Origin of the sequence: Pseudomonas sp. SJZ080, from assembly GCF_007828295.1 — a bacterium.
Classification (GTDB): Bacteria; Pseudomonadota; Gammaproteobacteria; order Pseudomonadales; family Pseudomonadaceae; genus Aquipseudomonas; species Aquipseudomonas migulae_A.
This window is the reverse complement of sequence record NZ_VIUK01000008.1, coordinates 57,672-173,014: the sequence shown is the minus strand read 5'-3', so window position 1 is coordinate 173,014 and position 115,343 is coordinate 57,672. Positions and strand designations below refer to the sequence as shown.

General features: G+C 59.9%; 103 protein-coding genes and 2 pseudogenes (2 of these 105 cut by a window edge). 58 read left to right on the top strand and 47 right to left on the bottom strand.

Annotated elements, in window-relative coordinates; translation table 11 throughout:
* The 3 genes from FBY04_RS13720 to FBY04_RS13710 all read left to right on the top strand — a co-directional run.
* Window positions 1–932: the 3' portion of a lactate dehydrogenase gene (locus tag FBY04_RS13720; protein ID WP_145315533.1), read on the top strand. 658 nt of this gene lie to the left of the window's left edge; the window shows 932 of its 1,590 coding nt (coding positions 659–1,590); its start codon lies off the left edge, out of view; the stop codon is at window positions 930–932.
* A 165-nt stretch (window positions 933–1,097) separates the two neighbouring features.
* Window positions 1,098–1,703: an SCO family protein gene (locus tag FBY04_RS13715; RefSeq protein ID WP_084320854.1), complete on the top strand. Its 606-nt coding sequence runs from the start codon at window positions 1,098–1,100 to the stop codon at window positions 1,701–1,703.
* Window positions 1,703–2,191 carry a copper chaperone PCu(A)C gene (locus FBY04_RS13710; protein ID WP_145315532.1) on the top strand — a complete coding sequence of 163 codons (489 nt, stop codon included), beginning with the start codon at window positions 1,703–1,705 and terminating at the stop codon, window positions 2,189–2,191. Before FBY04_RS13715 ends, FBY04_RS13710 begins: the two co-directional genes overlap by 1 nt.
* Window positions 2,192–2,362: 171 nt before the next feature.
* On the opposite strand, the gene FBY04_RS13705 is transcribed toward FBY04_RS13710, so the two are convergent.
* The 3 genes from FBY04_RS13705 to FBY04_RS13695 form a co-directional block, all read right to left on the bottom strand.
* Window positions 2,363–3,460 carry an extracellular solute-binding protein gene (locus FBY04_RS13705; RefSeq protein WP_145315531.1) on the bottom strand — a complete coding sequence of 366 codons (1,098 nt, stop codon included), beginning with the start codon at window positions 3,458–3,460 and terminating at the stop codon, window positions 2,363–2,365.
* Between the two features lie 2 nt (window positions 3,461–3,462).
* Window positions 3,463–4,572 (bottom strand): agmatine deiminase, encoded by a 1,110-nt coding sequence (aguA, locus tag FBY04_RS13700; RefSeq protein WP_145315530.1) that lies wholly within the window; start codon window positions 4,570–4,572, stop codon window positions 3,463–3,465.
* 100 nt (window positions 4,573–4,672) lie between these two features.
* The gene (locus FBY04_RS13695; RefSeq protein WP_084320858.1) at window positions 4,673–5,557 is read right to left on the bottom strand and encodes a LysR substrate-binding domain-containing protein; all 885 of its coding nucleotides are present in this window, start codon (window positions 5,555–5,557) and stop codon (window positions 4,673–4,675) included.
* A gap of 217 nt (window positions 5,558–5,774) precedes the next feature.
* Between FBY04_RS13695 and FBY04_RS13690 the strand changes: the two genes are divergently transcribed.
* From FBY04_RS13690 to FBY04_RS13680, 3 genes are all read left to right on the top strand, one after another.
* Entirely contained in the window at window positions 5,775–6,263 is a 489-nt protein-coding gene (locus FBY04_RS13690) for a GFA family protein (RefSeq protein WP_084320859.1), read from the top strand.
* A 119-nt stretch (window positions 6,264–6,382) separates the two neighbouring features.
* A complete protein-coding gene (locus tag FBY04_RS13685; protein ID WP_145315529.1) occupies window positions 6,383–8,632 on the top strand; it encodes a TonB-dependent siderophore receptor in 2,250 nt (749 codons plus the stop codon).
* Window positions 8,633–8,889: 257 nt separating this feature from the next.
* Complete coding sequence (locus FBY04_RS13680) at window positions 8,890–9,678, top strand: MipA/OmpV family protein (RefSeq protein WP_145315528.1); 789 nt, start codon at window positions 8,890–8,892, stop codon at window positions 9,676–9,678.
* A gap of 120 nt (window positions 9,679–9,798) precedes the next feature.
* Here the strand turns inward: FBY04_RS13680 and FBY04_RS13675 are convergent, their stop codons facing one another.
* The 3 genes from FBY04_RS13675 to FBY04_RS13665 all read right to left on the bottom strand — a co-directional run bounded on the left by FBY04_RS13675 (window position 9,799) and on the right by FBY04_RS13665 (window position 12,633).
* A complete protein-coding gene (locus tag FBY04_RS13675) occupies window positions 9,799–11,085 on the bottom strand; it encodes an ATP-binding protein (RefSeq protein WP_084320862.1) in 1,287 nt (428 codons plus the stop codon).
* Entirely contained in the window at window positions 11,086–11,793 is a 708-nt protein-coding gene (locus FBY04_RS13670) for a winged helix-turn-helix domain-containing protein (RefSeq protein ID WP_084320863.1), read from the bottom strand.
* 231 nt (window positions 11,794–12,024) lie between these two features.
* Entirely contained in the window at window positions 12,025–12,633 is a 609-nt protein-coding gene (locus tag FBY04_RS13665; RefSeq protein ID WP_145315527.1) for a tRNA-(ms[2]io[6]A)-hydroxylase, read from the bottom strand.
* Between the two features lie 160 nt (window positions 12,634–12,793).
* Between FBY04_RS13665 and FBY04_RS13660 the strand changes: the two genes are divergently transcribed.
* Window positions 12,794–13,657, top strand: a complete 864-nt coding sequence (locus FBY04_RS13660; RefSeq protein ID WP_084320864.1) for a universal stress protein — start codon at window positions 12,794–12,796, stop codon at window positions 13,655–13,657.
* A 99-nt stretch (window positions 13,658–13,756) separates the two neighbouring features.
* Here the strand turns inward: FBY04_RS13660 and FBY04_RS13655 are convergent, their stop codons facing one another.
* Window positions 13,757–14,227 (bottom strand): DUF1289 domain-containing protein, encoded by a 471-nt coding sequence (locus tag FBY04_RS13655; RefSeq protein WP_084320865.1) that lies wholly within the window; start codon window positions 14,225–14,227, stop codon window positions 13,757–13,759.
* A 408-nt stretch (window positions 14,228–14,635) separates the two neighbouring features.
* On the opposite strand from FBY04_RS13655, the gene acnB reads away from it, so the two are divergent.
* Window positions 14,636–17,245, top strand: coding sequence for a bifunctional aconitate hydratase 2/2-methylisocitrate dehydratase (gene acnB, locus FBY04_RS13650; RefSeq protein WP_084320866.1), 2,610 nt, complete (start codon window positions 14,636–14,638; stop codon window positions 17,243–17,245).
* 448 nt (window positions 17,246–17,693) lie between these two features.
* Here acnB and FBY04_RS13640 read toward each other — a convergent pair whose 3' ends face one another.
* Window positions 17,694–18,974 (bottom strand): HAAAP family serine/threonine permease, encoded by a 1,281-nt coding sequence (locus FBY04_RS13640; RefSeq protein ID WP_145315525.1) that lies wholly within the window; start codon window positions 18,972–18,974, stop codon window positions 17,694–17,696.
* A 374-nt stretch (window positions 18,975–19,348) separates the two neighbouring features.
* Between FBY04_RS13640 and FBY04_RS13635 the strand changes: the two genes are divergently transcribed.
* The 5 genes from FBY04_RS13635 (at window position 19,349) to FBY04_RS13615 (ending at window position 23,544) form a co-directional block, all read left to right on the top strand.
* Entirely contained in the window at window positions 19,349–19,732 is a 384-nt protein-coding gene (locus tag FBY04_RS13635; protein WP_145315565.1) for a tautomerase family protein, read from the top strand.
* Between the two features lie 29 nt (window positions 19,733–19,761).
* A complete protein-coding gene (locus tag FBY04_RS13630; protein WP_145315524.1) occupies window positions 19,762–20,346 on the top strand; it encodes a TetR/AcrR family transcriptional regulator in 585 nt (194 codons plus the stop codon).
* Window positions 20,347–20,458: 112 nt separating this feature from the next.
* Window positions 20,459–21,442, top strand: a complete 984-nt coding sequence (locus FBY04_RS13625; RefSeq protein WP_145315523.1) for a 2-hydroxyacid dehydrogenase — start codon at window positions 20,459–20,461, stop codon at window positions 21,440–21,442.
* A gap of 143 nt (window positions 21,443–21,585) precedes the next feature.
* Window positions 21,586–22,653 (top strand): phosphotransferase family protein, encoded by a 1,068-nt coding sequence (locus FBY04_RS13620; protein ID WP_084320871.1) that lies wholly within the window; start codon window positions 21,586–21,588, stop codon window positions 22,651–22,653.
* Between the two features lie 123 nt (window positions 22,654–22,776).
* On the top strand, window positions 22,777–23,544 hold the full coding sequence (locus tag FBY04_RS13615) for an SDR family oxidoreductase (RefSeq protein ID WP_145315522.1): 768 nt from the start codon (window positions 22,777–22,779) through the stop codon (window positions 23,542–23,544).
* A gap of 140 nt (window positions 23,545–23,684) precedes the next feature.
* Here FBY04_RS13615 and FBY04_RS13610 read toward each other — a convergent pair whose 3' ends face one another.
* A complete protein-coding gene (locus FBY04_RS13610) occupies window positions 23,685–24,359 on the bottom strand; it encodes a hypothetical protein (RefSeq protein ID WP_145315521.1) in 675 nt (224 codons plus the stop codon).
* A gap of 287 nt (window positions 24,360–24,646) precedes the next feature.
* Between FBY04_RS13610 and FBY04_RS13605 the strand changes: the two are divergent.
* Window positions 24,647–24,920: pseudogene (locus FBY04_RS13605) on the top strand (SDR family oxidoreductase); the annotation flags it as partial.
* Window positions 24,921–25,063: 143 nt separating this feature from the next.
* On the opposite strand, the gene FBY04_RS13600 reads toward FBY04_RS13605, so the two are convergent.
* The 6 genes and pseudogenes from FBY04_RS13600 to FBY04_RS13575 all read right to left on the bottom strand — a co-directional run bounded on the left by FBY04_RS13600 (window position 25,064) and on the right by FBY04_RS13575 (window position 32,845).
* Window positions 25,064–26,071: a hypothetical protein gene (locus tag FBY04_RS13600; RefSeq protein ID WP_145315520.1), complete on the bottom strand. Its 1,008-nt coding sequence runs from the start codon at window positions 26,069–26,071 to the stop codon at window positions 25,064–25,066.
* A gap of 262 nt (window positions 26,072–26,333) precedes the next feature.
* On the bottom strand, window positions 26,334–27,356 hold the full coding sequence (locus FBY04_RS13595) for a hypothetical protein (protein WP_145315519.1): 1,023 nt from the start codon (window positions 27,354–27,356) through the stop codon (window positions 26,334–26,336).
* 503 nt (window positions 27,357–27,859) lie between these two features.
* Window positions 27,860–28,096: a DUF1652 domain-containing protein gene (locus tag FBY04_RS13590; RefSeq protein ID WP_084320876.1), complete on the bottom strand. Its 237-nt coding sequence runs from the start codon at window positions 28,094–28,096 to the stop codon at window positions 27,860–27,862.
* Between the two features lie 176 nt (window positions 28,097–28,272).
* The gene (locus FBY04_RS13585) at window positions 28,273–29,769 is read right to left on the bottom strand and encodes a helix-turn-helix transcriptional regulator (RefSeq protein ID WP_145315518.1); all 1,497 of its coding nucleotides are present in this window, start codon (window positions 29,767–29,769) and stop codon (window positions 28,273–28,275) included.
* A gap of 184 nt (window positions 29,770–29,953) precedes the next feature.
* Window positions 29,954–31,237 (bottom strand): Zn-dependent hydrolase, encoded by a 1,284-nt coding sequence (locus tag FBY04_RS13580; RefSeq protein ID WP_145315517.1) that lies wholly within the window; start codon window positions 31,235–31,237, stop codon window positions 29,954–29,956.
* Between the two features lie 140 nt (window positions 31,238–31,377).
* Window positions 31,378–32,845: pseudogene (locus FBY04_RS13575) on the bottom strand (NCS1 family nucleobase:cation symporter-1).
* Between the two features lie 552 nt (window positions 32,846–33,397).
* Here FBY04_RS13575 and hydA point away from each other — a divergent pair.
* The 3 genes from hydA to preA all read left to right on the top strand — a co-directional run bounded on the left by hydA (window position 33,398) and on the right by preA (window position 37,635).
* Window positions 33,398–34,837: a dihydropyrimidinase gene (gene hydA / locus FBY04_RS13570; protein WP_145315516.1), complete on the top strand. Its 1,440-nt coding sequence runs from the start codon at window positions 33,398–33,400 to the stop codon at window positions 34,835–34,837.
* Between the two features lie 155 nt (window positions 34,838–34,992).
* Window positions 34,993–36,360 (top strand): NAD(P)-dependent oxidoreductase, encoded by a 1,368-nt coding sequence (locus FBY04_RS13565; RefSeq protein ID WP_145315564.1) that lies wholly within the window; start codon window positions 34,993–34,995, stop codon window positions 36,358–36,360.
* On the top strand, window positions 36,361–37,635 hold the full coding sequence (gene preA, locus FBY04_RS13560) for an NAD-dependent dihydropyrimidine dehydrogenase subunit PreA (protein ID WP_145315515.1): 1,275 nt from the start codon (window positions 36,361–36,363) through the stop codon (window positions 37,633–37,635).
* 142 nt (window positions 37,636–37,777) lie between these two features.
* On the opposite strand, the gene FBY04_RS13555 is transcribed toward preA, so the two are convergent.
* Window positions 37,778–38,398, bottom strand: a complete 621-nt coding sequence (locus FBY04_RS13555) for a TetR/AcrR family transcriptional regulator (RefSeq protein WP_084320882.1) — start codon at window positions 38,396–38,398, stop codon at window positions 37,778–37,780.
* A 311-nt stretch (window positions 38,399–38,709) separates the two neighbouring features.
* Between FBY04_RS13555 and FBY04_RS13545 the strand changes: the two genes are divergently transcribed.
* The 7 genes from FBY04_RS13545 (at window position 38,710) to FBY04_RS13515 (ending at window position 45,911) form a co-directional block, all read left to right on the top strand.
* Entirely contained in the window at window positions 38,710–40,011 is a 1,302-nt protein-coding gene (locus FBY04_RS13545) for an OprD family porin (protein WP_145315514.1), read from the top strand.
* A 258-nt stretch (window positions 40,012–40,269) separates the two neighbouring features.
* Window positions 40,270–41,088: an NAD(P)-dependent oxidoreductase gene (locus FBY04_RS13540; protein WP_145315513.1), complete on the top strand. Its 819-nt coding sequence runs from the start codon at window positions 40,270–40,272 to the stop codon at window positions 41,086–41,088.
* A gap of 51 nt (window positions 41,089–41,139) precedes the next feature.
* Window positions 41,140–42,027 carry an SMP-30/gluconolactonase/LRE family protein gene (locus tag FBY04_RS13535; protein WP_145315512.1) on the top strand — a complete coding sequence of 296 codons (888 nt, stop codon included), beginning with the start codon at window positions 41,140–41,142 and terminating at the stop codon, window positions 42,025–42,027.
* 68 nt (window positions 42,028–42,095) lie between these two features.
* The gene (locus FBY04_RS13530; protein WP_084320886.1) at window positions 42,096–43,067 is read left to right on the top strand and encodes a TRAP transporter substrate-binding protein; all 972 of its coding nucleotides are present in this window, start codon (window positions 42,096–42,098) and stop codon (window positions 43,065–43,067) included.
* 78 nt (window positions 43,068–43,145) lie between these two features.
* Window positions 43,146–43,673 carry a TRAP transporter small permease gene (locus FBY04_RS13525; protein WP_084320887.1) on the top strand — a complete coding sequence of 176 codons (528 nt, stop codon included), beginning with the start codon at window positions 43,146–43,148 and terminating at the stop codon, window positions 43,671–43,673.
* Window positions 43,674–44,954, top strand: a complete 1,281-nt coding sequence (locus tag FBY04_RS13520; protein WP_084320888.1) for a TRAP transporter large permease — start codon at window positions 43,674–43,676, stop codon at window positions 44,952–44,954.
* 78 nt (window positions 44,955–45,032) lie between these two features.
* Window positions 45,033–45,911, top strand: coding sequence for an aldose 1-epimerase (locus FBY04_RS13515; protein ID WP_145315511.1), 879 nt, complete (start codon window positions 45,033–45,035; stop codon window positions 45,909–45,911).
* Here FBY04_RS13515 and FBY04_RS13510 read toward each other — a convergent pair.
* The 13 genes from FBY04_RS13510 to pedF form a co-directional block, all read right to left on the bottom strand.
* Window positions 45,896–47,623: a NahK/ErcS family hybrid sensor histidine kinase/response regulator gene (locus FBY04_RS13510; protein ID WP_084320890.1), complete on the bottom strand. Its 1,728-nt coding sequence runs from the start codon at window positions 47,621–47,623 to the stop codon at window positions 45,896–45,898. The genes FBY04_RS13515 and FBY04_RS13510 overlap by 16 nt on opposite strands.
* Window positions 47,607–48,770 carry an alcohol dehydrogenase-like regulatory protein ErcA gene (gene ercA / locus FBY04_RS13505; RefSeq protein ID WP_145315510.1) on the bottom strand — a complete coding sequence of 388 codons (1,164 nt, stop codon included), beginning with the start codon at window positions 48,768–48,770 and terminating at the stop codon, window positions 47,607–47,609. Before ercA ends, FBY04_RS13510 begins: the two co-directional genes overlap by 17 nt.
* 214 nt (window positions 48,771–48,984) lie before the next feature.
* The gene (gene pqqE, locus FBY04_RS13500) at window positions 48,985–50,127 is read right to left on the bottom strand and encodes a pyrroloquinoline quinone biosynthesis protein PqqE (RefSeq protein ID WP_145315509.1); all 1,143 of its coding nucleotides are present in this window, start codon (window positions 50,125–50,127) and stop codon (window positions 48,985–48,987) included.
* Entirely contained in the window at window positions 50,105–50,377 is a 273-nt protein-coding gene (pqqD, locus tag FBY04_RS13495) for a pyrroloquinoline quinone biosynthesis peptide chaperone PqqD (protein WP_084320893.1), read from the bottom strand. The genes pqqE and pqqD overlap by 23 nt, the downstream gene beginning before the upstream one ends.
* A complete protein-coding gene (gene pqqC / locus FBY04_RS13490; protein ID WP_084320894.1) occupies window positions 50,374–51,126 on the bottom strand; it encodes a pyrroloquinoline-quinone synthase PqqC in 753 nt (250 codons plus the stop codon). The genes pqqD and pqqC overlap by 4 nt, the downstream gene beginning before the upstream one ends.
* 123 nt (window positions 51,127–51,249) lie before the next feature.
* Window positions 51,250–52,164 carry a pyrroloquinoline quinone biosynthesis protein PqqB gene (pqqB, locus tag FBY04_RS13485; protein ID WP_084320895.1) on the bottom strand — a complete coding sequence of 305 codons (915 nt, stop codon included), beginning with the start codon at window positions 52,162–52,164 and terminating at the stop codon, window positions 51,250–51,252.
* Window positions 52,165–52,219: 55 nt separating this feature from the next.
* Window positions 52,220–52,291 (bottom strand): pyrroloquinoline quinone precursor peptide PqqA, encoded by a 72-nt coding sequence (gene pqqA / locus FBY04_RS13480; RefSeq protein WP_003253598.1) that lies wholly within the window; start codon window positions 52,289–52,291, stop codon window positions 52,220–52,222.
* Window positions 52,292–52,538: 247 nt separating this feature from the next.
* The gene (locus tag FBY04_RS13475) at window positions 52,539–54,059 is read right to left on the bottom strand and encodes an aldehyde dehydrogenase family protein (RefSeq protein WP_084320896.1); all 1,521 of its coding nucleotides are present in this window, start codon (window positions 54,057–54,059) and stop codon (window positions 52,539–52,541) included.
* Window positions 54,060–54,307: 248 nt separating this feature from the next.
* The gene (locus FBY04_RS13470) at window positions 54,308–56,083 is read right to left on the bottom strand and encodes a PQQ-dependent methanol/ethanol family dehydrogenase (RefSeq protein ID WP_084320897.1); all 1,776 of its coding nucleotides are present in this window, start codon (window positions 56,081–56,083) and stop codon (window positions 54,308–54,310) included.
* Between the two features lie 362 nt (window positions 56,084–56,445).
* The gene (locus tag FBY04_RS13465) at window positions 56,446–57,378 is read right to left on the bottom strand and encodes a quinoprotein relay system zinc metallohydrolase 1 (RefSeq protein ID WP_145315508.1); all 933 of its coding nucleotides are present in this window, start codon (window positions 57,376–57,378) and stop codon (window positions 56,446–56,448) included.
* 16 nt (window positions 57,379–57,394) lie between these two features.
* Window positions 57,395–58,156 carry a quinoprotein dehydrogenase-associated SoxYZ-like carrier gene (locus FBY04_RS13460; protein WP_145315507.1) on the bottom strand — a complete coding sequence of 254 codons (762 nt, stop codon included), beginning with the start codon at window positions 58,154–58,156 and terminating at the stop codon, window positions 57,395–57,397.
* On the bottom strand, window positions 58,153–59,031 hold the full coding sequence (locus tag FBY04_RS13455; protein ID WP_145315506.1) for an ABC transporter substrate-binding protein: 879 nt from the start codon (window positions 59,029–59,031) through the stop codon (window positions 58,153–58,155). Before FBY04_RS13455 ends, FBY04_RS13460 begins: the two co-directional genes overlap by 4 nt.
* Window positions 59,032–59,034: 3 nt before the next feature.
* The gene (pedF, locus tag FBY04_RS13450) at window positions 59,035–59,496 is read right to left on the bottom strand and encodes a cytochrome c-550 PedF (protein WP_084320901.1); all 462 of its coding nucleotides are present in this window, start codon (window positions 59,494–59,496) and stop codon (window positions 59,035–59,037) included.
* 254 nt (window positions 59,497–59,750) lie between these two features.
* Here pedF and exaA point away from each other — a divergent pair, with 254 nt between their 5' ends.
* Together exaA and FBY04_RS13440 are read left to right on the top strand one after the other, a co-directional pair.
* On the top strand, window positions 59,751–61,643 hold the full coding sequence (gene exaA, locus FBY04_RS13445) for a quinoprotein ethanol dehydrogenase (RefSeq protein ID WP_145315505.1): 1,893 nt from the start codon (window positions 59,751–59,753) through the stop codon (window positions 61,641–61,643).
* A 98-nt stretch (window positions 61,644–61,741) separates the two neighbouring features.
* Window positions 61,742–62,389 (top strand): pentapeptide repeat-containing protein, encoded by a 648-nt coding sequence (locus tag FBY04_RS13440; protein WP_145315504.1) that lies wholly within the window; start codon window positions 61,742–61,744, stop codon window positions 62,387–62,389.
* 123 nt (window positions 62,390–62,512) lie between these two features.
* Here FBY04_RS13440 and FBY04_RS13435 read toward each other — a convergent pair whose 3' ends face one another.
* From FBY04_RS13435 to FBY04_RS32730, 3 genes are read right to left on the bottom strand one after another with little or no spacing between them, the layout of a single operon-like run.
* Window positions 62,513–63,151, bottom strand: coding sequence for a response regulator transcription factor (locus FBY04_RS13435; RefSeq protein WP_084320904.1), 639 nt, complete (start codon window positions 63,149–63,151; stop codon window positions 62,513–62,515).
* Complete coding sequence (locus FBY04_RS13430) at window positions 63,148–64,410, bottom strand: histidine kinase (protein WP_145315503.1); 1,263 nt, start codon at window positions 64,408–64,410, stop codon at window positions 63,148–63,150. Before FBY04_RS13430 ends, FBY04_RS13435 begins: the two co-directional genes overlap by 4 nt.
* A gap of 2 nt (window positions 64,411–64,412) precedes the next feature.
* Window positions 64,413–64,535 carry a hypothetical protein gene (locus FBY04_RS32730; RefSeq protein WP_255326110.1) on the bottom strand — a complete coding sequence of 41 codons (123 nt, stop codon included), beginning with the start codon at window positions 64,533–64,535 and terminating at the stop codon, window positions 64,413–64,415.
* A gap of 158 nt (window positions 64,536–64,693) precedes the next feature.
* On the opposite strand from FBY04_RS32730, the gene FBY04_RS13425 reads away from it, so the two are divergent.
* From FBY04_RS13425 to FBY04_RS13400, 6 genes are all read left to right on the top strand, one after another.
* A complete protein-coding gene (locus FBY04_RS13425; protein ID WP_145315502.1) occupies window positions 64,694–65,878 on the top strand; it encodes an ABC transporter substrate-binding protein in 1,185 nt (394 codons plus the stop codon).
* A 30-nt stretch (window positions 65,879–65,908) separates the two neighbouring features.
* The gene (locus FBY04_RS13420) at window positions 65,909–66,868 is read left to right on the top strand and encodes a YVTN family beta-propeller repeat protein (RefSeq protein ID WP_084320907.1); all 960 of its coding nucleotides are present in this window, start codon (window positions 65,909–65,911) and stop codon (window positions 66,866–66,868) included.
* Window positions 66,865–67,596, top strand: a complete 732-nt coding sequence (locus tag FBY04_RS13415) for an ABC transporter ATP-binding protein (RefSeq protein ID WP_145315501.1) — start codon at window positions 66,865–66,867, stop codon at window positions 67,594–67,596. The genes FBY04_RS13420 and FBY04_RS13415 overlap by 4 nt, the downstream gene beginning before the upstream one ends.
* Window positions 67,593–68,384, top strand: a complete 792-nt coding sequence (locus tag FBY04_RS13410; RefSeq protein ID WP_084320909.1) for an ABC transporter permease — start codon at window positions 67,593–67,595, stop codon at window positions 68,382–68,384. The genes FBY04_RS13415 and FBY04_RS13410 overlap by 4 nt, the downstream gene beginning before the upstream one ends.
* A gap of 214 nt (window positions 68,385–68,598) precedes the next feature.
* Window positions 68,599–69,156 carry a PQQ-dependent catabolism-associated CXXCW motif protein gene (locus tag FBY04_RS13405; protein WP_084320910.1) on the top strand — a complete coding sequence of 186 codons (558 nt, stop codon included), beginning with the start codon at window positions 68,599–68,601 and terminating at the stop codon, window positions 69,154–69,156.
* Between the two features lie 56 nt (window positions 69,157–69,212).
* On the top strand, window positions 69,213–69,878 hold the full coding sequence (locus FBY04_RS13400) for a response regulator transcription factor (protein WP_084320911.1): 666 nt from the start codon (window positions 69,213–69,215) through the stop codon (window positions 69,876–69,878).
* A 151-nt stretch (window positions 69,879–70,029) separates the two neighbouring features.
* Here the strand turns inward: FBY04_RS13400 and nahK are convergent, their stop codons facing one another.
* The 4 genes from nahK to FBY04_RS13380 all read right to left on the bottom strand — a co-directional run bounded on the left by nahK (window position 70,030) and on the right by FBY04_RS13380 (window position 76,414).
* Complete coding sequence (gene nahK, locus FBY04_RS13395; protein WP_084320912.1) at window positions 70,030–72,624, bottom strand: hybrid sensor histidine kinase/response regulator NahK/ErcS'; 2,595 nt, start codon at window positions 72,622–72,624, stop codon at window positions 70,030–70,032.
* Complete coding sequence (gene nosP, locus FBY04_RS13390; protein WP_084320913.1) at window positions 72,593–73,756, bottom strand: nitric oxide-sensing protein NosP; 1,164 nt, start codon at window positions 73,754–73,756, stop codon at window positions 72,593–72,595. Before nosP ends, nahK begins: the two co-directional genes overlap by 32 nt.
* Window positions 73,757–74,247: 491 nt before the next feature.
* On the bottom strand, window positions 74,248–75,432 hold the full coding sequence (locus FBY04_RS13385; RefSeq protein WP_145315500.1) for a porin: 1,185 nt from the start codon (window positions 75,430–75,432) through the stop codon (window positions 74,248–74,250).
* Window positions 75,433–75,607: 175 nt separating this feature from the next.
* Entirely contained in the window at window positions 75,608–76,414 is an 807-nt protein-coding gene (locus tag FBY04_RS13380; RefSeq protein ID WP_084321719.1) for a sulfite exporter TauE/SafE family protein, read from the bottom strand.
* Between the two features lie 160 nt (window positions 76,415–76,574).
* Between FBY04_RS13380 and FBY04_RS13375 the strand changes: the two genes are divergently transcribed.
* Window positions 76,575–77,438, top strand: coding sequence for an MBL fold metallo-hydrolase (locus tag FBY04_RS13375; RefSeq protein WP_084321718.1), 864 nt, complete (start codon window positions 76,575–76,577; stop codon window positions 77,436–77,438).
* 99 nt (window positions 77,439–77,537) lie between these two features.
* Here FBY04_RS13375 and bkdR read toward each other — a convergent pair whose 3' ends face one another.
* Window positions 77,538–78,026: a Bkd operon transcriptional regulator BkdR gene (gene bkdR, locus FBY04_RS13370; RefSeq protein ID WP_084321717.1), complete on the bottom strand. Its 489-nt coding sequence runs from the start codon at window positions 78,024–78,026 to the stop codon at window positions 77,538–77,540.
* A 185-nt stretch (window positions 78,027–78,211) separates the two neighbouring features.
* Between bkdR and FBY04_RS13365 the strand changes: the two genes are divergently transcribed.
* From FBY04_RS13365 to FBY04_RS13345, 5 genes are all read left to right on the top strand, one after another.
* A complete protein-coding gene (locus FBY04_RS13365) occupies window positions 78,212–79,447 on the top strand; it encodes a 3-methyl-2-oxobutanoate dehydrogenase (2-methylpropanoyl-transferring) subunit alpha (protein ID WP_084321716.1) in 1,236 nt (411 codons plus the stop codon).
* 1 nt (window position 79,448) lies between these two features.
* Window positions 79,449–80,507 carry an alpha-ketoacid dehydrogenase subunit beta gene (locus FBY04_RS13360; protein WP_084321715.1) on the top strand — a complete coding sequence of 353 codons (1,059 nt, stop codon included), beginning with the start codon at window positions 79,449–79,451 and terminating at the stop codon, window positions 80,505–80,507.
* Entirely contained in the window at window positions 80,508–81,779 is a 1,272-nt protein-coding gene (locus tag FBY04_RS13355) for a dihydrolipoamide acetyltransferase family protein (protein WP_145315499.1), read from the top strand.
* A 3-nt stretch (window positions 81,780–81,782) separates the two neighbouring features.
* A complete protein-coding gene (lpdA, locus tag FBY04_RS13350; RefSeq protein ID WP_145315498.1) occupies window positions 81,783–83,165 on the top strand; it encodes a dihydrolipoyl dehydrogenase in 1,383 nt (460 codons plus the stop codon).
* 271 nt (window positions 83,166–83,436) lie between these two features.
* Window positions 83,437–84,456 (top strand): branched-chain amino acid aminotransferase, encoded by a 1,020-nt coding sequence (locus tag FBY04_RS13345; RefSeq protein ID WP_017339477.1) that lies wholly within the window; start codon window positions 83,437–83,439, stop codon window positions 84,454–84,456.
* Window positions 84,457–84,530: 74 nt separating this feature from the next.
* On the opposite strand, the gene FBY04_RS13340 is transcribed toward FBY04_RS13345, so the two are convergent.
* Window positions 84,531–85,469, bottom strand: coding sequence for a LysR substrate-binding domain-containing protein (locus tag FBY04_RS13340; RefSeq protein WP_145315497.1), 939 nt, complete (start codon window positions 85,467–85,469; stop codon window positions 84,531–84,533).
* 94 nt (window positions 85,470–85,563) lie between these two features.
* Here FBY04_RS13340 and FBY04_RS13335 point away from each other — a divergent pair, with 94 nt between their 5' ends.
* Window positions 85,564–86,172: a LysE family translocator gene (locus tag FBY04_RS13335; protein WP_145315496.1), complete on the top strand. Its 609-nt coding sequence runs from the start codon at window positions 85,564–85,566 to the stop codon at window positions 86,170–86,172.
* Here the strand turns inward: FBY04_RS13335 and FBY04_RS13330 are convergent.
* A complete protein-coding gene (locus tag FBY04_RS13330) occupies window positions 86,169–86,933 on the bottom strand; it encodes a helix-turn-helix transcriptional regulator (RefSeq protein WP_145315495.1) in 765 nt (254 codons plus the stop codon). The two genes, FBY04_RS13335 and FBY04_RS13330, sit on opposite strands and share 4 nt — an antisense overlap.
* 82 nt (window positions 86,934–87,015) lie before the next feature.
* Between FBY04_RS13330 and FBY04_RS13325 the strand changes: the two genes are divergently transcribed.
* Complete coding sequence (locus FBY04_RS13325) at window positions 87,016–88,128, top strand: cytochrome P450 (RefSeq protein WP_145315494.1); 1,113 nt, start codon at window positions 87,016–87,018, stop codon at window positions 88,126–88,128.
* Window positions 88,129–88,239: 111 nt separating this feature from the next.
* Window positions 88,240–89,271 (top strand): D-cysteine desulfhydrase family protein, encoded by a 1,032-nt coding sequence (locus FBY04_RS13320; protein ID WP_145315493.1) that lies wholly within the window; start codon window positions 88,240–88,242, stop codon window positions 89,269–89,271.
* A 129-nt stretch (window positions 89,272–89,400) separates the two neighbouring features.
* On the opposite strand, the gene FBY04_RS13315 is transcribed toward FBY04_RS13320, so the two are convergent.
* The gene (locus tag FBY04_RS13315) at window positions 89,401–89,739 is read right to left on the bottom strand and encodes an FKBP-type peptidyl-prolyl cis-trans isomerase (protein WP_084321708.1); all 339 of its coding nucleotides are present in this window, start codon (window positions 89,737–89,739) and stop codon (window positions 89,401–89,403) included.
* 144 nt (window positions 89,740–89,883) lie between these two features.
* Between FBY04_RS13315 and FBY04_RS13310 the strand changes: the two genes are divergently transcribed.
* The 3 genes from FBY04_RS13310 to FBY04_RS13300 all read left to right on the top strand — a co-directional run bounded on the left by FBY04_RS13310 (window position 89,884) and on the right by FBY04_RS13300 (window position 92,426).
* Complete coding sequence (locus FBY04_RS13310; protein ID WP_145315492.1) at window positions 89,884–90,948, top strand: M4 family metallopeptidase; 1,065 nt, start codon at window positions 89,884–89,886, stop codon at window positions 90,946–90,948.
* Entirely contained in the window at window positions 90,945–91,268 is a 324-nt protein-coding gene (locus FBY04_RS13305) for a protealysin inhibitor emfourin (RefSeq protein ID WP_145315491.1), read from the top strand. Before FBY04_RS13310 ends, FBY04_RS13305 begins: the two co-directional genes overlap by 4 nt.
* Before the next feature lie 84 nt (window positions 91,269–91,352).
* Window positions 91,353–92,426 (top strand): diguanylate cyclase domain-containing protein, encoded by a 1,074-nt coding sequence (locus tag FBY04_RS13300; RefSeq protein ID WP_084321705.1) that lies wholly within the window; start codon window positions 91,353–91,355, stop codon window positions 92,424–92,426.
* A gap of 24 nt (window positions 92,427–92,450) precedes the next feature.
* Here the strand turns inward: FBY04_RS13300 and FBY04_RS13295 are convergent, their stop codons facing one another.
* On the bottom strand, window positions 92,451–92,756 hold the full coding sequence (locus tag FBY04_RS13295; protein WP_084321704.1) for an RcnB family protein: 306 nt from the start codon (window positions 92,754–92,756) through the stop codon (window positions 92,451–92,453).
* Between the two features lie 187 nt (window positions 92,757–92,943).
* Between FBY04_RS13295 and FBY04_RS13290 the strand changes: the two genes are divergently transcribed.
* Window positions 92,944–94,752 carry a monovalent cation:proton antiporter-2 (CPA2) family protein gene (locus tag FBY04_RS13290; protein ID WP_084321703.1) on the top strand — a complete coding sequence of 603 codons (1,809 nt, stop codon included), beginning with the start codon at window positions 92,944–92,946 and terminating at the stop codon, window positions 94,750–94,752.
* A gap of 149 nt (window positions 94,753–94,901) precedes the next feature.
* On the top strand, window positions 94,902–96,002 hold the full coding sequence (locus FBY04_RS13285; protein WP_084321702.1) for a DNA alkylation repair protein: 1,101 nt from the start codon (window positions 94,902–94,904) through the stop codon (window positions 96,000–96,002).
* A gap of 90 nt (window positions 96,003–96,092) precedes the next feature.
* Here the strand turns inward: FBY04_RS13285 and FBY04_RS13280 are convergent, their stop codons facing one another.
* The gene (locus FBY04_RS13280) at window positions 96,093–96,989 is read right to left on the bottom strand and encodes a LysR family transcriptional regulator (protein ID WP_145315490.1); all 897 of its coding nucleotides are present in this window, start codon (window positions 96,987–96,989) and stop codon (window positions 96,093–96,095) included.
* Window positions 96,990–97,110: 121 nt separating this feature from the next.
* Between FBY04_RS13280 and FBY04_RS13275 the strand changes: the two genes are divergently transcribed.
* The 3 genes from FBY04_RS13275 (at window position 97,111) to lldD (ending at window position 102,207) form a co-directional block, all read left to right on the top strand.
* A complete protein-coding gene (locus FBY04_RS13275) occupies window positions 97,111–98,757 on the top strand; it encodes a GMC family oxidoreductase (RefSeq protein WP_145315489.1) in 1,647 nt (548 codons plus the stop codon).
* Window positions 98,758–98,963: 206 nt separating this feature from the next.
* Window positions 98,964–100,586: an MFS transporter gene (locus tag FBY04_RS13270; protein WP_145315488.1), complete on the top strand. Its 1,623-nt coding sequence runs from the start codon at window positions 98,964–98,966 to the stop codon at window positions 100,584–100,586.
* 466 nt (window positions 100,587–101,052) lie between these two features.
* Window positions 101,053–102,207: an FMN-dependent L-lactate dehydrogenase LldD gene (gene lldD / locus FBY04_RS13260; protein ID WP_084321698.1), complete on the top strand. Its 1,155-nt coding sequence runs from the start codon at window positions 101,053–101,055 to the stop codon at window positions 102,205–102,207.
* A gap of 36 nt (window positions 102,208–102,243) precedes the next feature.
* On the opposite strand, the gene FBY04_RS13255 is transcribed toward lldD, so the two are convergent.
* The gene (locus tag FBY04_RS13255; RefSeq protein ID WP_084321697.1) at window positions 102,244–102,612 is read right to left on the bottom strand and encodes a DUF427 domain-containing protein; all 369 of its coding nucleotides are present in this window, start codon (window positions 102,610–102,612) and stop codon (window positions 102,244–102,246) included.
* Window positions 102,613–102,929: 317 nt separating this feature from the next.
* Between FBY04_RS13255 and FBY04_RS13250 the strand changes: the two genes are divergently transcribed.
* The 5 genes from FBY04_RS13250 (at window position 102,930) to FBY04_RS13230 (ending at window position 109,163) form a co-directional block, all read left to right on the top strand.
* Entirely contained in the window at window positions 102,930–105,158 is a 2,229-nt protein-coding gene (locus FBY04_RS13250; protein WP_145315486.1) for a C1 family peptidase, read from the top strand.
* A 227-nt stretch (window positions 105,159–105,385) separates the two neighbouring features.
* Window positions 105,386–107,335 (top strand): DNA topoisomerase III, encoded by a 1,950-nt coding sequence (locus FBY04_RS13245; RefSeq protein ID WP_084321695.1) that lies wholly within the window; start codon window positions 105,386–105,388, stop codon window positions 107,333–107,335.
* A gap of 52 nt (window positions 107,336–107,387) precedes the next feature.
* The gene (locus tag FBY04_RS13240; RefSeq protein WP_145315485.1) at window positions 107,388–107,891 is read left to right on the top strand and encodes a GNAT family N-acetyltransferase; all 504 of its coding nucleotides are present in this window, start codon (window positions 107,388–107,390) and stop codon (window positions 107,889–107,891) included.
* A 519-nt stretch (window positions 107,892–108,410) separates the two neighbouring features.
* Window positions 108,411–108,740, top strand: a complete 330-nt coding sequence (locus FBY04_RS13235) for a hypothetical protein (RefSeq protein ID WP_031319009.1) — start codon at window positions 108,411–108,413, stop codon at window positions 108,738–108,740.
* A 120-nt stretch (window positions 108,741–108,860) separates the two neighbouring features.
* A complete protein-coding gene (locus tag FBY04_RS13230) occupies window positions 108,861–109,163 on the top strand; it encodes a hypothetical protein (RefSeq protein WP_145315484.1) in 303 nt (100 codons plus the stop codon).
* On the opposite strand, the gene cynR is transcribed toward FBY04_RS13230, so the two are convergent.
* On the bottom strand, window positions 109,149–110,048 hold the full coding sequence (gene cynR / locus FBY04_RS13225) for a transcriptional regulator CynR (RefSeq protein WP_145315483.1): 900 nt from the start codon (window positions 110,046–110,048) through the stop codon (window positions 109,149–109,151). The two genes, FBY04_RS13230 and cynR, sit on opposite strands and share 15 nt — an antisense overlap.
* A gap of 121 nt (window positions 110,049–110,169) precedes the next feature.
* Between cynR and cynS the strand changes: the two genes are divergently transcribed.
* Together cynS and FBY04_RS13215 are read left to right on the top strand one after the other, a co-directional pair.
* Window positions 110,170–110,637: a cyanase gene (cynS, locus tag FBY04_RS13220; RefSeq protein ID WP_084321690.1), complete on the top strand. Its 468-nt coding sequence runs from the start codon at window positions 110,170–110,172 to the stop codon at window positions 110,635–110,637.
* A gap of 60 nt (window positions 110,638–110,697) precedes the next feature.
* Window positions 110,698–111,357: a carbonic anhydrase gene (locus tag FBY04_RS13215; RefSeq protein WP_145315482.1), complete on the top strand. Its 660-nt coding sequence runs from the start codon at window positions 110,698–110,700 to the stop codon at window positions 111,355–111,357.
* Between the two features lie 55 nt (window positions 111,358–111,412).
* Here the strand turns inward: FBY04_RS13215 and FBY04_RS13210 are convergent, their stop codons facing one another.
* The 3 genes from FBY04_RS13210 to glsB all read right to left on the bottom strand — a co-directional run bounded on the left by FBY04_RS13210 (window position 111,413) and on the right by glsB (window position 114,333).
* Window positions 111,413–111,763 (bottom strand): BON domain-containing protein, encoded by a 351-nt coding sequence (locus FBY04_RS13210; RefSeq protein WP_084321688.1) that lies wholly within the window; start codon window positions 111,761–111,763, stop codon window positions 111,413–111,415.
* 74 nt (window positions 111,764–111,837) lie between these two features.
* Window positions 111,838–113,340, bottom strand: coding sequence for an aldehyde dehydrogenase family protein (locus FBY04_RS13205; RefSeq protein ID WP_145315481.1), 1,503 nt, complete (start codon window positions 113,338–113,340; stop codon window positions 111,838–111,840).
* 84 nt (window positions 113,341–113,424) lie between these two features.
* Window positions 113,425–114,333 carry a glutaminase B gene (gene glsB / locus FBY04_RS13200; RefSeq protein WP_084321686.1) on the bottom strand — a complete coding sequence of 303 codons (909 nt, stop codon included), beginning with the start codon at window positions 114,331–114,333 and terminating at the stop codon, window positions 113,425–113,427.
* Window positions 114,334–114,709: 376 nt separating this feature from the next.
* Here glsB and FBY04_RS13190 point away from each other — a divergent pair, with 376 nt between their 5' ends.
* Complete coding sequence (locus tag FBY04_RS13190) at window positions 114,710–114,913, top strand: hypothetical protein (protein ID WP_084321685.1); 204 nt, start codon at window positions 114,710–114,712, stop codon at window positions 114,911–114,913.
* Window positions 114,914–114,966: 53 nt separating this feature from the next.
* A protein-coding gene (locus FBY04_RS13185; RefSeq protein ID WP_084321684.1) for a DoxX family protein crosses the window boundary here: on the top strand, window positions 114,967–115,343 show its 5' portion. Its footprint extends 139 nt past the window's final position; only the first 377 of its 516 coding nucleotides appear in the window; its start codon is at window positions 114,967–114,969; its stop codon lies off the right edge, out of view.

Below are 115,343 nucleotides of genomic sequence, written 5' to 3'. Positions count from 1 at the left end.
ACACTGACGTGTTTTCCTCGGTCGACCTGATCACACGGTTCAAGCTCGACGATGACAGTACGCAGCGCCTTGAGCTGCATGCCGACGCAAGCCAGCGCCAGGTGCGCATGAGCGGTGCGGCAGGCGATTTCGACCTGTCCGTGGACCTGAAAAACGCCGCCATCCTCGGCGACAGCAATCAGAAAGCCAAGGCGCTCGCCAGCTACCTGCGTCAAATAGAAGCGGCGCGCGATCGAGGCGACGGCGACCGGAATCTGCTGTCGATGTTCGAGAGTGCATTCAAGACCGTGCACAGCAGCTACCCGCAAAGCCGCGCGACAAGCGGGCTGCAGGCCTCCACCGCCATCAAGCTGACAGACACCGACCGCAGCGTTCTCAGCGGCCTCGCCGATTTCAGCGCGACGGTCACCGAGAAGACCGTAAACGGCAATCCGGCGCGGCCTGGCGAACTCGACTCGTTCAACTATCGCTTATCGCAGGCCACGCAATCCAAAGGTCAGGATCAGCTCAATCGCAAGATCGTCCAGAATCAGCAATCGCATCTGACCGCCCACTACCATAAGCCACTGTATGCCGGACAAAAGCTGGAACTGACGACTGACCCACAATCCCAGAACTATCAGTACTACCAGATCGACGATCAGGCCAGCAGCACAAGCAGCATCGGCTATGTCAAAGGTAAGTTGGTCGAAGCGTCCGTCAGCCATTCGGCTAGCCAGTCCACGCGCATATCCAAGTATGTGATGGGGCATCTGGAGGAAGATAACGTGACACCGGTCTCGTCCTCGAAGACGCAAAATCTCCTCGGTCTTCTGCAACAGGCCCTGCAAGAAGACAGACTGGCGAAACAGGGGCTGGGTACGTCAAACGCCTTTGCCGCTATCCAGGACACGGTGATGTTGGTTGGCAGCCCGATGGAGATTAAAGGCTGACCCGAAAACCGATACCGGCCCGGAAAGTCGTTGCGTCAGTTTGTCGCAAGTTATGAGTAATCCTTTGACGCGTATAATCGCTCCCCTTCGCTAAACCGGCATGCATCAAAGACGCCCTGTTCGAGGTTGATTATCCGTTCGGGCTCATCAAAAGGTCTGTAGAACATGAGTGTTTCGTTGACCCGCCGCCAGGTGGTTACAGGTATCGGCTTGTTCAGCCTTGGCCTCCTCGCCGGCTGTGACAATAGCGTCAGCCTGTCGTACAAATACGGCAAGGACCTGAGCGACAAGATCCTCGGACGGACATTCAAGCTGAAGGACTCTGAAGGCAACCTCACGACGCTCTCGAGCTTTCGTGGTTTGATGCCGATGATTTTCTTCGGCTTCACCCAGTGCCCGGCGGTATGTCCCACCGCCCTGGCTCGCGCAGTACAAATCAAGAAGCTGATGGGAAAAGACGGGGATACTCTCCAGGTCGTCTTCATCACGCTGGACCCGGAACGGGATACGCCCGCGGTGCTGGATGCCTACGTCAAAACGTTTGATCCCTCATTTGTCGCGCTCCACGGGACACTCGAGGAAACGGCGGAAACGGCCAAGGAGTTCGGGGTGTTCTATGAGAAAATCCCGAGCGGCTCCACCTACACACTCTCCCATACAGCGACCAGCTTTGTGTATGACACAAGGGGCAGGTTGCGCGTCGGACTTTCCCCCTCCCTTTCTGCACAAGAGTGTACGGAAGACTTGAAAACCGTTATGGAAGTCTGCTGATGAATTCGAATGCCATTAAAACCGCCATCAATGTGCGCGTCCAAACAGCTGTCCTGGGCCTTTTTCTGCTGGGAACGGCGCTTCAGGTTTCAGCCCAGACTCAAGTGGATGACGCCTGGGTACGCGCCACCGTTGCCGGGCAACAAGCAACCGGAGCGTTCATGACGGTCACCGCGAGCAGCGACAGCAAACTGCTAAGCGTGCAAACACCGATCGCTAAAATTGTGCAGATTCACGAGTCGACGATGAAAAACGACGTGATGAGCATGCACCCCGTGGAGTTCGTTGCCTTGCCCGCAGGGACAGCGGTCACTCTGGATCCTCATAGCTATCACGTGATGCTGATCGACCTGGCCGGTCAGGTCAAAGAAGGCGACAAAGTGCCGCTGACCTTGAACGTCGAAAACGCCAATGGTGAAAAAGAGTCCATCACGGTTGAGGCTCAAGCGCGCGCACTGAATATGCCGGATCACAGCAAAATGCATTGATGGCTGGGAGTCATCCGGACATCGGTGGCAGTCAGTGGGACCGCGTTATCGTTCTTCGCGAGCAAGCCCGCTCCCACATTTAACCGAGCGCTCCCATGAGAATACGGTCGAATGTGGGAGCAGGCTGGCTCGCGAAGACGGTGTCACATTCAACACATCACCCAGAGCCTGTCACAACCCCGACTTCAACCGACTGAACGCCCGAATCAACGCCCGGTTGAATGCCTTGCCATTGTCATTCTTGCTATACAACGAAGCCCGAACGGCCGCCGACGGATACGTCCCCGGATCATTACGAATCGCCGGGTCGATCAAATCATCCGCCGCCGTGATCGCGTTGGCGTAATGGATCGTGTCGGTAATCGGCGCAATCACTTCCGGCGTCATCAGGTAATCCATCAATGCCAGCCCGGCTTCGGGATGCGGCGCATCCTTGGGAATGACCATGGCATCGAACCAGATCAACGTGCCTTCCTTCGGTATCCGGTAAGTCAACGTGAACGGTTTTTTCGCGGCCTCTGCCTGGCCCGCCGCGATGGCCACGTTGCCGTTCCAGGACATCGCCACACAGGTATTGCCGTTCGCCAGGTCGCTGATGTTCAGGTCATTGTCGAAGTAACGGATGTAAGGCCGGATCTTCGCCAATTGCTGCTCGGCCAGCTTCAGGTCATCGAGGTTCTGCCGGTTGATGTCCAGCCCCATGTACTTCATCACCGCAGCGAACACCTCGTTAGGGTCGTTGAGCAAACTCACCCCACAATCGGCGAATTCAGAGACCACTGCCGGATCGAACAGCATCGCCCAGCTGTCGGTTGGCGCCTCTGGCAGGCGCTTTTTGACGGCCTCTTGCTGATAGCCCACACCGGTTGTACCCCAGGCGTAGATCCCGGCGTAACGATTGCCCGGATCGAACACCGCCATGTGCTGGCGGAATTCATCACCGACGCCGGCGAAGTGCGGCAACTGTTGCGGGTTCAACGCTTGAATGGCCCCGCTCTGGATCGCCCGGGACAAATGCTGCCCCGCCGTCAGCACCAGATCGTAGCCACTGCGGCCGGTGAGCAGTTTGGTCTCGACGGTTTCCAGAGAGTCGAAGTGGTCGGCGACCACGTGAATGCCGGTTTTCTTCTCGAAATTGGTCAGGGTATCCGGGGCCAGGTACTCGCCCCAGATGTACAGGTTCACCACCGGTCTGGCGCTGTCGGCGGCCTGCACACACAAGGGTGCAAGCACCAGCAATAACGCTTGAGTCAGTTTGTGCAGGCCCATGATCACACTCCTTTGCCTGCGTATTGCGGCATGGTGATGCACGCGACGTTACCGCCGCCGAGCAGGATTTCCCGGGAATTTTCGATGCCGACGATCTTGTGCTGCGGGAACAGTTCGGCCAGCGTCGCCAGCGCCACCTGATCATTGCGATCGCCAAACAGCGGCACCACGATCGAGGTGTTGCCGGCGTAGTAGTTGATGTACGACGCGCAGATTCTGGTCCCGGCCTGCCGAGAGTGGGTGCTGTCCTGCTGATCCAGGCCTTCGGCTTCTTCCGCGGTCCATTCCAGCACGTCCGGTTGCGGCAGTTTGTGCACGATCAACTCGCGGCCGCGGCTGTCGCGGGTGCTGCGCAGAACGTCGTAGGCTTCCTGATAGATTTCCCATTGCGGGTCATCGCGATTGTCGGTCCATTGCAGCACCACTTCACCGGGACGCACGAAGCACGCGAGGTCGTCGACATGGCCGTCGGTTTCGTCGAACTTGCAACCTCGCGGCAGCCAGATGACTTGCTCGGCGCCGAGGTAGTCCGTCAGCCGACGGGTGACTTCTTCCTTGCCCAGGTGCTGGTTGCGATTGCGGTTGAGCAGGCATTGTTCGGTGGTGAGAATGCTGCCCTGGCCATCGCTCTGGATGCCACCGAGTTCGGCAATCAGCGGTGCGCGGTAGCGGTCGAAGCGTTCGATTTCGAGGATTTTGCCGGCGATCTGGTCGTCCTTGTCCCACGGGTAGTACAAGCCACCGTCAAGGCCGCCGTAGGCGTTGAATTCGAAGTCGACGCCCCGCACTTCGCCGCTGGCATCATTCACCACAAAGCACGGGCCGCTGTCGCGGAACCAGGTGTCGTTGCAGGTCATTTCCACCACGCGCACTTGCGGCGGAAGCTGACGGCGTGCCGTGGCGAATTGGGCGGCGGAGGCACACACGGTGACCGGTTCGCTGTGGGAAATAGCCGTGACGATCTGCACCCAGACTTTCTGCGCAGGCTTGGCGCCGTTACGCCAGACATCGGTGCGCTCCGGCCAGCCGAGCCAGCAACCGGCCTTGGTTTCGAATTCGCCGGGCAAGCGGAAGCCGTCTTGTTTTGGGGTGGAGTCGAGCAAACGTGCCATGGTCAAACCTCATCAGCGGGGATAGGAATGACCACAGGCTAAGGTCGCCGACGCCCTCCTCGCCAACGATGATTATTTCGGAACACTTGAATTCAACTCATCAATCGATCAGCTGATCGTTGAACCATTCGAGCATCTGCGCCACGGCCGGACGCTCCAGGCGTACCCGTTCGCACACGAGCGCGTATTGGCCCAATGCGGTCATGCTTGAGGTAAACGGGCGGACCAGGCGACCGCTGAGCAGATCTTCCTGCGCCGTCAGGTTATCGCCCATCGCTACGCCCTGCCCCTGGGCCGCAGCCTCCAGCGCCAGCCCGGCATGGGCGAAATACAACTGTCGCTCGGGACGTTGATCGCCGGCATGGCTGGTGAGCCACGCCGTCCAGGTCTTGCCGTCCTGATCGTCGTGCAGCAGGCAGTGGCGCGCCAGGTCCTTCGGGGTTTTCAAAGTGCCCTGGTTGAACAGGCCGGGGCTGCACACCGGGAAGAATTGCAGCGCCGGCAACGGCTTGACGAAGTACGCGCTACTGTCCACCGGGCCGGTGCCGTAAGTGATCGCCAGGTCGATGTCTTCGCCCGGCGCGGTGGCGTCGATCGGCTGTTCGTAGAGGTGCAAGGTGATGTGCGGGTAGCGCGCATAGAAATCCGTGAGGCGACGCATCAACCACTTTTGCGCCAGCTCGGCCGTCACCGCCAGGCGCAACACCGCCAGCGACGACGGATCGCGCAGTTCATCGCAGGCCTCGCCGATCAGTTCGAAGGCTTGCTGCAGGCTTTGCATCAGGCGCCCGGCGGCCATGGTCGGACGAATTTGCCGGCCTTCGCGGATGAACAGCGACACGCCCAGTTGCTCTTCGAGTTGACGGATCTGATGACTGACGGCGCTGTCGGTGACGCACAACTCGGCGGCGGCCCGGCCGAAGTGGGCATGGCGGGCGGCGCATTCGAAGGTCTTGAGGGCGGCCAGTGATGGTAATCGGCGCATGAGTCGGTTCCCGGTTTGAGGTGCTAATGCTGACTGGATGGACGGTGGGCGTCCAGTCAGACCGCGTTATCGTTCATCGCGAGCAAGCCCGCTCCCACATTGGATCTGTGTCGTTCACAAATCCAATGTGGGAGCGGGCTTGCTCGCGATGGCGTCGGCACTTACATCGCAAATCTTCTAGGCTGAAACCAACCACTTGACCCCACCGGAGGCCCCCATGCAACTCGAAGGCTCCTGCCATTGCGGCGCCGTGTCGTTCAGCCTGACCAGCGCCCACCCCTATCCTTATCAACGTTGCTACTGCTCGATCTGCCGCAAGACCCAGGGCGGTGGCGGTTACTCGGTCAACATCGCCGGCGATGCCGCCAGCCTCAAGGTACGCGGTCGCAAATCCATCGCGATCTACCACGCGCGGCTCAAGGATGACGGCGACAAACGCGCCCACCGCAGCACGGCAGAGCGGCATTTCTGCTCGGTGTGTGGCTCGGGGTTGTGGCTGTTCAGCCCGGAATGGCCGGAGCTTGTTCACCCGTTCGCCTCAGCCATCGACACGGCGCTACCCGTGCCGCCCGAGTACACGCACGTGATGCTCGGATCGAAAGCGCCGTGGGTGGAGGTTCCCGCGCATCACGGTGATCGGCATTGCGAGATCTGGCCCGAAGAATCCATCGCGCAGTGGCATGAGCGTCTGCGTCTGGTGCGCTGAATCAAGAAAAAACACGGACCTCGAATTTTTTACACACGGCAGTTCCCTTTTGCGTTTTTCGTTCGGTTAACCCTCAGAAGCCTTTCACTTACCGAACGATTCGATACAAAGGGATCTCCATGTCGCACCCACTTGCCGCACGTTTTCGTTTCGCCCTGTGCCCCTTGGCACTGGCCCTGCCAGCCGCGCTGCTGAGCCTTTCCTACACGGCCCACGCCGCCGAAACGGTTGAAAGCAAACCGGCTTCCAAAGACGACGGCGCGCTGCAACTGGGTACGACGAGTATTTCTGCCGTAGGCTTGGGCGAGACCACCGAGGACACTCATTCCTACACCACGGGCTCGACGTCCTCGGCCACCGGCCTGGCGTTGTCGCCACGTGAAACGCCGCAATCGGTCACCGTGGTCACCCGTCAGCAAATGGACGATCGCGGTGTGCAGAGCGTCAGCGACGCGTTGCGCAATGCCCCCGGCGTCTCGACGCAAAAGTACGACAGTGACCGTACCGAGTTTTCCGCCCGTGGTTTTGCCATCACCAACTTCCAGTACGACGGGGTCAACCAGCCGTATGACGGCGTCTACGGTGAGAACCCGAACAACAGCGATGACGCGGCGAGCCTCGACCGCATCGAAATCGTCAAGGGTTCGACCGGCCTGATGACGGGTTCGGGTGACCCGTCCGCCACCGTCAACCTGATTCGCAAGAAGCCGACCAAGGAATTCAAGGCCTCGCTCAGCGGCACGGTCGGTTCGTGGGACAGCTACCGCACCACCGGCGATATTTCCGGGCCGTTGAACGATACCGGCAGCGTACGCGGCCGCTTCGTCGGTTCGTACCAGGACAAGAATTCCTACATCGATCACTACAGCCAGAAGAAAGACCTGTTTTACGGCATCCTCGAAGCCGACCTGACGGACGACACCTTACTGACCTTCGGCATCGACAAATCCAGCGCCACCCCGCGCGGCACCTCCTGGACCGGCAACACGGTGTACTTCGCCGACGGCGGCCGCACCGATTTCTCGCGCAGTTTCAACCCGGGCGCCGACTGGAGCCGTCGCGATTTCGACACGGTCACCTACTTCACGTCGCTGGAACAGACGCTGGCCAATGACTGGAAACTCAAGGTCAATCTCAACCAGAAAACCACCGATCACGATACGCGCCTGGCCTCGGCCAGCGGCGGCGCACCGGACCGCGCCACCGGTGAAGGCATGTTCCTTTACTGGGGTCGCTGGGAAGGTCATCGCGTGCAGAACACGGCGGACGTGAACGTCTCCGGGCCGTTCACCCTGGGTGGTCGCGAGCACGAACTGGTGGCCGGCTTCATGACCTCCCATGCCCGCCAGACCGGCGCGACGTTCGACAGCGTTATCCCCGGCGCCGGAGGTGTGCCGGGCAGCATCTATGACTGGAAAGGCGATCTGCCGGAGCAGGATTTCCCGAAAAACGGCAAGTACGAGCGCACCACCAGCCAGAACGGCGCTTACCTGGCCACGCGCCTGCGCCCGACCGATGACCTGTCGATCATCCTCGGCAGCCGCGTGAGCACCTTCAAGTACAACGAGGATTACAGCTACTACCCGGGCGCCGGCCAGACCGACACCCAAACCAGCTACAAGGAACACGGCGTCGTCACCCCTTACGCCGGTGTGATCTATGACCTGGATGACACGTATTCGGTCTACGCCAGCTACACCAACATTTACCAGCCGCAGACCTACAAGGACGCCGCCGGTTCGACCCTGAAGCCGGTTGAAGGCAACAGCTACGAGACCGGGCTGAAAGCGGCGTACCTCGAAGGCAAACTGAACGCCAGCCTGGCCTTCTTCCGTATCGAGCAGGAAAACATCGCCCAATACGTCACCACCGACAGCACTGGGCAGGACGTGTACGAAGCCATCCCCGGGGCCACCACCAAAGGCGTAGAGCTGGAATTGGCGGGCGAACTGTCCGATGGCTGGAACCTGTCGGCCGGCTACACCTATGCCCGTACCCGCGACAAGGATGAGCAACGGATCTACGGCTTCCCGCTGGCCACCACCAAACCTGAACACGTCGTGCGCACGTTCACCACCTACCGTTTGCCTGGCGCACTGGACAAGGTCACCGTCGGTGGCGGCGTGAGCTGGCAGAGCGCTTTCTACGGTCAGAGCTTCAGCCCTACCGAGGGCAGCACTTCGCTCAAACAGGGCGGCTACACCCTCGTGGACCTGATGACCCGTTATCAGTACAACGAGCACCTGAGCTTCACCGCCAACGCCAACAACGTTTTCGACAAGAAGTACCTGACGGGCCTGGGCAACTTCGGTACCACGTTCTACGGCGAGCCACGCAACCTGATGCTGACCACCCGTTGGGATTTCTAAGCTGAACAGCATCGGCTGAATCAGCTGGCGAAACTTGACCCTGTAGGAGCCGAGCTTGCTCGCGATAGCGGTCTGTCAGCTACATGCATGTCGAACGTAGCGCCGTCATCGCGAACAAGCTCGACTCCTGCAGGGCACTGGGGATCAGGGGGCTCAGCTCTATTCACAGTCTTTGACAGTTTCCCGACAAAGCTGTCAAAGATTGCCGGCCGGCACCCGCCTAGCATGGGCGCATCCAATCTCCCTCGGGTGCTTCCATGTATCGTTCGCTGTGTCTGTCGCTGACTTCATTCTGCCTGTTCCTCCCCTCCACCTCCTTGCATGCCGAAGACTGGCGTTACAGCCTGCGGGCCGGCACCGCCAGTGCGCCGCGTTACAGCGGCAGCGATGAACGCGTGGTGGCGCCGCTGCTGGGCGGGGAAATCGTCAGCCCTTATGGTTTCTTTCTGGACACTGGAAAGGGTCTGGGCTGGGCGTTTGACGAGGATGACTTCGGCCTCAGCGTGTACGTCGGCGCCAGTGATGTGCGCAAGGATCGCAAGACCGGATTCAAAGGTTCCGATGAGCTGGACGGCATGGGTTCGATCAAGTCACGCCCGGTACTGGGGCTCGACGGCACGTATCGCATGGGCCCGATCATTTTCGGCGCGAGTTTTGAACATGCGCTGGAAAAAGACGATGACGACCACGACACGGGTTCCGCCTGGAATCGCTTGAAACTGAGCATCAGCGCACCGTTTTACGAGGGTGACCATGGCAAGGTCGTGGGCAGCCTCAACAGTCAGTTTGGCGACGGCGATTACATGCGCACCTGGTATGGCGTCAGCACGGCTCAGGCGTCGCGCAGTCAGTTCCGGGCGTATGACGCTCATGGCGGGCTGGTGAGTCGTGGAGCGGATCTGACCTGGTCGTTGCCGATCAATGATCAATGGAGCGTGTCGACGGTGTTGGCCGTGCAGTATCTGGCCAAGGAGGCGGCGGACAGCCCGATTGTCGAGCGGCGGATGCAGAGTTCGTTGGCAGGGCAGGTGGTTTACAGCTTTTGAGTTGAGGTGATGCGGACGGCCTCTTCGCGGGCAAGCCCGCTCCCACATTGGATCTATGCCGTTCACCAATCCAATGTGGGAGCGGGCTTGCTCGCGATGGGGCCCGCAAGAGCAACACCATTAATCCAGATGCGCCCAGGTCATACGAAACGACGCCCCACCCCACGGCGAATCCGCCACTTCCACTTGCCCGCCATGGGACTGCGACACCCGCCTGACCAGCGCCAACCCCAAACCAAACCCACCCGTGCGGCGATCACGGCTGGCGTCCAGACGCGAAAACGGCTCAAAAATCATCTCCCGACCGGCCACCGGCACACCCGGCCCATCATCATTGACCTGCACTTCGTAATGATCGCCGGTGCGCACCAGCGACACTTCCACCCGCGCCTCGGCATAGCGAATAGCATTGCGCAGCAGGTTGATCACCGCCCGCGCCATGAAGCGCGGTTCGATACGCACCTCATCCACCCGGCATTCGACAATCAGCAGCTGGACCCCGGCCGCCTCGGCCTCCAGCGCGACACTGCCGACCACGCTGTCGAGCCAGCTGTTGGCCTGGATATTCTCCCGGGTGATCACCGTCGCACCGCGCTCGAGACTGGCGTAGGTCAGCAGCTCCGACACCATCTCTTCCAGCTCGCCGAGGTCGGCGTACATGTCGGCAATCAGCTCGCGGTTCTGGGTCGGATCAGGCTGCTGCTTGAGCTGGTCGAGCTCGAACGACAACCGCGCAATGGGCGTACGCAATTCATGGGACACCGCGTTGGTCAGCTCACGCTGATTGGCGATCAGGCCTTCGATACGCGCAGCCATCAGGTTGAAGTGTTCAGACAGGTCGCGGATGTTCGAGCGTTTCGACAACCGGATGCGTGACGACAAATCGTTATCGCCAAAACGCTCGGCCGCCAGGCGCAGTTTTTCCAGATCGCGCCAGTGTGGACGTACCCAGAAAATCAACACCAGCCCGATCATCACCGCAATCATCAGATAGGCCGCGGCAATGTAGAACGGCATCAGACTCGGCTCGGCCGGCAACTTGATGCTGAGCAGCTGCGAACCGTCGTCAATGCGCGAGATGAACTGCGTGTACTTGTCGCGCAGCACCAGCTGGCCTTGGGCCAACTCGGCTTTTTCCTGATCGGTCAGGGCCAGTTGATCGGTCTCGACCAGGCTCAGGCCCAGGCCGTAATGGGGGCGCACGGCTTCCAGTTGGCGTTCACGGGCCGCACTGTCCAGGCCGCGCAATTGCTCCACCAGCGACCAGGCCTGGCCACGTACCGCCTCGCGGTTGTAGCTCTGCATCTGACCGTCGAGCAGCGCATCGAACGTGCGCTCGACGGTTTGCAGCCCCAGGATCAGGCCAACCGTCATCACCAGAAACAGCCCGAGAAATAACCGCAGCATCTACAGCTCCCACGCAAACGGATTGAACAGGTAACCCTTGCCCCAGATGGTCTTGATGCACACCGGTTCGCGCGGGTTGTCCTTGAGCTTGCCGCGCAACTTGCTGATGTAGACGTCGACGCTGCGGTTGAGCCCATCGAAAGCGATGCCGCGCATGCGGTTGAGAATGTCATCGCGGGACAGGATCTTGCCCGCGGCGCTGGCCAGCAACCACAGCAGCTCGAACTCCATGGTGGTCAACTCGATGCCCTCGCCCGCCAACCGCACTTCACGGCAACTGCGGTCGATACTCAGATGGCCGAACTCCAGCGCGCTGCACACGCTGCTGTCCGGCGTTTGCCGACGTTGCAACGCACGCAGGCGGGCCAGCAACACCGGTGGCTTGATCGGCTTGATCACGTAGTCGTCGGCGCCGGATTCCAGGCCGAGGATGTGATCGAGGTCATCTTCCTTGGCGGTGAGGATGACGATCGGCGTGTCGGACACGCTGCGAATTTCGCGGCACACGTGCAGGCCGCTCTGGCCCGGCAGCATCAGGTCGAGAACAACGATTTTCGGTTTGAAGTCGAGAAAAGCTGCCAACGCGAGGTCGCCGCGGTGCACCTGCAAAACCTCAAAGCCATGTTGAGACAGGAAATGCGCGATCAGCCCGGAGAGCCGCTCGTCGTCTTCCACCAGCAATACTTTGCCAAAACCCAGGTTATCCATAACGAACGCTTGCCAACCCTTGAGTGAAGTGGGCGGCATTATGGCGCCAATCAGTGACGGGGCGGAGATGACGGGCAGCAAAAACCGGCCTCTTGGGCCGGTTTTCAGTGATGTTTCATACTCTTAAGAGTTTTTAACAATATTGAATCAAGACGCGACATTTGTAGGGAGCCGGCTTGCTGGCGATGGCGTCTCTGAGATCGCTATCGCCAGCAAGCCGGCTCCTACAGGTTATGCGGCAACTGGGACGCCGCTGTGGAAGCGAAACTCCACGTCTGGCGACTCGATCAGTTCCTGCTCGGCGGCCCGGACCTTGTCGATCACCTGGGCAATATCCTTGGCATCACCATACTGGTAAGCCAGTTTCAGATAACCCTGAAAATGCCGGGCCTCGCTTTTCAGCAAGCCAAAGTAGAACTTGCCCAGCTCTTCGTCCAGGTGCGGCACCAGCGCCTCGAAACGCTCGCAGCTGCGGGCTTCGATGAACGCACCGACCACCAGGGTATCCACCAGTTTCACCGGCTCGTGGCTGCGCACCACTTTGCGCAGGCCCGAGGCGTAACGCCCGGCAGACAGCTGACGCAACTCGATCTTGCGCTTTTTCATCAGGCGCATGACCTGTTCGTGGTGCACCAGCTCTTCCCGGGCCAGACGCGACATCAGGTTGATCAGGTCGACGTGAGAGTAGTATTTGGCGATCAGGCTCAATGCCGTGCTGGCCGCCTTGAATTCGCAGTTCTTGTGGTCGATCAGCAAGGTTTCCTGATCGGCCAGCGCGGCCTGGACCCAGCCGTCCGGGGTACGGCAACCGAGGAACTCGTGAATTTCGGGAAGGATCATGGGGCTCACGGACAAAAGGTTCAAAACGAAGGGCGCCGATTATACCGGCCCGCCGCCAGACCACCAGCCACGACCGTTGATATGCATCAAGTCCCGAATGCGCAACCAGCAACTATAGTTGTGCAACGCCATGCTTTTTTACCCTATGGAGGTCCCGATCATGCAAGCCATTCGCAGCATTCTGGTGGTCATCGAACCCGAACACTCGGAAAGCCTGGCGCTCAAACGGGCCAAATTGATTGCCGGCGTGACCCAGGCGCATCTGCATCTGCTGGTCTGTGACCGCAAGCATGACCACAGCGGCATGCTGGGCGTGCTCAAGGCGGCGCTGATTGAGGACGGCTACAGCGTCACGACCGAGCAGGCGTGGAACGAAAGCCTGCACGAAACCATCGTCGATGTGCAGCAGGCCGAAGGTTGCGGGCTGGTGATCAAGCAGCATTACCCCGACAGTTCATTGAAAAAAGCCCTGCTGACCCCGGCGGACTGGAAACTGCTGCGCTTATGCCCGACGCCGGTACTGCTGGTCAAAACGTCGAAGCCCTGGACGGGCGGCGTGATTCTGGCGGCGATCGACGTGGGTAATACCGACGACGAACACCGCCACCTGCACAACACCATCATCGATCACGGCTATGACATCTCCAGTCTGGCCAAGGCGCATCTGCATGTCGTCAGCGCCCATCCGTCACCGATGCTGTCGGCGGCCGACCCGACGTTGCAGCTCAGTGAAACGATCGAGGCGCGCTATCGCGAACAGTGCAAAGCCTTTCAGGCCGAGTTCGACATTGATGACGAGCACCTGCATATCGCGGAAGGTCCGGCGGATGTGTTGATTCCGTACATGGTGCACAAGCTGGGTGCAGCAGTGACGGTGATTGGCACGGTGGCGCGGTCCGGGTTGTCCGGGGCGTTGATCGGCAATACGGCGGAAGTAGTGCTGGATGCGGTGGAGAGTGATGTGCTGGTGTTGAAGCCGCAGGAGATTGAGGATCACCTGGAAGAGATGGTGTCTCATCATTGAGAATTGCGGTGAGGGGTAGATCCCATCGCCAGCAAGCCGGCTCCTGCAGGGGGACGCGGTTACCTGTAGGAGCCGGCTTGCTGGCGATGCTTTTCAGTTTCAACCGCCAAAGGCATCCTTGAGGAATCCCGGCGCAATGTAGCGCTGGTAATGCGCCTCCGAGAGCAAAAAGAACTCCCGATCAATCGCATCCCGCAGCTCCGGCAGGTTCCAGTCGCGAAACTCCGGCAGCAGGACCATCCCGTAGGCGTCCAGATTATTGATCACCCGCGCGCCCCGGGCGATCAGCTGATAAGCCCAGCAATATTCCGACTGATGCGGCACGAAGCGGATCTTTCGCTGTTCCAGCTGCATTCTCAGCAGCGCCGGATCAAAAATTTCCACCTTGCCGGCCATCACCTGGGACAACAGCTGCTCGAGACGCAGCCACACCGCGCGCTTTTCTTCCTCGTTGTAACCGTTCCAATGGATCACTTCATGGTGGAAACGCTTGCAGCCACGGCAGACCAAGTCACCGTAAACAGTGGAGCAAAGGCCGACGCAGGGGGTCTTGATGGTCTGATTGGGCATAGGTCAGGAAAACACGGGAAAGCAGAACAGGCCGGCATGTTAGCCCTTTGTCTAACATTCATCACCCCTCAAAATTGAGAGCCCAACTTACCTTTAAATTTTTTTTGCCGTAGAATCAGCCAGCCTTTTAAGGCGCCAATGTCCGTTAGAAGCTGTTTTCAAAGCGTCACGAGCACAGTCGTTCCTTCAGAGCGGTGTTGGCGAAGGGTTTTTCCAGCGGGGAAAAGCTCTACGCCAACCCTCATCAGCTCCCCGTTCTGCAGGCGTAAAACTTTGAAAGCAGCTTCTGTAAGGAATTGTCGGTAATTCTGGCTAAGTGGCGCACAACGCCACGCAGCGCATGAGTACGGCAATTTCGGGATGAGCGTCCCGGACACCCATTTGGGACCACTGATGAGGGTAATAACTGTGCTTGAAGCCTACCGCAAACATATCGAAGAGCGTGCAGCACTGGGTATCGTTCCCCAGCCGCTTAACGCCGAACAAACTGCAGGCCTGGTCGAGCTGCTGAAGAATCCCCCGGCTGGCGAAGAAGCTTTCCTCGTTGACCTGATCACCAATCGCATTCCGCCTGGCGTGGACGAAGCAGCCTATGTAAAGGCCGGCTTCCTGTCTGCCTTGGCCAAAGGCGAAGCCACCTCCCCTCTGATCGACAAGAAACGCGCTGTTGAACTGCTCGGCACCATGCAGGGCGGCTACAACATCGTGACCCTGGTTGACCTGCTCGACAACGCCGAACTGGCTCCTGTCGCCGCGGCTCAACTCAAGCACACCCTGCTGATGTTCGATGCGTTCCACGACGTCGCGGAAAAAGCCCGCAACGGCAACGTACACGCCAAAGGCGTGATCCAGTCCTGGGCTGACGGCGAGTGGTTCCGCAACCGCCCTGTCCTGGCCGACAAGATCAGCCTGCGCGTGTTCAAGGTCACCGGCGAAACCAACACCGACGACCTGTCCCCTGCCCCGGACGCCTGGTCCCGCCCGGACATCCCGCTGCACGCCCTCGCCATGCTGAAAATGGCCCGTGACGGCATCGTGCCTGACGTCCAGGGCGTTACCGGCCCGATGAAGCAGATCGAAGAAATGCGCGGTCAAGGCTTCCCGATCGCCTACGTCGGTGACGTGGTCGGTACCGGTTCTTCGCGCAAGTCCGCCACCAACTCGGTGCTGTGGTTCTTCGGCGACGACGTTCCTTACGTGCCGAACAAGCGTGCTGGCGGCTTCTGCTTCGGCAGCAAGATCGCTCCGATCTTCTACAACACCATGGAAGATGCCGGCGCACTGCCGATCGAATTCGACGTCACCAACATGAACATGGGCGACGTGATCGACCTGTACCCGCATGCTGGCAAAGTCTGCAAACACGGCACTGACGAAGTCCTGACCACCTTCGAAATGAAGACTCCGGTGCTGTTGGACGAAGTTCGTGCCGGCGGCCGTATTCCGCTGATCATCGGCCGTGGCCTGACCGACAAGGCTCGCGCCGAATTGGGCCTGGGCCCTACCGATCTGTTCAAACTGCCTGAAGCACCTGTCGATACCGGCAAGGGCTACACCCTGGCACAGAAAATGGTCGGCAAGGCGTGCGGTCTGCCAGAAGGCAAAGGCGTTCGTCCTGGCACCTACTGCGAACCGAAAATGACCACCGTCGGCTCTCAGGACACCACCGGTCCGATGACCCGTGACGAACTGAAAGACCTGGCGTGCCTGGGCTTCTCGACCGATCTGGTAATGCAGTCCTTCTGCCACACCGCGGCCTATCCAAAGCCGATCGATGTGACCACCCACCACACCCTGCCAGACTTCATCATGACCCGCGGCGGCGTTTCCCTGCGTCCGGGCGACGGCATCATCCACTCGTGGCTGAACCGTATGTTGCTGCCGGACACCGTCGGTACCGGTGGTGACTCGCACACCCGTTTCCCGATGGGCATTTCGTTCCCGGCCGGTTCCGGTCTGGTTGCGTTTGCTGCAGCCACCGGCGTTATGCCGCTGGACATGCCGGAATCGATCCTGGTGCGCTTCAAAGGCAAGATGCAACCGGGCGTCACCCTGCGTGACCTGGTTCATGCCATTCCTTACTTCGCGATTCAGGCTGGCCTGTTGACCGTTGAGAAGAAAGGCAAGAAGAACGCTTTCTCCGGCCGCATCCTGGAAATCGAAGGCCTGGACGACCTGAGCATCGAGCAGGCTTTCGAGCTGTCCGACGCCTCGGCTGAACGTTCGGCTGCCGGTTGCACCATCAAGCTGTCGAAAGAGTCGATCACCGAGTACCTGAACTCCAACATCACCCTGCTGCGCTGGATGATCGGCGAAGGCTACGGCGATGCGCGTACCCTGGAACGTCGTGCTCAAGCGATGGAAGCCTGGGTTGCCAACCCTGAGCTGATGGTTGCCGATGCTGACGCCGAATACGCTGAAGTCATCGAAATCGACCTGGCCGACATCAAAGAGCCTGTGCTCTGCGCGCCGAACGACCCGGACGACGCCCGTCTGCTGTCCAGCGTTGCTGGCGAGAAGATCGACGAAGTGTTCATCGGTTCGTGCATGACCAACATCGGTCACTTCCGCGCTGCCGGCAAGTTGCTGGATCAGGTCAAAGGTCAGCTTCCAACCCGTCTGTGGCTGTCGCCGCCGACCAAGATGGACGCTCACCAGTTGACCGAAGAAGGCTACTACGGCATCTACGGCAAGGCCGGCGCACGCATGGAAATGCCAGGCTGCTCGCTGTGCATGGGTAACCAGGCACGTGTAGAGCCGAACTCCACTGTGGTGTCGACGTCGACCCGTAACTTCCCGAACCGTCTGGGTGATGGCGCGAACGTTTACCTGGCTTCGGCTGAGTTGGCGTCTGTTGCTTCCATCCTGGGTCGCCTGCCGACCGTCGAGGAGTACATGGAATACGCTGGCAAGATCGACAGCATGGCGGCTGATGTTTACCGCTACCTGTCCTTCGACCAGATTGCCGAGTTCCGTGAGGCTGCTGCGAACGCCAATATCCCGGTTGTTCAAGCCTAAGGCTTTCTCGTTGTAGAAGACGCCGCGTGTCGTGAGATGCGCGGCGTTTTTTTATGTTTGGTTTTTTGTGTAAGCGTACGCATCCCCTGTGGCGGCGACGGAAGCAGGTCGGTTTTCAGGCCGCCTCGCTTTGGCTTTTGATCTTGATCTTGATCTTGATCTCCCGTTGGAAGGCCGTACGTCAGGGGCGCAGGCGCTTGGTTACTTGGCGCTTTTCCAAGTAACCCGCCGTCAGGGCGGAACCCATAGCGGCCGTTACCGCAGGAATGGATATGTACACCCTCAAAAAACAAGTCGCCTGACGCTCAGCCATCGCTAGCAAGCCAGCTCCTACAAGGGTCCGGGTACATCTGCAATAACCGACACTCGCCCCAAAAAAAACGGCCAACCCGCAGCGCGGATCAGCCGTCATTCATTCCAGCAAATCAAATCAAACGAGCGGCACCGATCAGGCACTCAGCGAATAAATCAACGCCGAAATAGCCACCAAACCCACCGCCGTCACAAACACATTCGACGCCTGACCACGAAAGCGCGCCATCGCTGGCACCTTACGAATCGCATACATCGGCATCAGGAACAGAATCGCCGCGATGATCGGCCCACCCAAGGTTTCAATCATCCCCAGAATGCTCGGATTCAACGTCGCCACGATCCAGCACACCACCAGCATAAACGCCGCGGTCATGCGATCCAGAGTCTTGGGCGCCGGACGCTTGCCACTCTTCACGATCAGGCCTTTAAGCCCCTCACTGGCACCGATGTAATGCCCGAGGAACGACTTGGAAATCGCCACAAACGCAATCAACGGCGCCGCAAACGCAATGGTCGGATTGCTGAAGTGGTTAGCCAGGTACGACAGGATCGACAGGTTCTGCGCCTTCGCTTCCGCCAGTTGCGCCGGTGACAGGGTCAGCACGCAGCTGAACACGAAGAACAGCACCATCACCACCATCAACACATGCGCGCGGGACAGGATCTGCGAACTGCGCTCCTCGGCATGGTCACCGTAGCGACGCTTCTGGTCCACCGCGAACGCCGAGATGATCGGTGAATGGTTGAATGAGAACACCATCACCGGAATCGCCAGCCACAAAGTGTGCAACAGCGCCGACGGCTCAGGCACCGTCGATGCCGTGGTCAGGATGCCGCCATTCCAGTGCGGAACCAGGAACACCGCCAGGAACAGCAACGCCACGATAAACGGATACACCATCAGGCTCATGGCCTTGACGATCACCTGCTCACCGCAACGCACCACGGCCAGCAAACCGAGGATCAGCACAAACGACAACACCGCGCGCGGTGGCGGCATGATGTGCAGTTGATGCTCAAGGAAACTGCCGACGGTGTTGGTCAGCGCCACGCTGTAGATCAGCAGGATCGGAAAGATCGCAAAGAAGTACAGCAAGGTGATCAGCGCACCGGCCTTGATGCCGAAGTGCTCTTCCACCACTTCGGTGATGTCCGCGCCTTCGCGCCCGGACAATACGAAACGGGTCAGGCCACGGTGTGCGTAAAACGTCATGGGGAACGCCAGCACCGCCAGGATCAGCAACGGCCAGAAGCCGCCCAGACCCGCGTTGATCGGCAAAAACAACGTACCGGCCCCGATGGCCGTGCCAAACAGGCCGAGCATCCAGGTGGTGTCATGGCGGTTCCAGCCTTCAAGGCTGACAGGTTTCGCCGCTACATAGCGTTCGTTGACGCTATTGGCCTGATCATTCATCCGGTGGGATCTCCGCATTCCGGTCAGTTGCTACCCGGTCAGGACGAGTCGGAAAAATCCGACAGGCAGCGCCCTGGCCGAAACAGGGGCGCGATTGTCCGGGATTAATGAGCAGAAGCAAAGACTTAGGTGAGGAATGGTTGTGCGGATCAGTCAATCTGGAGCGAACACAACCTTGTAGGAGCTGGCTTGCTAGCGATGGGGTCGGAAGGACACCGCAGTATCCAAAATCTTTCGCCAGCAAGCCGGCTCCTACAATTTCGAGTGAGCCTCAATCCCGCACAAGCTTTTCATCGCCAAATGCAGACTCGACTTGATAAAGGTTTCCCGTCATGTATTTTGAAGCAATCTTCATTCTGCATGAGGGAAATGCCATGCCACTGGTTCGCATCGATATCAAAAAGCATCAGGACCCCACTCACGCCAAACGCATCGGTCAGCTGGTTTACGCCGCCATGCACAGCGCCATCGGCGTTCCGGAAAACGATAATTTCCAGATCCTCGCCGAACACGACGAGCAGCACTTTATCTTTGATCCGCAATATTTGGGGATCCCTCGCACCGATCAACTGGTGGTGATCCAGATCACCCTGAGCGAAGGCCGAACCGTCGAGCAGAAGAAGCTGCTCTACAAATCCATCGCCGAGAGCCTGAACGCTGAACTGGCGGTGCGACTGGAGGATGTATTCATTAATCTGGTCGAAGTGAAAAAAGAAAACTGGTCGTTCGGCAACGGAATTGCTCAGTACGCCCTCTGATCGCCATCCTCTATCTTTGTGAGCCGCCAATGCCCCGTGTTTCCCGCAAGCAAGCCGAACTCAACCGCGAGATCATCGTCGAGGCGGCCACGCGGCTGTTTCGCGAACGGGGTCTGCACGGCATTAGTGTGATTGATGTCATGCGCGCGGCGGGCCTGACCCATGGCGGCTTCTATGGGCATTTCGAGTCCAGGGAAGCCCTGGCTCAGGAGGCCAGCGGCCGCGCATTCCAGCAATCGGCAGACCGCTGGAAAGACTGGATTGCCGCCAACGAAGACAAGAACGCCGCCCGTCGGGCCTTGATCGGCCCCTACCTGTCGGCCACCAGCCGCGACAATCCGGGCGATAGCTGCCCGGTGGTGGCGTTTGCCGGTGACATTTGCCACGAAGCCGCCGACAGCGGCCTGCGCCAAACCTTCATGGAAGGCCTCGGGTCATTGCTCGACACGTTCACGCCCCTGATGGATACCGGCGACGACGCCCGCGATCGTCAACAGGCGCTGGTGCAATATTCCCTCATGGTCGGCGCACTGACGCTTGCCCGGGCCACCCGGGGCGATGCCTTGTCCGATGAAATTCTGGAGGCCGCGCGCACCTTTCTGACAGCGCGCTAACCTGGCGCTCCTGTTCCGCTATGATCATCTGGCAGTGCTGCGATCTTTAATCGTTGCCCATGCGTTTTGAAGCCAGCAATCTCTAGGGATATTCAAGCCACAGGAGCCCAGCATGCCCGCCACTGTCCTGGTACTGGTCGAAACGATCAATGATTACCTGCCGATTCTCGAACATCAGGGTTTTCACCTGATATTGGCGCCAACCCCCGCCGAACGGGCCGAAGCCATTTCGACCCAAGGTGCGCGTATCGATGCGGTACTGACCCGCGGCCCGCTGGGCCTGTATGCCGATGAAATCGCTGCACTGCCGGCACTGAAGATCATTTGTGTGATTGGTGCCGGTTACGAACAAGTCGACCTGCAGGCCGCTGCCGACCGGGGCATCACGGTCACCAACGGCGCCGGGGTCAACGCCTCTTCTGTCGCCGACCATGCAATGGCGATGCTGCTTTCGATGGTGCGTGACATCCCCCGTTGCGATGCTGCCGTGCGCCGGGGCGAGTGGCCGAAAATCATGCGCCCTTCCCTGGCCGGCAAACGCATGGGCATTCTCGGCCTCGGAGCTGTCGGCATGGCCATCGCCAAACGCGCCGCCAACGGTTTTGACATGACCGTCAGCTACCACAACCGCCAACACCGCAGCGACGTGCCGTACAGCTTCTGCTCGACACCGACCGAACTGGCCCGCGCCTCGGATTTCCTGGTGGTGGCCACGCCCGGCGGGCTCGGCACCCGCAGCTTGATCAATCGATCGGTGCTGGATGCGTTGGGGCCCAACGGATTTCTCGTCAACATCGCCCGGGCCAGCGTGGTGGTGACTGCCGACCTGATCAGCGCTCTGGAGCAACGACGCATTGGTGGCGCGGCGCTGGATGTCTTCGATCATGAACCACAAGTGCCGGATTCCCTGAAATCGCTGAGCAATGTGATTCTCACGCCACACGTCGCAGGCATGTCGCCCGAAGCGACCCAGAGCACCGTCGAACTGGTCGGGCGCAACCTGATGGCGTTTTTTTCCGGTCAGCCGGTGCTCACCCCCGTCAGCCTGCCGACATCGGCATCGGCGACGCCGCCCGAAAATAACGCCGCGCTGTAAGACAATTCAAACAGGTGTATCAAAAGCAATGATTGCCCGGCAACACCCTCACCTATAAGGGCCGTTCGTGGTTGTGGCTGCGGGGTGTGCGCATTAGATTAGCCAATAGTTTCAGGCCTCCAGAATAAGCAGAAGGGATAAGCATGGCGCTTACTGACCAGTCCACCCGTATCCGCACCGGCGAAGAACTCGATGCCAGCCTGATCGATCCGTACCTCAAGGCCCACATTCCGGGCCTCAGCGGTTTGCCGCAGATCAGCCAGTTCCCCGGCGGTGCGTCGAACCTCACTTACTTGCTGGAATACCCCGAACAGGAATTCGTCCTGCGCCGGCCGCCGTTCGGCCACAAGGCGAAATCCGCCCACGACATGGGCCGCGAATTTCGTATCCTCAATCAACTGCGCGATGGTTTTCCGTACTGCCCGAAAGCCTATGTGCACTGCACCGACGAATCGGTGATCGGCGCCGAGTTCTATGTGATGGAACGGGTAAAGGGGATCATCCTGCGCGCCGAACTGCCGCCGGAACTGGGCCTGGATTCGGCGAAAACCGAAGCCTTGTGCAAAAGCTTCATCGACAAGTTCGTCGAGCTGCATCAGGTTGACTACAAGGCTTATGGCCTGGGCGACCTCGGCAAGCCCGAAGGCTATGTGGCACGGCAGATCAAAGGCTGGAGCGACCGCTACGAAAAAGCCCTGACACCGGACGCGCCGCAGTGGGAAACGGTCAAGGCCTGGCTCAACGACAAGATGCCCGCCGATCACCCGACGTCGAGCATCGTCCATAACGACTACCGTTTCGACAACGTGATCCTTGACCCGAACAACCCGATGCAGATCATCGGTGTGCTCGACTGGGAACTCACCACCCTCGGCGACCCGCTGATGGACCTGGGCAACACCCTCGCCTACTGGATCGAAGCCGACGACCCGGCACCGGTGCAACTGATGCGCCGCCAGCCGAGCCACGCACCGGGCATGCTGACCCGCCGCGAATTCGTCGATTACTACGCCCAGCGTTCGGGCATCCAGATCGACAACTTCGACTTCTACTACACCTACGGCCTGTTCCGTCTTGCCGGCATCGTGCAGCAGATCTACTACCGCTTCTTCCATGGTCAGACTCAGGACAAACGCTTTGCGCAGTTCATTCACATGAACAAACTGCTGGAGCAGATGAGCTTGCAGGTCATCCAGAAATCCAGCCTCTGATCCTGATGCGGCTCACTGAAGGAAACTGCAGGAGCGAGCCTGCTCGATCCTGCAAGGGCCCCTATTCGCTTGAGTGAACAGCATCAGCCTCTGATCCAGACCTCCAAAAACAAGGGAAAACCCATGTCCAAGACTCAGTTGTTCGACCTCGACGGCAAGATCGCTTTCGTCTCCGGCGCCAGCCGTGGCATCGGTGAAGCCATCGCCAAACTCCTGGCCCAACAAGGCGCCCATGTGATCGTTTCGAGTCGCAAACTCGAGGGCTGCCAGCACGTCGCCGACGCGATCATCGCCGCCGGCGGCAAAGCCACTGCCGTCGCCTGCCACATCGGTGAAATGGAACAGATCAGCCAGGTCTTCGCCGGCATCCGCGAACAGTTCGGCCGCCTGGACATCCTGGTCAACAACGCCGCGACCAACCCGCAGTTCTGCAACGTGCTCGACACCGACCTCAGCGCCTTCCAGAAAACCGTCGACGTGAACATTCGCGGTTACTTCTTCATGTCGGTCGAAGCCGGCAAGCTGATGCGTGAAAACGGTGGCGGCAGCATCATCAACGTGGCGTCGATCAACGGCATCTCGCCGGGGATCTTCCAGGGCATCTACTCGGTGACCAAGGCTGCCGTGATCAACATGACCAAGGTGTTCGCCAAGGAATGTGCGCAGTTCGGGATTCGTTGTAACGCGTTGCTGCCGGGGCTGACCGACACCAAGTTTGCTTCTGCGCTGGTGAAGAATGAGGCGATCTTGAACACCGCGCTGGCGCAGATCCCGCTCAAGCGTGTGGCGGATCCGAGTGAGATGGCGGGGGCGGTGTTGTATCTGGCCAGTGACGCTTCCAGCTACACCACCGGTGTTTCGCTGAATGTGGATGGCGGGTTCTTGTCCTGAGTCGCTTTATCGGATGAACAAGAAAGGCAGCCTCGGCTGCCTTTTGTCTGAGTAATCGGTGTATTTGTCCCGAATTCGCCTATCGCACTGGCGGAACCCAAAAACGCCTGTGCCAGTCCCGAACGCGAACCCTTGCCCCTCTAAGGCCAGGGCCACTCTCTTACATTTATCAGCAACTTCACCGATAAATCTCCATCAGGAAGCTCTGCTACCGCCTCGAATGTGCGCGGACCGGTTGTGGTGTACAGGAAGACATCTCCCTGAACAATCCCTTGCCCACTGGTTATTCTTTTGAAGGGTTCTTTTTCAGGCCTGTAAAGAGTCACGCGAACATTGTTGAGAGGAGTGCCATCTGAACGCTTTAGCCTTAAATTAACGCCCGACCAACCGTTAACACGAATATTGACGACTTCAGGAGGAAGAGGTGCGTCCTGGCCTGTTGATTCATACCAGAACCTGAAAGAAGGCTCGTTTTTTTTCACTTCACAGGGAACCTCCAAAACAGTAACCACGTCCCGGCTATAAACAAGAAGTGTGATAGCGCCAGGTGAACCTCCAGGAAAAGTCACCCGTGAAGTAAATTTGCCAGCGTCCCTTTCAATATCTACCCCCCACGCCGGATCTGCGTATGGTTTCAGGTCACCATGATTGACCACCTCGAAGCGCAGCGTCTGCAAACTCTCCTCTGGGATCTCTACTTCTATCTTGTTTGTCTGATCGGGATACATCACACCGCTTGAACCCGGAACCCATTCGACTCCATTGATCAGTACATTTGCTTTTTCCCAAGAGGGGCTCGAATTAACCATGGCCAAATATTTCTCCGCTTCAGTTCGTCGATACATTGCTTGCTTTACATTGATATGAAAAAGCTGAAAACTTAATTATCGAGACAAAAACAAAGCTTGTAACTGTCACAAGTGACAGCTGGACTAGAACATATTGCGATAACCAGGCTAACAACCAGATGCACTCCACCGAAGCAAGCTGAACATTCTTTTGTATCGACTTGCTTTCAGTTCTGGAACTATTGCTTGTCATCAAGGATCGTCATAACCCGATAACACTCGCCATATTTTCCGGAACATCAACTTGGCGACAAAAGGTCGCAACAATCAATATGACCAAAGTGACTGCCGAAATATGCGCAGTTCGGGATTCGTTGTAACGCATTGCTGCCGGGGCTGACCGACACCAAGTTTGCTTCGGCGCTGGTGAAGAATGAGGCGATCTTGAACACCGCGCTGGCGCAGATCCCGCTCAAGCGTGTGGCGGATCCGAGTGAGATGGCGGGGGCAGTTTTGTATCTGGCGAGTGATGCATCCAGCTACACCACCGGTGTTTCGCTGAATGTGGATGGCGGGTTCTTGTCCTGATTCAGCTACGCAATATGTAAGCGTCGCCCGCGGCAGTTTCACCACGGGCAAGCTCTTAACGCTTTAACACTTACGCACAGCCTCATAGGCAATTAATCCAATTTTACAGACTTGTATTGCTAGACAACTATCTATTTGCACAATCAAAAGTCCAGATTGAAGCTCAGTGTAATAGTGGAGAATTTTTCAAACGTTGCAGTCATTGTAAAAGCCCCCCTCTGATTGGCAGCATTATCATTGACGAATACCTTCCAAACAGTACCTAAATCCTGAGTACCGGCCGGCGTAAATCGCATGCCTCCGGGGGCATCCCTTAAAATACTCAGCGTATGTTTCGTAACGGGCGTTCCTTGCGGCCGACGAAATTCGAGATCCAGCCATTGACCCAGTGGGGGATACAACGTTGCGCCTGGCTGCCGCTCTCGCCCCATGAACCAAACAGTGACTGTAGCTGGAGCGCCAATCTTTAACTGGTTCTTCGCAGTTATCAGTTCAGACTCGTTGCTTTCTGTCGAAGCCTTCAAATTGAACGTACCCTGCTTCCCGGAAGCAGCGGTAAACCGCCATTCATTGGTGGTTGGCTGACCCAGAGGGGGCACACTATTAAAATCACTTGGAGCAAGGCCTGCATCAGGCACAACGTTAAGCTTCAGCGGAGTCCCCGCCATTGCAGAGTCGTTCCAGGATACGGTGATTGGGTACGTTTCACCTGCGTTGAACGTTGCTCCGCCAGGTGGCAGTGCAACGCCGCGCACCAACATCTTCAACTCATTTCCCAGATTGCTTGAGATCACCACGCTGTCAATCACCGCCGGTAATGCCACATCCGTGGTATATACAACTAATTGCACTGCGCCACTTCGGTTGTTCTCTGTCTTGATGATCCAGTTGAAACTGCCATCATCGTCAGGATAAACAGGGTGGCCAAGAGACGGATCCGACTCGACGTTTAAATTCTCGTTATTGTCCCCCACACCAAGGCGCAGCGTTTTCACGCCCCCCGACTCAAACTTGATGCTCAGTTTGTTCTCCTGCTCTCGGAGCAAAATGTTCCTCTTGTCTGTTTTGATCTCCAGACCGTTCAGGAAGAACTTTGCCTGGCTCCAGTCGGGTAGTGTCGTGGCCACTGCGGATTTGTTTGGGTGGGTCATTGCTTCATCTCGATTATCGGTGGTGGCAATGGAGAAAACTGATCACTTGACTATCGAGAAAAAAAACACTTGCGGTAACTGTCAATAGTGACAGTTTAACTAGATCAAATCGCGATAAATAATTACTAAAAGGAATAACGTTTACCCATGGGACGCATCGCCGGCAAGCCAGGTTCCCGCTATTCACACTACTGAACAGGTATCAGCCAGAAGCCGCCTACTTTGGTCAACTGGCATATCAGGCTGATCTGTAACTGCAGCATCATGTAGCGTCCGTCTCCTGCTCCTTGACAACAACATCAACCCACACCTCCGTTTCACTCGTTGTGTGGTCCGGTAAAGTTGCAATTGCAGAGTACTTTAACAATTTGGGTTGAGGGTGTATGAACAACCCGATTTGCAGGTATCCACTGGAGTTGGTATGACCGGTGATGAGAGGAGTTCCATCTTGGGAACACGCTACAGGAATTTCAGCCAAAGGAGTGCCTACTGAGTTTCTGAGCCTTACAGCCACTGTAAACGGATAACCGACCAACACCTTGACCTTCTCGGGAGGCAAAGGTGCAGGCAGGCCAAAAGCATCGAATTTTAAAGTGAAGTCTGCATACGGCAGCAATCGGTTAATCGGCGATTCCATTTTAGCCATGCCATTTTCCGTGGATAGGCGCAATTTGAACGCACCCATCTTCATACCCCCCTTGAAGCCCCACGCACGCGTTGGTGTTGGCTGGCCCAAGGGCGGCATGCTGGTAAAGTCATCTGCCCCCACACCCGATACGGGCACTACCTCCAGTTTCAGGCTTGCGTGGGCCATTTCTGGATCCGTCCAACTCGCGGTGATGCGGTACTCTCGGTTCCCGTTGAAATTCCTCCCACCTGGTGGAATCTCATCGCCATTCACCAAAACCTTAAGCTCGTTGGCGAGATCGTCTGACATCACCAAACATTCAACCGGCCGAGGCGCTACCTGATCGGCACTATAAAGAACCAGTTCGACAAGACCACTTTTGCTGCTGTCGTCCGGGGTAAGCTTCCATTTGAATGGTTCCCGGACTGGGGTCTCGAAGTCCGGAGATGCCTTGAAGGTCAGGTTTCCACTACCCGAACCGAGTCGTAACTCCTTCGCAAATCCCGGCAGAGCCTCCAGTTCCAGTACGTTTTCACGCCCTCGATCAATAAAGACGGGATCGCCCCACTTCACCACCACGCCATTTATCCGCAACGTGGTTTCATCCCAAGAAGAGCTCTTGTAAATGGCTTTGTCGGCGTTAACTTTAATGGTCATGGCATCCTCTCGATAATCACGGTGGCAACAAGAAAACTGACCACTCGACTATGAAGAAAATGCTCGCACGAAGGAACTGTCATAAATGACAGCTCCTCTAGATCAAATCGCGATAAAAATCCGAACTACCGTGACAGCACGAGACTACTGAGTGACGCAACGAGTCGCAGTAGTCTCCCGCGTCACCTGCCCCTCCTCCGCCCGCACATCACCCAGCACGTCGGTTTTTTCAGACGTTTCACAGGTGCGCTGAGGAATCGGAGGCGGTGCGGCGGGCGGTGGAGGTGGCGGGCTTGCGCAACCGCCAATCAGGGCTGCGCAGAAGGCGAGCGATAACGGTGTAGAAACGCGTTTCCCAAGACTGTTCATTAGGCTGACCTGCAAAAAATGATGTGCTCATTTTTTGTGACAACAAAACTACGCTGGAAAGTCCACGATCCGGCCACAGAAAAAACAATGTGTTCTTCCCGCTGATCTGTCAGTCATTTCCTGAGTATGGGAGCTCATTGATGCAGGGTGTTGCATTCGAGTTCGTAGCGCAGCTCTTCAACCAGTGCCTGCACGGCATCCGGGGTGCGGAGCGCGGTTACGCTCAACCCGCTGACCACCAGATCCACCTGCCCCGACACCGGGTGATAGAGCTTTACCGTCAACGAATGGTCCCCCGTGAGTGTGCACTCACAGGCCAGCGGCGAAAAACTGCGTTCCAGTTGCAGGCGTAATTGCGCCAGAGAAATCATTGCAATTCACCTTGGCGGCGGCGCATCAAGCAGTGCGCTTTGAACGTAACCATGTGACGGTTCCTTTTCATGTATCGAAGGGTTCGCGAAGACTCGTATCGCACCCTTGCAGCCTAAGAACCGCCGTGCCCGATCAGAACATCCATTTGCACTGCCTCAACTAGTGCATTTGCACCTTAACGCTGCCCCTTGGGTCGTCTCTCGCCGGAGAACAATCCGCGCTCGCGCGCCCAGACGATGGCCTCGCTGCGACTGTGAACATCGAGCTTGGAATAAACCGTCGACACGTGATTACGGACGGTGTTGGGGGCCAGTTTCAGGCGCGCGGCGATTTCCTTGTCGGCGAGGCCTTCGCAGATCAGGCCAAGCACATCGCGCTCCCGGGCCGTCAGATCAGTGAAGGACACACTGGGCAATTTTGGCGAGTTGACCCTTTTCACATTGGCGAGTTTTTCGATCAGCGTACGGCTGAACCAGGACGCGTCTTTCATTACCTCTTCAATCGCCGCCACCAATTCCAGCTCGGTGCGTTTGCGCTCGGTGATGTTCATCAGCACCAGCAGGTAGCAGGGGTTGTCCTGAATGTTCACGGTGTCAGCGGAAATCGCGCACTCGATCAGGTCACTGTCTTTCTTGCGTACGCTGACATCGATGCGATCCAGCGTTCCGGTTTTCTCCAGCGTCGCGAACAACCGTACGCGGGCGCTCTTGTCGTGGATGAAATCGATTTCGGCGATGGTCTTGCCGAGCACTTCTTCACTGGGATAGCTGAGCGTTTCGAGAAACGCCTCATTGACGTCCAGCACCACCTGATCACTGGCGTTGCACACCAGGATCGGCACGGGCGTCAGGCGAAACGCTTTGGCGAACCGTTCTTCACTCTGACGCAGCGCCACTTCGGCCTTGTGCCGGGGATCCATATCGACGAAGGAAAACAACATGCAGTCTTCATCGTGAAGCTCAAGGGGTTGCCCGGCGACGATCACTTGCTTGCTACCGCCCTCGGCCACTTTCAGCTCGGCCTGCATCTGGGGAATGGTGGCGTGCTCGCGCAAGCGCTCGATCGCCAGGTCTTTCTTTTCCGCGCCCTCGAGGATGTCCAGCTCATAGGTCGAAACGCCGATGACCTGATCGCGGGTGTAGCCGGTCATTTCCAGAAAACCTGCATTGACCTTGATATAGCGCAGATCGCTTAGGCGACAGATCACCGCCGGGGCCGGGTTGGCGTTGAAGGTCTTTTCGAAGCGCTGCTCGGCGCTGGCCCACTCGGTGACGTCATCCATGATCAGCACCAGCGACTCCGGTTTACCGCCGCTGTCGGCCAGGACCATGCTGCGCACGTTGTGGACCCAGGTACGCTCTTCATCGTCGAGCTGAGTCACTTCCACCAGCACATCACTGAATGTTTCACCACGCGCCACGCGGTTGATCGGGTAGTTGTCGGCGGCGACCGGATGGTGATTGCGGTAGCGCAAGGCGAAGCGCTTGGCGTACTCCCGGGCATTGGCGCCCAGGTCGCTGATCCGGCTGACACCGTGCATGGTGAGCGCGGCTTCGTTGGCCCAGAGGAGGGTCTGATCGAGCTCCAGCAGGATCACGCCGTCAGACAGGCCGGCGATGATCTGCTGCAACTGACGGCGATTGGTTTCGGTGGTCAGGACGTCCTGGCTCATTGGATCTCCACAATTCTGATCGCGCCAACCTGTGGCGCTCTGTGAAGATTACGACCGCGAGGGATTATGATCGTGCAGAAGGAGCTCAAAAGATCGCAGGCCCCTACGAGGTGCGTACACCCTTAAATTCCGTGGTTGTACGCGATCAATGCAGGAGCTGCCGAAGTCTGCGATCTTTTGATTTTCATGCTGCCAGTTGCCCTCCCGCAATCGCCGCCGACGCCGCCAGCATAGCCCGCAACAACACCGCACACCCTGCCGCCAGATCATCCGGCGCGGCGTTTTCGATTTCGTTGTGGCTGATACCGCCTTCGCACGGTACGAAGATCATTCCGGCCGGGCCGAGTTCGGCGAGGAAGATTGCGTCGTGCCCTGCTCCGCTGACGATGTCCATGTGCGCCAAGCCCAGCCCTTGGGCCGCGCCGCGGACGGCTTCGACGCAGCCTTTGTCGAAATACAGCGGCGGGAAGTCGGCAGTGGGCGTCAATTCGAAGGTCAGGCCGTGTTCTTCGCAGGTGGTTTCGATCACTTCTCGGACTTCGGCGATCATCGAATCCAGGCGTGCCGGTTCCAGATGACGGAAGTCCAGGGTCATGCGCACTTCGCCGGGGATGACGTTGCGCGAGCCGGGATAGGCTTGCAGGCAACCGACGGTGCCGCAGGCGTGAGGTTGATGGCCGAGGGCGGCGCGGTTGACGGCCCCGACGATCACGGCGGCGCCGACCAGTGCGTCCTTGCGCAGGTGCATCGGGGTCGGGCCGGCGTGGGCTTCGACACCGCGCAGTTTCAGGTCGAACCATTTCTGGCCGAGAGCCCCCATCACCACGCCGATGGTTTTGCGTTCGTCCTCAAGGATCGGGCCTTGTTCGATGTGGGCTTCAAAATAGGCGCCGACCGCATGGCCGCTGACCTGACGCGGACCGGCATAGCCAATCGCGTTCAGTGCCTCGCCTACGGTGATGCCTTCGGCGTCGACCTTGGCCAGGGTTTCCTCAAGGGTGAATTTTTCCGCGAACACGCCGGAGCCCATCATGCAGGGGGCGAAACGCGAGCCTTCTTCGTTGGTCCAGACCACCACTTCCAGCGGCGCTTCGGTTTCCACGCCGAGGTCGTTGAGGGTGCGCAGTACCTCGACGCCGGCGAGCACGCCGAAGCAGCCGTCGAACTTGCCGCCGGTGGGTTGGGTGTCAATGTGGCTGCCGGTCATTACCGGTGGCAGGTTCGGGTTGCGGCCGGGGCGGCGGGCGAAGATGTTGCCGACGGCGTCGATGCTGACGGTGCAGCCGGCCTCCTCGCACCACTTGACGAAGATATCGCGGGCCTGACGATCGAGGTCGGTCAGGGCCAGGCGACAGACACCGCCCTTGACGGTGGCGCCGAGCCTGGCCAGGTCCATGAGCGACTGCCACAGGCGGTCGCGGTTGATGTGCTGATGGGTGGATTGCAGAACGTCTGTGGCAGCGTTCATGGTGATCTCCTCAGGCAGTCGTTATAGGTTTTTCAGGCAATGTTTTGGTGTCTTCGAGGCCGCCTTCGCGAGCAAGCCCGCTCCCACAGGGGAACGCATTCCAAATGTGGGAGCGGGCTTGCTCGCGAAGGGGCCATCCGTCACACCGGAGATTTCGCGACTGATGGATTAGGTCGCACCGAGCACAACCCGTAATAAATCACCCCGCCCAGCGCCGAACCAGTGAACCACCCATAGCTGTAAAACCAGCTGAACGCATCGCTGCCCAGCGACAGCAGCGTCAACACCACCGGCACGCCGAATGCGATAAACCCGAACCAGTTCCATGCCGGATACACGTCATCGCGATAAAGCCCGGCCAGGTCCAGTTGCTGTTTCTTGATCAGGAAATAATCCACCACCATGATCCCGGCAATCGGGCCGAGCAGGCTGGAATAACCCAGCAGCCAGTTCGAATAGACCGTTTCCAGGCTCACGTCCGAGACAATCAACCCAAGCTTTTTCAGCAGCTCATGGGCCATCAGCACCAGTCCCACCAGCCCCGTCAGCAACACCGCTTTGGTGCGGTTGATCACCTTCGGCGCGATGTTCTGGAAATCGTTGGTCGGCGAAACAATGTTGGCGGCGGTGTTGGTGGAGAGCGTGGCGATGATGATCAGCGCCATGGCCAGCGCGACCCAGACCGGGCTCTGGATATGGCCGATCAGCGTGACCGGGTCAGACACGGTCACGCCCACCAGTTTCACCGACGCGGCGGTCATCACCACGCCCAGCGAGGCGAACAGGAACATGGTCAGCGGCAGGCCGATGATCTGCCCGACAATCTGGTCCTTCTGGCTTTTGGCGTAGCGGCTGAAGTCCGGGATGTTCAGCGACAACGTGGCCCAGAACCCGACCATCGCGGTCAACCCGGCGGCGAAGTAACTGACCACGCTGGCGCCTTCCGGGCGTTTGGCCGGGATCGCCAGCAGCTCGGTCATCGACACGTTCGGCATGGCCCAGACCAGCAATCCGACACCCACCAGCACCAACAGCGGCGCGGAAAGCGTTTCCAGCCATTTGATCGACTCGGCGCCGCGAATCACCACCCACAGGTTCAGGGCCCAGAACACCATGAAACCGATCACTTCGCCGGTGCCGCCGAGGGATTTCCAGCCCTCGAAGACCGAGCCCAGAAACAGGTGAATCGCCAGCCCGCCAAACATCGTCTGGATGCCAAACCAGCCACACGCCACCAAGGCACGAATCAGGCAGGGAATGTTGGAGCCCAGGATGCCGAATGACGATCGAAGCAATACAGGAAACGGGATGCCGTATTTGGTGCCGGGGAAAGCGTTCAATGTCAGCGGGATCAACACAATGATGTTGGCGAACAGAATCGCTACCAGCGCTTCACCGACCGTCAGGCCGAAATAGGCGGTCAGCACCCCGCCGACAGATCGCCATCCCGACCCACAGCGCGGTGATGTGCCATTTGTTCCAGGTTCGTTCGCGCACCTTGGTCGGTGCCATGTCGTGGTTATAACGGGGACTGTCGAGGACGTCGCTGCCGGCTTCGAGCTCGAACAAGCCGTCGCGCTCGGTCACTTGCGATCTGATCTGTTGCATGGCCGCTCCACTGTTCTTTGAATTATTTTTTGCTCATCGCGGGCTGGCGGCATCAATTAACGTGCCGGGCACCTCGATTGCGCATCGGGCAGTTCCATAAAAACTTTGTAAAGCACTGATGTTTATCAATTTTATTTATATAACTGGTGAGCCCTCGGTGACTTGCCCGTTCCCTCAGGCCAAAGGACTGGCAAGTTGTCCGAAATATCAGGGCTCAATCTGGTGCGTCGATCTTTTTTTCAAAGTTGCGCATCAACCATAGACCATCCTCAAGCGGCTGATTTCACATAAGAAATCTTGACCATTTTTGGAACCTGTCAAGTGCGTCAAAATGGTGAGAGGCCTCACCATTTTGGTGATTAATCGCTTTAGTATTTATATTTCAATGACTTAAATCGGTTATATGCTTATAAAAAATATTCTTGCTGATTCCCTGATCTCATACTAGCTTCTATTCCTGACAGTGCTGACAGGAATGCTCCTGTTGACGCTTGCTTCATATAAAACATTTAGAACCGGCACCAGTCGGTCATTGCCTGCGAGGAACTCGGAATGTCTCTGTTGATCCGTGGCGCCACCGTTATTACCCATGATGAAAGTTATCGCGCCGACGTCTATTGCGCCGACGGCGTGATCAAAGCCATCGGCGACAATCTTGATGTTCCGGCGGGCGTCGAAGTGCTCGACGGCAGCGGCCAATACCTGATGCCCGGCGGCATCGACCCGCACACGCACATGCAACTGCCCTTCATGGGCACCGTGGCCAGTGAAGACTTTTTCAGCGGCACGGCGGCGGGACTTGCCGGGGGCACCACGTCGATCATCGACTTCGTGATTCCCAACCCGCAGCAGTCGCTGATGGAGGCGTTTCATCAGTGGCGCGGCTGGGCAGAGAAGTCGGCCTCGGACTATGGCTTCCACGTCGCGATCACCTGGTGGAGCGAGCAGGTGCGCGAGGAAATGGCCGAGCTGGTCAGCCAGCACGGCGTCAACAGCTTCAAGCACTTCATGGCTTACAAGAACGCGATCATGGCCGCCGACGACACGCTGGTGGCGAGTTTCGAGCGCTGCCTGGAGCTGGGCGCGGTGCCGACAGTGCATGCGGAAAACGGCGAGCTGGTTTATCACCTGCAACGCAAGCTGATGGCGCAGGGCATCACCGGCCCTGAAGCGCATCCATTGTCGCGCCCTTCTCAGGTTGAGGGCGAAGCAGCGAGCCGGGCCATTCGCATCGCTGAAACCCTGGGCACGCCGCTGTACCTGGTTCACGTGTCGACCAAGGAAGCGCTCGACGAAATCACCTACGCCCGCAGCAAGGGCCAGCAAGTCTACGGCGAAGTGTTGGCGGGTCATTTGCTACTGGACGACAGCGTCTATCAACACCCGGACTGGCAGACCGCTGCCGGTTACGTGATGAGCCCGCCGTTCCGTCCTCGCGGCCATCAGGAAGCACTTTGGCACGGGCTGCAATCCGGCAACCTGCACACCACCGCCACCGACCACTGCTGCTTCTGCGCCGAGCAAAAAGCCGCGGGGCGTGACGACTTCAGCAAGATCCCGAACGGCACCGCCGGTATCGAAGACCGCATGGCGGTGTTGTGGGATGAAGGGGTCAACACCGGACGTTTCTCGATGCAGCAATTTGTCGCGCTGACCTCCACTAACACTGCAAAGATTTTCAACCTCTATCCACGTAAAGGAGCGATTCGCGTCGGTGCCGATGCGGATCTGGTGCTGTGGGATCCCGAAGGTTCGCGGACGATTTCGGCGAAGACCCATCACCAGCAAGTCGACTTCAACATCTTCGAAGGCAAGACCGTACGCGGGGTGCCGAGCCATACGATCAGCCAGGGCCGTGTGGTCTGGGCCGATGGGGATTTGCGCGCCGAGCGTGGGGCTGGGCGGTATGTCGAACGGCCGGCGTATCCGGCGGTGTTTGATTTGCTGAGCAAGCGGGCGGAGTTGAATCAGCCCGTTGCCGTGAAACGCTGAGATCGAGGCCTTCGGCCCATCGCCAGCAAGCCGGCTCCCACAGTTGAAATGCATTCCCCTGTAGGAGCCGGCTTGCTGCGATCGCGTAGACACAGACGACACAAAAACCAATGCCCACCAGAAGCAGTTACCTCAATAACCGTGAGGCCAACACCGTGATCAAGACCCTGAAGCACCTCCCGCATCCCTACGAGAATGCGGCCGCCCTCGCCGGCCATTTCACCGATCTGGCGCCACCGCTCAACGACCGCCAGGCGCACCTGGAAGCCTCGCGCTGCCTGTACTGCTACGACGCGCCGTGCGTGAATGCCTGTCCGAGCGACATCGACATTCCCTCGTTCATCCGCAATATCCATCAGGACAACGTGCAAGGCGCGGCGCAGAAAATCCTCTCGGCGAACATTCTCGGCGGCAGTTGCGCCCGGGTCTGCCCGACGGAAATCCTTTGCCAGCAAGCCTGCGTGCGCAACAACGCCCATGAATGCGCACCGGTGTTGATCGGCCTGTTGCAGCGCTACGCCGTGGACAACGCGCACTTCAGCGAACACCCCTTCCCTCGCTCCGCCGCCACTGGCAAACGCATCGCCGTGGTCGGTGCCGGGCCGGCCGGTTTGTCCTGCGCTCATCGCAGCGCCATGCACGGGCATGACGTGGTGATTTTCGAAGCACGGGAAAAGGCTGGCGGCCTCAACGAATACGGGATCGCCAAGTACAAACTGGTGGACGATTACGCGCAGAAGGAGCTGGAATTCCTGCTGCAGATCGGCGGCATCGAAATCCGTCACGGGCAGAAACTCGGTGAAAACCTGACCCTCAGCGAGCTGCATCAACAATTCGACGCGGTGTTTCTCGGACTTGGCCTCACCGCCAGCAAACAGCTTGGGCTGGCCCACGAAGATGCGCCGGGCTTGCTCGCCGCCACCGAGTACATCCGCGAATTGCGCCAGGCCGATGATCTGACACAACTGCCTTTGGCCGATCATTGCATCGTCCTCGGTGCCGGTAACACCGCCATCGACATGGCCGTGCAAATGGCCCGCCTCGGCGCGCATGACGTGAATCTGGTGTATCGCCGCGGTGCCGAGGACATGGGCGCCACCCACCACGAACAAGACATCGCCAAAGCCAATCAGGTGCGCTTGCTGACGTGGGCGCAACCCGAAGAAGTGCTGCTCGACGATCAAGGCAACGTGCGTGGCATGCGCTTCGCTCGCACACACCTGGTGGAAGGTCGACTGCAAACCACTGGCGAAACCTTCGAACTGGCCGCCGATGCAATCTTCAAAGCCATCGGCCAGGCGTTCGATTCAAGCGCCCTTGTCGATCCGCTGGCGCGCGAACTCAAGCGTCAGGGCGATCGGATTCAGGTCGATGAACAGCTGCGCACAAGCATTGCAGGCGTGTATGCCGGCGGTGACTGCACCAACCTCGATCAGGACCTCACCGTGCAGGCGGTGCAGCACGGCAAGCTGGCGGCCGAGGCCATCAACGCTCAACTGATGCTCAACGTGGAGGCTGCGTAAATGGCCGATCTTTCGATTGTCTTCGCCGGCATCAAATCCCCCAACCCGTTCTGGCTCGCTTCCGCGCCACCGACCGACAAAGCCTACAACGTGGTCCGCGCTTTCGAAGCCGGTTGGGGTGGCGTGGTCTGGAAAACCCTGGGTGAAGACCCGGCAGCGGTCAACGTGTCGTCGCGCTACTCGGCGCACTTCGGGGCCAACCGTGAAGTGTTGGGTTTCAACAACATCGAGCTGATCACCGACCGCTCGCTGGAGATCAACCTGCGGGAAATCACCCAGGTCAAAAAGGACTGGCCGGACCGGGCGCTGATCGTGTCGTTGATGGTGCCCTGCGTCGAAGAGTCGTGGAAACACATCCTGCCACTGGTGGAAGCCACCGGTGCCGATGGCATCGAACTGAATTTCGGCTGCCCCCACGGCATGCCTGAACGAGGCATGGGCGCGGCAGTCGGTCAGGTGCCGGAGTATGTCGAACAGGTCACGCGCTGGTGCAAGAGGTATTGCTCGCTGCCGGTGATCGTCAAGCTCACGCCGAACATCACCGACATCCGCGTCGCCGCCCGTGCGGCCCATCGCGGTGGTGCCGATGCGGTGTCGCTAATCAACACGATCAACTCGATCACCAGCGTCAACCTCGAGCGCATGGTCGCCAACCCCACTGTCGGCAGTCAAAGCACCCACGGCGGTTATTGCGGTTCGGCGGTGAAGCCGATTGCGCTGAACATGGTCGCCGAGATCGCCCGCGATCCCCAGACGCAAGGCCTGCCGATCTCCGGCATCGGCGGCATCGGCAACTGGCGCGACGCAGCGGAATTCATCGCGTTGGGCAGCGGCTCGGTGCAGGTGTGCACGGCGGCGATGTTGCATGGTTTCCGCATTGTCGAAGAGATGAAGGACGGTTTGTCACGCTGGATGGACAGTCAGGGTTACGCCAGCGTGTCGGAATTTTCCGGGCGCGCGGTGGCCAATACCACCGACTGGAAGTACCTGGACATCAACTATCAGGTGATTGCGAAGATTGACCAGGAGGCGTGTATCGGGTGCGGGCGTTGCCATATCGCCTGCGAAGACACTTCCCATCAGGCGGTGTCCAGCGTCAGGCAGGCGGACGGCACGCATAAATATGAAGTGATCGATGAAGAGTGTGTGGGCTGCAATTTGTGCCAGATCACTTGCCCGGTACAGGACTGCATCGAGATGGTGCCGATGGAGAACGGGAAGCCGTTTCTGGATTGGAATCATGATCCGCGCAATCCCTACCATGTAGCTGTTTGAGTCCGGCGGTGCCTGAGCTGGCGCCTTCGCGAGCAAGCCCGCTCCCACATTTGATCTCCAGCGAACACAGCATTTGTGTACGACAGCAATCAAATGTGGGAGCGGGCTTGCTCGCGAGGGGCCTGCAGCACCACTGAAATCCTCAAGGTTCTAGACCGATCCCCCGCAAAATTACACTCGTCACCGTCTGCACCGCCCGCTCAAACTGCATGTCCGACAGCGGCTGGTGATCGTTCAGGATGTTCACCTGATGATCAAAGTCAGCGTAATGCTGGGTCGAGGCCCAGATCATGTACAGCAGGCTTGAAGGCTCCACCGGCAGGATGCGTTTGTCGTCCACCCACTGACGAATTTTCGCCTCTTTCATCTTGGCCCAGTCGTACAGGCTGGCGTCCAGCGCGACACCCAACGTCGGCGCGCCATGGATGATTTCGTTGGCCCAGACTTTCGAGCCGTAAGGCCGGCTGCGGGAGTGGTTCATCTTGGCGCGGATGTAGCTGCTGAGCACGACGCGCGGGTCATCGAACATCTCGAAACACAAGGCGTCCTGCTTCCACACCTCCAGCAAATCGAACAGCACGGCGCTGTACAACTCGGTCTTGGTGCTGAAGTAGTAATGCAGGTTGGAACGCGGCAGTTGCACTTCGGCGGCGATGTCGGCCATGGCGGTACCGCCGAAACCTTTTTCGGCAAAGACCTTTTCGGCCCCGAGCAGGATTTTCTCGACGTTACTGCGGCGAATCTCGATCTTGTGATTGCCCATGAGGGCTCCCTGACAACAGCGTTGCTCAAGACTAACATCCGCTCTACATCGCGGCGACAGAGGAAAACGAAACTTCGTACGCCCCCCGGTGGGAGCGGGCTTGCTCGCGAAGAGGTCATCACATTCAACATCTTTGCTGCCTGGCCCACCGCTTTCGCGAGCAAGCCCGCTCTCACGGGGTTATACGTGCGCTCAAGTCATCGTATAACTTCTAATTGACAATTCGTGAAACCCTCGCAAATAATCGCCACACTGTTGTACGACGACGTATGACGACAATAAAAACAACAAGAAACATCGGGAGCGTCACAGTGAGCAAGCACGTCCGTAATTCCTTCGCCTGCACCCCTCGCCCATCCTTCGCACGCCGCCATACCCTGAGCCTGATCGGTTGCAGCAGCCTGGCCGTACTCGCCATGCCCATGACCAGTAACGCCGAAGGATTCGTCGATGACGCCAAGGCCACGCTGAACCTGCGCAACGCCTACTTCAATCGCAACTACACCAACCCGGCCTACCCTCAGGGCAAGGCCGAAGAGTGGACGCAAAGCTTCATCCTCGACGCCAAGTCCGGCTTCACTCCGGGCCCGGTCGGCTTCGGCGTCGATGTGCTCGGGTTGTACTCGCAGAAACTCGACGGAGGCAAAGGCACGGGCGGCACCCAGTTACTGCCGATCCACGACGATGGCCGCCCGGCAGACAATTTCGGCCGGATGGGCGTGGCGCTCAAAGGCAAAATCTCCAAGACTGAATTGAAGGTCGGGGAATGGATGCCGGTGCTGCCGATCCTGCGCTCCGATGACGGTCGCTCGCTGCCGCAAACCTTTCGCGGCGGCCAGGTGACGTCCACCGAGATCAGCGGCCTGACGCTCTACGGCGGCCAGTTCCGGCAGAACAGCCCGCGTAACGATGCGAGCATGGAAGACATGTTCATGAACGGAAAATCGGCAGCCTTTACCTCGGACCGTTTCAACTTCGGCGGCGGTGAATATGCGTTCAACGAGAAGCGCACCCAGGTTGGCGTCTGGTACGCAGAACTCAGCGACATCTACCAACAGCAATATTTCAACCTGAGCCACAGCCAGCCTATCGGCGACTGGACCCTGGGCGCCAACCTCGGCTACTTCATCGGCAAGGAAGACGGCAGCGCCCTGGCCGGCGACCTCGACAACAAAACCGCGTTCGCCATGCTCTCGGCCAAGTACGGTGGCAGTACGTTCTATGTCGGCTTGCAGAAACTCAGCGGCGACGACGCCTGGATGCGCGTCAACGGTACCAGCGGCGGCACCCTGGCCAACGACAGCTACAACTCCAGCTACGACAACGCCAGGGAGAAATCCTGGCAGCTGCGTCATGACTACAACTTCGTGGCACTCGGCATTCCCGGCCTGACGATGATGAACCGCTACATCAGCGGCGATAACGTGCACACGGGCGTGATTACCGACGGCAAGGAATGGGGTCGCGAATCGGAACTGGCCTACACCGTACAGAGCGGACCGCTGAAGAACCTTAACGTCAAATGGCGCAACGCAAGCATCCGCAAAGACTTCAGCACCAATGAATTCGATGAGAATCGCATTTTCGTCAGCTATCCGATTTCGTTGTTGTAAGCCCACAGACAATCCCCCCCTGTAGGAGCCGGCTTGCTGGCGATGGGCGCACAAGCAACGCGTTTATCCAATGGGTACGCGCAATCGTTAACGCCCATCGCCAGCAAGCCGGCTCCTACAAGGGGTGGCGTTCAACCCTCTGTCAATTTCCGCCAAAGTCGCGTTGACAAGACCCGGAAACCCTAACGATACTTCGGCGAAGTCATACGACAACCTACAACAAATTCTGACAACAATAATTAGCGTCCAGGAACTGCCATGACCACTACGCCCAACGCCCCTTTCAATCGCCTGCTGCTGACCGGCGCCGCCGGTGGCCTCGGTAAAGTGCTGCGCGAAAGCCTGCGCCCTTACGCCAATGTGATTCGCCTGTCGGACATCGCCGATATCGCGCCAGCCATCGATGACCGCGAAGAAGTCGTACCCTGCGACCTCGCAGACAAGCATGCCGTGCATCAATTGGTCGAAGACGTGGATGCGATCCTGCACTTCGGTGGCGTCTCGGTTGAACGCCCGTTCGAAGAGATCCTCGGCGCCAACATCTGTGGCGTGTTCCACATCTACGAAGCGGCGCGTCGCCATGGCGTCAAGCGAGTGATTTTCGCCAGTTCCAACCACGTCATCGGCTTCTACAAACAGGACGAAGTGATTGACGCCCACTCCCCTCGCCGCCCGGACAGCTACTACGGCTTGTCCAAGTCCTACGGCGAAGACATGGCCAGTTTCTACTTCGACCGCTACGGCATCGAAACCGTCAGCATCCGCATCGGCTCCTCGTTCCCGGAGCCGCAGAACCGCCGGATGATGAGCACCTGGCTGAGTTTCGGTGACTTGACCCACTTGATCGAGCGCGCCTTATACGCGCCGAACGTCGGTCACACCGTGGTGTATGGCGCCTCCGACAACAAGAACGTCTGGTGGGACAACCGTTTCGCCACCGCGCTGGGGTTTGCGCCTAAGGACACGTCTGAAGTGTTTCGCGAAAAAGTCGAAGCCCAACCGATGCCGGCCGCTGATGACCCGGCCATGGTCTATCAGGGTGGCGCTTTTGTCGCGGCGGGCCCGTTCGGTGACTGAATCACGCGTCTCGCTTGATCCCCATAACAAAAGCCAAGGGAATGAGTTGCCATGCAAGCCGAATTGATTGTCGATGCCCGCAACGCGGTCGGTGAAAGCCCGGTGTGGGTATGCGAGGAAAACGCCCTGTATTGGGTCGATATCCCCACTGGGGGCCTGCAACGCTGGAATGCCGGAAACGGTCACGTCGACGCCTGGACTGCACCGCAAATGCTCGCCTGCATCGCGCGTCACAGCGACGGCAGCTGGGTCGCTGGGATGGAGAGCGGATTCTTCAGCCTGCGCCCGCACAACGATGGCAGTCTCGACAGCGAACTGCTGGCCCACGTCGAGCACTCACGTAAAGACATGCGCCTGAACGATGGTCGTTGTGATCGCCAGGGCCGTTTCTGGGCCGGCAGCATGGTGCTGAACATGGGCGCCAACGCAGCCGAGGGAGCGCTGTATCGCTACGCCGATGGCCAGCGTGGCCCACTTGCAGCGCAACTCGGCGGATTCATCGTTCCCAACGGCCTGGGCTTCAGCCCGGACGGCCGGACGATGTACCTCTCGGACTCCCATCCCCAGGTCCAGCAAATCTGGGCGTTCGATTACGACCTCGACAGTGGCGAACCGTCCAACCGTCGACTGTTTGTCGACATGAATCAGTACCAGGGTCGCCCCGATGGCGCGGCGGTAGACGCCGAAGGCTGCTACTGGATCTGCGCCAACGACGCCGGGCTGATTCACCGTTTCACCCCGGATGGCCGGCTGGACCGTTCCCTCAGCGTGCCCGTTAAAAAACCAACCATGTGCGCCTTCGGTGGCAGTCGACTGGACACCCTGTTTGTGACCTCGATCCGCCCCGGTGACGACCATGACGAGCAATCACTGGCCGGTGGGGTGTTCGCCCTCAATCCCGGCGTGAAAGGCTTGCCCGAACCTCAGTTCAACCTCTAGCGACACCTGCTTGTGCTGCACCGCTGCGCCTTTGAATACAAAAAAAATAACAATACGGAGACACACCCATGGACTTCAAACGCACCTTGCTCGCCGCTGCACTCCCCTTGGCTTTTACCCTCAGCAGCGCTGCGAACGCGCTGGAAATAAAATTCGCCGATATCCACCCCGCCGGTTACCCGACGGTCGTCGCGGAAGAACAGCTGGGCAAGACGCTGGTAGCCGACAGCAACGGCGCACTGACCTTCAAGATGTTTGCGGGCGGCGTGCTCGGCTCGGAAAAGGAAGTGGTAGAACAGGCCCAGGTCGGCGCCATCCAGATGGCGCGTGTCAGCCTCGGGATCGTCGGGCCGGTGGTGCCCGACGTCAACGTGTTCAACATGCCCTTCGTGTTCCGCGACCAGGCGCACATGCGCAAAGTCATCGACGGTGAAGTGGGTGACGAAATCCTCGACAAGATCACCAACTCCGAATTCAACCTGGTCGCCCTGGCCTGGATGGACGGTGGCACACGCAACCTCTACACCAAAAAACCGGTACGCAGCATTGCAGACCTCAAGGGCATGAAAATCCGCGTGCAGGGCAACCCGATGTTCATCGAAACCATCAACGCCATGGGCGGTAACGGCATTGCGATGGACACCGGCGAAATCTTCAGTGCCTTGCAGACCGGGGTGATCGACGGCGCGGAAAACAACCCGCCGACCCTGCTTGAACACAACCACTACCAGAATGCCAAGTTCTACAGCCTGACCGGCCACCTGATCCTGCCTGAACCCATCGTGATGTCGAAAATCACCTGGAACAAACTCACCCCCGAGCAACAAGTCCTGGTGAAGAAAACCGCCAAGGCCGCACAGGCGCAGGAACGCACCCTGTGGGACGCCAAATCCGCCAGCAGCGAAGAGAAACTCAAGGCAGCAGGCGTCGAGTTCATTACCGTCGACAAAAAACCTTTCTATGAAGCCACAGCCTCGATTCGCGAAAAATACGGCGCGCCTTACGTCGACCTGATCAAGCGCATCGAAGCCGTTCAGTAACCCTCCCTGCATTCATGAAAGGCCCTGCGCCGCTGACGTTGGTGTACGTCTGCGCGCGCCCGGTTACGGTGGAACCCGATGAAGAATCTACTGCTGCGTATCAACGACAGGATTTACATGACCTGCATCTGGGTCGCGGGCCTGTCAGTCCTGGCCATTTCCCTGATCATTCCGTGGGGCGTCTTTGCCCGGTACGTCCTTGGCACCGGCTCCAGCTGGCCTGAGCCCAGCGCAATTTTGCTGATGATGGTGTTTACCTTCATTGGCGCGGCGGCCAGCTACCGCGCTGGCGCGCACATGGCGGTGGCCATGCTCACCGACCGCATGGCGCCGAAACTGCGCAAAGCCATGAGTATTTTTTCCCAGTTGTTGATGGCGACCATTTGCCTGTTCATGGCGATCTGGGGCACCAGGCTGTGCCTGTCCACCTGGAACCAGTTCATGAGCGCCCTGCCCACCTTGCGTGTCGGTATCACCTACATGCCGATCCCGATTGGCGGGGTGCTGACGCTGATTTTCGTGCTGGAAAAACTCTTGCTCGGTGACCAGAGCAACCGTCGGGTCGTGCGTTTCGACCTGGTTGAAGAAAGCGAAGGTGCCGCATAAATGGACGCTCTGATTCTGCTGGGCAGCTTTATCGCGTTGATCCTGATCGGCATGCCGGTCGCCTATGCCCTGGGACTGTCCGCCCTGATCGGGGCGTGGTGGATCGATATTCCGTTCCAGGCGCTGATGATTCAGGTCGCGGGTGGAGTGAACAAATTCTCCTTGTTGGCGATTCCGTTTTTCGTGTTGGCGGGCGCGATCATGGCCGAAGGCGGCATGTCGCGACGGCTGGTAGCGTTTGCAGGGGTGCTGGTGGGGTTTGTGCGCGGAGGTCTGTCACTGGTCAACATCATGGCCTCGACCTTCTTCGGCGCAATTTCCGGTTCTTCAGTGGCAGACACCGCATCGGTCGGTTCGGTACTGATTCCGGAAATGGAACGCCGTGGCTATCCGCGCGAGTTCGCCACCGCCGTGACCGTCAGCGGTTCAGTGCAAGCCTTGCTGACACCGCCGAGCCACAACTCGGTGCTCTATTCGCTGGCCGCTGGCGGCACGGTCTCGATCGCCTCGCTGTTCATGGCCGGCGTCGTGCCGGGTTTGTTGATGAGCGCGTGCCTGATGGTGCTGTGCCTGATCTTCGCGAAGAAACGCAACTACCCCAAGGGCGAAGTCATTCCCCTGCGCCAGGCCCTGAAAATCTGCGGTGAAGCCCTGTGGGGGCTGATGGCGATGGTGATCATCCTCGGCGGGATTCTCTCGGGTATTTTCACCGCCACTGAATCGGCGGCGATTGCGGTGCTCTGGTCGTTCTTCGTGACCATGTTCATCTACCGCGACTACAAGTGGAGCGAGCTGCCGAAACTGATGCACCGCACGGTGCGCACGATCTCGATCGTGATGATCCTGATCGGCTTCGCTGCCAGCTTCGGCTACATCATGACGCTGATGCAGATCCCGGCGAAGATCACTACGATGTTCCTGACCCTGTCGGACAACCGTTACGTGATCCTGATGTGCATCAACGTGATGCTGCTGTTGCTCGGCACGGTGATGGACATGGCGCCGCTGATCCTGATTCTGACGCCGATTCTGATGCCGGTGATTCTGGGCATTGGTGTGGACCCGGTGCAGTTCGGCATGATCATGCTGGTGAACCTGGGCATCGGATTGATAACACCGCCAGTAGGTGCGGTACTGTTTGTGGGGTCGGCCGTGGGTAAAGTCAGTATCGAGAAGACCGTGAAGGCGTTGCTGCCATTTTATGGCGTGCTGTTCCTGGTGCTGATAGCCGTGACCTATATTCCGGCACTGTCGCTGTGGTTGCCGCATCTGGTGTTGTAACGACCGCGACGGTTGACCTGCAGGAGCCGGCTCCTGCAGGTACGCCGTTTCACCCCTCACTATTTATCGCTGGTGAACATGACGCCCCTACTCCTCGAGCTCGAAGACGAGTTCACCCACCTCACCCTCGCCCCGGAAATCGGCGCAGCCCTCGTCAACTGGACCGTGCGCAGCAGCGGTCAGCCGTTGTTGCGCCACGGCGATGCTCACGCACTGCGCACCGGCCTGCCCGGCAAACTCGGTTGTTTTCCCTTGGTGCCATGGTCCAACCGCATTTCCGATGGCGGTTTCGATCGCCCGGACGGCTGGCTCGCGCTTGAGCCCAACAGCCTTACCGATCCCCTGCCGACTCACGGCAGCGCCTGGCAGCAGCCATGGCAAGTGGTCTCGCAGGCCCGCGATGAAGTCGTCTTGCAACTCGACAGCAACACACCCTTTGCCTATCGCGCCAGGCAGCGTATCCAGCTCAGCAAGGGCAAGCTGAGCATCGAGCTGCACGTTACGCACCTGGCCGAGCGTGCCGCGTGGCATGGCCTGGGGTTGCACCCGTATCTGCCGCGCACCGCCGGCACACGGTTGCAGGCCAAGGCCGAACAGGTCTGGTTGTGCGACACCTCGAAGCTGCCGACCCGACTCGCCCCGTTGCCTGCCGAATGGGATTTCCGTCAGCTCAAGCCCCTGCCCGACACACTGGTCGACAACGGTTTCTGCCAATGGGATGGCCATTGCCTGATCCAGCAACCGGACCTCGGTTATGAACTGGAATGCCAGGCCCGCGGCAGTGATTACTACCTGCTCTACTGCCCGGTGGACCTGGCGTTTTTCTGCATCGAACCGGTGAGCCATCCGGTCAATGCGCACCACTTGCCCGGTCGGCCCGGATTAGTGTTGCTGGAGCAAGGTCAATCCGCCGAACTGGGTTTCAGCCTGCAATACCGCGTTTACCCCAGTAACTGACTCAGCACTGCGCGCAACTTGCCGGGTTTCACCGGTTTGTTCAGCAACGGCGCATCCAGCCGCTGCAAGGAGCGCCGGCACTGATCGGTGCGGTCCGCGGTGATAATCACTGCGGGAATGGTCTGGCTGAAATGTTCGCGCAAGTGCCGCACCACCTCACAGCCCACCACCCCGTGATCGAGGTGATAGTCCGCCAGAATCAGTTCCGGCGCCTGGCCCTGCAACGCGGCCAGTGCCGAGGTTTCGTCGGTGGCGACGACCACTTCGCAACCCCATTGCCCGAGCAATGCGCTCATGCTTTCCAGAATGCTCACTTCATTGTCCAGCACCAGTAACCGCCGGCCCGGCAACGGATTACCGGTACCCGGCTGAGGCGCCGCGAGGCTGATGGGTAACGGAACCTCATGGGAAATCGGCACCTCAATGCTGAACATCGAACCGCGTCCCGGCAGCGAATGCACCTGGATCCGGTAGTCGAGGATCTTGGCGATGCGTTCGACGATTGCCAGCCCCAGCCCCACGCCTTTGCGGTCGGCAGCACGGCCAACGTCCAGTTGATTGAATTCGAGGAAGATCGAGTCGAGGCGATCCGCCGGGATCCCGCGCCCGGTGTCCCAGACTTCCAGACGCAGTCGGTCGCCGCGACGCCGGGCCCCGAGCAGGATGCTGCCTTGATCGGTATAGCGGCAGGCGTTACTGAGGAAGTTGCGCAGGATGCGGGTCATCAGGCGCAGGTCGGTGCGAATGGCGAAATCGCCCCTGTGCACGCGCAAACGCAACCCGGCCGCATCGGCCACTGACCGGAACTCGGACACCAGCGGCCCAAACAATTCATCGAGGCGGTACAACGCGACATCCGGTTTGACCGCGGCCTGATCGAGCCGGGAAATGTCCAGCAAATCGGTGAGCAAATCCTCCGCCCCTTCCAGGGCCTGATGGGTGCGTTCGACCAGCACCTGTTCGACGTCCGGCAGTTTGCGCTCACGCAGGGTCGAGATCAGCAAACGCGCGGCGTTGAGGGGTTGCAGCAGGTCATGACTGGCGGCGGCGAGGTATTTGTCCTTGCTGCGATTGGCGGCCTCGGCGGCGTCACGGGCATCGCGCAAGGCCTCGGCGATCTGTTTACGCTGGGTGATCTGTTGCTGCAGGTTGCGGTTGGCTTCGAGTAATTCGTCGGTGCGCGCGGTGACACGCTGTTCCAGTTCGTCATTGAGCTGTTGCAGCCGCTGCTGGGCCTGTTTGCGTTCGGTGATGTCGGCGACAAAACCCTCCACCAACCCTTCCTGATCGGGCTTGAGCAGCAGGTTCATCAGTACGTCGAGGCTGCTGCCGTCCTTGCGCCGCAACTGGGTTTCATAGCCATGCAGGCTGCCCTGATGCCGGAGGATTTCACCGATGTTTTCCAGTTCCCGGGCGCCGCCGACAAACAGGTTGCTCGCCAGATCCGCCAGGGAAAACAACACATCCTGAGGGTTTTCATAACCCAGCATCCGCGCCAGTGCCGGGTTCGCGGCGCGCATGCCTTCGAGCAGGCTGGCCTGGAAGATCCCGTGCACCGCATTTTCGAACAGCCACTTGTAGCGATTACGCTCCGCTTCGAGCTCGTCGAGGCGCGCGGCGAGTTCCGGGTAATGGCTCTTGCGCGCCGAGTGGCTGCCTAATCCGAGTAACCCCGCCAGCGCGCGTTGTTGTTCGTCAGAGGGCTTCGCCATAGACGACCTCGACATCGCGCTGGCTGGATTCGCGCGGGTTGGTCAGGATGCACGGGTCGTGCATGGCGTGTTGCGACAGGAACGGGATGTCTGCCGTGCTGACACCGTGCAAACCGAGGGTTTCGTGAAAGCCGATGGCGTGTTTCAACGCGATCAGGTGCTCGACCAGACGCCCGCAGATCTGCCGGTGATTGAGGCCTCGGCAATCGATGCCGAACGTCTCGGCAATCACCTTGAACCGTTCCGGCGCGGAGCTGTAATTGAAGGCCACCACGTGCTCGACCAGCACCGCGTTACACAAGCCGTGCGGCAAGTCGAGAAAACCGCCAAGGCTGTGGGACATGGCGTGCACCGCGCCGAGGATCGCGTTGGAGAACGCCAGCCCGGCCTGCATGCTGCCGAGCATGATCTTCTCACGCAGGGCGATGTCGCTCGGGTTGGCGATCATCTGCACCAGGTTGCCGTTGATCAGGCGCATCGCTTCCAGCGCATGGGGGTCGGTCAAGGGACCGTGACCGGTGGACACGAAGGCTTCGATGGCATGCACCAACGCGTCGATACCGGTACAGGCCGACAGGAACGGGTCCATGCTCAGGGTGGTTTCCGGGTCGATCAGCGACACGTCCGGCACCACTGCCTTACTGACGATGGAGAACTTCATGCGTTCTTGCTGGTTGGAAATGATCACGAACTGCGAGACATCCGCCGAGGTGCCCGCGGTGGTCGGAATCAGGATCAGCGGCGGGCTGGGCACGCGGATGGTATCGACGCCCTCGAACTCAAGGATGCTACGCCCGTGGGCGACGACGATGCCGATGCCTTTGCCGCAATCCATCGGGCTGCCGCCGCCGACCGCCACGATCACATCGCAGTGGTTTTCCTTGTACAGCTCGGCACCAAGCATGACTTCTTCAACCCGTGGGTTGGGCGAAACGTCGCTATACAGAAAGTAATCGATGCCCTGCGCTTGCAGGCTGGCCTCGACATCGGCGACCCAACCGGCGGCGATCACGCCGGGATCGCTGACGACCAGGACCTTGCGGGCGCCAAAGGTCTTGGCGTAGTTGCCGACGTTATGCCGACAGCCGGCACCGAAGATGATTTCAGGGGAAACGAATTTACGCAGCTGGCTGAGACTCTGGCTCATTGGAAAGCCTGTTTTTTATTGTTTTGAAAGGTAAAGCCACACTAACCCATCCGGCTGTGAATGCAATCAGACCAATGGCTGGTCCCCATTCACCGCAGATCAATTGTGGGAGCGGGCTTGCTCGCGAAAGCGGTGGGTCAGTCGACATCAATGTTGAATGCAATGCCGCCTTCGCGAGCAAGCCCGCTCCCACAGGGGATTTGTGTTGATTGATTTATCCGCGATAGATCAGCCGCGATGCCTTCTCGTTACGCAAGGTCAATTGTTCCATCCCCTGCCCCGGCGCATCGGCTTCCTCGCGTGCCTTGAGAATCACACCGTGGTGCGGCGACTTGCTGCACACCGGGTCGGCATTGGCGGCATCACCGGTCAGCATGAACGCCTGGCAGCGACAGCCGCCGAGGTCCTTGTGCTTTTCATCGCAGGAGCGGCACGGCTCCTTCATCCAGTCGTCGCCGCGAAAGTGGTTGAAACCGAAGGAATCGGTCCAGATGTGCTCGATGCTGTGCTCACGCACGTTGGGAAACGTCACCGGCAATTGCCGGGCGCTATGACAGGGCAACGCCGTACCGTCCGGGGTGATGTCGAGGAACAGATTGGCCCAGCCGTTCATGCAGGTCTTGGGGCGCTCTTCGTAATAATCCGGGGTGACGAAGATCAGCTTGCACGGATGGCCCTGCGCCTCGAGCCGTTGGCGATACTCATTGGTGATGCGCTCGGCGCGCTGCAATTGTTCGCGGGTCGGCAGCAGGCCCACGCGGTTGAGCTCGGCCCAACCATAGAACTGACAGGTGGCCAGTTCGACGAAATCCGCCTCCAGTTCAAGGCACAAGTCGATGATCCGGTCGATGTGATCGATATTGTGCCGATGGGTGACGAAATTCAGCACCATCGGATAACCCTGGGCTTTCACCGCGCGGGCCATGGCGAGCTTCTGCGCGAACGCCTTGCGCGAGCCGGCGAGCATGTTGTTGACCGCTTCGTCGGCAGCCTGGAAGCTGATCTGGATGTGGTCGAGCCCGGCGACCTTGAAATCACGGACCTTCTGTTCGGTCAGGCCGATACCCGAGGTGATCAGGTTGGTGTAGTAACCCATGTCCCGTGCGGCTTTGATCAATTGCGCCAGGTCCTGGCGCACCAACGGCTCGCCACCGGAAAAACCCAGTTGCGCAGCGCCCATTTCCCGCGCCTCACGGAACACGCGAATCCATTCTTCGGTACTCAATTCCGCGCCTTGTTGAGCGAAATCCAGCGGGTTGGAACAATAGGGGCATTGCAGCGGACACCGATACGTCAGCTCCGCCAACAGCCACAGCGGTGGCCCCGGACGCGACTCATTCGATCCAGAATTGAGCATGGGCCACCTCCAGAAATGCCAGCACATCCTCGTCGATCCCCGGCACACCGGGAAAACTCGCCGAGAGTAAATCGATGATCACCGCCACACTGCGCTGACCGTCCAGCAGATCGAGAATCTGCCCGGCACTGGCGTTGAGTTTGATCATGCCTTCGGGGTACAGCAGCACATGACAGTCCTGACGCGGCTCCCACTGCAAGCGAAAACCCTGGCGCAACGTGGGTGATTGCTCCCGTTTGATCAGGCTCACAGCGCGATCCCCCGGTGCCAGACGTGCTCGGTTGTCACCGTGTGATACGGCGGGCGTTCCAGCTCGTAGGCCATGCTCATGGCGTCGAGCATGCTCCACAGTACGTCGAGCTTGAACTGGAGGATTTCCAGCATCCGCTGTTGGCCTTCGACGGTGACGTAATGTGCCAGGGTGATGCGCAAACCGTGCTCGACATCACGCCGCGCCTGACTCAGGCGCGTGCGGAAATAGTCGTAGCCGGCGACGTCGATCCACGGGTAATGCGTTGGCCAGGCGTCGAGCCGTGATTGGTGGATCTGCGGTGCGAACAGCTCGGTCAGCGAACTGCTGGCCGCTTCCTGCCAGCAGGCGCGACGGGCGAAATTGACGTAAGCGTCCACGGCGAAGCGTACGCCAGGCAATACCAGCTCCTGGGACAGGATCCGTTCACGGTCCAGACCCACTGCTTCACCGAGGCGCAGCCAGGCTTCGATTCCACCTTCGCTGCCAGGCACACCGTCGTGGTCGAGAATCCGTTGCAGCCATTCGCGGCGCACGTCGCGGTCCGGGCAGTTGGCCAGAATCGCGGCATCCTTGAGCGGAATGTTGATCTGGTAGTAGAAGCGGTTGGCGACCCAGCCCTGGATCTGCTCGCGAGTGGCGCGACCGGCGTACATGGCTTGGTGGAAGGGGTGGTGGATGTGGTAATAGGCGCCTTTTGCACGCAAGGCCTGCTCGAATTCGGTGGGGGTCATGGGCGTGTCGGTCATTGCGGGGCTCCGGGAAAGCTGCTGTGTCTGATCTGGCCTCATCGCTGGCAAGCCAGCTCCCACAGGTTTTGTGTACTCCGCAGAACCTTGTGGGAGCTGGCTTGCCAGCGATGGCGCCAACGGCTACAACTCAATACTCATGCCGTCATAGGCCACTTCGATCCCGCGTCGCTCCAGCAACGCCCGCTCAGCCGAGTCTTCATCGAGGATCGGATTGGTGTTGTTGATGTGGATCAGCACCTTGCGCTGGCGGCTGAAACCCTCAAGCACTTCAAGCATGCCGCCCGGTCCGCTTTGCGGCAGGTGGCCCATTTCACTGCCCAGGCTCTGGCCGACTTCACACACACGCATCTCGTCATCGCGCCACAACGTGCCGTCCAGCAACAAACAGTCGGCGCGTTGCATCCAGCTCGACACCTCATCGTCGATCTGGCCCAGGCCCGGCGCATAGAACAGCGACGCGCCAGTGCGCAGGTCTTCGATGAACAGGCCAATGGTGTCGCCCGGCTGTGGATTGCCACGATTGGGCGAATAAGGCGGCGCGTTGCTGACCAACGGAATCGCCCGAAACTGCAAATGCCTGCACGCCGCGATAGTGAACGGCTTGCGGTCCAGCCCCACGGGTTGCCACTGCAAACCGCCGTTCCAGTGCTTGAGCATGGTGAACAACGGGAAACCGCTACTCAGGTCTTCATGAACCCGCTCGGTGCACCACACTGAATGCGGGCAACCTTCGCGCAGGCTCAACAGGCCGGTGCAATGGTCGATCTGGCTGTCCATCAGGACCACGCCGGCAATCGCCGTGTCGCGCAAGCGGCGGGCCGGTTGCAGCGGCGCGAAACTCTCGAGTTGCGCGCGGATGTCCGGGGACGCATTGCACAGCACCCAGTCCACACCGTTGTCGCTCAGGGCAATGGAAGACTGCGTACGCCGTTGCGCCCGCAGACTGCCGCTGCGCAGACCGGCGCACTGGCGGCAATTGCAGTTCCATTGCGGAAAACCACCGCCAGCGGCGGAACCGAGAACGCGAATGTGCATGGGCAATGCTCCAGAAGGCAGGCCCGGCCAACGCAGCGGCTGGCCGGGTGCACGATCAGCGGTTGGCGAAATACATCGTTACTTCGAAGCCAATGCGCAGATCGGTAAACGCGGGTTTAGTCCACATGGGTCAATCCTCTTCTTGTGCCGGACGATTCCGGTAAAGCCATTAATGCACGGGGCGGCAGGCGCCCGAATGCTACTTTGGAAGGAGGTTGTGGGGTGCGTTGGTAGGGGGTTGGCAGATGCACAAAACCAATGTGGGAGCGGGCTTGCGCGCGAAAGCAGTGTGTCAGTCAGCGTACAAGTCGACTGACACACCGCATTCGCGAGCAAGCCCGCTCCCACAGGGGGATACGGTGTGTTGGCGGAAGTTAGAAGAACCCGAGCGGATTGATGTCGTAGCTCACCAGCAGGTTTTTGGTCTGCTGATAGTGGTCGAGCATCATCTTGTGGTTTTCACGACCGACACCGGATTTCTTGTAGCCGCCGAACGCAGCGTGCGCCGGGTACAGGTGGTAGCAGTTGGTCCAGACACGCCCGGCCTTGATCGCCCGGCCCATGCGGTACGCACGGTTGATGTCGCGGGTCCACAGGCCGGCGCCGAGGCCGAATTCGCTGTCGTTGGCAATCGCCAGGGCTTCGGCTTCGTCCTTGAATGTGGTGATGCCCACCACCGGGCCGAAGATTTCTTCCTGGAACACGCGCATCTTGTTGTGGCCCTTGAGCAGGGTCGGCTGGATGTAGTAACCCGTCGACAGGTCACCCTCCAGGCGTTCGGCCGCCCCGCCGGTGAGCAGCTCGGCGCCCTCCTCCTGGGCAATTTTCAAGTACGAGAGGATCTTGTCGTATTGCTGCTCGGACGCCTGGGCGCCGACCATGGTTTCGGTGTCCAGCGGGTTGCCGCGCTTGATCTTGACGATCTTCTGCATCACCACTTTCATGAAGTCGTCGTAGATCGATTCCTGCACCAGGGCGCGGGACGGACAGGTGCAGACTTCGCCCTGGTTGAAGAACGCCAGCACCAGGCCTTCGGCGGCTTTCTCGATGAACTGCGGCTCGGCGTTCATGATGTCTTCGAAGAAAATGTTCGGCGACTTGCCGCCCAGTTCAACGGTGCTCGGAATAATGTTCTCGGCCGCGCATTTCATGATGTGCGCACCAATCGGGGTGGAACCGGTGAAGGCAATCTTGGCGATGCGCTTGCTGGTGGCCAGTGCTTCACCGGCTTCGCGACCGAAACCTTGCACGATGTTCAACACACCGGCCGGCAGCAGATCGGCGATCAGTTCGGCGAAGATCATGATCGACAACGGCGTCTGCTCCGCAGGCTTGAGCACGATGCAGTTACCGGCAGCCAGGGCCGGGGCGAGTTTCCACGCGGCCATCAGCAGCGGGAAGTTCCACGGGATGATCTGCCCGACTACGCCCAATGGTTCGTGGAAATGGTAGGCGGTGGTCAGCTCGTTGATCTCGGCAGCGCCGCCTTCCTGCGCGCGGATGCACCCGGCGAAATAACGGAAGTGATCGGCAGCCAGCGGCACGTCGGCGTTCAGGGTTTCACGCACGGCCTTGCCGTTGTCCCAGGTTTCGGTGACGGCGAGGATTTCCAGATTCTCCTCAATGCGGTCGGCGATTTTCAGCAGCACCCGCGAGCGGTCCTGCGCCGAGGTCTTGCCCCAGGCATCGGCTGCGGCGTGAGCGGCGTCGAGGGCCTTGTCGATGTCGGCGGCGCTGGAGCGCGGGAACTCGGCGATCACTTCACCGGTGACCGGCGAGGTGTTAGTGAAGTATTCGCCATTGACCGGCGCGACGAACTCGCCGCCGATGAAGTTGCCGTAGCGCGCCTTGAACGTGACGACGGCGCCTGGTGTTCCGGGTTGTGCGTAGATCATGGTGAGCCTCTGTCTGGGTCGATGCCTGTCGGGCAAACAGGCGATGAACCGATAGTAGAGAGCCCCGCGTGCCGAACGAATGCGCCGTTGGCAGGGGGGTTCTCGTTATTTGGTCGTAGGTTTCACACAAATCCCAATGTGTGCGGGCTTGCTCGCGAAGGCGGTACGGCAGTCAACCAATGTGTTGAATGTGAAGCCGCTTTCGCGAGCAAGCCCGCTCCCACAGGGGTTATGCGCTTGACTCAACGTTAGTGCTTGGCTACGAGGTCTTTCGGCAATTTGAAGGTCCAGAGCATGCCGCCCTGGTTGAAGTCCTTGACGCGCTTGGCCACTTCGCCGCCCCACAGCGGCACGGCGCCACCCCAACCGGACAGGACCGAGACGTACTGTTCGCCGTCCATTTCCCAGGTCACGGGCGAACCCAGCACGCCGGAGCCGGTCTGGAACTCCCAGACCTTCTCGCCGGTCTTGGCGTTGAACGCCTGCAGGAAACCTTCCGGCGTACCGGTGAACACTAGGTTACCCTTGGTGGTCAGCACCCCGCCCCACAGCGGCGCGAAGTTCTTGTGGCGCCAGACTTCCTTGCCGGTTTTCGGGTCGATGGCGCGCAACACGCCGATGTAGTCTTCGTTCAACGGCTTGATGGTGAAACCGGCACCGAGGAACGCCGCGCCTTTCTTGTAGGCGATGCCCTCGTTCCAGATGTCCATGCCCCATTCGTTGGACGGCACGTAGAACAGCCCGGTGTCCTTGTTGTAGGCCATCGGCATCCAGTTTTTCGCGCCGAGAAACGCCGGGGCGACAAACACCGAACTGCCTTTGGCTTCCGTGCCCGGTGCGCCGGGACGGCTGGCTTCGTTGTAGATCGGCCGCCCCTCTTTATCGAGGCCGGTGGCCCAAGTGATCTTGTCCACGAACGGGAAGCCACGGATGAACTTGCCGTTGGTGCGGTCCAGCACATAGAAGAAACCGTTACGGTCGGCGGTTGCCGCTGCTTTGATTTCTTTACCGCCTTCGGTGTAGTTGAACGAGACCAGCTCGTTCACGCCGTCATAGTCCCAACCGTCGTGAGGCGTGCTCTGGAAGTGCCATTTGATCGTGCCGTCGTCCGGGTTCAGCGCCAGACGCGACGATGAATAAAGGTTGTCGCCAGGACGCAGGTGCGAGTTCCATGGCGCCGGGTTGCCGGTACCGAACAGCAGCAGATTGGTTTCCGGGTCGTAGTAACCGCCAAGCCAGGGCGCCGCGCCGCCGGTTTTCCAGAGATCGCCTGGCCAGGTCTTGCCCGCTTCGCCACCGGAAATGCCGTTCTCCACCGCCTTGCCGTTCTTGTAGACGTAGCCCATGTGGCCTTCGACGGTTGGACGACTCCACAGCAGGTCGCCGTTTTTCGGGTCGTAGGCTTCGATCTTGCCGACCACCCCGAACTCGCCACCGGCCACGCCGGTAATCAGTTTGCCGTTGATCACCAGGGGGGCGGCGCTGATCGAATAGCCTTCCTTGTGGTCGGCGACTTTCTTGCTCCAGACGACTTTGCCGGTGTCTTTGTTCAGGGCCACGAGTTTGGCGTCGAGGGTGCCGAAGAACACCAGGTCGCCGTACAGCGCCACGCCCCGGTTGATCACGTCGCAGCACGGGCGGATGTCATCGGGCAGGCGCGCATCGTATTGCCAGAGCTTCTTGCCGGTGCGCGCGTCCACCGCAAACACCCGCGAGTAGGAGCCGGTCATGTACATCACGCCGTCCTTGATCATCGGCTGCGCTTGCTGACCGCGTTGTTTTTCGCCGCCGAAGGAGAACGCCCAGACCGGCCGCAAGTCCTTCACGTTGTTGACGTTGAGGGTGTCGAGCGGGCTGTAGCGCTGACCCTGGACGCCCAGACCGTTGGTGACGATCTGCTCCGGGTTCTTGGGGTCCTGGAGAATGTCCTGGTCGGTGACGGCGGCCAATGCCGTGCCGGACAACAGCATGGCACTGAGCAACAGGCTCAAGACGAAGGGTTGGCGACGTGCGGGTTGGGTCATGACGGCTGCCTCTGCGGTTTTTGTTATACCCGGGAAATTTTCCCGGTCTGGTGCAGATTCTTGGGCGCCGCCGCCCTTCCAACAATTGCCCGCAGTGCTGAGATTGCTAGTTCCTTAGTAGCGGGTCGGAGGAGATAAACACCGAATGCGTGATCAACACAAACCTGTAGGAGCCGGCTTGCTGGCGATTCATGCGACGCGGTGTGTCTGACAGATCGCGGCGTCTGGATCACCAGCAAGCCGGCGCCTACAGGTTTTGCGTTATCCCGATCTCGAGATCCGTAGGAGCCGGCTTGCTGGCGATCGGGACGGCGCGGTGCATCAGACAGACCGCAGCGTCTGGATCGCCAGCAAGCCGGCTCCTACAGGTTTGAGTCAACGCGCTTCATTTGTGTGCGTTCGTAGCGCGGGTAGAGATGACTGACGCTGCGGATCAGTTCATAGCGGCTCAGGCTGATCGCCGCGAACCGTTCAGGTATGGGGCTGCGGATCATCTCGCCCATTTCGCTGCCATTGGCCGCGCCGTCACGCATCAGCTGATCGAGCCAGCCAAGGTAGTCGCGCATTTGCTCGAAGGGTTTTGTGTCCGTGGCCAGCGGTCCATGGCCGGGCACAATCATTGTCCACGGCAAGCCTTGCAGCGTCGCAATGTCCGCCAGCCACACCGACAACCCCGGACTGTTGGGCGTGGTCAGCGCCCGTTGGTAAAACACCAGATCCCCGGCAAACAGCACGCCGGTTTTCTGGTCGAGAATAGCCAGATCAGCGCCAGTGTGCCCACCCAGGCTCAGCAGGCGCAGATCGTGATTCCCAAAAGTTCGCACGCCCGATGTCAGCGTCTCGGTCGGCAACACCACTTCGGTGCCACGCATCCAGTCACCCACCAGTCGGTACATGTTCTCGGCCATGGCATCGCCCTGTTGCCCAAGCAACTCAGTCGTGCCTGCCAACGCGCCGATCGGCACGTCACTGAAGGCTTGATTACCCAGCACATGGTCCGGGTGATGGTGTGTCAGCAACACCTGGATCACCGGTTTGTCGGTGGTCGCGGCGATGGCTTTGCGCATCGCTTCGCCGTAACGCTTCGACGGCCCGGTATCAATCACCACCACACCGCGCTCAGTCACGATGAATGCGGTGTTGACGATGTTGCCACCGTTGCCCTTGGCGAAATTATCGGTGCTGCCTTCCAGTAGCCAGGTGTCTGCAGCGATCTGCCGGGGCTTGAGTGAATAGTCGAGATCGGCCAGCGCAGGAAGGCTCAGGCTCATGAACAACAGCAGCATCCAGTGCATCACGCGCTCCTTTGAGTCAGGGAATGGCCGCATCAAACTGGTTGCCGCTGTTGTCGCGCAGCAACAAGCGCGTCTGCCCTGCCCCTTCGATGTCGAACGCCAGGTTGGGGTTTTCGCTGACAGCGGGAAACAGTTCGAGGCGGGCCAGTAACTGATCGTTGTGATCGCGCAGCTCGGCATGGTTGATGAAAAACTCCGGGATGCCGCCGACCATGCCGTTATCCATCGGATGCGCCACTTGCAAGCGCAAGCGGCTGAATTCGCCACGGGGATAACGTCCGCCGAGCACCTCGCCGATGTGTTCTTCCCAGCCCGGCTGGGTGCGCACCACACTCGGCGCCGTACAACCACCGCCCGCCGCATCGATCAGGGTCGAGCCGACATGCCACAGGCCATCGCGAGTCAGGACCGCTGCGCGCAGCGGCGTGGCTTGTTCGACACGAATGCGGATCGACAGCCAGGGCAACACCCGCTCCAGCGGCTGGAAATCGACAATCTTCGGCAAAGGATTGAGCTCGGCCCAAGCGAGGATTTTTACCACCTCGCCCTTGAACGCCCGGGCGTCGATTTCCAGCGGCACTTGCCGGGCGTCTTCCGCGAACGGCGGCGCCAGCAGCTTGACCCGCTCGTCGAACACGAACGGCGCATCGCCAAGCATCTGCTTGTGATAGAAGGCCCACATGACCGACGGCACCGGGTCTTTGCCCGGTTCGATGGCTGCCGCGTGCGCGGCCAAGGGTAGCCAACAGGCCAACAGACAACGCACGCTCCAGTTCATTGTTGATACATCTCTGGCACGTCATACCGCAGGCCGTAACGGGCATAGATGGCTTTCACCGAGCCCTCGCGGATCAAGGTTTCCAGCGCCTCTTCCACGGCATAGGCCAATTGACGATTGCTTTCGTGCACCGCCATGCCGATCTCCCAGAGTTGCTTGCCCATGTTCGGATAGGCGTTTTCAGCCAGCGCAAGCTGCGGGTCCGCCGCCTCGTGAACCTGCCAGTCGATCTCGCCGCGCATCGCCATGACCGCGTCGACTTCACCGGCCTTCATGGCCGCGAACGCCTGGGGCACGCCGGGATAATGGCGGGTTTTGCCGGCGAGCATGCCGTTGAATACCGAGGTCAGGTAGAACGACGGCACGCTGTCGACCTCGACGCCAATCGGGTGGTGCTCGAACACCGCGACACTGCCCACCGACTCCAGCCGACGGCGGTCATAAGCGACTTGCCATTGCTCGTTCTGGTACGGACCGAACATCACCACATGGCCGTTTTCCAGTTCGCCCAGTTCGTTGCGCTTGCGCGCGTAATCCTGGTCATAGGGCACGCGCATCATCAGGTCGGCCAGTTGCAGGTCGTGCAACTGGCTGGCGCGCCAGATGTAGTCGCGCAAGTCGTCGTCGAGCTTCTCGCCGGCGGGCGCCCAGATCAGTTTCAACTGAACGCCAAGGGCTTTGGCAAAGGCCTCGGCCAGTTCGACATCGACGCCACGGGGCTGGCCGGCGTCTTCGAAGCTGTAGGGGGCAAAGTCTTTGTAGACCGCTACCTTCAGCTCCCCGGCAGCGATCATTTCGTCATAGGTACGGACCTGCGCCTGCACCGCCTGGCAGCACAGCAGCACAGCGCTGATCAACACCGTGAGCAGGCGCATGCATTACTCCTCGACGCGGACGCTGTCCAGGTAAGTGCGCACCGCCCACAGGGCTTCCTGACTCAGGTAATCGGCCATCTTCGGCATGTACACCCGGCCGTCCCGCACGGCGCCGTTGCGGACCCGTTCGACGAACCATTCATCACCGGCCTCGCCGACATCGAGCATGCGCAAATCAGGCGCGATGCCGCCGGATTTGGCTTCCAGGCCATGACAGGCCGCGCAGTTCTGGTTGTAGGCCGACGAGCCGATTTCCACGGCTTTGTCGTGCTCGGCTGTCGTACGGTAAGGGTTTACCGCTGCCCAGCCATCGGCATCAACCTGTACGCCGGCGTCCTTGATCGGGGTCAGTCCCTTGGTTTCGACGGCTTGTGGGACCACATTGCCGTGGGCCCAGACCGAACCTGCACTGATAAAGCCGGCCAGCAGTCCGGCAACGAGCAAGGCGTTGCGTTTTGTTGTCATTGTTATGCCCTCAGGATTGCACGCAAAACCTCTTGGCAGAGGCTATGGCAACCATCTTAGGAAGGGTTTCGCGCAAGCCCCATGCTGCTTTGGTGGCCGCCACCCAGTACCTTGGTAGTAGGGCTTGTGGCGCACACCTAAATCAGATGCCGCCTGGGAAATCTTCCCGGCAACAGCGGGACTTTTTCCGTATTCGCCACCCCATCGGACGCACCACCCTGAGCAGGCCAAAACCTCCACTGGGAACTGCAACCATGACAATAAGATCGCTACCCGCCCTTTCCCCTCTGACCCTCGCCGTGCAAGCCTTTTTGCTGGTGAGCAGCCTGTCTCTGAGCGCTGCCGGCCAAGCCGCGACCGAACCTGCCTCGAAGGCGCACAACGTGAGCTGGGAAGACATTGCCAACGATCACCTGACCACCAAGGACGTTCTGCAATATGGCATGGGCACCAACGCCCAGCGCTGGAGCCCGTTGGCCCAGGTCAACGACAAGAACGTGTTCAAACTGACGCCCGCCTGGTCCTATTCGTTCGGCGATGAGAAGCAGCGCGGCCAGGAATCCCAGGCCATCGTCAGTGACGGCGTGGTGTACGTCACCGGTTCGTATTCACGGGTATTTGCCCTCGACGCCAAGACCGGCAAACGCCTGTGGACCTACAACCATCGCCTGCCGGACAACATTCGTCCGTGCTGCGATGTGGTCAACCGTGGGGCGGCAATTTATGGCGACAAAATCTACTTCGGCACCCTCGACGCGCGACTGGTCGCGCTGGACAAGAACACCGGCAAAGTGGTGTGGAACAAGAAGTTCGGCGACCACGCTGCCGGCTACACCATGACCGGTGCCCCGGTGCTGATCAAGGACAAGACCAGCGGCAAGGTGCTGTTGATCCATGGCAGCTCTGGCGATGAATTCGGCGTGGTCGGGCAGCTGTTTGCCCGCGACCCGGACACCGGCGAAGAAGTGTGGATGCGGCCTTTCGTCGAAGGCCACATGGGCCGGTTGAACGGCAAGGACAGCACCCCGACCGGCGATGTCAAGGCCCCGTCCTGGCCAAACGATCCGACCACTGAAACCGGCAAGGTCGAAGCCTGGAGTCACGGTGGCGGCGCCCCTTGGCAGAGCGCCAGTTTCGATCCGGAAACCAACACCATCATCGTCGGCGCCGGCAACCCTGGCCCGTGGAACACCTGGGCACGCACCGCCAAGGATGGTAACCCGCACGATTACGACAGCCTCTACACCTCGGGCCAGGTCGGCGTCGACCCGAGCACCGGCGAGGTGAAATGGTTCTACCAGCACACGCCGAACGATGCCTGGGATTTCTCCGGCAACAACGAGCTGGTGCTGTTCGACTACAAGGACAAGGACGGCAAAACGGTCAAGGCCACCGGCCACGCGGACCGCAACGGTTTCTTCTACGTGGTCGACCGCAACAACGGCAAATTGCAGAACGCCTTCCCCTTCGTCGACAACATCACCTGGGCCAGCCACATCGACCTGAAGACCGGGCGGCCGGTCGAAAATGAAGGCCAGCGCCCGGCGAAACCACTGCCGGGCGAAACCAAAGGCAAACCGGTTGAAGTTTCGCCGCCGTTCCTTGGCGGCAAGAACTGGAACCCGATGGCCTACAGTCAGGACACCGGGCTGTTCTACATTCCAGGCAACCAGTGGAAAGAGGAATACTGGACCGAAGAGGTCAACTACAAAAAAGGCTCGGCTTATCTGGGCATGGGTTTCCGCATCAAGCGTATGTACGACGATCACGTCGGCACCTTGCGCGCGATGAACCCGACCACGGGTAAAGTGGTCTGGGAGCACAAGGAGACGCTGCCGCTGTGGGCCGGCGTGCTGGCGACCAAAGGCAACCTGGTATTCACCGGTACCGGCGACGGTTTCTTCAAGGCCTTCGACGCAAAAACCGGCAAGGAACTGTGGAAGTTCCAGACCGGCAGCGGCATCGTCTCGCCGCCGATCACCTGGGAACAGGACGGCGAGCAGTACATCGGCGTAACCGTCGGGTATGGCGGCGCGGTGCCGCTGTGGGGTGGCGACATGGCCGAGCTGACCAAACCGGTGGCTCAGGGCGGGTCGTTCTGGGTGTTCAAGATTCCGAGCTGGGATAACCAGACCGCGAAACGCTGATTGCCCCATCGCCAGCAAGCCGGCGCCTACAGATTCACGCGATCTGCAGGAGCCGGCTTGCTGGCGATAGCCCCCTCCCACACGATGAGACTTCCGCCATGAAATACCTGCCCCTGTTGCTATTACTAAGCGCGCTCCCGGCCTATGCCGATGACGGCGACGACGCCCCACTGATCATCAACGGCTGCACCCTCGCCGAGCACAGCCAGTGCCCCGGCGCCAATCTGAATGGCGCCAACCTGCGCAATCAGGACCTGCGCAACATGAACCTCAGCGGCGCCGACCTGCGCAATGCCGATTTGCGTCACGCCCGCCTCGACCTCGCCAATCTGGAAAAAGCCCGGCTGCAAGGCGCTAACCTGACACGGGCCAGTCTGCAACAAAGCAACCTGCGCCTGGCGGATTTCAGCGGTGCAACGCTGATGGCGATTCAAGGCTGGGGCCTGTTTGCCCAGGGCGCGCAATTCCAGGACGCCAACCTCAGCGCCGCCTACCTGCAGTTTGCCCGTCTCTCCGGGGCCAAACTGCACAACGCCAATCTGCGGGCGGCGGATCTGGAAATGACCTGGTTGAGCAAGGCCGATCTCAAAGGCGCGGATCTCAGCGATGCCAATCTGCAGGAAGCCAAGTTTGGCGAAAGCAACCTGGAGCAGGCGAACCTCAATGGCTCGCGCCAGCATTATGCGAATTTTCAGGATGCGAATATGGAGGGCTGCATCGGTTGCCCGACGACGTGGGATAAATAACACCTCCCCCTGTAGGAGCCGGCTTGCTGGCGATAGCGGTGTGTCAGTCAACATTTATTCTGACTGACACACCGCTATCGCCAGCAAGCCGGCTCCTACAGGGGGAATGTGTGAATTATTCGATTACCCCGCCTTGCGCACGACTCCCATATCGATCCCCAGATGCACCAGCTCGGCGTGGGAGCTGACCTGCAATTTGCTCTTGAGCAACGTCAGGTGATTGGAGACGGTCTTGCTGCTGATGCTCAGCTGCTCGGCAATCAACCGGGCCGGGGTGCCTTTGGCGAGCATCACGAAAATCTCCAGTTCACGTTGGGTCATGCTCTGCAAACGCGGATCGCTGGCGTCCCGTTGCGGGTGACAGACCAGTTGTGTGGCCAGCGGTTGTTCGATGTAGGCGTGGCCGGCGAGGATGCGCCGCACCGCCTCGATCAACACATCCGGCGCCGAGCTTTTGGTCAGGTAGCCCGAGGCGCCCGCGTCCAGTGCCTGACGTACCAACGGCAGTTCGTCGTGCATGCTGAAAAACAGCACGCGCAGTTGCGGCAGACGCTGTCGCAGGCGGCGTGTGGTTTCCAGCCCGCTGATCCCCGGCAGGCCGAAATCCATGATCACCAGATTCGGTACCGCTTCCTGAACCCTGATCAGCGCGTCTTCACCCGTCGCTGCTTCACGCACTTCCATCGCCGGCAGCAACGCGCGCAACAACGTCGCGTAGCCCTGACGGACCACCGCATGGTCATCCACCAGCAGAATATTCATGACGCCTCCAAAGGCATGCTCAAGGCCAGCGCCCAACCGGCGCCAGGGTGACTGATGATGCGTAGCTCGCCGCCCAGACTGCGGGCACGCTCGAACATCGAATACAAACCGACACCCGGCCGCGGTGGCTGGTGTGCACCGCAACCGTTGTCACGAATCAGCAAACGCAACTGCCCGCTGCGATGGTGCAGGCGCACCCGCACCTCGCTGGCACCGGCGTGGCGGGCGACGTTGGTCAAGGCTTCCTGCAACAGGCGGTAGAGATGGGCCTTGTCTGGCGCGGACAACGACGGCAAGTGCGCGCTGACCCGTAAACGGCAATCGATTCCTTGTCGAGCCTGCCATTGTTCCACCAGCAATCCGAGGGCTTCGGCCAGTGGCAGGTGTTGCAACACGACCGGGTAGAGGTCATGAACCAACGCTCTGAAACCTTGTTGAAGGTGTTCGCAGTTGTGTTCCAGCTCACGCACCGTGCGCTCCACGGTGTCAGGTTGATCGGCGACCAATCGCAACAGACAGGCCTGAGCCCGAATCCCCGCGAGGTATTGGCCGAGATCGTCGTGCAGGGTCTGCGCCAGATGAGTGCGTTCCTGCTCCTGCACCGCCAGCAAGGTCTGGGTCAGTTGCGTGTTGTCGGCACGCGCTTGCTCCAGCGCTTCGGTCATGCGGTTGAAATGCACCGCCAGTTGCCGCGCTTCCGGCAGCCCTTGCGCACGCAATCGCACCTTGAGCTGGCCGCCAGAGACCTGTCGCAACGCGCGCAGCAACTCGTCGAGCAGGCCCATGCCCAGGCGCACGGCCCAGCGGATGGTCAACAGGCTCAACAACAACGCCAGGCCACACAGGCTCAGCAATTGTTGGAGAGAATCCCAGACTTCATCGATTTCATCCCGCGGGTCGATCGCGATCTGCACGCGTCGACCATCCTGCAAATTTAGTATTCGCGCGTGGTGCCGGGCCTCGGCAAACAGCAATCGCCCGAGCCAGGCGTCGAGCCCATCCTGCGTCGGCGATTGTGCCACCTGGTCCGGTTCGAGCCAGCGCACCCGCACGTGACGCAGACTTTGCGTCAGCCGTGGCTGCAGGCTGACGGGATCACGCTCGGCGGTTTCGCTCAAGTATTCGACCACCGCCTCGGCGGATTGCAGCTCACGCTCCACGTCCGCCAGCGCCTGGTGCACCAGCAAGCCCATGCACGCAAAGGTGACCAGGGCGAAAAATCCGCAGACCCAGAGGTTGATCCGCCACAGCGCTGACACGCCTAGCGCCCCGGTGTCGCGGGCAAGACCGGCAGCAACGCGGGCCGCGGGCCGTGGAGTTTGTCGACGCCGATCAGGCTCAAGATCAGCAGCAACGGCAGGAGCAGCGCTTTGAGAATACGCATGGTCGATCTCCTCCAGAGTGATGGCCGTTGTTGCCCATGCTAAAACCGCGCCGCCCTCGGCGAGTTACTACCTTGGTACTGCCTCACTGGTACTTTCTGCATATTTCCTTCTGCCTCGCAGGCTTCCTATGCTGGCGCTACCTGTAATGGAGTGCCTTATGCGCCAGCTTGCCCCTTACGCCCTGATCTACCTGCTGGCGATTGCCTGCGCCGCCGGGCTGGCGACCCAGAGTCAGGCGGCCGACGCGCCCTTGCAGGTGCAGATCGGCTACCTGGGTTATCGCCCTGATCCGGGACCGCTACTGTCCAACGTCATTCCCGAGCCGGTCGATGCCGGAGAGCGTGGCGCCGAACTGGCGATCACCGACAGCAACAGCACCGGGCGTTTTCTCAATCACAGTTACAGCCTGACCAGCGTCAATGCCGACAGCCCGCAGGCCTTGCTTGAGGCGGCCAAGGCTCAACACGCGCAAGGTCTGCGCCTGTTTGTGGTGAACGCGCCAGTGGCCAGCCTGCGCCAACTCAGCGCCGCCCTGCCCGACAGCTTGCTGTTCAACGCTGGCAGCGCGGATGACAGCCTGCGAACCACCGACTGCTTGCCGAACGTGCTGCACACGCTGCCGAGCCGGGCGATGCTGGCCGATGCGCTGGCGCAATTTCTGGTGGTGCGCAAATGGCAACGGGCACTGCTGATCGTCGGCCCGACCGCTGACGATCAAGCCTATGCCGCCGCCCTGCGCCGCGCGGCGAAGCGCTTCGGTGTGCAACTGGTCGCGGAAAAAGCCTGGAGTTTCGATAACGACCAACGCCGCAGCGCCCAGGCCGACATGCCGCTGTTCACCCAGACCGCCGAGTACGACGTGGTGCTGGTGGCCGATGAACGCGGTGACTTCGGCGAATACGTGCCCTACCAGACCTGGTATCCGCGCCCGGTGGCCGGCACTCAAGGCCTGACCCCGGTGGGTTGGCACAAGACCGTGGAAACCTACGGCGCCGCACAATTGCAAAAGCGCTTCGAAACCATGGCCGGGCGCTGGATGAACGACCGCGACTTTGCCGCGTGGATGGCCGTGCGCAGCATCGCCAGTGCAGTGAGCAAACTGCGTCAGGCCGATCCGATGGCGATCCGTACGCTGGAAATCAGCGATCAATTGCCACTCGACGGCTTCAAGGGTCGCAAGCTCAGTTATCGCCCTTGGAACGGCCAGTTGCGGCAACCGATCCCCATCGTCCAGCCGCGGGCGCTGGTCAGTACCTCGCCGCAGGACGGCTTTCTGCACCCTTTCAATGAAATGGACAGCCTCGGTTACGACAAGCCCGAGGTCAGCTGCCGCTTTCCCTGATAGAGCCACCACAACAATAAGGAATCTGCCATGCGCCGCACCCTGCTTTCATGCGCCCTGCTGCTCGCTGCCGGGCACGCCGCGGCCAGCACCGCCTGGGTCTCGAACGAGAAAGACAACAGCCTCAGCCTGATCGACATGCAGACCTTGCAAGTCACCGACACCCTGCCCGTCGGCCAGCGTCCGCGCGGTCTGTTGCTGTCCCACGACAACAAGCTGCTGTACATCTGCGCCAGCGATTCGGACCGGGTGCAGGTGATGGACGTGGCCACGCGCAAGATCATCAAGGAACTGCCTTCGGGCAAGGACCCCGAGCAATTCGCCCTGCACCCGAACAATCGCTGGCTCTACGTTTCCAACGAGGACGATGCGCTGGTGACGGTGATCGACACCGAAACCTCCAAGGTGCTGAGCCAGATCAACGTCGGCGTCGAACCCGAAGGCATGGCCGTCAGCCCGGACGGCAAATGGGCGGTGAACACCAGCGAAACCACCAACATGCTGCACTGGATCGACACCAGCACCCAGACCCTGGCCGACAGTACGCTGGTGGACCAGCGTCCGCGTTTCGTCGAGTTCGCGCCCGATGGTTCCAAGCTCTGGGCCTCGGCGGAAATCGGCGGCACGGTGACCATTCTCGACGTCGCGACCCGCCAGGTGCTCAAGACCCTGACCTTCCAGATCAAAGGCGTACACCCGGACAAGGTTCAGCCGGTCGGCATCAAACTCAGCGCCGACGGCAAGTACGGTTTCGTCGCGCTCGGCCCGGCCAATCATGTGGCAGTGATCGATGCCCGGACCTTCGAGATCCTCGACTACCTGCTGGTCGGCCGACGCGTCTGGCAGATGGCGTTTACCCCGGATCAGAAGCAATTGCTGGCGACCAATGGTGTCAGCGGCGACGTGTCGGTGATCGATGTCGACAGCCTCAAGGTCAGCAAATCGGTGAAGGTCGGGCGCTATCCGTGGGGCGTGGTGGTGACGCCATGAACGCACTGGAAGTCAACGACCTGAGCTTTGCCTATGGCGTGCGGGAGGCGTTGCACCAGGTGAGTTTCAGCCTGGAGCCGGGGCGTTTTGCGGCACTTCTGGGGCCCAACGGTGCAGGAAAATCGACCCTGATCGCGCTGCTCACCCGGCTCTACGATTTGCAGCGTGGCGACATCCGCGTCGGCGGCTGTTCACTGCGTAATGCGCCGCGCCCGGCGCTGCGGCAATTGGGTGTGGTGTTCCAGCAAAGTACCCTGGACCTGGACCTCAGCGTCGAGCAGAACCTGCGCTATCACGCCGCGCTGCATGGGATGTCGCGGCGCCAGACCGGCTTGCGGGTCGACGCCGAACTGGAACGGCAAACGCTGACCGAACGCCGGCGCGAGCGGGTGCGCGAATTGAATGGCGGGCATCGTCGCCGGGTGGAAATCGCCCGCGCGCTGCTGCATGAGCCCCGCCTGCTGCTGCTCGACGAGGCGAGCGTCGGCCTCGATCCGGCCAGTCGCCTGGCACTCAATCAACACATCCGCCATTTGTGCCGCGAGCAACACATCAGCGTGCTCTGGACCACCCACTTGCTGGATGAAGTGCAGCCCAGCGATGATTTGCTGATCCTTCATCAAGGGCATCTGGTGGCCAGCGGACAAGCCGACGCCCTGAGCCTGGAACACGGCGGCGACCTCGGTTGCGCCTTCGCCCGCCTGACGACCTCTGGAGCCGCCCGATGAATGCTTACTGGCAATGTTTCAGCGGCATCGTGCTGCGCGAATGGCTGCGATTTGTGTTGCAGCGCACGCGGTTTCTCAGTGCGCTTGTCCGGCCGTTGCTGTGGCTACTGGTGTTCGCCGCCGGTTTTCGCGCGGCCCTGGGCATTGCCATTATCGAGCCCTACGACACGTACATTCCGTATGAGGTCTACATCATCCCAGGCCTGGCCTGCATGATCCTGCTGTTCAATGGCATGCAGGGTTCATTGTCGATGGTCTACGACCGGGAAATGGGCAGCATGCGCGTGCTGCTGACCAGTCCCCTGCCCCGGACCTTTCTGCTGTGCAGCAAATTGCTGGCAACGTCGTTGATTTCGTTGTTGCAGGTGTATGCCTTTCTGGCGATTGCCTGGGTGTACGGCGTGCAACCCCCGGCCATGGGGCTGTTGATCGCCTTGCCGGCGTTGTTGCTGGTGGCGTTGATGCTCAGCGCGCTGGGCCTGTTGCTGTCGAATGCCATCCGTCAGCTGGAAAACTTTGCCGGGGTGATGAATTTCGTGATTTTCCCGCTGTTTTTCCTGTCGTCGGCGCTGTATCCGCTATGGAAGATGCGTGAGTCCAGCGAGTGGTTGTACTGGTTGTGCGCGTTGAACCCGTTTACCCATGCAGTGGAGCTGGTGCGGTTTGCGCTGTATGAACGCTTCAATCCGTTGGCGCTGGCGGTGTGCGTCGGGCTGACATTGCTGTTTGCCCTGCTCGCCGTGCTCACCTTCAACCCGCAACACGCTGCCCTGCGCAAAGCCAACTGACACCAAAACCCTCTGTAGAAGCCGGCTTGCGGGCGATCCAGACAATGCGGTGTATCTGTCACACCGCAATCGCCAGCAAGCCGGCTCCTACAGGGAATTAGTGTTGAACAGGGGGTGAAATTACTACTTTAGTACTGGTTTCCCTGTCTATCGTCGCATTCCCAACGCACCGAGACTGGCATGTAATGGGTTCATAACGATAAGGATCGAACCCATGCCGCGTGCCCGACGTCGTCTGCTACGCCCTTCTCTCGCCGCGCTGTCGCTGAGCCTGCTGCTGGGCGTCGCACACGCTGACACACCGCTGTTCTCCGCCGAAGGCTATCGCATCGGCCTCTACCGCAGCCCTACCCCGAATCAAGTGCAAGGCGCGTCCATCATCGATACGCCTGCCTTGCAAACCCTGCTCACCCAGACACCCCGTCCGGTGCTGATCGACGTCTATCGCCGTCAATGGCTGCAAGGTCGCTTCATCGAAGACCAGCCCCATGAGAACCTGCCCGGCAGCCATTGGCTGGCCAATACCGGCGATGGCGACCTGACGCCCGACTGGCAGGACTATTTTGCGCGGAACCTGAACACATTGACCGCGGGCGATCTGACGCAACCGCTGGTCTTCTACTGCCGCTCCGATTGCTGGTTGAGCTGGAACGCGGTCAAACGCGCCGCCGCCATGGGCTATAAGACTCTGTATTGGTATCGCGACGGCCTGGATGCCTGGCAAGCGGCGAACCTGCCCGTGACGCCCGCCCGGCCCGAGCCCTTCCCCTGACCTTTACGCGTGCGTGTTGTTGCCACACCATAATCAAAATAATGAGGTGAAAGGCTATGTACAAAATTCTGATTGCCGACGATCACCCGCTGTTCCGCGAAGCTATTCATAACGTCATCAGCGACGGTTTCCCGGGCAGCGAGGTCATGGAAACCGCCGACCTCGACAGTGCCCTGGCGCTGACTCAGGACCATGACGACCTGGACCTGATCCTGCTCGACCTGAACATGCCGGGAATGCACGGCCTCAATGGCTTGATCAACCTGCGCAACGAGGCACCGACCATTCCGGTGGTGATCGTCTCCGCCGAACAGGACAAGCAGATCGTGCTGCAAGCCATCACCTATGGCGCGGTGGGTTTCATCACCAAGTCCTCGCCACGGGTGCAGATGACCGAGGCGATCCAGCAGATTCTCAATGGCAACGTCTACCTGCCGCCGGACATCATCCGCACACAGAAAAGCGGCACCCACCGCCGGATGAACGACACCCCGAGCTTCCCGCCGGAACTGCTCCAGGCCCTGACCCGCAAGCAGTTGCTGGTGCTGGAGCGCATGACCAAAGGCGAGTCGAACAAACAGATCGCCTACACCCTGGAAATCGCTGAAACCACGGTCAAGGCCCACGTTTCGGCGATTTTGCGCAAACTCAATGTGCACAATCGGGTGCAGGCGATCCTGAGTGCCGGGGATATTGATTTCGGGTCTTATCTGCGGCGTTGAGTTCACAGGCAACCGGAAGGCCGAGTTGGCCCATTCGCGAGCAAGCCCGCTCCCACATTTAATCTCGGATGCTCACAGAATGTGTGTTCACTGGAGATCCAATGTGGGAGCGGGCTTGCTCGCGAAGAGGCCAGCACAAACACCAAAAGCCTCAAGGCCTGCCGAGCAGGTGACTCATCGCCGTCTTCAGCTTCATCGGCCGCACCGGTTTGTGCATCAACGTATGCCCCAACTCTCGAATCTGCAGTTTGAGCTCATTGCTGTAGTTGGCGGTGATCATCATCGCCGGAATGGCTGAGCCGCGCCGGGCGTTGATCCGGGCCACCGCATCCACACCATTCTGCTCGTCATCCAGGTGATAGTCGGCGATCAGCAAGTCCGCTTCTTCATGGTAATTGTCCACCTGCCGCGCCAGGTCCTGCTCCGACAGCGCCGTCACCACCAGACAACCCCACCCTTCGAGCAATGTACGCATGCCGGCACAAATCGCCGCGTCGTTGTCCAGCACCCACACCCGCGCGCCGCGCAGACGCTCGAGCATCGGCTCACTCATCAGCAGGCTCGGCAGTGCCTTGGGGGCCGTAGCGCTCAGCGGTACTTCGACGGAAAACATCGAGCCCTTGCCCGGCCACGAACGCACGTGAATGCGGTGCCCGAGAATCCCGGCTATTTTCTCGACAATCGCCAACCCGAGGCCCAAGCCGCGGTCCTGGTCCGGACGCTGCACATCGCCGCGCTTGAACTCCTGGAAAATCTCTTCCAGACGGTTGTCCGCGATGCCCATGCCGCTGTCCCAGACCTCGATCGACAGGCGTTGATGATGACGCCGGCAACCGAGCACCACCCGGCCGCTGTAGGTGTAGCGAATCGCGTTGCTCAACAGGTTCCGCAGGATCCGCGCGAGCAATTGAATGTCGCTGCGCACCAGCGCCGAACACGGGATGAAATGCAGCTCAAGCCCTTCACTGCGGGCCACTTGGGTGTATTCGGCCGCGAGGTTCTCCAGCAATTCGCTCAAGGCGAACGGCGCAATGTCGGCCTTGATTACCCCGGCATCGAGTTTGGAAATATCCACCAGGGTGCCCAGCAGATTCTCCACGTCTTCCAGGGAATTACTGACGTTACGCACCAGAATCTCGTTGGCCATCGGTTCCCGGCGCTCGAGCAAGGCACTGGTAAACAGTCGCGCGGCATTCAGTGGCTGCAACAAGTCATGGCTGACGGCGGCGAGAAATTTGGTTTTCGACAGGTTGGCCTGTTCGGCTTCGAGCTTGGCTTCGCGCAGGCGTGATTCCACGCGCCGGCGTTCGTCGATCTCGCGCAGCAGCTGCTCATTGAGAGTGGTCAGCTCCGCCGTACGTTCACGCACCCGCAGTTCAAGGTTTTGATACGCCTGGTGCAGCGCCTCGGCGGTGCGACGGCGCTCGGTGATGTCGCGGATCAATACGAAAATCCCCACCACCTCCCCGGTCACCAGCCGATTCGGCACATAGGAACGCAGCATGTAGCGTTCCTGATTATTGATGTTGGTTTCGGCAAATTCGAACGTCACGCTTTCACCGGCCAATGCCCGGGCCACGTAGGCTTCCAGCCGCTGATAATGTTGCTCGCTGTGCACCTCGCGCAGGCTCTGCCCGAGCATGACGCCGCGCGGCCAGCAGTACCATTCTTCATAAACCTTGTTGGTGAACTCGTAGACCAGATCGGCATTGAGGTAGGCGATCAGCGCCGGTACGTGGTCGGTGATCAGGCGAATCCAGCGCTCGCTTTCGCTCAGCGCTTCGGCGTGCTGGTAGCGTTCGGTGATGTCGGTGAAGGTGTTGACGAAGCCGCCGGTGGGCAACGGATGCGTACGGATTTCCAGGACCCGGCCATCGTAAAGACGCTGCTCGCATTCCTGGACGGTGCGTCCATTGCTGTCGCGGCTGGCGGGGGTCAGCAGGTTCAACTCGCTGTCGGCGATCACTTCAGCGAACGGCCGGTGCGCCGCCACGGGCGCGAGGCCGCTGAGCTCGAGAAAACGCCGATTCCACAATTCCAGAATGCCTTCGGCGTTGACCATCGCCACGCCCTGGGACAGGTTGTCGACCGCCCGTTGCAGCAAATGGGATTTCTGCGCCACCGCTTGCTCGCGGCGCACGGTTTCACTGAGTTTGACGTCGGTAATGTCGGTGAACAGGATCACCCGCCCACCCTCTTGCGTCGGCCGTTCACTGACTTGCAGCCAGCGACCGTTCTGCAGGCGAAACAACAGGTTTTCGTCGGCCTGACCGCGCGGTTCCTCGGTAAACAGTCCGGTGGCGATCATCAGTCGCTTGACTTCCCCCAGGCGCATGCCGGCGTTGATCCGCACCCGACTGTTGCCCCAGAACGCCTTGAAGCGGCTGTTGAACAACACGATTCGCTGGTCGGCATCGAACAGTACAAACGCGTCGGAAATACTCTCGATGGCGTCGATCAAGTGTTGATGCGCGGTTTCTGCACGCAAGCGCGCTTCGCTGAGCAAATGATTGCCCGACTTGAGTTCGGCCATGGCCTGGTTCAGGGCGTCGGTGCGCTCACGCACCTGCTCGGCCAGTACCACCGAATGCTGGAACGCCGCGTACGGGTCGTTGCCGCGGGTGATACCGGATTCGATCCGTTCGATCAGCGCGCCATTGATGCGCTGCAGTTTCTGGTTTTCGTGCCGCAGGCTGGCGACTTGCGCCTGAAGCTCAACGATGTCCAGGGGACCGGCCTCGGGCAATGGCAACCCCGGTGAAGGTCTGGTTGATGTGCATGCCATTGAACTGTTCTCCGTAGGTGTTGAAACCCGTCACCCGCTGGTCACGCAAAAACGTACCGATCTGCTCCAGGCTGCCGCCGTCTTCCAGTTCCAGACGCCGGAGAAAACAATCGCAGCCGATGGTCAGCAACAGCTCTCCGAGGCGTTCCTGCAAACCCTCGAACAGGTTCTGCAGGTTGGGCAGCATCGGGCCGGGCGTCATGACCGTGAGGACGATGCCGTTTTCCACCGCGCAATAGAAACTCAGGCTCAGGTCCGGATGAACCTGCTGGATCGCCCGTACGTAGTACTGATCGTTGATCCGCACCGCCAGCGGGTGTGCGGCGAAGACCCGGTGATCGAGCTCGGCCACGGGCACGCCAATGTGCCGGGCGTACTCCTCGGCGGCGGGTTCGGCATTCAGCTCGAAAACCCGGCGCGAAGCGCTGTCGGCCCCGGTAACCACCAGTTTTTCCGCCCGCGGCAGGATGTGGTGGGTCGTGAAGACTTCGAAATCCAGCCAGGTGTTGACCAGCACCACCACCGCCGCGCCACTGTGGAACTCGCCATTGAAATAGACGTGGGTATGGGTCAGGTAATTGTCGTCGCCGGCCGAACCGCCGAAATGCGGGATGTCGCCCAACGCCGCGCTCAGCGCCGCGAGGACCATTTCTTCACGGCTGGACAAACCATCCAGCAGGGTCAGGGCAAAGCTGTTGCCCTTGATCGGCGCCAGGGTGTTGCTGCGACAGCCACTGACCAGCCGCTCGACCATTTGCTGGGCGTCGATCAGGCTGAAATGCTCCATCTCATCGATCAGTTCGGCGTCGATGGAAAAATGTCGATGGTCGAACCCCACTGCCGTCACGCAGTTGCGACCGTAGCCCAACGGGGTGATTTCACCGGCGCTGGTGCAGCCGACCAGGCGAATACCGCCAAAGCTTTGTTGCAAGGCCTGCCCCAGCGCCTGCAAGTCGTACTCGGCAGAACAGAAAAACAACACGAACCCCAAATGTGGATGCAATAGCTGCCGCGCCAGTTCCTGAGCCACCTGTTCGGCATCGGTCGACTGGGACATTGCAGTGACGACACCTTCGCTCTGAACCTGCTGCATCGTCGCCTCCCGCAGGTGCGCATGTATGAGGTTGGAGTGTACGAAGGCTATGGGCGGCTACGTATGCTACTTGGGTAGCGATCAGGCGGTCCGATGGGATGAGATCTGGCAGACACCGCATTCTGTGTAGGAGCCGGCTTGCTGGCGATGACGATTTGTCAGCCACCCTCATTGTTGCCTGACCCACCGCTATCGCCAGCAAGCCGGCTCCTACAGGGGAAGCCGGTGTGGCTGTGCGGGGTTACCAGGTCAGCACCGCCCCCACTGCAAAGGTGTCGGTGTCTTCATTCTGCGCGCTGGTGTCGTGGCCCACCATGCTACTGGGTAGCGATCAGGCGGTTCGATGGGATGAGATCTGGCAGACACCGCATTCTGTGTAGGAGCCGGCTTGCTGGCGATGACGATTGTCAGCCACCCTCATCGTTGCCTGACCCACCGCTATCGCCAGCAAGCCGGCTCCTACAGGGGAAGCCGGTGTGGCTGTTACGGGGTTACCAGGTCAGCACCGCCCCCACTGCAAAGGTGTCGGTGTCTTCATTCTGCGCGCTGGTGTCGTGGCCATTGATTTCGAACTGGTTGTACTCGGCCACCAGCTTCAGGTTGTCGTTGACGTCATGAAACAGCGCAATGCCGCGAGTCTCGTAGTCCGCGCCGCTGCCGACCACGCCGTTGCCGTCGTCCTTGGTCTTGCCGTAGGACAAGGCCAGGCGGTTTTTCCCCAGTTTGTAGGAGCCCTGCAACAGGTAACCGTCACTGTCGACGTTGCGCAACGTCGGTTCGCCGGCGTTGTTGGTGAAGAACGGGTTGATGCCCTTGGCCTGGAAGCCGGAACCCGTCAGTGACAACCCGCCCATTTTCGCTTGAACGCCGTACCCGACACCTTTGGACGTGACGGATTGAACCGTAGCGTCGGTATTGTCCGAAGTCTGGTAGCTGCCGTTGACCCAGCTGTAAATCTTCGCTCCGGCGACGTCGAACTGATAGGTGATCTCGCTCTCGGTCCGCGGGTTCTCCTGATACGCCTTGCCCGTGGGGCTGCTGTCGTTGGTGTCCACCGGGTCCATGATCCCCACCGCCACCCGCAAGCCGTCCATCACCGGGGTACGGTAGGTGATCTGCGAGGTCGGAAACGGATACGGATAACCGCTGCCAATGTTGCCGAACGACACCCCGCCACCATCCACCAGCCCCAGGGTATCGCTGACCTGACCGTTACCGGCGAGTAATTCATCCAGCAGGATGTTGGAACGGGCAAACAGGCCGAAGTCCTTGCCGATCAGTACTTCGCCCCATTCCGGGTTGGCCACCGTGCCATAGAACTGCCGCACATCAATGGCCGTGTCGGTGCCGTTGGTTTCGCTGTCGTTGATGGTCACCCAGAACGAGGACCGGGCGCCGAGCTTGAGGTCATCGACCTGTTTACTCATGTTGAAGCCGAGGTAGTTGGGCAGAAAACCCATTTTGACCCGTGCCTGGCGACGATCGTATTGCTCACCGGCACGGTCCACATCGCTGTTCACATAAAACGCGTTGATGTAGCCGTCGGTGGAAAATGTGGTCTGGTCCTTGTCGTACAGCATGATCTCGGCTTCGGCAATCGAGCTCACACCGAGGGTCGACAGACTGGCGATCAAAGCTGGCAAGTAACGATGCTTGAAATTCTTATTGTTGTGCATGACGCGCTCCGCAGCGGGGGACTGGATGTCGGAGGCGATTATCGAAAGCTGACCGGCGGCGTCATACGCTGCCTTGGAGGTGGTTTTGAAGTGCTTTGGCGTGGCCGGTGGAGTGCAGCAAGTTCGACGTAAGACCGGGCCGCGACGAGGGCCCGGAACTTAAGGTGTAAGACGGTTAGACGCCGGCTCTGAACAGCATGTAGGCAGCGACCACGACGCAGACGCTGGCGAAGCCGATCTGCAGGGCCCTGGCCGGGACCCGGGCACAAAGCTGTCGGCCAATGATCATGCCGACCACGCTTGCGATGATGAACGACACGCCCAGGCCATCGATCCGCACCCCGGCATGAAACGCACCGATCACGCCGATGGCGGAAATCAGACTGATCACCATCAGGGACGTCGCCACAATCCCGCGCATCTGCACATCGGTCAGTTGCTTGAACGCCGGGACGATCAGAAACCCGCCGCCGACCCCGAGCAACCCGGAAACAACGCCGGTCACCGCGCCGAGCGCCGCCAGGGTTGCGGTGCATTTGGCGGTCCAGGAAAAGCGTCCGGTCTGTTGATCGAGCATGCAGTTTTTCTGGCCCCAGCTGGCGTGCCCGTGATCGCTCGGGCCTTCATCCTGGCGCTCGCGGCGCAGCATCCGCCAGGCCACCATGACCATCAGCAGGCTGAACAGAATCATCAGGATCTTTTCCGGTAACTGGTGGGCGAAGTAGATGCCGACCGGGGTAAAAATCGCCCCCAGCAATGCAATCAACAGCGCTGCGCGGTAACGCACCAGACCATGGCGCAACCCGTCAATCGCCCCGACCGCCGCCGCGCTTCCCACCGCAAACAAGGCGACGGGTGCCGCCTGAGTCATGGTCAGACCCAACCCCAGCACCAGGGCCGGGACAGCGAGAATGCCACCACCGGCACCGGTCAATCCGAGGACCAGGCCCATGGCCAAACCAAAAAAACTTGCCAGTAACATAGAACGCTCGTAATCCATGAAAAAAGCCGGGAACGCCCGGTATCGATGACTGACAGGATAGATCCCGCGCAACTTTTTACATCAATTGAATGATCGCAGGGCTGGTCAGCACAGGGAAAATGACACTACCCTCAAGGCCTGTCCCAAAAGAATCGCCACCATGCCAGCCTTGATTGAAGCCTTCCTCGACCCTGCCTCGTCGACCTACAGTTACGTGATCTACGAAGCCGACGGCGCCCAGTGTGCGATCGTCGACCCGGTACTTGATTACGACCCGGCTGCCGGGCGCACCGCCACCACCCAGGCGGATAAAATCATCGCCTTCGTCCGCGAACACCGCCTGCGCGTGCAATGGCTGCTGGAAACCCACGCCCATGCCGATCACCTGTCCGCCGCGCCTTATTTGCGCCGGGAACTGGGCGGCAGGATTGCGATTGGCCAGTCGATCAACAAGGTTCAACGGGTATTCAAAAGCCTGTTCAACCTTGAACCGGAATTTGCGGTGGACGGCTCGCAGTTCGATCACCTGTTTGCCCCGGACGAATCGTTCATGATCGGTAACCTCAAGGCCACGGCCCTGCATGTACCCGGTCATACGCCGGCGGACATGGCTTACCTGATCGGCAGTCATGTGATTCTGGTGGGCGACACGCTGTTCATGCCTGACGTCGGCACCGCGCGCTGCGACTTTCCCGGCGGCAATGCCAATCAGCTGTTTGCCTCGATCCAGAAGTTGCTGGCCTTTCCGGCCAGCGTGAGTCTCTACGTCTGCCACGATTACCCGCCCGAAGGCCGCGAATCCCGGTGTATGGCAACGGTTGGCGAGCAGCGCAAAAGCAATATTCACGTCCATGACGGTATCGATGAAGCAGCGTTCGTTGCGATGCGCACTCAGCGTGATGCGGGGTTGGGCATGCCGACGCTCCTGCTGCCGGCGATCCAGGTGAACGTGCGGGCGGGAAATTTTCCACCGGCCGAGGAGAACGGCGTCACGTACCTGAAGATCCCTCTGAACAAACTCTGACTCCTGTAGGAGCCGGCTTGCTGGCGATAGCGATCTCACAAACGCCATCGCCAGCAAGCCGGCTCCTACAGGTTTTGTGGTGTTGAAGGGGTTGGCAGGTCAATTCGACAGAGTCAATCCATTCGCCGGCAACGGCAACGCCGTTTTGTAACGCACCTGTTTGAGCGCAAAGCTTGAGCGGATGTTGGCCACGCCGGGGACTTTGGTCAGGAAGTCCATCATGAAACGCTCCAGCGACTGAATGGTCGGCACCAGCACCCGGATCAGATAATCCGGATCCCCCGCCATCAAGTAGCACTCCATCACTTCAGGGCGATCCGAGATCGCTTCCTCGAAATGGTGCAACGCCTCCTCCACCTGTTTTTCCAGGCTGACGTGAATGAACACGTTCACATGCAGCCCCAGCAGATCGGCATCCAGCAGCGTCACTTGCTCGCGAATCAGGCCCAATTCTTCCATCGCCTTGACCCGGTTGAAGCACGGTGTCGGCGACAGGTTCACCGAGCGCGCGAGGTCGGCATTGGTGATGCGAGCGTTCTCCTGAAGGCTGTTCAAAATGCCGATATCGGTACGGTCCAGTTTGCGCATGAGACAAAACCACCTGTTTTTTATGTTTATGAAGATTTTTTATCCTCAAATGATCTCAAGCGCAACGAAACAGAGAGAAATATTCTTCTTGGCCGGGCCTATGATTGTTGTAGGACAAGATTTTCTCCACAGAGAAATGACAGTCAGCTCACTACAAGAAATTCACAAGATCGAGCGTAGAAGCCATGAACCAAGCGTACGAACCGCTGCGTCTGCACGTCCCTGAACCCTCGGGCCGTCCAGGCTGTAAAACCGACTTCTCCTACCTGCATCTGACCGATGCCGGCACGGTGCGCAAACCCCCAATCGACGTTGAACCCGCCGACACGGCCGATCTGGCCAGCGGCTTGATTCGTGTGCTCGACGATCAGGGCAATGCCCTGGGTCCTTGGGCCGAAGGCGTACCGGTAGAAATCCTGCGTAAGGGCATGCGCGCCATGCTCAAGACGCGGATCTACGACAACCGCATGGTGGTCGCCCAGCGTCAGAAAAAAATGTCGTTCTACATGCAAAGCCTTGGCGAAGAAGCCATCGGCAGCGCCCAGGCCTTGGCGTTGAACATCGACGACATGTGCTTTCCGACCTACCGCCAGCAAAGCATCCTGATGGCGCGTGAAGTGCCGCTGGTGGACCTGATCTGCCAGTTGCTGTCCAACGAGCGCGATCCGCTCAAGGGCCGTCAGTTGCCCATCATGTACTCGGTCAAGGAAGCCGGTTTCTTCACCATTTCCGGTAACCTCGCCACCCAATTCGTCCAGGCTGTCGGCTGGGGCATGGCCTCGGCGATCAAGGGCGACACCAAAATCGCCTCGGCCTGGATCGGCGACGGCGCCACTGCCGAGTCGGACTTCCACACCGCCCTGACCTTCGCCCACGTGTACCGCGCTCCGGTAATCCTCAACGTGGTCAACAACCAATGGGCCATCTCTACCTTCCAGGCGATTGCCGGTGGTGAAGCCACTACGTTCGCCGGTCGTGGCGTCGGTTGCGGCATCGCCTCCCTGCGCGTCGACGGTAACGATTTCTATGCGGTCTACGCCGCTTCCGCCTGGGCCGCCGAGCGCGCCCGCCGCAACCTTGGCCCGACCATGATCGAATGGGTCACCTACCGCGCCGGCCCGCACTCGACATCCGATGATCCGTCCAAATACCGTCCTGCCGACGACTGGAGCCACTTCCCGTTGGGCGATCCGATTGCGCGCCTGAAGCAGCACCTGGTGAAAATCGGCCACTGGTCCGAAGAGGAACACGTCGCCGTCAGCGCCGAACTGGAAGCTGAAGTCATCGCCGCGCAAAAAGAAGCCGAGCAGTACGGCACCCTCGCCGGCGGCCAGATTCCGAGCGCCGCGACCATGTTCGAAGACGTTTATAAAGAGATGCCGGAGCACTTGAAGCGCCAGCGTCAAGAGTTGGGGATCTGACATGAACGATCACAACAACAATATTCAACCGGAAACCGCCATGACCACGACCACCATGACCATGATCCAGGCCCTGCGCTCGGCCATGGATGTGATGCTTGAGCGTGACGACAACGTCGTGGTGTTCGGCCAGGACGTGGGCTATTTCGGTGGTGTGTTCCGCTGCACCGAAGGCCTGCAGAACAAGTACGGCACGTCCCGCGTGTTCGATGCGCCGATCTCCGAAAGCGGCATCGTTGGTGTTGCCGTGGGCATGGGCGCTTACGGTTTGCGCCCGGTGGCCGAGATCCAGTTCGCCGATTACGTCTACCCGGCGTCGGACCAGATCATTTCCGAAGCCGCCCGCCTGCGTTATCGCTCGGCCGGCGAGTTCACCGCACCGATGACCCTGCGCATGCCTTGCGGCGGCGGCATCTACGGTGGCCAGACTCACAGCCAGAGCATCGAGGCGATGTTCACCCAGGTCTGCGGCTTGCGCACGGTCATGCCGTCCAACCCGTATGACGCCAAAGGCTTGCTGATCGCCTCCATCGAAAACGATGACCCGGTGATCTTCCTCGAGCCGAAACGCCTGTACAACGGTCCGTTCGATGGTCACCACGAACGCCCGGTCACCCCATGGTCGAAACACCCGGCTGCGCAAGTGCCGGACGGTTACTACACCGTGCCGCTGGACGTCGCCGCCATCACCCGTCCCGGCAAGGACGTGACCATCCTGACCTATGGCACCACCGTTTATGTGTCGCAAGTCGCGGCGGAAGAAACCGGAATCGACGCTGAAGTCATCGACCTGCGCAGCCTGTGGCCACTGGACCTGGACACCATCGTCAAGTCGGTGAAGAAAACCGGCCGTTGCGTGGTCGTTCACGAAGCGACTCGCACTTGCGGTTTTGGCGCCGAACTGGTCGCCCTGGTGCAAGAGCACTGCTTCCACCACCTGGAAGCGCCGATCGAACGCGTCACCGGTTGGGACACCCCCTACCCGCACGCGCAAGAGTGGGCGTATTTCCCTGGTCCGACCCGTGTGGGCGCGGCTTTGAAGCGGGTTATGGAGGTCTGAATGGGCACGCACGTTATTAAAATGCCGGACATCGGTGAAGGCATTGCAGAAGTTGAACTGTCGGCGTGGCACGTCAAGGTCGGCGACATGGTCGTCGAGGATCAGGTGCTGGCCGATGTGATGACCGACAAGGCGATGGTCGACATCCCTTCGCCAGTGCATGGCAAGGTCATTGCGCTGGGCGGCGTGCCCGGCGAAGTCATGGCGGTCGGCAGCATCCTGATCAGCATAGAAGTCGAAGGCGCGGGCAACGTTAAAGAGTCGGCTCAGCCTGCGGTTGCCGCTGTGAAAGACTCACCGCTGCCGAAAGTCGAAGCCATTGTGGAAAGCAAACCAGCCCCTGCTGCGGCGCCACGAGCAGCCGTATGCCAAGGTCCGATGGTGGCTCGCGAAGCCGATGAACGCCCGTTGGCGTCCCCGGCCGTGCGCAAACATGCACTTGATCTCGGCATCCAGTTGCGTCTGGTGCGTGGCACCGGCCCTGCCGGTCGCGTGCTGCACGAAGACCTCGACGCCTATCTGGCGCAAGGTCAGTCGAATGCATCGACCGCCACCGCCGCATACGCTCAGCGTCATGATGAAGAGCAAATCCCGGTCATCGGCATGCGTCGCAAGATAGCCCAGCGTATGCAAGACGCCACTCAGCGTGCCGCCCACTTCAGTTATGTCGAGGAAATCGACGTCACGGCCGTGGAAGAACTGCGTGCGCACCTGAACGAAAAACACGGCGCGACCCGCGGCAAGCTGACCCTGTTGCCATTTTTGGTCCGTGCCCTGGTCGTCGCCCTGCGTGACTTCCCGCAGATCAACGCCCGTTACGACGACGAAGCCCAGGTCATCACCCGCCTTGGCGCGGTGCATGTGGGCATCGCCACTCAAGCCGACATCGGTTTGATGGTGCCGGTAGTGCGCCACGCCGAAGCCCGCAGTCTGTGGGACAACGCCGCCGAAATCTCCCGTTTGGCCAACGCCGCGCGTAACGGCAAGGCCAGCCGCGATGAGTTGTCCGGCTCGAGCATCACCCTGACCAGCCTCGGCGCATTGGGCGGAATCGTCAGCACCCCGGTGCTGAACCTGCCGGAAGTGGCGATCGTCGGCGTCAACAAAATCGTCGAACGCCCGATGGTGGTCAAAGGCCAGATCGTGATTCGCAAGATGATGAACCTCTCCAGCTCCTTCGATCACCGTGTGGTCGATGGCATGGACGCGGCGCAATTCATCCAGGCCGTTCGTGGCTTGCTCGAACAACCCGCTACCTTGTTTGTGGAGTAAGGCATGCAGATTTTGAACACCACGCTGCTGATCATCGGCGGCGGTCCTGGCGGTTATGTGACGGCGATTCGTGCCGGTCAGTTGGGCATCTCGACCATTCTGGTGGAAGGCGAATCGCTGGGCGGAACGTGCCTGAACATCGGCTGCATTCCGTCGAAAGCGTTGATCCACGTTGCCGAGCAGTTCCACCAGACGCAACACCACAGCAAACATTCTGCGTTGGGCATCAGCGTCTCGGCGCCGACCCTCGATATCAGCAAAAGCGTCGAGTGGAAGGACGGCATCGTCGATCGCCTGACCACGGGTGTTGCGGCGCTGCTGAAGAAAAACAAAGTTCAGGTTATTCAAGGATTTGCGACAGTCATTGACGGTAAAACCGTAGAAGTTGGCGACACGCGCATTCAATGCGAACACCTGGTGCTGGCCACCGGTTCGAAAAGCGTGAACCTGCCGATGCTGCCGATTGGCGGGCCGATCATCTCCTCTACCGAAGCCCTGGCGCCGACGTCGGTGCCGAAACGGCTGGTCGTGGTCGGTGGCGGCTACATCGGTCTGGAGCTGGGGATTGCCTATCGCAAGCTCGGTGCCGACGTCAGCGTGGTCGAGGCGCAGGATCGAATCCTGCCAGCCTACGACGCCGAACTGACCCAGCCTGTTCACGATGAACTGAAAAGACTCGGTGTGAAGCTTTACTTGAAGCATAGCGTCCAAGGCTTTGATTCTAATAGCAATACATTGCAGGTTATCGACCCGAACGGCGACTCCCTTAACCTGGAAACCGATCAGGTTCTGGTGGCTGTGGGCCGTAAACCGAACACTCAGGGCTGGAATCTCGAAGCACTGAATCTGGACATGAACGGCTCGGCGATCAAGATCGACAACCGTTGCCAGACCAGCATGCGCCACGTCTACGCCATCGGCGACCTGAGCGGCGAACCGATGCTTGCGCACCGGGCCATGGCTCAGGGCGAGATGGTCGCCGAGTTGATCAGCGGTAAAACCCGCGAATTCAACCCTACCGCTATCGCGGCCGTGTGCTTCACCGACCCGGAACTGGTAGTGGTCGGCAAGACCCCGGACGACGTCAAGGCGGCGGGTCTGGACTGCATCGTTTCGAGCTTCCCGTTCGCCGCCAATGGCCGGGCGATGACGCTGGAATCGAAAAGCGGCTTCGTGCGGGTCGTCGCTCGCCGGGACAATCATGTGATTGTCGGTTGGCAGGCGGTCGGTGTAGGTGTTTCGGAGTTGTCGACCGCGTTTGGCCAGAGCCTGGAAATGGGTGCGCGGCTGGAAGACATTGCCGGCACCATCCATGCCCATCCGACGCTTGGTGAAGCGGTTCAGGAAGCGGCTTTGCGTGCTTTGGGGCATGCACTGCATATGTGATTCCGGGAGATTGATGGCGATAGTGGCGGCCCCCTTCGCGAGCAAGCCCGCTCCCACACTGGATCTGCGGTGTTTACAGGCTCCAGGGCAAACAGAGATCGAATGTGGGAGCGGGCTTGCTCGCGAATTCTCAAGGGCGACAGCATTTATATGCCAATCACCCGATAGTCCGGGCTGCGAAATGGGCCCGGAATGAAGTATTGTTGTCCCCATCCAAAAAACGTCAGAAGCCTTGAACCGTTTCGGCGGTTGTTAAGTGATAGAGGGTGTCATGGGTAACGAAAGCATCAATTGGGACAAGCTGGGTTTTGATTACATCAAGACAGACAAGCGCTATCTGTCGCACTGGCGTAATGGCGAGTGGGACAAAGGCACCCTGACCGAAGACAATGTGCTGCACATCAGCGAAGGCTCCACTGCCCTTCACTATGGCCAGCAGTGCTTCGAAGGCCTGAAGGCCTATCGTTGCAAGGACGGCTCGATCAACCTGTTCCGCCCGGACCAGAACGCTGCACGCATGCAACGCAGCTGCGCACGCCTGCTGATGCCACAGGTGTCCACCGAGCAGTTCATCGAAGCCTGCAAGGACGTGGTCCGTGCCAACGAGCGTTTCATCCCGCCTTACGGCACCGGCGGCGCGCTGTACCTGCGCCCGTTCGTGATCGGCGTGGGTGACAACATCGGCGTGCGTACCGCACCGGAATTCATCTTCTCGATCTTCTGCATCCCGGTCGGCGCTTACTTCAAGGGTGGCCTGACCCCGCACAACTTCCTGATCTCCAGCTACGACCGTGCCGCCCCACAAGGCACCGGGGCGGCCAAGGTCGGTGGCAACTACGCCGCCAGCCTGATGCCCGGCTCCCAAGCCAAGAAAGCGCATTTCGCCGACTGCATCTACCTGGACCCGATGACCCACACCAAAATCGAGGAAGTCGGCTCGGCCAACTTCTTCGGGATCACCCACGACAACAAGTTCGTGACCCCGAACTCGCCGTCGGTACTGCCGGGCATCACCCGTCTGTCGTTGATCGAACTGGCCAAGACGCGTCTGGGCCTGGAAGTGGTTGAAGGTGACGTGTTCATCGACAAGCTGTCCGATTTCAAGGAAGCCGGCGCTTGCGGCACGGCTGCCGTGATCACCCCGATCGGCGGCATCAGCTACAACGACCACCTGCATGTGTTCCACAGCGAAACCGAAGTCGGCCCGGTTACCCAGAAGCTCTACAAAGAGCTGACGGGCGTACAGACTGGCGAGATCGAAGCGCCAGCAGGCTGGATCGTCAAGGTTTGATCCAGCGCTTCAGGCACTAAAAAAGCCCACCCCTCGCGAATGCGTCGGGTGGGCTTTTTTTGGCCGGTCGTTTTTCAGCACCGGACATTTGCAGGCGAATCACCTTGCGATCCACCCCCTACCTGACCGGCATCCTTTTCAAGCCGGGCAAACAACCATTCAACAAATACCCGTGTCTGCGCCGTCACATCCGGCACAACACCGTAGAAATAACGCGGCAATGGCATTCGCAACTCGGGCAACGGGCAAATCAGGCGACCGCTCGAAAGGTGGGTGCCCAGCAAAGAGGTCGGGCACAAGGCAATGCCCTGTCCATCCACGGCGGCCTCAAGCACCAGGTGCATGTGATCAAACTGCCGGGTGACCTGAGTGGCTGACTGGTTTTGACCAAAGTGCAGGGCCCAATTGTGCCAGTCTTCGCGACGCGCCTTAGCGGTCAGTAACGTGTGCCGGCCCAGGGACGTGAGGTCTTCAAGGGCCAGGCGCTGGATTAGCGACGGTGCCGCGACCAGCATCAGTTCGTCTTCGAAGAGGGCTCGCGCCTCAATCGCCGGAGCCCAATCGTCACGACCACGGCGTATGACAATGTCAAACCCGTCGCGTGCATGATCCGGGGCCTGGGTCTGGGTAATCACCTGCGGCTTGATGTCCGGGTGCTGCGCAATGAAATCCTCCAGCCTGGGCATCAGCCAGAGCATGGCAAAGGAGGGACGGACATTGATCTTTACGGTCGGCAGTGAGGCATGTTGCTTGAGCGCAGCGGCGGCGTTGGCGATCTGCGCCAGCCCGGCACGGACTTGCTCATAAAAGCGCTGACCGGCCGGTGTCAGCGCCGATTGACGGACACGCCGTTCGAACAGCAGCACCCCCAAGTGTTCCTCAAGCAATTTGACATGTCGGCTGACGGCACTGTGACTGACATGCAGCTCCTCGGCCGCCAGGCTGAAACTCTGATGACGAGCCGCAACGGCGAAGGCGCGAACAGCATTAAGCGGCGGTAGTTGATTAGTCATGCGTCTAATTTAGTCACCTATGCGCTGCATTTAAAGTGTTTGTCACGCCCACGTCGTCGCGCCAATCTGCCAGCACCACCTGACGGAGCAAGACATGAACAGCTACGGACTCTTTCTACTGTTTGCTGCCCTGGCCATTTTGAGCCCGGGGCCTGGCGTGGTGCTGACCCTTTCCAACGCGGTGCGCCACGGATGGACAGGGGCGGTGCCGGGCATTCTGGGGATCGCGTCGGGGGCGTTTGTCGTCGCCACCATCAGCGCCACCAGTGTCGGCCTGATCCTCAGCACCTCCGCCAACGCCTTTACCGCATTGAAATACGCAGGGGCCGCCTATTTGTTGTACCTGGGTTACAAAAACTGGCGCTCGGATCGTTTCAGCACGCTGCTTGAAACGCGCCCCTCAAGTCCGGGCTATCGCTTCCTTGAAGCGGCTTCCATCCAGTTCTTGAACCCCAAAGCTGTGTTTTTCTTTCTGGCGGTGTTCCCGCAATTCATCGACACCTCGGCGCAATTCTCCACCCAGTTCTTCAAGCTCGTTGCCTCCTATGCCGTACTGGTTGTCCTGGTGCATGGCAGCTATGCCTTGCTCGCCAATGCCGCCAAAGGCTGGTTATCGAGCCCGAAAGGTTCCTGGCTGGCGGCGAAAGTCTCGGGCGTGACCTTCGCCGGTTTCGGTGTGCTGATGGCCTCGACCAGTCGCTAAGGCGCAGAACTGGCGATCGCGCGGCGCTTGCTCTCGGTGGACGCGGGCTGTGCTGTCGTGACCTGCACCGGCAGTTCAACGGCAAACCGGCTGCTGAGTTCCTTTCGCCCCGTTGCCGTTAACGCCAGCGCGCGGCTGTCCAGGTCTTGAGTCACCCATTGGCGCTTGATCGCCGTTTGCAGCAACGCCGCCCCCAACGAACCGCCCAGATGCGGCCGGCGCATGCTCCAGTCCAGGCAGGGGCAGGCGAAGCGGCGGCGCAACGTGTACAGGTCCTTGACCTCGATCCCCAATCCTTCGAATAACTGCTCGCCACTGTCGCTCAGCCGATAGGTCTGCTCGTCGGTTTCCAGCAACCAGCCTTTTTCCAGCAGCCGGTCATGCAGTAACACGGCCAGTGTGCCGGCCATATGGTCATAGCACGTACGGGCAAATTGCAGACGGTCTGGCGTGCGCGAGTTGAAGGTCGGCGCCGTGTTCTGGCCGATCACCATCAATGCTTCCAGTGCCTGGGCTACGCGCTTGTCCGCCAGGCTGTAATAGCGATGGCGGCCCTGGACATGCAGGCGCAACAGCGCCAGTTCCTTGAGTTTGGCCAGGTGCGCGCTGGCGGTGGAAGCGCTGACCTCGGCAATCGCCGCCAGCTCGGTACTGGTGCGAGCGTGGCCGTCCATCAATGAGCAGAGGATTCTGGTCCGGGCCGGTTCCGCAATCGCTGCGGCCACTTGAGAAACGCCGATGTCGTGTTGTTCTACGTTCATATTTCGTTCCCGGACGAATCAAGGGCCTTTCGGACTGGAGATAGTAGCAACACTTTTTCAATCACGATCAAGGCTGCAACCCATGGACCCGATCATCGCTGCGACTCATGACGACCCTTATCCTTATTACGCGCAATTGCGCGCTCAAGGCGGGCTGGTTTTCCACGAAGGATTGAAACTTTGGGTAGCCTGCAGCGCCGAGGTTGTCGCTGCAGTGCTCGCGCATGCCGACTGCCATGTGCGGCCGGCTCATGAGCCCGTGCCCAAGGTGATTGCCCGCGGTGTGGCCGGTAAAGTCTTCAGTCAGTTGATGCGGATGAATGAAGGCGAACGCCAGCGTTGCCCGAGGTCGGCCATTGAGCCAGGGCTGGCGATGATCGACAGGGATGAGATCACTGCGCTGGTCAGCGCGCGATTGATCAGCCCGCACATTGATGGACTGCACAAGGCGATGTTCCGTGGCCCGACTTGCGTGGTGGCGGCGCTGCTGGGGTTCACGCCTGCACAGGGCCGGGTCGTCAGTGAGCTGACCGCGGATTTTGTCGCATGCCTGTCGCCCCTCAGCGATCAGACGCAACTGGACGCAGCCCATCTGGCGGCGGAACAGTTGAGCGGCTATTTCATTGAGTTACTGGATGATCCGGACAATCAAAGCACCCTGCTCGCCGGTATTCGCCAGCGGTTTGGGGGGACATCCTCCGACAGCGATGCAATGATCGCCAATCTCATCGGCCTGCTCTCCCAGACCTATGAAGCCACCGCCGGCCTGATCGGTAACGCGTTGTCGGCGTTGATTCGAAACCCGCAGTGGCTGAACGATTCGATCAACATTGACGACTTGGTGGCCGAAGCCCAGCGTTTCGATCCATCGGTGCAAAACACCCGCCGGTTCGTCGCCGCACCCTGTGAAATCGATGGTGTGAGCCTGCAGCCCGGCGATGTGATTCTGGTGCTGCTGGCCTCGGCCAATCGTGACCCGCAACTCAATGACCAGCCTGACACGTTCCTGTTCGAACGTGCGCAGCGGCGCAGTTTCACCTTTGGTGCAGGGCGTCATCAATGCCCGGGCCAGACGCTCGCCATGAACATCGCCAGCGCCACGTTGACGCAGATTCTGGCGTTGAGACCCGCACTGGACCGATTGACCTGGCACTACCGCCCTTCCCTCAACGGCCGGATTCCGCAGTTCTCATAAAGGGCACGCTATTAGTTACATGGCGTTAAAGGTGAAATGACTGGCCATGCGTTTATCACGGAGGACTTTCTCCATAGAGTCAGGGTGATATCAGTCAGCGAGGCGCCATCGATGCAAACCCAACTGGACAAGTCCCTGAGTGCTTTTGCGCGAGCAGACCTCCTGCAAGGCCCAACGCCCATTCAGCGCGCCGAGCGTCTCGAACAGCTATTGGGCCTGCAACCCCGGAGTATCCGCCTGTATCTCAAGCGCGACGATCACATGTTGCTGGGCGGTGGCGGAAACAAACTGCGCAAACTCGAATTCCACATCGGTGCAGCGCAAAAGGCCGGCATCGATACGATCATTACCGTGGGCGGCGTTCAGTCCAACCATGCGCGTCTGACCGCGGCGGTCTGCGCGCGTCTGGGCATCGACTGCGAATTGATCCTCACCCGCTCGGTCCCCAAATCCGAGGTGGATTACGAACTCAACGGTAACGTGCTGCTGGACCAGTTGTTTGGTGCACAGCTGCAAGTGCTTGCCGCAGGCACCGACTCACTCACCCTGGCCGAGAATCGGGCGGCGCAACTACGGGAATCGGGACGCAAGGTGCTGGTGATTTCCATGGGTGGCTCAACCCCTCTGGGCGCTCTCGGCTACGCGCGATGCGCGGCGGAAATCGCAGAGCAGGAGACGGCGCTCGGTCTCACCTTCCACCAGGTCGTGGTGCCCAACGGCAGCGCCGGCACCCACGCCGGGCTCGCGACCGGCTTCCAGTTGCTGGGCCGAGGCACATCGGTCGTCAAGTCTTACTCGGTATTATCGGATCGCGATTCGTCCGCGACCCGAACCCTGAAACTGACCCAGGACACCCTGGCTTTACTGGGCAGAAATGCCCTCGTACGGCCCGAGGACATCGTGATTGACGGCAGTCAGTTAGGCGAGGGTTACGGCCTGCCGACCCAGGCCATGCAAGACGCCGTGCGCCTGATGGCGCGCGCAGAAGGTCTGCTGATCGACCCGGTGTACTCCGGCAAAGCGTTTGCGGGCCTGTTGGCTGATCTGAGGCAAGGTCGTTTCCGTGACGGTGACAACGTGTTGTTCGTGATGACAGGCGGGACGCCGGGGCTGTATGCCTATCGAGAGACGTTTCAGGGTTAGCGCATGCCAGGTTGACGGCGTTATCGTTTATCACCAGCAAGCCGGCTCCTGCAGCGTTCTGTGCTGTAGGAGCCGGCTTGCTGGCGATGGCGCCCTGTCAAACGACGCATTCGTCCGCCGATGCGGCAATCAATCATCCCGCGTCAACACTTCCAGCAATTCAATCTCGAATATCAGGTTCGAATGTGGCGTGATCTTGCCCATGGTGCGCTCGCCATAGGCCAGGTGCGCCGGCACCAGCAACTTGCGCTTACCGCCGACCTGCATGCCCATGATGCCCTGGTCCCACCCCTTGATGACCCTCCCTGTACCGATCACACACTGGAAAGGCTTGCCTCGGCTGTAGGAGGAATCGAATTCGGTACCGTCTTCCAGCCAGCCGCGATACTGGGTGGTGATCAGTGCACCTTTGACGGCGGCTTTGCCGTCGCCCGGCTCGATGTCGATGATTTGCAGTTCGTCGTTCATGTTTCTACTCGTTTACGGTCGCCCGGGTCCGGGGCGCGGACGGAGGTTTTCGCAGAATTCGGCGCCGAAGGCAATCCATGGAACCGAAGCCCCTGACGCCTGCTCACATGAGTATCGACCTCGTGCTCAGTAAAGGATGCTCTGATGACCGACCCACGATCATTGCGCAGTTTCATCCCGCCTTACATTCTCAACCGAATCATCGCCCACGGGTCCGAGCATCAACGCGCCAGCGCGCTGGTCACGCTGACCCACGTGCGCACGCTTCGGCACACCCCGGGCTCACCCGCGCCTTCTGCCGCGGCGGCGATCCTGCCCACTTCGGTTCAACCCGGCCAGGTCCGGCGCAGCATTCATGATGCACAAGGCAAAATGCTTCTGCCGGGAATGCCTGCGCGCCTGGAAGGCCAGCCAGCAACGGGCGACCCCGCGGTTGATGAGGCGTACGATGCAATGGGCGCCAGTCATGATTTTTTCTGGAAGGTGCTGGGTCGCGACTCCATCGACAATCGGGGTTTTGCGCTGATTGGCAGTGTGCATTACGGCCAGGATTACGAAAACGCATTCTGGAACGGCGCGCAAATGGTCTTCGGGGATGGCGACGGCGAGATCTTCGAGCGTTTCACCCGCTCGCTGGATGTGATCGGGCACGAGCTGACTCATGGTGTGATCGAAAGCGAAGCTGGCCTGGTCTACGCCGGCCAGTCCGGGGCATTGAATGAGTCGGTATCGGATGTTTTCGGGGTGCTGATCAAGCAACGCGTGCTGGGTCAGACGGCCGCGGTGGCGGACTGGCTGATCGGCGCCGACCTGCTGACGCCTCGCATCAAGGGCGTCGGTTTGCGTTCGATGGCTCATCCAGGCACGGCTTACGACGATCCGTTGCTCGGCAAGGACCCGCAACCGGACCATATGCGCAAGTTTGTCATCACCCAGGAAGACAATGGCGGCGTGCACATCAATTCCGGCATTCCCAACCGGGCGTTTTTTCTGGTGGCGCAAGCCCTGGGCGGCTTTGCCTGGGACAAGGCCGGGCGCATCTGGTACGACACGTTGTGCGACAAACGTTTGGGCGGCGATGCGACATTCGAGCAATTCGCGCAACTGACCGTTGCCCACGCTCGCAACCGTTTCGGCACCGACGAAGCCCGAGCGGTAGAGCACGGATGGGCCGAAGTGGGTGTCAAACCGAGTCAGGAGGGTTCATGAAAAAGCTGCCAGCATTGGGCGATGAAGCTGTTGTCAGTCTTTCCCGTCAGGGCGGTTTCGCGATGCTCCACGCGCTGACCCGCCCCCGTGAAATCGAATTCGCGCAATGTGATCCCGATCAGCGCACGCGTATTTGCACGTTGCTGGAGGGTTGTCTGCCCCTGACCCGCGAATCTTCCGGCCAGGGCGATCAGCGTTTCTATCAAATCGAAGTGCGCTACCGCCTCAATGAACAGGACGACCGGCTGGTGCTGAAAGTGCCCGAGGACAAAGCGCCGGGAGAATTGGTGCATTTGTGGGACAAAGGAGAAGTTCTTTAAGGCTACAAGTGCCATAAGGCAGGCGTGTGAACTACCATACGCACACTTTCCGTAATGATGGCTCGCCATGATGGCAACCCTTGAATGAACTTCGTCTGGACCAGCGCAGCCCTCGGCACCCTGGTGCTTGCCCTGATCATCGTGCTGATCTGCCGCGAGCGTTTGCTGCGCAAGCAGCTGGCCGAACATCGGGCGCTGATTGCCAGTCTGTCGGATCGGCAGACTATCCATCAGGACAGCGACGCTGAACGCTTCAAGCGCAGCCAGTACTTCGCCCGTATCGGCACCTGGGACTGGGATGTCGACACTGACCGGCTCTACTGGTCGGACGCGATCTACGGCATGTTCGGCTTCAAGGTCGGCGAAGTAACGCCCTCCTACGCCTTGTTTTGCGCCTGCGTGCACCCGGACGACCGGATCAAGGTGCGGGCCGGTGAGCTGCGCTGCCTGGAAACCGGTGAAAACCATGACGAGGAATACCGGGTCATCTGGCCTGACGGCACCATCCGCTGGTTGCGCGAGACCGGCAATGTCGTTAAAAACGACCACGATCAAACGATCAAGATGATGGGCGTGGTCCGCGACATCACCGAAGAAAAAGCCTCCGCCAGCTACTTGCAGCACTTGGCTCATTTCGACCCGTTGACTGGCCTGCCCAATCGTCTGGTGCTCGAAGAACGCCTGTCCAAGGCGCTGGAGCAGGCCCGAATCACTGCTACCCGAGTGGCACTGGTGTTCGTCGACCTCAACGGTTTCAAGGCCATCAACGACCATTACGGCCATGCCGCCGGTGACCGCGTCCTTGTCACCACCGCCACACGCCTGAAAAAGATCCTGCGCTCAACCGACACCGTCGCCCGCATCGGCGGCGACGAATTCGTGATCATCCTCCAGGGCCTGCCTCAAGGCAGCAGTCTGCAAGACGAAGCCCGCAGCATCTGCCAGAAAATCTTCGTCGAACTCTCACCCCCCGTGACCATCGGCACCGACCAACGCCACATCGGCACCAGCCTGGGCGTCGCGGTGTTCCCGGACCATGCGCCGAGCATGGACCGCTTGATTCATATTGCCGACCTGGCGATGTATGAGGCCAAGCGCAGCGGGAATAATCAGTATCGGTTGGGTGAGCAGACGTTGAGTCATAGTCGGGTTGAGTGACCCCTTAATGGTGGCACTGGCGGCCTAACGCTCCACCGGCGTGATATCCATGATCGTACCGTTGGTGATCATCACCATCATGTACTTGCCATTGATCTGCACCCACTGCGCCTGTTCCTTCGGTGCTCTCAGGCCCTTCGCCTTCCAGTTGCCGATGGCCTTCTCGCTGCGCTGGTAAACATCCGGGGCACGGTCGCCGACCACCAGTTCGCGGGTGTTGTTGACACCGGGCTGGACGGTTTTTTGGGGTTCATCGGCTTGAACCATCGGGCTGATACCGGCGATGCCTGCGACGAGGGCGAGGCTGGCGATAAGGGTCTTGCTGTTCATGAGTGAATCTCCAGTAATGTCGTGGTAACTGAAGTCCGACTGCGGGTGAAAAAAAACATTCCTTTTTGTTGCGTGCGAAGTACGCAACGACGCGCCATTCATACAATCATTGCCAACCGGGCTGACGCCTGCCATCGCAGCCTTTATCCTTGTGCCCCCCGCCGTACCGAGTTCTGGAGTTTTCCCCATGCCCCATGAAGGCAACCTGTTGCAAGCCGCTGTCGTGTTTCTGTTCGCGGCGGTGCTCACCGTTCCTTTGGCCAAGCGCCTGCAACTGGGGGCGGTGCTGGGCTATCTGTTTGCCGGCGTGATTATCGGGCCGTCGGTGCTGGGCCTGATCGGCAACCCGCAAAGCGTCAGCCATATTTCCGAACTCGGCGTGGTGTTGCTGCTGTTCATCATTGGTCTTGAGCTGTCGCCACGGCGCTTGTGGGTGATGCGTAAATCGGTGTTTGGCGTCGGCCTGGCGCAGGTGCTGCTGACCGGTTCGGTGATTGGCGTGGTGGCGCTGTTCGTGTTTGGACAATCGCTGAACAGCGCGATCGTACTCGGCCTGGGCCTGGCCTTGTCGTCCACTGCGTTTGGCTTGCAAAGTCTGGCTGAGCGCAAAGAGCTGACCAGTCCTCATGGGCGCCTGGCTTTTGCCATTCTGTTGTTCCAGGACATCGCCGCGATCCCGCTGATCGCCATGGTGCCACTGCTGGCGGGCGGCGATCACACCAGCAGCGCGGCCGAAGATTTGAACCACGGCTTGCGGGTATTGGGCAGCATTGCGGTGGTGGTCATTGGCGGTCGCTATCTGCTGCGACCGGTGTTCCGCGTGGTGGCCAGGACCGGTTTGCCGGAAGTCTCCACCGCCACCGCGTTGCTGGTGGTAATCGGCACGGCGTGGCTGATGGATCTGGTGGGCGTTTCGATGGCGTTGGGCGCGTTCCTCGCCGGTTTGCTGCTGGCGGACTCCGAGTATCGCCACGAGCTGGAAGCACAGATCGAACCCTTCAAGGGTTTGCTGCTGGGACTGTTTTTCATCAGCGTCGGCATGGGCGCGAACCTGAGTTTGCTGCTCAGCGCGCCGATCACGGTGCTGGGGCTGACGCTGCTGCTGATCGCCATCAAGCTGCCGCTGCTGTTTGTGGTGGGCCGACTGGCTGGTGGCCTGGGCAAGGTCAGTGCGATTCGCCTCGGCATCGTGCTCGCTGCCGGTGGTGAATTCGCGTTCGTGGTGTTCAAGATCGGCCGGGATCAGGGCTTGTTCGAGCCACGCCTGTATGACCTGCTGGTACTGACGATCACGCTGTCCATGGCCGTGACGCCGCTGTTGTTGCTGATCTGCGCACGACTGGTCAGCCCGAAGGTGCAGCCGGTGGTGGTGCCGGAGAAATTCCGCGAGATCGACACCGACAGCCCCCGCGTAGTGATCGCCGGCATGGGCCGGATGGGGCAGATCGTCGCCCGTATCCTGCGCGCGCAAAACATCAAGTTCGTGGCCCTCGACACCTCGGTGGAAACCATCGAACTGTCGCGCAGCTTCGGCGGCGTGCCGGTGTTCTACGGTGACCCGATGCGCCCGGAAATCCTCAGCGCGGCCAAGGTCGAGCAGGCGGAATATTTCATCATCGCCACCGATGACCCGGACACCAACATCAAGACCGCCGAGGTGGTGCACAGGCTGTATCCGCACATCAAGATCATCGCCCGCGCCCGTAACCGCCAGCATGTGCACCGGTTGGTAGACCTGGGGGCGGAAGCGATTCGGGAAACCTATTATTCGAGTCTGGAAATGAGCCGGCGCACATTGGTAGGACTGGGGCTGACCCAGGCCCAGGCCGATGCGCGGATCAAGCGCTTCAAGCATCACGATGAACAGGTGCTGGAAGCACAGCACGCGGTGTATGACGATGCGGCGAAGGTGTTGCAGACCGCGCAGGAAGCCAGGGCGGAACTGGCGAAGCTGTTTGAGTCGGATCAGCTGGAAGAAGAATCCAGCAAGAGTTGAGGTGAATGTGAGGGCCTCTTCGCGAGCAAGCCCGCTCCCACAGTTGACCGAGTGAGCATGCCAGACGCTGTCTAATGTGGGAGCGGGCTTGCTCGCGAAGAACGATAACGCGGTGTATCTGAATAAATAACGACTTCAAGGAATCCACAATGGCCGCTGACCAACCCGCCCCTGCCCTCAAGGAAATCTTCAACGCCGAGCGCCTCCAGCACATCGCCACCGAGATGACCGCGGTCTACCCCGAGTTCAACGCCAGGTCCTTCCTGAAAATGGCCAACGACGGGCTTGCCGAGTTGTCGATCATGCAGCGCATGGCCCGGGTCAGCGAGTGCCTGCACGCGGTCCTGCCGTTGAGTTATGAAGCGTCGCTCGAGGTTCTGCGCGCCCTCGCCCCGCGCCTGAACAGCGGCTTCGTCAGCATCTCGCTGCCCCATTACGTCGCGACCTATGGCGGCCACGCGTTCGAACACTCCATGGATGCGCTCAAATACTTCACCACCTTCGGCTCAGCTGAATTCGCGATCCGCTATTTCCTGCGCAGCGACTTCGAGCGCGCGCTGGCGGTGATGCACGAGTGGTCGCTGGACGAAAACGAACACGTACGGCGTCTGGCCAGCGAAGGCTGCCGCCCGCGTCTGCCGTGGTCATTTCGACTGGAGCAGATCCAGGCAGACCCGACCCTCGCCGCCGCCATTCTCGACAACCTCAAGGCCGACGACAGCCTCTATGTGCGCAAGTCGGTGGCCAACCACTTGAACGACATCACCAAGGACCATCCCGAATGGGTGCTGGACCTGATCGAAGGCTGGTCGCTGGACAACAGGCACACCGCGTGGATCGCCAGGCACGCCCTTCGCAGCCTGATCAAACAGGGCAACCCGCGAGCACTGGCGATCATTGGCGCGGGTGGCAAGCCCGAGGTCGAGATCATGGACGTGAAAGTCGAACCGGCGGTGATTGCGCTGGGCGAGAAAATCACCTTGTCCTTTACCGTTAAATCCACGGTCGAGAACAGCCAGCGACTGGTGATCGATTACGCCATCGATTACGTCAAGGCCAACGGCAGCACTTCTGCGAAGGTCTTCAAGCTCAAGGCGCTGACATTGCCCGGCAAAGCGTACGAACTCATCGCCCGAGGTCAGCACATCAAGGAACTCACGACTCGCAAGCATTACGCCGGCAAACATGCAGTGCACGTAATGGTGAACGGCGAACGGCTGGCCAGCACTGCCTTCGAAATCCTCCCCTGAAACGCGGCCCCCTGTAGGAGCCGGCTTGCTGGCGATAGCGTTCTGAGAATTGATGCTGGATTCAAGGGCCCATCGCCAGCAAGCCGGCTCCTACAAGGGGTTCTGGCCCAGCAGTAAAGATTGCTCGCGCTCACACAATTCCACCACGTAATCCCACAACACCCGCAGCCGCACGGATTTGTGCAGCTCGCGACGGGTGCTGATCCAGTAGCTGCGCTGGATGCTTTCATCCGGCAACAACGGCACCAGCTCTGGATCGGCACTGGCCATGTAGCACGGCAACACCGCGATCCCCAGGCCCGAGCGCGCCGCCTGTTGCTGGGCGATCACGCTGGTGCTGTGGAAGACCACCTGCGGGTTGCGACAGAAGCTGTTGAGGAACATCAGTTCCTGGCTGAACAGCAAATCGTCGACATAACCGATCCAGGCATGCCGACCGAGGTCTTCGCGGCTGCGCAGCGGTGGCGACCTGTCGAGATAAGCCTGGCTGGCATACAGCGCCAGGCGATAGTCGGTGAGCTTGCGCGTGACCAGCATGTCGGCGGACGGGCGCTCCAGATGAATGCTGATCTCGGCTTCGCGGTTGAGAATGCTGACAAACCGTGGCACCGCCACCAGTTCCACTTCCAGCCCCGGGTAGCGTTCGAACAGCCCGTTCATGCGGCTGGCGAGGAACATGATGCCCAGCCCTTCCGTTACGCCGACGCGAATCTTGCCCAGCGGCGCCGTCGACTGGGTGATCTCTTCCTGAGCCAACAGCGCCACGTTTTCCATCGCCTCGGCGTGTTTGAGCAACGCTTCGCCGGCCGGGGTCATCTCGTAGCCCTGGGCGTGCTGGACGAACAGCGCCGTGCCGAGGCTCTTTTCGATGGCCTCGATGTGCCGGGCCACTGTCGCGTGGGTGGTGTTCAAACGGCGGGCAGCAGTGAGCAAACGCCCGCTGCGCTGCAATTCGAGAAAAAACCGCAGGTCATTCCAGTCGAACATGAACCGTCCTCAGGGCTACGCTGTTTAAAAACGCACAGCGGCTGCGCAAAAACTAACATTCTTTTGACGAAAGCTAACAACTAGGATGACCCACAACAAGAACAACAATACGAGGTCAGGGATGCAGACTTCCCTTGATGAATACGACTACATCGTGGTCGGGGCCGGACCGGCCGGTTGTTTGCTGGCCAATCGGTTATCGGCCAACCCGCAACACCGGGTACTGCTGCTTGAAGCCGGCGGCCGCGATAACTACGCATGGATTCACATCCCCGTGGGTTACCTGTTCTGCATCGGCAACCCGCGCACCGACTGGTGCTTCAAGACCGAGGCGCAACCCGGCCTGCAAGGTCGCGCCCTGAGTTACCCACGCGGCAAGGTGCTCGGCGGCTGTTCCTCGATCAACGGCATGATCTACATGCGCGGCCAGGCCCGCGACTACGATGGCTGGGCCGCTGAGGGCAATCCCGGCTGGAGCTGGAACGACGTCCTGCCGCTGTTCAAGAAAAGCGAAAATCACTTTGCCGGCGACTCGGCGTTTCACGGTGCCGCCGGCGAATGGCGGATCGAGCGCCAGCGTCTTTCATGGCCGATTCTCGATGCTTTCCGCAGCGCCGCCGAACAACGCGGCATCGCCAGCATCGACGACTTCAACCAGGGCGACAACGAAGGTTGCGGCTACTTTCAGGTCAACCAGAAGGCCGGGATTCGCTGGAATGCGGCCAAGGCGTTTCTCAAACCGGTCCGCCATCGGGCCAATCTCACCGTGCTGACGGACGTCGAAGTAGACCGCGTGCTGCTGGAAAACGGTCGCGCCTCGGCGGTCAGCACGCGCTGGCAAGGCCAGGCGAAAACCTTCAAGGCGCGCAAGGAAATCATCCTCTGCGCTGGCGCCGTCGGTTCGCCGACCATCCTGCAACGCTCCGGCATCGGCCCTCGCCCGCTCCTGGAAAAGCTGGGGATCGGCGTGGTCCATGAGCTGGCCGGCGTGGGCGGCAATCTGCAGGATCACCTGCAACTGCGGCTGATCTACAAACTGGAAAACGCCCGGACCCTGAACCAGATCGCCGGCAGCGTCTGGGGCAAGATGGGCATGGGTTTGCGTTACCTCTACGACCGCAGCGGACCGCTGTCGATGGCGCCGAGTCAGCTCGGTGCGTTTGCCCGGTCGGGGCCGGAACAGACCTCCGCGAACCTCGAATACCACGTGCAACCCTTGTCGCTGGAACGTTTCGGCGAGCCCTTGCACGCCTTCCCCGCCTTCACCACGTCGGTCTGCGATTTGCGCCCGCAAAGCCGTGGCCGAATCGACATTCGTTCGACCGATCCGCAGGAAGCTCCGCTGATTCAACCCAATTATTTGAGCCACCCGGAAGACTTGCGCGTCGCGGCCGACGCCATACGCCTGACCCGGCGCATCGTTTCCGCCCCCGCCCTGCAAGCATTCAAACCGGTGGAATACCTGCCCGGTGACAGCCTGCAGAGCGAAGAAGAACTGCACGAAGCCGCCGCCCGCATCGGCACGACGATTTTCCATCCGGTCGGCACCTGCCGCATGGGCAACGACGCCGACGCGGTGGTCGATGCGCAGCTCAAAGTCCATGGCATCGCCGGCCTGCGCATCGCCGATGCGTCGATCATGCCGCGCATCACCTCGGGCAACACCTGTTCGCCTACGCTGATGATTGCCGAGAAAGCGGCGCAACTCATCCTCAATTCCCCCTCAAGGAGCCTGACACCGCCAATGGAACTGGCGACAAATACCTGAATTCACAATCCGGACATTGTAGGAGCCGGCTTGCTGGCGATAGCGACCGATCAGCCAGCATCAGAGTCGCCAGACACGCCGACATCGTCAGCAAGTCGGCTCCTGCAACAAGGGTTACACCCCGATGCATCGCAGTAGCGGCACCCGCCCACAAGGCAGGCGCCGGCAGTGGAACAACAAAAACAATCACTGTGAGGGATACCGATATGTCAGAACATGTACAGCCTCTGGAAATAGCACGCAGCGTCGACACGAGCAGCGATACCCGCAAAGTCATTTTCGCGTCGTCACTCGGGACGGTGTTCGAGTGGTATGACTTCTTCCTCTACGGCGCCCTCGCGGCGGTCATCAGTAAACAGTTTTTCGCCGGGGTCAACGACACCACCGCGTTCATCTTTGCGCTGATGGCGTTCGCCGCCGGTTTCATCGTGCGGCCCTTCGGTGCGCTGGTGTTCGGTCGCCTGGGGGACATGATCGGGCGTAAATATACCTTCCTCGCGACCATCGTTCTCATGGGTGTCGCGACGTTCTGCGTCGGGCTGCTGCCGACCTACGCAAGCATCGGCATTGCCGCGCCGATCATTCTGGTGGTGTTACGCATGCTTCAGGGCCTGGCCCTGGGCGGTGAATATGGCGGCGCTGCAACTTATGTCGCGGAACACGCGCCCATCGGCAAACGCGGTTTCCACACCAGCTGGATTCAATCCACTGCAACCCTCGGCTTGCTGCTGTCGTTACTCGTGGTGCTGGGTTGCCGTTATTTCACCGGGGACCAGTTCGAAGTCTGGGGCTGGCGGATTCCGTTTCTGTTTTCGATCGTGCTGCTGGGCATCTCGACCTGGATTCGCCTGAGCCTGCACGAATCACCCGCGTTCGTGAAAATGAAAGAGGAAGGCAAGCTCTGCAAGTCGCCGCTGCGAGATTCCTTCGGCAAATGGGAAAACCTCAAAGTCGTATTGATCGCCCTGTTCAGCATCAACGCCGGGCAAGCAGTGACGTTTTATGCGGCGCAGTTTTATGTGCTGTTCTTCCTCACCCAGTTCCTGAAAATGGACCCGGCACTGGCCAACAGCCTGTTGATCGTCAGCGTGATCATCGGCGCGCCGTTCTTCATTTTCTTCGGTTGGCTGTCGGATAAGGTCGGGCGCAAACCGGTGTTGATGATCGGTCTGTTGCTGGCTACCGCGCTGTATTTCCCGATCTTCAAGACCCTGGCTCATTACGCCAATCCGGCCATCGACCAGGCCAGCCGTCAGGCGCCGATCACCGTGCTGGCCGATCCGGCCACCTGCACGTTCCAGTTCGATCCGGTGGGCAAGGCGAAATTTGACAGCCCGTGCGACAAGGTCAAAACCTTCCTGGTGAAACAGGGCTTGCCTTACACCAGTGAAGCGGCCCCGGCTGGCAGCGGCGTGCAGGTCAGCGTCGGCGAGGTGAAAATCGATGGCTATGACGAAGCGGCGCTGCGTGGTGCGGTGACGCTGGCCGGGTATCCTTCACAGGCTGACACTCAGCTGATCAACAAGCCGATGATCGTGGCGTTGATCGTTGCACTGATCATCATTTCCGCCATGTGCTATGGCCCGCTGGCGGCACTGATGGTCGAACTGTTCCCGACGCGCATCCGCTATACATCGATGTCCCTGCCTTATCACATCGGGAATGGCTGGTTTGGCGGGTTTCTGCCGACGGTGTCGTTTGCGTTGGTGGTGTATACCGGGGACATTTTCTACGGGCTTTGGTACCCGGTGGTGATTACTGCGGTGAGCCTGGTGGTGGGGATGATCTGTTTGCGTGAGACCAAGAACGTGGATCTGGATACCAACTGAGGGCTGGTTGGTGGGCAAGCGATTGGGGGCATATCCATTATTTTGGTGATGGCGGCTGGCGATTTCGTCCTTACGGCGGGCCCCTTTCGAAAAGCCTGCGCGGCCCGGCGGAAAGTAACCAAAGCGCTCTTGCCCTTTCGTTCGGTGCCTTGCTAAGGCTCGGCATGCCACCGTACGTCAGGGGCGCAGGCGCTTGGTTACTTGGCGCTCTTCCAAGTAACCCACTGTAAAAGCGGAACCAATAGCTGCCGTTACCACAGCAACGGATATGTACACCATCAAAACCTACGGCGCCTGACACTCTGCCATCGCTAGCAAGCCTGCTCCTACAGGGGGTCCGCGAACATCCGCGAGATCAAACCGCTATCCGATTACTCAAGTGAACAGAATTACCGCAAACGCGAGCCGTTTTCGCTACTCTGACCCCACGCCCCCATCGCCCCGCCACTCACCCGACCGAGGCACCATGATCATTTCATCCGCATCCGACTACCGCGAGGCAGCCCGCCGCAAACTCCCTCGATTCCTGTTCGATTACATCGACGGCGGCGCTTATGCAGAGCACACCCTGAGGGCCAACAGCGCCGACCTGACAGGCATCAGCCTGCGCCAGCGCATCCTGAAAAACGTCGAAACCCTGAGCCTTGAAACCACCCTCTTCGACCAGCCCCTGGCAATGCCCATCATCCTCGCGCCGGTCGGCCTGACAGGCATGTTCGCCCGTCGCGGTGAAGTGCAGGCGGTCAAAGCCGCACAAAACAAAGGCATCCCCCTGTGCCTTTCAACGGTCTCGGTGTGCTCGATCGAGGAAGTGGCGACCCAAACCCGACAATCCATCTGGTTTCAGCTGTATGTGCTGAAAGACAGAGGCTTCATGAAAAATGCCCTGGAGCGAGCCAAGGCCGCCGGGGTGAAAAATCTGGTGTTCACCGTCGACATGCCTACGCCCGGCGCGCGCTACCGGGACGCACACTCGGGCATGTCCGGGCCTTTTGCGTCTTCGCGAAGAATCTTGCAGGCCATGACCAGACCCGACTGGGCCTTCAACGTCGGCCTCATGGGGCGACCGCACGACCTGGGCAACATCTCCAAGTACCTCGGCAAAGCCGTCACCCTCGAAGACTACATGGGCTGGCTGGCCAACAACTTCGACCCTTCGATCAGCTGGAGCGATCTGGAGTGGATTCGCGATTTCTGGCAAGGCCCGATGATCATCAAGGGCATCCTCGACCCTCAGGATGCGCGGGACGCGGTCAGCTTTGGCGCGGACGGCATTGTGGTGTCGAACCACGGCGGGCGACAACTGGACGGCGTGCTCTCCACCACCAAGGCACTCCCGCCGATCATGCAAGCGGTGGGCAATGACCTGACGGTGCTGGTCGACTCGGGAATCCGTTCGGGGCTCGATGTCGTGCGGATGCTGGCGCTGGGCGCGAAAGGCGTGTTGCTGGGGCGTTCCATGGCGTACGCGCTGGCCGCCGACGGTCAACGCGGGGTGGAAAACATGCTGGATATTTTCGCCAAAGAGATGCGCGTGGCGATGACGTTGACCGGGGTGACGTCGATTGCTCAGATCGATGAATCCACGCTGGTGCAGGCGGTTCGTGAGCTGAAAGCCTGATCGTAAAAACGCCCTGTCACTGCAGGGCGTTTTCCATCATTCGACGTTTTTCAGAATCTCGAACGTGACTTGATCGGGATAGAACGCCACGTAACCTTTGATCTGCTCTACCGACACCTTAGGGTTTTCATAGCTCCAGGCTGCATTGGCCCCCTCATGCCCCGTAACCTGCAGGCTGAAATAGCTCGCGTCACCCTTGTAAGGGCAATAGCTCGTGTGATCGGTGCGGGCAAAATATTGCTCGTCGATGTCCTCCCGCGGGACGTAATACACCGGAGGATAATTGGCCTCCAGCAGCACCAGCGCGCGGGTGGACGCGGCCACCTGAATATCGTGAAACTTCACCAGCAGGGTGCCGGGTTGCTCGGCGATGGTGATGACAGGACTGGGACCGGAGCTTTTCATGAAATGCGTTCCTCGGGACGATGATAAACCTGCAGGAGCGTGCGATGCGGCGATCCGATGTCCGCGACGGGTTGCGCAGCGGCCCCAACACTTGAGAACACAACTGTGTCAGGTATAACCCAGATTTCGTCATCACGACGCCTTCACAGCCGAACGGGGGAACCCTGACGGTTATCCGTCTGTAGCCCGCGAATAGACCAACGGCTCAACTGCACCGAAATATCGTCTACGATCAATAGCACCGTTGACATCCCTGCTTCGCAGTCAGGTCGTCGTGGTGTGGGGGTTCGAGTCTCAGAAACCTGAGGGTCACCAACATGCCGGCCAGTCGATTTTCCCTCGATCAAACGATCATCACCCTCGATGCACGCCCCGATCGCCTCGATCTGCGTGATCGCCTGTTCACTCCACGTATTCAATCGTTACCGCCCTCCTGGCCCGCCGACAAAGACATCGCCGCCGAACTCTCGGGGTATCTGGCCAGAGACATGGTGCTGTTCCAGGGCAGCGAAGGCGCGTGCACCGGGTTTGGCCTGGCGGCGGTGGTCAACTTTCTGTTGTGGCGACGGGACCGCGCGTCTACCAAAACCAGCCCGCGCCAGCTCTATCATCTGGCCAAACTGTATGACGAATGGCCCGGCGAGGATTACTCGGGGTCGAGCTGCCGGGGCGCGTTGAAAGGCTGGCACAAACATGGCGTCTGCGCGCAGGAACTGTGGCCCTACACCGTCAAGCCTGATGGTTCGGCCCCGGCGTTCGAGGCGCCGGCCGAGAATTGGGCCGCCGATGCCGTGACCCGGCCGCTGGGGGTTTACTACCGCGTCGAGAAGGACGATGTCACCGCGATGATGGCGGCGCTTTACGAAGCCGGTGCGCTTTACGTCTCAGCCAATGTGCATCAGGGCTGGGCGCTGATGCGACCCAAAGGCAGAAAAAGCCCAGTGGCGGCGTTCGAAAGCATGTCGCAACTGCCTGTGATCAAGTGCTCGGCAAACAATCAGGGCGGTCATGCCTTTGCCTTGATCGGCTACACCAGTCAAGGCTTCATCGTGCAGAACTCCTGGTCGACCGACTGGGGATTTTCGGGGTTCGCCATCCTGACGTTCGAAGACTGGCTGGCCAACGGTACCGATGCCTGGACCGTGGCCCTCGGCGTACCGATCGAACATGGCGGGCTCTCCCAAAACTCGCGCACGTCACGTGCCAGGGCCGATGTGCAATCACCGTTTCGCAACGCCCTGACGAGCTCCATCGCCAAGCGCGAGGGCTTTTCGTTGTTCACCGCCAGCACCCGCGATTCAGAACGCAAAGGGCCCGCGCTGCTGACCAAGGATCAGGCGTACGGCCTGACCATCGTCATGGAAAACAACGGCAGCATCGGCCCCCGGCTGACGGACGTGGAAAACGTCCGGGCGGGAGTCAAACGGATCGTCTACGAAGCGCCACGCACCTGGTTCGAGAAACTGCCCGCGTCCAGCAAACCTGCCGTATTACGCATCGCCATTGTGGCCCATGGCGGGCTCAACTCCGAACAGGACTCCATCAACCGGATTTGCGCGATGGCGCCCTACTTCCTCGAAAACGGAATCTATCCACTGTTCGTGACCTGGCGCACCGGAGCGCTGGAAACATTGGCGGATATCATCCAGGACACCCTGCCGGGCGTGTTTGATGCCGGCGGCGTCAGCGACGTATTGAAGCTGATCAAGGACAAAACCGTAGAAGGCCTTGATCGCACGGTCGAGCTGGCGACCAAAAAACCCGGTGGCGATCAATGGAGCCAGATGAAGCAGAACGCCGAAGCCGCTGCCGTTACGGGTTTCACTCCGCGGGGCTTGGTGGAGATGGCAGACAACCTGAAAAAACTGGTCGACGACCTGGGCCCGAAAAAAGTCGAGCTGCATCTGATTGGTCATTCTGCCGGCTCGTTGATCAACGGCCACTTGATCCGCCTGTTGTGGGTCCGAACGTTGCCGACCGAGACATCGACGCTGATGGCCCCGGCGTGCACCCTCGATTTCGCTAACCAGACCTACCGCAAAGTCATCGAAGACGGCGGGCTCAAGCGCAAGGACTTCCATATTTACCTGATGTCCGACCAGCGCGAACAGACGGATAACGTCATTGGCGCCTACCACAAATCACTGCTCTACCTGGTTTCCCGGGCTTATGAAGAACTGCAACGCATGCCACTGCTGGGCATGGCCAGCAGCCTCGACGGGAACTGCCAGAACTTCAGCGACCCCGATCTGGCGGTATGGAACATTGCGGCCCGAAACATGACCGAACAATGGAACCGCTTTTACTGGGGCAACAGCATTCCGAGCGGTTTCGCCACAACCGGTCGCGGGCTGCCAGACGCATTCGCGCAAACCCTGCATATTTTCAACGAGCCAAAGATGAACTACGGCGCGGGCGTCAAGGCGGACACTTCTCACGGTGGGTTCGACAATGACATCAACATCATCACCAGTGTTTTGCTGACCATTCTTCGACTGGCACCCGGCGCCAGACTCGCGCAGCCGGTGGTTAACCTAAACTACTGATGTGTGCGAGCCTGCTCGCGATGGACGTGAACGATAATGCGGGGCACATGACGAACCGCGGCGCTCTGTCGGTCATCGCGAGCAAGCTCGCTCCTGCAGGGGGATGATTGACGCCGTTGCAATGAATCGAAATGCACGAGCTGTACATCCATACAGATAAAGATTGCTCCATCGCTCATCAGCCGCCATTCTGTGCACCTCCCGGCAGCTGATGAACGATGGTGGTTATGCGGTTGTACCTCTGTGAAAAACCTTCCCAGGCCAAAGACATTGCGGCCGTGCTCGGCGCCCGGCGTCGCGGCGACGGCTGCTGGCTGGGAACGGACGTCACAGTGACCTGGTGCATCGGCCATCTGCTGGAAACCGCACCGCCGGATGCCTATGACGCACGCTACAAGCGCTGGGTGCTGGCGGATCTGCCGATCATTCCGGACAAATGGAAAATGACCGTCAAACCGCGCACTGCCAGTCAATACAAAGCCGTCAAGCGCTTGCTCGGCGAGGCTGATGACCTGGTGATCGCCACCGATGCCGACCGTGAGGGCGAAATGATCGCCCGGGAACTGGTGGAGCATTGCCGTTATCGCGGACCTATCCAGCGGTTGTGGCTGTCGGCGCTGGACGATGCGTCGATCCGCAAGGCGCTGGCGGCACTGAAACCGGGAGCGGAGACGTTCAGCCTTTATCATTCGGCACTGGGCCGCTCACGGGCCGACTGGCTGATCGGGATGAACATGAGCCGGTTGTTCACGCTGTTGGGGCGCCAGTCCGGTTATCAGGGTGTGTTGCCGGTCGGCCGGGTGCAAACGCCGACCCTGCGGCTGGTGGTGGATCGCGACCGTAGCATTGCCGATTTCGTCCCGGTGGCTTACTGGGCCATCGACGTGCAACTGCTGCACGATGGCACCGCATTCACCGCCCAGTGGCGTGCAGCCTCCGACGCGTGTGACGATCAGGATCGCTGCCTCAACCAGACGCTGGCGCAACACGCGGCGGCAGCCATTGGCAGCGCGGCGAGTGCCCGGGTGATCAGGCTGCGCACCGAGCGGATGCGAGAAGTGGCACCGTTGCCGTTCGATCTGGGCACCTTGCAGGAGGTCTGCTCGAAGAAACTTGGCCTCGGCGCTCAGGAAACACTCGATATCGCCCAGGCGCTTTACGAAACCCACAAGGTGATTACCTATCCGCGCAGCGATTGTGGCTACCTGCCGGTCAGTCAACACAGCGAAGCGCCAGGTATTCTGGCAGCGTTGAGGCAGGCTGATCCGGCCCTCAACGCCTTGCAGGATCACCTGGAGCCCCAGCGACGCTCACGGGCGTGGAACGATGCGAAAGTCAGCGCTCACCACGGCATCATCCCCACTGCCGCGGCAAAAAACCTTGATCGGCTGGCGGGCAAGCAGCGCGCGGTCTACACCCTGATCCGGGCGCGCTATCTGGCGCAGTTTCTGCCCAATCATGAATACGACCGGACCCAGGCCGACTTCGACTGTGCCGGTGAAGCCTTGCGCGCCGTCGGCAAGCAGATCATCGAACCTGGCTGGAAGCGCGCCCTGCCCGAGGCCCTCGCTCCGGCCAAGGGCCGCGAAGCACCGGTGCCGCAAACATTGCCGACACTGACTGAAGGTCGTGAATGCGCGGTGGACGACGTGAAGCTCAAGGACCTCTGGACCCAACCGCCCAAACCCTTCACCGAAGGTGACCTGATCAAGGCGATGAAGAACGTCGCCAAACTGGTGGAAGATCCACTGCTCAAGCAAAAGCTCAAGGACACCACCGGGATCGGCACCGAAGCCACCCGCGCCTCGATCATTCAGGGCTTGCTTGACCGTGGTTACCTGATCAAGAACGGCAAGGCCCTGGCCGCGACGCCGGCCGCTTTCAGTCTGATCGATGCGGTGCCACGCGCCATTGCCGATCCGGGCACCACGGCGATCTGGGAACAGGCGCTGGACATGGTGCAAAGCGGCGAAATGAGCCTGGAAGAGTTCGTCACCAAACAAGCCGCGTGGATGAGCAAGCAGGTTGCCCGCTGTGCCGGCCTCAGCCTGACCATCAGCGGCCCCGCAAGCCCTGCCGGGCGCAGTGCCGCGCCATGGAAAAACAAACGCAAACCGACCAAGCGCAAACCCGCGACCGCTAGCAAGCGCGCGGCAAAACCGGCAAGCAAGGCGTGATCGAGCGATGGTCTACTGTTCATCAGAACCGGTGACATCAGGAGCGCCCCGCATGCCCTCGATTGAACTGCACGCCGCACAGCGTGATGAACTGGAAACCATTGAAAACCTGATGCAGTTCTATCTGCACGACTTCAGTGAATGGCTGCCACTGAAACTCGGCGCAAATGGTTTCTTCAATATCCAGGACCAACAGGATTACTGGCGAAACCCTGCCACCCGCCCCTTTCTGATCAAGGTCGATGGGGAACTGGCCGGTTTCGTGACCGTGGACGATCACACCCACCTTCCCGGGGCCGAGTACAACATTGGCTATCTGTTCATCAGCCGCCGCTTTCGTGGCCAAGGTGTCGCGACGTTTGTCGCTTCCACCCTCTTGAGCCAGCTCCCCGGTCAATGGCAGATTTTGCACATCGACGCCAATCAGCCCGCGCGTTTGTTCTGGGCGAGCGTGATTGACGATCTCACCGGCGGTGAGTACACACGGCATCAGCAGCCGGTGAACGATTTCCCCTGCACCTTTTACCGCTTCCAAAGCACACCCCCATCGTCCTGAGTGACGCTTTCCGGTTCCGCTTTCTCATTCCAAACAGCTTTGTCCGACAATATGTAGTGCTTGAAAACAATCACTACAAAACCGTTGACGCCTCCGATTTGCCCTTGCATGATGCAGACATCTCCCCGATCGGGAGTACGGCAACATGTTTGAGCAAGCTCGTCTGACCGCCGAGCTGTTTTTCCCGGATACACGCTGCCCACAAGGCAGATTGAAGAAGCTGACCTGGCCCGAACGTCCAGTACAAGGACGAGAAGCGCTGGCGATCAATCCTCATGAAGCTTGTGGCCGACCCTGAAAACGTCGGTAGTGGCCCGAAGGTTATCGCTGCTTCTCTTCGTTGTGACGCTATTGCGTAGCAGTTATTCAACACGACTACATGCAACAGACGCGAGACCCCGTCATTTCGACGGCCGACCGCTGACGTCCTGGTTTCGGTGCCAGGGATCAACTAACCGATGGGCTACCTGTATTAGCGAATCAACTTTGAAAGATCACCAAATGGTCAAGGGGCTTTATATGAATCTGAACAATCAACCCACCATCGATGAACTGGCTCGTATGTTCGCTGCGCAAAAAGACAGCCACGACAGCCATATCCTGTGGATCAGCAAGTCGGGCCAGGTGCATATCGACTGCCTGTCGCCGCATGCCCATGAAGCCGAGTTCGACCAGAACAACCAGAACCTGCTGGCCCGACTGAAGATGTACCGTCGCGGCCAAGGCTATGTCGGCAAGAAAGCCGCAGCCGACAAGGACTTCATCGGCAATGTTCTGCAAACGCTGAAACAGGCCTGGGCCTCGATGCAGAACCAGAATGAAGTTCGGGTGATTGACCGGTTCTACTGATAATCCAACACAATAAAAAGGCCCCGCTCGAATATTCGAGCGGGGCCTTTTTGTTTGTCTCCACTGTGCCAAACAAAGCTATCGTTAAACGTATCCGCTGTTGGTCTCTGGAGACTTGCGATGAAAATCAACCTGAAATTCCTGCTGTTGCTGCTGACGACGAGTGCTGCTCAGGCTAACAGCGTCACGGGCGTCCCGTCCTTCGTGGTGGAGTGCCCCGGCAAGTTCCTCGTCCAGGCGGATCAGGACGGGCCGGTGCTGATCAACAACAAGGAAGCCGAAACCAAAGCCATCAACGATCGCCGCTTCGAAGCCAAGGGCTCCGGCATTACGCTGTCCATCGTCCTGGCCGATGACGACTCGGTGACCGTGACCTCCATCGGCAAGGCCCCCAATGGTGTGTGCGAGTCAGTGGATGACTGATTTCGACGTCTCGGCTGCTCCCGATACCAGTTCCATAAAGGCCACCGACGCCGCACTGTGATAATTGTTTTTGCGCCGCAGCAGCGCAGCCCCGCGCTTGGGGGCCTCACCCTGCAAAGGAATCCTGTGCAACGCGCGCTCCTGAGTCGCGATGGCCTCCGGAAGGATGGTGGCGATGGCCGTGTGCCGGATGACTTCCAGTAACGTGCTCACCGAGTTCACCTCGATCACCACTTTTGGCGTGATCTGCTCTTGAGCGAAGTACTCATCGATACGGGTGCGGGTGACGAAGTCCGGCGCCAGTAACGCAAACTCCAGCTGAGCCACGGCTTCAGCGGATAACGCGACAGGGCTTTCATACAACGGATGATCCCGCCCCACCATCACCCCCAGCGTCTCGGTAAAGGCCGGGATCGACTCGATGTCGGCACTCCTGACCTCATTGAACGCAATGGCGATGTCCAGTGAGTCATCCAGCAGCCCGGCTTCGATGTCATCCATCGACAGCTCGAAAATCTGCAGGTGGATGTTCGGATACCGCGCCACGTAGTCGCGCACCAACGGCCCGACCAGATACGCCATGAAGGTCGGCGTCATCGCGAGCCGCAACGTTCCGCGGGACAAATCCTTCACGTCATGCAGCGCCCGTTTGCCCGCCTCCAGCTCCACCAGTACCCGCCTTGCGCACTCGATGTAGGCCTCGCCCGCGTCAGTCGGCTTGACCGTGCGCGAGGTGCGGTCGAACAGACTCACCCCCAGGGTCTCTTCCAGTTGGCGGATCTGTTGCGACAAGGTTGGCTGTGACACGTGCAACGCTTCGGCAGCACGGGTGAAACCGCCGTGGTCGGCGACAGCCAGCAAATAACGCAAATGTCGGAGCAGCATCAGGATTCAACCTATAGGCAGGACTTATGCAACGCATTGTAGATCGATCTTGGACGCTATGAATCAATCGGCAGAAGATGGCTTCACACCCAAGCAACACCACGCCGACAGGAGAAACCCCATGCAACAGTCCCACGCTTACAACGACCCGAGTCTGGCCCTGACCACGTCGATCCTCGACGCCAAGGCGCGTAAAAACCTGTCCTGGCAGGACCTGACCGACGGCACCGGCCTTGGCCTCGCCTACGTCACCGCCGCCCTGCTCGGTCAACATCCACTGCCGGAAGCCGCCGCCAAAGTGATTGGCGAAAAACTCGACCTGGACGCCGACACCGTTAACCGTCTGCAGATCATCCCGCTGCGCGGCAGCCTCTCGGGTGTCCCGACCGACCCGACCATCTACCGCTTTTACGAAATGATCCAGATTTACGGCACCACCTTGAAAGCCCTGGTTCATGAACAATTCGGCGACGGCATCATCAGCGCGATCAACTTCAAGCTCGACATGAAGAAAGTCGAAGACCCGGAAGGCGGCTCCCGCGCCGTGATCACCCTCGACGGCAAATTCCTGCCACTGCGTCCTTTCTAAGTGGATATCGGCCCGCACCGTTGTGCGGGCCCAACCCGACTCACTCATGAGGACATTGCAATGAAAACGCTCATCGAAGGTTTTTTGAAGTTCCAGAAGGAAGCCTTTCCGCAACGCACCGACCTGTTCAAACACCTGGCCACTACGCAACACCCCGGCACGTTGTTCATCACCTGTTCCGACAGTCGTGTCGTGCCGGAACTGCTGACCCAGCAAGAACCCGGCGAACTGTTCGTGATCCGTAACGCCGGCAATATCGTGCCCTCCGACAGCCCGCACCCGGGCGGTGTATCGGCCACGGTCGAATACGCGGTTGCCGTACTGGGGGTCACCGACATCGTGATCTGCGGCCATTCGGACTGTGGCGCCATGACCGCCGTCGCTTCGTGCAAATGCATGGACCACCTGCCCGCCGTCAGCGCCTGGTTGCAACACGCCGAGTCAGCGAAAGTGATCAACGAATCCCGGTCTCACGCCAGCGACGCGGCGAAAGTGAGTTCGATGGTACGGGAAAACGTGATTGCCCAACTGGCCAACATCCAGACCCACCCGAGCGTGCGGCTGGCTCAGGAAAAAGGCCTGCTGAACCTGCACGGTTGGGTCTACGACATTGAAACCGGCTCGATCGATGCGCTGGATGCCAACAGCCGCACGTTCGTGTCGTTGGTCGAACACCCGACCACCTGCGCCATGAACGGCAAAGCGATGGAAGCGGCTTGATCCATGTCGGCACCCGATGCAGCGCCCCCGGTTCACGGAAGCGCTGCATCCAGCTTCATTTGTCGTCCGGCTTGCCTGACGATGATGGCCGGATCTCCGGGTTTTCCTCGGCGTTCGGCGGTGTTGGAACGCTTCCGGGCGTGAACACGTGAGTCAGTAATTCCCTGGCATCGATTTCATTGACACCATTCACCGTGCGGGCCAGCGCAACGGCCTGCTCACACTGTTTATGGGTATTGACGCGACCACTCAACACCACCGTTCCTGCAAGTGTTTTGACATGGACTTGCAGACTAAGGGGAGGATCGGCCAACGCCAGGGCCGACTTCACCCGAGCAGTCAGCCACGCGTCGTGCGCGATTATTCCCAGTTGATGAGAGTAATGCTCTAAGGAATGATTTTTCATGGCGGCCCCTCTTTCGAAACACAGACGCAGACACCCTAAATTATAGTGCGGCCTGCGCCTGCGGTCGGGGGTACTCAGCGTTTGACCGACAGATCGGTCTGCGTCATGCGACTGCGAATCGTGAACACACCATCTCCCGAGAGAATCGCACTGCGAGCAAACAGGCGGCCGCTCTCCCAGTTCGAAAGCCCCAGTTCGGGCTTGTTCAGCGCGTATTGACCGTCGACCCAACGGGTGATGCCGTTGCCGACAAACGGCGCGTTGACCGCGTTGTAGAAACGGTCCTGGGCCTCGGCATTTTCACTGATCAACGACACGGTGAATTGCGGGCTGTAGCGGTTGAACAAGGCGATGGCGCTGTCCAGGTCATCGACGATCTTCAGGCTGACTTCCGGGGTTTCTTCCCATTCCCACTCGCGGCCCAATTGATCTTCGGGCAGTGGTTCGACCAAGGCTTCTGTTTGATAACCTTCGGCGCGGCAGACCTCGACCGTTGCGTTCCTCCAATCGTAAGGCACGAACGGCTGGCTGCCCTCGACGATGTGCAGCTTGCAGCCTTCCTCCCGAGCGGCACCGGCCTGTTTCAGGGCGTGCAGAAACAGCGGCACCAGTTCGGCGGCGCGGTCGCGGTGAATCAGGCAGACGTTCAGGGTGTTACAGACTTTGCGGTCCAGGGAATTGCGCACGACGGCAGCAAAGCGCTGGGCGTCGGCGTCCTTGTCGGCGATCAGCCAGGCGCCACCGGTGCCATGCAGGCTGACGGCGGTGCCGGCCTGCTGCGCAATGCTGCCCAATTGACTGACGGCACGCCCCGAACCACGGGCCACCGCCAGCGACAGACGCCGGTCGGCGAACATCGCCCAACCGGCGGCGTGATTGACGCTTTCCACCAGCGACACCGCGCCTACCGGCAAACCGGCGTCGCTCAATGCCGGGTTCAACGCATGGGTGACGATGGCTTTCGCCGTGCCCAGGGCGTCGCTGCCGATGCGCAGCACAGCGGTGTTGCCGGTACGCAACACGCCAGCGGCGTCGGCAAAGACATTCGGCCGGCCTTCGAAGACGAAGGCGACAATACCCAGCGGCGAAACCACCTGCTCGACTTTCCAGCCGTCATGCTCGACGCAACTCATCACTTTGCCACGCGTGGCCGACGCATCGCGCCAGGCCCTGAGGCCCGCGATCATGTCGCGGCGCATGCGCTCATCGGCCAGCAACCGCGTGGTCGAGCGTCCACGAGACTTGGCCCACTCGATGTCGGCGAGGTTGGCAGCCTCGATCAAGTCCCAGCAGTCCTGATCTTCAAGGCGCCGGGCAAAGCAATCAAAGAACTCACTGATCGCCTGATCCGGTACGGCGGACATCGCCGTAAATGCCGCTTCGGCCCGCTCGATCGCTACCGCCGCCGCTTTCTGGTCCGCAACGGGAATCAGCAGCAACTCACCGCTGACTTGCTCCACCAGCAGGTGGTCCCCGGGCTGAAAGCGCAAGGCCAGTTCGGGGCTGACCACAGTGACGCGGTTACCAGCGAAAGGAATTGGCGTGCCAGCGATTAGACGTTCGAGCGCGAGAGACATGAAACGGTTTCACCATGCAAGGGGCGGTCGGAAAATGTATAGCAAATTTCCTGGAGCGTCATTAACCCCACCCGCTCGAATCGCTCAAAACACTGACCAGCCAATCCGCTGGCTCAGCAACTCCAGCGCCGCCATGCCTGCAAGTGAGTTGCCGGCGCTGTTCAGTTCCGGCGACCAGACGCACACCGTGAACTGCCCCGGCACCACCGCGACGATCCCGCCGCCCACGCCGCTCTTGCCGGGCAGGCCGACGCGATAGGCGAAGTTGCCCGCCTCGTCGTAGAGGCCGCTGGTGGCCATGATCGAATTGACCTGCTGGGTCTGGCGAGCGCTGAGGATCTGCTCGCCGCTGTGTTTGCAGAAACCATCGTTGGCCAGGAAGCAGAACGCCCGGGCCAGGTCCACGCAGTTCATGCGCAGGGCGCAATGGCTGAAATAGCTGCGCAACACCGCTTCGACATCGTTATGAAAGTTGCCGAAGGATTGCATCAGGTAGGCCATGGCGGCATTGCGCGCACGGTGCTGGTATTCGGACTCGGCGACCTTGCCGTCCACCATCACCTGCGGGTTGCCCGACAGGCGCCGGACGAAATCACGCATCGATAACGCCGGGGCGGCAAAACGCGACTGGTTGATGTCGCAAATCACCAGCGCGCCAGCGTTGATGAACGGATTGCGCGGGCGTCCGCGCTCGAACTCCAGTTGCACCAGCGAATTGAACGGCTGGCCGGAAGGCTCGTGGCCCAGGCGTTGCCAAATGGCTTCGCCAGAATGGTCGATGGCCTGCACCAGGCTGAAGACCTTGGAAATACTCTGCACCGAGAACGGCGTATGGGCATCGCCGGCGCAAAACAGTTCGCCATCATTGCCATACACCGCAATACCCAACTGGTTGGCCGGCACGGTGCCGAGGGCGGGAATGTAGTCAGCCACCTTGCCCTGGCCAATCAGGGGACGAACTGCGTCAAGGATCTCGTTCAACAGCGCTTGCATGCCGGGTTCCGAAGTCTCGCCCCATGGGATTGCGGGGACACTGACGCTAGACGCTGGCCGTCAGCAGCGGATCACAGATTGCCTGAACACAATCTCATAAACACCACTGCTCCCCGTGGGAGCGGGCTTGCTCGCGAATGCGGTGTATCAGTCACCATTGATGTGTCTGACACACCGCATTCGCGAGCAAGCCCGCTCCCACAGGGATCTGTGTTGTCTGTGTATCAGCATGTATACAGCCCCGTTTTTGACACACCCCGCCCATAAAACCCCGCACCCGCGACACATCGCAGATACACCCGATTGATGAAATGTGCCTGTCGATTGGCTCAGCCGATCAAAGCGCTCAACTCACTCAATGCTACGGAGTATCACCATGTTCAAGCTCTCGACTGCTTCCCTGACCCTCGGCCTGATCATTGCGGGTGGCCTGGCCCTGTCCAACGTCGCGTCGGCTTCCGAGTCCGAAGCGTTCAGCATGAAACAACTGACCCACGGCTACAGCCAGGCCCACGCGGACACCGCTGAAAAACCGGCTGAAGGCAAATGCGGCGAAGGCAAGTGCGGCGCCAGCGAGTAACCCCTGCGCGGGGCCGCGAGCCCCGCATCCCTGACTGAACGGAGACCAAGTCCATGAACGCTGCAATCTCGTCGGCCGTGAAAGGCCTGCACCTGAACCTTGATCGTGCCGGTAGCTGGCTCGCCCCTCTGACCTTGCGGTTGTTCATCGCCTGGGAGTTTTTCGAGTCGGGCCTTGAAAAGTGGAATGGCGAAAACTGGTTCGCCGACATCCAGGACCGCTTCCCGTTTCCCTTCGATCACGTGCCGGCCGCGCTGAACTGGGAGCTGTCGATGTGGGCCGAACTGATCTGCGCCCTCGCCATTTTCGTCGGACTGGGCACACGGATTTCCGCCGTCGTGCTGATCGTGGTGACTATCGTGGCGACCGCAGCCGTTCACTGGCCGGCCGATTGGTCTACATTGAGTGAGCTTGCCCAGGGCTATGCCAT

Bases quoted from the DNA above. Each gene is read 5' to 3' on its own strand.
- FBY04_RS13510 (WP_084320890.1), bottom strand. From the start codon at position 47,623: ATGGCGAAGCCCTCTGACGAACAACAACGCGCGCTGGCGGGGTTACTC.
- FBY04_RS13715 (WP_084320854.1), top strand. From the start codon at position 1,098: ATGAGTGTTTCGTTGACCCGCCGCCAGGTGGTTACAGGTATCGGCTTG.
- FBY04_RS13620 (WP_084320871.1), top strand. From the start codon at position 21,586: ATGGCGCTTACTGACCAGTCCACCCGTATCCGCACCGGCGAAGAACTC.
- FBY04_RS13400 (WP_084320911.1), top strand. From the start codon at position 69,213: ATGTACAAAATTCTGATTGCCGACGATCACCCGCTGTTCCGCGAAGCT.
- FBY04_RS13455 (WP_145315506.1), bottom strand. From the start codon at position 59,031: ATGCGCCTGCTCACGGTGTTGATCAGCGCTGTGCTGCTGTGCTGCCAG.
- FBY04_RS13295 (WP_084321704.1), bottom strand. From the start codon at position 92,756: ATGAACAGCAAGACCCTTATCGCCAGCCTCGCCCTCGTCGCAGGCATC.
- bkdR (WP_084321717.1), bottom strand. From the start codon at position 78,026: ATGCGCAAACTGGACCGTACCGATATCGGCATTTTGAACAGCCTTCAG.
- FBY04_RS13465 (WP_145315508.1), bottom strand. From the start codon at position 57,378: ATGCACTGGATGCTGCTGTTGTTCATGAGCCTGAGCCTTCCTGCGCTG.
- FBY04_RS13595 (WP_145315519.1), bottom strand. From the start codon at position 27,356: ATGACCATTAAAGTTAACGCCGACAAAGCCATTTACAAGAGCTCTTCT.
- FBY04_RS13665 (WP_145315527.1), bottom strand. From the start codon at position 12,633: ATGATCCTTCCCGAAATTCACGAGTTCCTCGGTTGCCGTACCCCGGAC.
- FBY04_RS13540 (WP_145315513.1), top strand. From the start codon at position 40,270: ATGACCACTACGCCCAACGCCCCTTTCAATCGCCTGCTGCTGACCGGC.
- FBY04_RS13230 (WP_145315484.1), top strand. From the start codon at position 108,861: ATGAAAATCAACCTGAAATTCCTGCTGTTGCTGCTGACGACGAGTGCT.
- FBY04_RS13320 (WP_145315493.1), top strand. From the start codon at position 88,240: ATGCAAACCCAACTGGACAAGTCCCTGAGTGCTTTTGCGCGAGCAGAC.
- FBY04_RS13365 (WP_084321716.1), top strand. From the start codon at position 78,212: ATGAACCAAGCGTACGAACCGCTGCGTCTGCACGTCCCTGAACCCTCG.
- FBY04_RS32730 (WP_255326110.1), bottom strand. From the start codon at position 64,535: ATGCGTATTCTCAAAGCGCTGCTCCTGCCGTTGCTGCTGATCTTGAGC.
- pqqC (WP_084320894.1), bottom strand. From the start codon at position 51,126: ATGACCGACACGCCCATGACCCCCACCGAATTCGAGCAGGCCTTGCGT.
- FBY04_RS13435 (WP_084320904.1), bottom strand. From the start codon at position 63,151: ATGAATATTCTGCTGGTGGATGACCATGCGGTGGTCCGTCAGGGCTAC.
- FBY04_RS13705 (WP_145315531.1), bottom strand. From the start codon at position 3,460: ATGGGCCTGCACAAACTGACTCAAGCGTTATTGCTGGTGCTTGCACCC.
- lldD (WP_084321698.1), top strand. From the start codon at position 101,053: ATGATCATTTCATCCGCATCCGACTACCGCGAGGCAGCCCGCCGCAAA.
- FBY04_RS13340 (WP_145315497.1), bottom strand. From the start codon at position 85,469: ATGACTAATCAACTACCGCCGCTTAATGCTGTTCGCGCCTTCGCCGTT.
- FBY04_RS13640 (WP_145315525.1), bottom strand. From the start codon at position 18,974: ATGAATGATCAGGCCAATAGCGTCAACGAACGCTATGTAGCGGCGAAA.
- FBY04_RS13470 (WP_084320897.1), bottom strand. From the start codon at position 56,083: ATGACCCAACCCGCACGTCGCCAACCCTTCGTCTTGAGCCTGTTGCTC.
- FBY04_RS13235 (WP_031319009.1), top strand. From the start codon at position 108,411: ATGAATCTGAACAATCAACCCACCATCGATGAACTGGCTCGTATGTTC.
- FBY04_RS13360 (WP_084321715.1), top strand. From the start codon at position 79,449: ATGAACGATCACAACAACAATATTCAACCGGAAACCGCCATGACCACG.
- cynR (WP_145315483.1), bottom strand. From the start codon at position 110,048: ATGCTGCTCCGACATTTGCGTTATTTGCTGGCTGTCGCCGACCACGGC.
- FBY04_RS13270 (WP_145315488.1), top strand. From the start codon at position 98,964: ATGTCAGAACATGTACAGCCTCTGGAAATAGCACGCAGCGTCGACACG.
- FBY04_RS13275 (WP_145315489.1), top strand. From the start codon at position 97,111: ATGCAGACTTCCCTTGATGAATACGACTACATCGTGGTCGGGGCCGGA.
- FBY04_RS13410 (WP_084320909.1), top strand. From the start codon at position 67,593: ATGAATGCTTACTGGCAATGTTTCAGCGGCATCGTGCTGCGCGAATGG.
- preA (WP_145315515.1), top strand. From the start codon at position 36,361: ATGGCCGATCTTTCGATTGTCTTCGCCGGCATCAAATCCCCCAACCCG.
- cynS (WP_084321690.1), top strand. From the start codon at position 110,170: ATGCAACAGTCCCACGCTTACAACGACCCGAGTCTGGCCCTGACCACG.
- FBY04_RS13425 (WP_145315502.1), top strand. From the start codon at position 64,694: ATGCGCCAGCTTGCCCCTTACGCCCTGATCTACCTGCTGGCGATTGCC.
- FBY04_RS13680 (WP_145315528.1), top strand. From the start codon at position 8,890: ATGTATCGTTCGCTGTGTCTGTCGCTGACTTCATTCTGCCTGTTCCTC.
- FBY04_RS13520 (WP_084320888.1), top strand. From the start codon at position 43,674: ATGGACGCTCTGATTCTGCTGGGCAGCTTTATCGCGTTGATCCTGATC.
- FBY04_RS13660 (WP_084320864.1), top strand. From the start codon at position 12,794: ATGCAAGCCATTCGCAGCATTCTGGTGGTCATCGAACCCGAACACTCG.
- pqqE (WP_145315509.1), bottom strand. From the start codon at position 50,127: ATGCTCAATTCTGGATCGAATGAGTCGCGTCCGGGGCCACCGCTGTGG.
- FBY04_RS13580 (WP_145315517.1), bottom strand. From the start codon at position 31,237: ATGAACGCTGCCACAGACGTTCTGCAATCCACCCATCAGCACATCAAC.
- FBY04_RS13590 (WP_084320876.1), bottom strand. From the start codon at position 28,096: ATGATTTCTCTGGCGCAATTACGCCTGCAACTGGAACGCAGTTTTTCG.
- FBY04_RS13380 (WP_084321719.1), bottom strand. From the start codon at position 76,414: ATGTTACTGGCAAGTTTTTTTGGTTTGGCCATGGGCCTGGTCCTCGGA.
- FBY04_RS13415 (WP_145315501.1), top strand. From the start codon at position 66,865: ATGAACGCACTGGAAGTCAACGACCTGAGCTTTGCCTATGGCGTGCGG.
- pqqB (WP_084320895.1), bottom strand. From the start codon at position 52,164: ATGCACATTCGCGTTCTCGGTTCCGCCGCTGGCGGTGGTTTTCCGCAA.
- FBY04_RS13215 (WP_145315482.1), top strand. From the start codon at position 110,698: ATGAAAACGCTCATCGAAGGTTTTTTGAAGTTCCAGAAGGAAGCCTTT.
- FBY04_RS13675 (WP_084320862.1), bottom strand. From the start codon at position 11,085: ATGCTGCGGTTATTTCTCGGGCTGTTTCTGGTGATGACGGTTGGCCTG.
- FBY04_RS13420 (WP_084320907.1), top strand. From the start codon at position 65,909: ATGCGCCGCACCCTGCTTTCATGCGCCCTGCTGCTCGCTGCCGGGCAC.
- FBY04_RS13375 (WP_084321718.1), top strand. From the start codon at position 76,575: ATGCCAGCCTTGATTGAAGCCTTCCTCGACCCTGCCTCGTCGACCTAC.
- FBY04_RS13555 (WP_084320882.1), bottom strand. From the start codon at position 38,398: ATGGGCAATCACAAGATCGAGATTCGCCGCAGTAACGTCGAGAAAATC.
- FBY04_RS13695 (WP_084320858.1), bottom strand. From the start codon at position 5,557: ATGCGCCGATTACCATCACTGGCCGCCCTCAAGACCTTCGAATGCGCC.
- FBY04_RS13460 (WP_145315507.1), bottom strand. From the start codon at position 58,156: ATGAACTGGAGCGTGCGTTGTCTGTTGGCCTGTTGGCTACCCTTGGCC.
- ercA (WP_145315510.1), bottom strand. From the start codon at position 48,770: ATGAGCCAGAGTCTCAGCCAGCTGCGTAAATTCGTTTCCCCTGAAATC.
- FBY04_RS13600 (WP_145315520.1), bottom strand. From the start codon at position 26,071: ATGACCCACCCAAACAAATCCGCAGTGGCCACGACACTACCCGACTGG.
- FBY04_RS13330 (WP_145315495.1), bottom strand. From the start codon at position 86,933: ATGAACGTAGAACAACACGACATCGGCGTTTCTCAAGTGGCCGCAGCG.
- FBY04_RS13710 (WP_145315532.1), top strand. From the start codon at position 1,703: ATGAATTCGAATGCCATTAAAACCGCCATCAATGTGCGCGTCCAAACA.
- FBY04_RS13515 (WP_145315511.1), top strand. From the start codon at position 45,033: ATGACGCCCCTACTCCTCGAGCTCGAAGACGAGTTCACCCACCTCACC.
- FBY04_RS13345 (WP_017339477.1), top strand. From the start codon at position 83,437: ATGGGTAACGAAAGCATCAATTGGGACAAGCTGGGTTTTGATTACATC.
- glsB (WP_084321686.1), bottom strand. From the start codon at position 114,333: ATGCAAGCGCTGTTGAACGAGATCCTTGACGCAGTTCGTCCCCTGATT.
- FBY04_RS13690 (WP_084320859.1), top strand. From the start codon at position 5,775: ATGCAACTCGAAGGCTCCTGCCATTGCGGCGCCGTGTCGTTCAGCCTG.
- lpdA (WP_145315498.1), top strand. From the start codon at position 81,783: ATGCAGATTTTGAACACCACGCTGCTGATCATCGGCGGCGGTCCTGGC.
- FBY04_RS13530 (WP_084320886.1), top strand. From the start codon at position 42,096: ATGGACTTCAAACGCACCTTGCTCGCCGCTGCACTCCCCTTGGCTTTT.
- FBY04_RS13210 (WP_084321688.1), bottom strand. From the start codon at position 111,763: ATGAAAAATCATTCCTTAGAGCATTACTCTCATCAACTGGGAATAATC.
- FBY04_RS13685 (WP_145315529.1), top strand. From the start codon at position 6,383: ATGTCGCACCCACTTGCCGCACGTTTTCGTTTCGCCCTGTGCCCCTTG.
- FBY04_RS13635 (WP_145315565.1), top strand. From the start codon at position 19,349: ATGCCACTGGTTCGCATCGATATCAAAAAGCATCAGGACCCCACTCAC.
- FBY04_RS13615 (WP_145315522.1), top strand. From the start codon at position 22,777: ATGTCCAAGACTCAGTTGTTCGACCTCGACGGCAAGATCGCTTTCGTC.
- FBY04_RS13670 (WP_084320863.1), bottom strand. From the start codon at position 11,793: ATGGATAACCTGGGTTTTGGCAAAGTATTGCTGGTGGAAGACGACGAG.
- FBY04_RS13535 (WP_145315512.1), top strand. From the start codon at position 41,140: ATGCAAGCCGAATTGATTGTCGATGCCCGCAACGCGGTCGGTGAAAGC.
- FBY04_RS13285 (WP_084321702.1), top strand. From the start codon at position 94,902: ATGGCCGCTGACCAACCCGCCCCTGCCCTCAAGGAAATCTTCAACGCC.
- FBY04_RS13315 (WP_084321708.1), bottom strand. From the start codon at position 89,739: ATGAACGACGAACTGCAAATCATCGACATCGAGCCGGGCGACGGCAAA.
- FBY04_RS13280 (WP_145315490.1), bottom strand. From the start codon at position 96,989: ATGTTCGACTGGAATGACCTGCGGTTTTTTCTCGAATTGCAGCGCAGC.
- FBY04_RS13630 (WP_145315524.1), top strand. From the start codon at position 19,762: ATGCCCCGTGTTTCCCGCAAGCAAGCCGAACTCAACCGCGAGATCATC.
- FBY04_RS13405 (WP_084320910.1), top strand. From the start codon at position 68,599: ATGCCGCGTGCCCGACGTCGTCTGCTACGCCCTTCTCTCGCCGCGCTG.
- FBY04_RS13385 (WP_145315500.1), bottom strand. From the start codon at position 75,432: ATGCACAACAATAAGAATTTCAAGCATCGTTACTTGCCAGCTTTGATC.
- FBY04_RS13525 (WP_084320887.1), top strand. From the start codon at position 43,146: ATGAAGAATCTACTGCTGCGTATCAACGACAGGATTTACATGACCTGC.
- FBY04_RS13325 (WP_145315494.1), top strand. From the start codon at position 87,016: ATGGACCCGATCATCGCTGCGACTCATGACGACCCTTATCCTTATTAC.
- FBY04_RS13290 (WP_084321703.1), top strand. From the start codon at position 92,944: ATGCCCCATGAAGGCAACCTGTTGCAAGCCGCTGTCGTGTTTCTGTTC.
- nosP (WP_084320913.1), bottom strand. From the start codon at position 73,756: ATGCAGCAGGTTCAGAGCGAAGGTGTCGTCACTGCAATGTCCCAGTCG.
- FBY04_RS13300 (WP_084321705.1), top strand. From the start codon at position 91,353: ATGAACTTCGTCTGGACCAGCGCAGCCCTCGGCACCCTGGTGCTTGCC.
- exaA (WP_145315505.1), top strand. From the start codon at position 59,751: ATGACAATAAGATCGCTACCCGCCCTTTCCCCTCTGACCCTCGCCGTG.
- pedF (WP_084320901.1), bottom strand. From the start codon at position 59,496: ATGACAACAAAACGCAACGCCTTGCTCGTTGCCGGACTGCTGGCCGGC.
- FBY04_RS13205 (WP_145315481.1), bottom strand. From the start codon at position 113,340: ATGTCTCTCGCGCTCGAACGTCTAATCGCTGGCACGCCAATTCCTTTC.
- FBY04_RS13655 (WP_084320865.1), bottom strand. From the start codon at position 14,227: ATGCCCAATCAGACCATCAAGACCCCCTGCGTCGGCCTTTGCTCCACT.
- aguA (WP_145315530.1), bottom strand. From the start codon at position 4,572: ATGGCACGTTTGCTCGACTCCACCCCAAAACAAGACGGCTTCCGCTTG.
- FBY04_RS13335 (WP_145315496.1), top strand. From the start codon at position 85,564: ATGAACAGCTACGGACTCTTTCTACTGTTTGCTGCCCTGGCCATTTTG.
- FBY04_RS13255 (WP_084321697.1), bottom strand. From the start codon at position 102,612: ATGAAAAGCTCCGGTCCCAGTCCTGTCATCACCATCGCCGAGCAACCC.
- FBY04_RS13625 (WP_145315523.1), top strand. From the start codon at position 20,459: ATGCCCGCCACTGTCCTGGTACTGGTCGAAACGATCAATGATTACCTG.
- hydA (WP_145315516.1), top strand. From the start codon at position 33,398: ATGTCTCTGTTGATCCGTGGCGCCACCGTTATTACCCATGATGAAAGT.
- FBY04_RS13250 (WP_145315486.1), top strand. From the start codon at position 102,930: ATGCCGGCCAGTCGATTTTCCCTCGATCAAACGATCATCACCCTCGAT.
- FBY04_RS13245 (WP_084321695.1), top strand. From the start codon at position 105,386: ATGCGGTTGTACCTCTGTGAAAAACCTTCCCAGGCCAAAGACATTGCG.
- FBY04_RS13240 (WP_145315485.1), top strand. From the start codon at position 107,388: ATGCCCTCGATTGAACTGCACGCCGCACAGCGTGATGAACTGGAAACC.
- FBY04_RS13310 (WP_145315492.1), top strand. From the start codon at position 89,884: ATGACCGACCCACGATCATTGCGCAGTTTCATCCCGCCTTACATTCTC.
- FBY04_RS13475 (WP_084320896.1), bottom strand. From the start codon at position 54,059: ATGATCTACGCACAACCCGGAACACCAGGCGCCGTCGTCACGTTCAAG.
- FBY04_RS13440 (WP_145315504.1), top strand. From the start codon at position 61,742: ATGAAATACCTGCCCCTGTTGCTATTACTAAGCGCGCTCCCGGCCTAT.
- FBY04_RS13585 (WP_145315518.1), bottom strand. From the start codon at position 29,769: ATGAGCCAGGACGTCCTGACCACCGAAACCAATCGCCGTCAGTTGCAG.
- FBY04_RS13305 (WP_145315491.1), top strand. From the start codon at position 90,945: ATGAAAAAGCTGCCAGCATTGGGCGATGAAGCTGTTGTCAGTCTTTCC.
- FBY04_RS13190 (WP_084321685.1), top strand. From the start codon at position 114,710: ATGTTCAAGCTCTCGACTGCTTCCCTGACCCTCGGCCTGATCATTGCG.
- FBY04_RS13355 (WP_145315499.1), top strand. From the start codon at position 80,508: ATGGGCACGCACGTTATTAAAATGCCGGACATCGGTGAAGGCATTGCA.